The organism is Paenibacillus azoreducens (assembly GCF_021654775.1).
In the GTDB taxonomy this organism is placed as follows: Bacteria; Bacillota; Bacilli; order Paenibacillales; family Paenibacillaceae; genus Paenibacillus_AQ; species Paenibacillus_AQ azoreducens.
The window spans coordinates 4,629,172-4,744,514 of sequence record NZ_AP025343.1; the positions used below are offsets into that span (position 1 = coordinate 4,629,172).

General features: G+C 48.7%; 85 protein-coding genes and 1 pseudogene (2 of these 86 only partly in view). 19 read left to right on the plus strand and 67 right to left on the minus strand.

Annotated elements, in window-relative coordinates:
- The 5 genes from L6442_RS20380 to L6442_RS20400 form a co-directional block, all read right to left on the minus strand.
- Positions 1–302 carry the 5' end (the start) of an ABC transporter permease gene (locus L6442_RS20380; protein ID WP_212981514.1) on the minus strand. It extends 640 nt beyond the left edge of the window, so 302 of the gene's 942 nt are visible here — the first part of the coding sequence; its start codon is at positions 300–302; the stop codon falls past the left edge of the window.
- A gap of 90 nt (positions 303–392) precedes the next feature.
- A complete protein-coding gene (locus tag L6442_RS20385) occupies positions 393–1,994 on the minus strand; it encodes a type 2 periplasmic-binding domain-containing protein (protein ID WP_212981515.1) in 1,602 nt (533 codons plus the stop codon).
- A 32-nt stretch (positions 1,995–2,026) separates the two neighbouring features.
- Positions 2,027–4,474 carry a DUF4855 domain-containing protein gene (locus L6442_RS20390; protein WP_212981516.1) on the minus strand — a complete coding sequence of 816 codons (2,448 nt, stop codon included), beginning with the start codon at positions 4,472–4,474 and terminating at the stop codon, positions 2,027–2,029.
- 552 nt (positions 4,475–5,026) lie between these two features.
- On the minus strand, positions 5,027–6,265 hold the full coding sequence (locus L6442_RS20395; protein ID WP_212981517.1) for an MFS transporter: 1,239 nt from the start codon (positions 6,263–6,265) through the stop codon (positions 5,027–5,029).
- Between the two features lies 1 nt (position 6,266).
- Positions 6,267–7,322 (minus strand): ArsR/SmtB family transcription factor, encoded by a 1,056-nt coding sequence (locus L6442_RS20400; protein WP_212981518.1) that lies wholly within the window; start codon positions 7,320–7,322, stop codon positions 6,267–6,269.
- A gap of 479 nt (positions 7,323–7,801) precedes the next feature.
- On the opposite strand from L6442_RS20400, the gene L6442_RS20405 reads away from it, so the two are divergent.
- Positions 7,802–9,079 (plus strand): IS110 family RNA-guided transposase, encoded by a 1,278-nt coding sequence (locus L6442_RS20405; RefSeq protein WP_237099969.1) that lies wholly within the window; start codon positions 7,802–7,804, stop codon positions 9,077–9,079.
- A 1,038-nt stretch (positions 9,080–10,117) separates the two neighbouring features.
- Here L6442_RS20405 and L6442_RS20410 read toward each other — a convergent pair.
- From L6442_RS20410 to L6442_RS20430, 5 genes are all read right to left on the minus strand, one after another.
- A complete protein-coding gene (locus L6442_RS20410) occupies positions 10,118–13,219 on the minus strand; it encodes a DUF4855 domain-containing protein (RefSeq protein ID WP_212980973.1) in 3,102 nt (1,033 codons plus the stop codon).
- Positions 13,220–13,939: 720 nt separating this feature from the next.
- Positions 13,940–18,445, minus strand: coding sequence for a DUF4855 domain-containing protein (locus tag L6442_RS20415; protein WP_212980972.1), 4,506 nt, complete (start codon positions 18,443–18,445; stop codon positions 13,940–13,942).
- A 390-nt stretch (positions 18,446–18,835) separates the two neighbouring features.
- Complete coding sequence (locus tag L6442_RS20420) at positions 18,836–19,204, minus strand: hypothetical protein (protein WP_237100446.1); 369 nt, start codon at positions 19,202–19,204, stop codon at positions 18,836–18,838.
- Positions 19,173–19,628, minus strand: a complete 456-nt coding sequence (locus tag L6442_RS20425; RefSeq protein ID WP_212980971.1) for a reverse transcriptase domain-containing protein — start codon at positions 19,626–19,628, stop codon at positions 19,173–19,175. The genes L6442_RS20420 and L6442_RS20425 overlap by 32 nt, the downstream gene beginning before the upstream one ends.
- Positions 19,629–20,571: 943 nt before the next feature.
- Positions 20,572–21,786 carry a DNA polymerase IV gene (locus tag L6442_RS20430; protein ID WP_212980970.1) on the minus strand — a complete coding sequence of 405 codons (1,215 nt, stop codon included), beginning with the start codon at positions 21,784–21,786 and terminating at the stop codon, positions 20,572–20,574.
- Positions 21,787–21,946: 160 nt separating this feature from the next.
- On the opposite strand from L6442_RS20430, the gene L6442_RS20435 reads away from it, so the two are divergent.
- A complete protein-coding gene (locus L6442_RS20435) occupies positions 21,947–22,327 on the plus strand; it encodes a helix-turn-helix domain-containing protein (protein WP_212980969.1) in 381 nt (126 codons plus the stop codon).
- 829 nt (positions 22,328–23,156) lie between these two features.
- Here L6442_RS20435 and L6442_RS20440 read toward each other — a convergent pair.
- Positions 23,157–24,761: an S-layer homology domain-containing protein gene (locus L6442_RS20440; RefSeq protein ID WP_237100014.1), complete on the minus strand. Its 1,605-nt coding sequence runs from the start codon at positions 24,759–24,761 to the stop codon at positions 23,157–23,159.
- 319 nt (positions 24,762–25,080) lie between these two features.
- Between L6442_RS20440 and L6442_RS32990 the strand changes: the two genes are divergently transcribed.
- Both L6442_RS32990 and L6442_RS32995 read left to right on the plus strand, forming a co-directional pair.
- Positions 25,081–25,422 (plus strand): GNAT family N-acetyltransferase, encoded by a 342-nt coding sequence (locus L6442_RS32990; RefSeq protein WP_306436709.1) that lies wholly within the window; start codon positions 25,081–25,083, stop codon positions 25,420–25,422.
- A 3-nt stretch (positions 25,423–25,425) separates the two neighbouring features.
- Complete coding sequence (locus L6442_RS32995; protein ID WP_306436708.1) at positions 25,426–25,641, plus strand: GNAT family N-acetyltransferase; 216 nt, start codon at positions 25,426–25,428, stop codon at positions 25,639–25,641.
- 168 nt (positions 25,642–25,809) lie between these two features.
- On the opposite strand, the gene L6442_RS20450 is transcribed toward L6442_RS32995, so the two are convergent.
- From L6442_RS20450 to L6442_RS20470, 5 genes are all read right to left on the minus strand, one after another.
- Positions 25,810–26,370, minus strand: a complete 561-nt coding sequence (locus tag L6442_RS20450; RefSeq protein WP_212980968.1) for a GNAT family N-acetyltransferase — start codon at positions 26,368–26,370, stop codon at positions 25,810–25,812.
- A gap of 67 nt (positions 26,371–26,437) precedes the next feature.
- Entirely contained in the window at positions 26,438–28,144 is a 1,707-nt protein-coding gene (locus L6442_RS20455; RefSeq protein ID WP_212980967.1) for a proline--tRNA ligase, read from the minus strand.
- A 663-nt stretch (positions 28,145–28,807) separates the two neighbouring features.
- Entirely contained in the window at positions 28,808–29,476 is a 669-nt protein-coding gene (locus L6442_RS20460) for a class II aldolase/adducin family protein (RefSeq protein WP_212980966.1), read from the minus strand.
- A 50-nt stretch (positions 29,477–29,526) separates the two neighbouring features.
- A complete protein-coding gene (locus tag L6442_RS20465) occupies positions 29,527–31,032 on the minus strand; it encodes a rhamnulokinase (RefSeq protein WP_237100015.1) in 1,506 nt (501 codons plus the stop codon).
- A gap of 84 nt (positions 31,033–31,116) precedes the next feature.
- Positions 31,117–32,904 carry an L-fucose isomerase gene (locus tag L6442_RS20470; protein WP_212980965.1) on the minus strand — a complete coding sequence of 596 codons (1,788 nt, stop codon included), beginning with the start codon at positions 32,902–32,904 and terminating at the stop codon, positions 31,117–31,119.
- A gap of 327 nt (positions 32,905–33,231) precedes the next feature.
- Between L6442_RS20470 and L6442_RS20475 the strand changes: the two genes are divergently transcribed.
- Both L6442_RS20475 and L6442_RS20480 read left to right on the plus strand, forming a co-directional pair.
- Complete coding sequence (locus L6442_RS20475; protein WP_194233659.1) at positions 33,232–34,242, plus strand: LacI family DNA-binding transcriptional regulator; 1,011 nt, start codon at positions 33,232–33,234, stop codon at positions 34,240–34,242.
- A gap of 41 nt (positions 34,243–34,283) precedes the next feature.
- The gene (locus tag L6442_RS20480; protein WP_194233660.1) at positions 34,284–35,654 is read left to right on the plus strand and encodes a TrkH family potassium uptake protein; all 1,371 of its coding nucleotides are present in this window, start codon (positions 34,284–34,286) and stop codon (positions 35,652–35,654) included.
- A 640-nt stretch (positions 35,655–36,294) separates the two neighbouring features.
- Here the strand turns inward: L6442_RS20480 and L6442_RS20485 are convergent.
- The gene (locus L6442_RS20485; RefSeq protein WP_212980964.1) at positions 36,295–36,972 is read right to left on the minus strand and encodes a response regulator; all 678 of its coding nucleotides are present in this window, start codon (positions 36,970–36,972) and stop codon (positions 36,295–36,297) included.
- Positions 36,969–37,805, minus strand: a complete 837-nt coding sequence (locus L6442_RS20490; protein WP_212980963.1) for a sensor histidine kinase — start codon at positions 37,803–37,805, stop codon at positions 36,969–36,971. The genes L6442_RS20485 and L6442_RS20490 overlap by 4 nt, the downstream gene beginning before the upstream one ends.
- 424 nt (positions 37,806–38,229) lie before the next feature.
- Between L6442_RS20490 and L6442_RS20495 the strand changes: the two genes are divergently transcribed.
- The gene (locus L6442_RS20495) at positions 38,230–38,976 is read left to right on the plus strand and encodes a polysaccharide deacetylase family protein (RefSeq protein WP_212980962.1); all 747 of its coding nucleotides are present in this window, start codon (positions 38,230–38,232) and stop codon (positions 38,974–38,976) included.
- 289 nt (positions 38,977–39,265) lie between these two features.
- Here L6442_RS20495 and L6442_RS20500 read toward each other — a convergent pair whose 3' ends face one another.
- Together L6442_RS20500 and L6442_RS20505 are read right to left on the minus strand one after the other, a co-directional pair.
- Positions 39,266–40,645 carry a DUF4179 domain-containing protein gene (locus L6442_RS20500; RefSeq protein WP_212980961.1) on the minus strand — a complete coding sequence of 460 codons (1,380 nt, stop codon included), beginning with the start codon at positions 40,643–40,645 and terminating at the stop codon, positions 39,266–39,268.
- The gene (locus L6442_RS20505; RefSeq protein ID WP_237100016.1) at positions 40,632–41,180 is read right to left on the minus strand and encodes an RNA polymerase sigma factor; all 549 of its coding nucleotides are present in this window, start codon (positions 41,178–41,180) and stop codon (positions 40,632–40,634) included. The genes L6442_RS20500 and L6442_RS20505 overlap by 14 nt, the downstream gene beginning before the upstream one ends.
- A 202-nt stretch (positions 41,181–41,382) precedes the next feature.
- Between L6442_RS20505 and L6442_RS20510 the strand changes: the two genes are divergently transcribed.
- The 5 genes from L6442_RS20510 to L6442_RS20530 all read left to right on the plus strand — a co-directional run bounded on the left by L6442_RS20510 (position 41,383) and on the right by L6442_RS20530 (position 47,272).
- On the plus strand, positions 41,383–41,910 hold the full coding sequence (locus L6442_RS20510) for a YfiT family bacillithiol transferase (protein ID WP_212980960.1): 528 nt from the start codon (positions 41,383–41,385) through the stop codon (positions 41,908–41,910).
- A gap of 90 nt (positions 41,911–42,000) precedes the next feature.
- A complete protein-coding gene (locus L6442_RS20515; protein WP_212980959.1) occupies positions 42,001–44,145 on the plus strand; it encodes a YhgE/Pip domain-containing protein in 2,145 nt (714 codons plus the stop codon).
- 258 nt (positions 44,146–44,403) lie between these two features.
- Complete coding sequence (locus L6442_RS20520; protein WP_212980958.1) at positions 44,404–45,537, plus strand: DUF418 domain-containing protein; 1,134 nt, start codon at positions 44,404–44,406, stop codon at positions 45,535–45,537.
- Positions 45,538–45,563: 26 nt separating this feature from the next.
- Entirely contained in the window at positions 45,564–46,670 is a 1,107-nt protein-coding gene (locus L6442_RS20525; RefSeq protein WP_212980957.1) for a sensor histidine kinase, read from the plus strand.
- A complete protein-coding gene (locus tag L6442_RS20530; protein WP_194233669.1) occupies positions 46,667–47,272 on the plus strand; it encodes a response regulator transcription factor in 606 nt (201 codons plus the stop codon). Before L6442_RS20525 ends, L6442_RS20530 begins: the two co-directional genes overlap by 4 nt.
- A gap of 411 nt (positions 47,273–47,683) precedes the next feature.
- On the opposite strand, the gene L6442_RS20535 is transcribed toward L6442_RS20530, so the two are convergent.
- Together L6442_RS20535 and L6442_RS20540 are read right to left on the minus strand one after the other, a co-directional pair.
- Positions 47,684–48,202: a PadR family transcriptional regulator gene (locus L6442_RS20535; protein WP_212980956.1), complete on the minus strand. Its 519-nt coding sequence runs from the start codon at positions 48,200–48,202 to the stop codon at positions 47,684–47,686.
- A gap of 273 nt (positions 48,203–48,475) precedes the next feature.
- Complete coding sequence (locus tag L6442_RS20540; RefSeq protein WP_212980955.1) at positions 48,476–49,390, minus strand: LysR family transcriptional regulator; 915 nt, start codon at positions 49,388–49,390, stop codon at positions 48,476–48,478.
- Between the two features lie 145 nt (positions 49,391–49,535).
- Here L6442_RS20540 and L6442_RS20545 point away from each other — a divergent pair, with 145 nt between their 5' ends.
- Positions 49,536–50,204: a DJ-1/PfpI family protein gene (locus tag L6442_RS20545; protein WP_212980954.1), complete on the plus strand. Its 669-nt coding sequence runs from the start codon at positions 49,536–49,538 to the stop codon at positions 50,202–50,204.
- Positions 50,205–50,531: 327 nt separating this feature from the next.
- Here L6442_RS20545 and L6442_RS33170 read toward each other — a convergent pair.
- The 9 genes and pseudogenes from L6442_RS33170 to L6442_RS20590 form a co-directional block, all read right to left on the minus strand.
- Positions 50,532–50,627 (minus strand): annotated as a pseudogene (locus tag L6442_RS33170) (LysE family translocator); the annotation flags it as partial.
- 54 nt (positions 50,628–50,681) lie between these two features.
- Positions 50,682–51,476 carry an ABC transporter ATP-binding protein gene (locus L6442_RS20555; RefSeq protein ID WP_212980953.1) on the minus strand — a complete coding sequence of 265 codons (795 nt, stop codon included), beginning with the start codon at positions 51,474–51,476 and terminating at the stop codon, positions 50,682–50,684.
- Positions 51,476–52,402, minus strand: a complete 927-nt coding sequence (locus L6442_RS20560; protein WP_212980952.1) for an ABC transporter permease — start codon at positions 52,400–52,402, stop codon at positions 51,476–51,478. The genes L6442_RS20555 and L6442_RS20560 overlap by 1 nt, the downstream gene beginning before the upstream one ends.
- 72 nt (positions 52,403–52,474) lie before the next feature.
- The gene (locus L6442_RS20565; RefSeq protein ID WP_212980951.1) at positions 52,475–53,515 is read right to left on the minus strand and encodes an ABC transporter substrate-binding protein; all 1,041 of its coding nucleotides are present in this window, start codon (positions 53,513–53,515) and stop codon (positions 52,475–52,477) included.
- A gap of 229 nt (positions 53,516–53,744) precedes the next feature.
- A complete protein-coding gene (locus tag L6442_RS20570) occupies positions 53,745–54,410 on the minus strand; it encodes an HAD family hydrolase (RefSeq protein WP_212980950.1) in 666 nt (221 codons plus the stop codon).
- 322 nt (positions 54,411–54,732) lie between these two features.
- Positions 54,733–55,665: a 1-phosphofructokinase gene (pfkB, locus tag L6442_RS20575; RefSeq protein WP_212980949.1), complete on the minus strand. Its 933-nt coding sequence runs from the start codon at positions 55,663–55,665 to the stop codon at positions 54,733–54,735.
- Between the two features lie 246 nt (positions 55,666–55,911).
- Complete coding sequence (locus L6442_RS20580; RefSeq protein WP_212980948.1) at positions 55,912–56,496, minus strand: histidine phosphatase family protein; 585 nt, start codon at positions 56,494–56,496, stop codon at positions 55,912–55,914.
- Positions 56,497–56,516: 20 nt separating this feature from the next.
- Positions 56,517–56,939, minus strand: a complete 423-nt coding sequence (gene fosB / locus L6442_RS20585) for a metallothiol transferase FosB (RefSeq protein ID WP_194233680.1) — start codon at positions 56,937–56,939, stop codon at positions 56,517–56,519.
- A gap of 37 nt (positions 56,940–56,976) precedes the next feature.
- Positions 56,977–58,008, minus strand: coding sequence for a LacI family DNA-binding transcriptional regulator (locus L6442_RS20590; protein WP_212980947.1), 1,032 nt, complete (start codon positions 58,006–58,008; stop codon positions 56,977–56,979).
- A gap of 455 nt (positions 58,009–58,463) precedes the next feature.
- Between L6442_RS20590 and L6442_RS20595 the strand changes: the two genes are divergently transcribed.
- Complete coding sequence (locus L6442_RS20595) at positions 58,464–59,513, plus strand: 2,3-butanediol dehydrogenase (RefSeq protein ID WP_212980946.1); 1,050 nt, start codon at positions 58,464–58,466, stop codon at positions 59,511–59,513.
- A gap of 740 nt (positions 59,514–60,253) precedes the next feature.
- Here the strand turns inward: L6442_RS20595 and murI are convergent.
- The 5 genes from murI to L6442_RS20620 all read right to left on the minus strand — a co-directional run bounded on the left by murI (position 60,254) and on the right by L6442_RS20620 (position 70,242).
- Entirely contained in the window at positions 60,254–61,057 is an 804-nt protein-coding gene (gene murI, locus L6442_RS20600) for a glutamate racemase (RefSeq protein WP_212980945.1), read from the minus strand.
- A gap of 133 nt (positions 61,058–61,190) precedes the next feature.
- Positions 61,191–61,700: a GNAT family N-acetyltransferase gene (locus L6442_RS20605; protein WP_212980944.1), complete on the minus strand. Its 510-nt coding sequence runs from the start codon at positions 61,698–61,700 to the stop codon at positions 61,191–61,193.
- 526 nt (positions 61,701–62,226) lie between these two features.
- Entirely contained in the window at positions 62,227–68,433 is a 6,207-nt protein-coding gene (locus tag L6442_RS20610) for an S-layer homology domain-containing protein (RefSeq protein WP_212980943.1), read from the minus strand.
- A gap of 404 nt (positions 68,434–68,837) precedes the next feature.
- Positions 68,838–69,467 carry a pyridoxamine 5'-phosphate oxidase family protein gene (locus tag L6442_RS20615; RefSeq protein WP_212980942.1) on the minus strand — a complete coding sequence of 210 codons (630 nt, stop codon included), beginning with the start codon at positions 69,465–69,467 and terminating at the stop codon, positions 68,838–68,840.
- Between the two features lie 34 nt (positions 69,468–69,501).
- A complete protein-coding gene (locus L6442_RS20620) occupies positions 69,502–70,242 on the minus strand; it encodes a MerR family transcriptional regulator (RefSeq protein WP_212980941.1) in 741 nt (246 codons plus the stop codon).
- 198 nt (positions 70,243–70,440) lie between these two features.
- Here L6442_RS20620 and pepT point away from each other — a divergent pair, with 198 nt between their 5' ends.
- The 3 genes from pepT (at position 70,441) to L6442_RS20635 (ending at position 74,503) form a co-directional block, all read left to right on the plus strand.
- A complete protein-coding gene (gene pepT / locus L6442_RS20625; RefSeq protein WP_212980940.1) occupies positions 70,441–71,676 on the plus strand; it encodes a peptidase T in 1,236 nt (411 codons plus the stop codon).
- Positions 71,673–72,509, plus strand: coding sequence for a class I SAM-dependent methyltransferase (locus L6442_RS20630; RefSeq protein WP_212980939.1), 837 nt, complete (start codon positions 71,673–71,675; stop codon positions 72,507–72,509). Before pepT ends, L6442_RS20630 begins: the two co-directional genes overlap by 4 nt.
- Positions 72,510–73,390: 881 nt before the next feature.
- Complete coding sequence (locus tag L6442_RS20635) at positions 73,391–74,503, plus strand: IS4 family transposase (protein ID WP_237100017.1); 1,113 nt, start codon at positions 73,391–73,393, stop codon at positions 74,501–74,503.
- 432 nt (positions 74,504–74,935) lie between these two features.
- On the opposite strand, the gene L6442_RS32855 is transcribed toward L6442_RS20635, so the two are convergent.
- The 20 genes from L6442_RS32855 to L6442_RS20735 all read right to left on the minus strand — a co-directional run bounded on the left by L6442_RS32855 (position 74,936) and on the right by L6442_RS20735 (position 96,257).
- Entirely contained in the window at positions 74,936–75,061 is a 126-nt protein-coding gene (locus L6442_RS32855) for a hypothetical protein (RefSeq protein WP_272880271.1), read from the minus strand.
- 16 nt (positions 75,062–75,077) lie between these two features.
- Positions 75,078–76,232, minus strand: a complete 1,155-nt coding sequence (locus L6442_RS20640) for a glycerate kinase family protein (protein ID WP_212980839.1) — start codon at positions 76,230–76,232, stop codon at positions 75,078–75,080.
- Between the two features lie 54 nt (positions 76,233–76,286).
- On the minus strand, positions 76,287–76,727 hold the full coding sequence (locus L6442_RS20645; protein WP_212980840.1) for a threonine/serine exporter family protein: 441 nt from the start codon (positions 76,725–76,727) through the stop codon (positions 76,287–76,289).
- Positions 76,728–76,736: 9 nt separating this feature from the next.
- Positions 76,737–77,495: a threonine/serine exporter family protein gene (locus L6442_RS20650; RefSeq protein ID WP_373871854.1), complete on the minus strand. Its 759-nt coding sequence runs from the start codon at positions 77,493–77,495 to the stop codon at positions 76,737–76,739.
- Positions 77,496–77,988: 493 nt separating this feature from the next.
- On the minus strand, positions 77,989–81,183 hold the full coding sequence (locus L6442_RS32860; protein ID WP_244871472.1) for a glycosyl hydrolase family 18 protein: 3,195 nt from the start codon (positions 81,181–81,183) through the stop codon (positions 77,989–77,991).
- 38 nt (positions 81,184–81,221) lie between these two features.
- On the minus strand, positions 81,222–83,387 hold the full coding sequence (locus L6442_RS20665; RefSeq protein WP_237100018.1) for a glycosyl hydrolase family 18 protein: 2,166 nt from the start codon (positions 83,385–83,387) through the stop codon (positions 81,222–81,224).
- Positions 83,388–83,791: 404 nt separating this feature from the next.
- On the minus strand, positions 83,792–84,316 hold the full coding sequence (locus L6442_RS20670; protein WP_212980841.1) for a GNAT family N-acetyltransferase: 525 nt from the start codon (positions 84,314–84,316) through the stop codon (positions 83,792–83,794).
- A 244-nt stretch (positions 84,317–84,560) separates the two neighbouring features.
- Entirely contained in the window at positions 84,561–85,883 is a 1,323-nt protein-coding gene (locus tag L6442_RS20675) for a sensor histidine kinase (RefSeq protein WP_212980842.1), read from the minus strand.
- Complete coding sequence (locus L6442_RS20680) at positions 85,883–86,578, minus strand: response regulator transcription factor (protein WP_212980843.1); 696 nt, start codon at positions 86,576–86,578, stop codon at positions 85,883–85,885. Before L6442_RS20680 ends, L6442_RS20675 begins: the two co-directional genes overlap by 1 nt.
- 101 nt (positions 86,579–86,679) lie before the next feature.
- Positions 86,680–87,123, minus strand: a complete 444-nt coding sequence (locus L6442_RS20685) for a hypothetical protein (protein ID WP_212980844.1) — start codon at positions 87,121–87,123, stop codon at positions 86,680–86,682.
- A gap of 243 nt (positions 87,124–87,366) precedes the next feature.
- Positions 87,367–87,819, minus strand: a complete 453-nt coding sequence (locus tag L6442_RS20690) for a GNAT family N-acetyltransferase (RefSeq protein WP_212980845.1) — start codon at positions 87,817–87,819, stop codon at positions 87,367–87,369.
- Between the two features lie 78 nt (positions 87,820–87,897).
- Positions 87,898–88,389 (minus strand): 8-oxo-dGTP diphosphatase, encoded by a 492-nt coding sequence (locus tag L6442_RS20695; protein WP_212980846.1) that lies wholly within the window; start codon positions 88,387–88,389, stop codon positions 87,898–87,900.
- A 332-nt stretch (positions 88,390–88,721) separates the two neighbouring features.
- Entirely contained in the window at positions 88,722–89,006 is a 285-nt protein-coding gene (locus L6442_RS20700) for a hypothetical protein (RefSeq protein ID WP_212980847.1), read from the minus strand.
- A gap of 188 nt (positions 89,007–89,194) precedes the next feature.
- Positions 89,195–89,752, minus strand: coding sequence for a putative glycolipid-binding domain-containing protein (locus L6442_RS20705; RefSeq protein WP_212980848.1), 558 nt, complete (start codon positions 89,750–89,752; stop codon positions 89,195–89,197).
- A gap of 47 nt (positions 89,753–89,799) precedes the next feature.
- Positions 89,800–90,249: a GNAT family N-acetyltransferase gene (locus L6442_RS20710; RefSeq protein ID WP_306436706.1), complete on the minus strand. Its 450-nt coding sequence runs from the start codon at positions 90,247–90,249 to the stop codon at positions 89,800–89,802.
- A 317-nt stretch (positions 90,250–90,566) separates the two neighbouring features.
- Positions 90,567–91,079 (minus strand): GNAT family N-acetyltransferase, encoded by a 513-nt coding sequence (locus L6442_RS20715; RefSeq protein WP_212980886.1) that lies wholly within the window; start codon positions 91,077–91,079, stop codon positions 90,567–90,569.
- Positions 91,080–91,342: 263 nt separating this feature from the next.
- Entirely contained in the window at positions 91,343–92,200 is an 858-nt protein-coding gene (gene budA / locus L6442_RS20720; RefSeq protein ID WP_194234802.1) for an acetolactate decarboxylase, read from the minus strand.
- Positions 92,201–92,238: 38 nt separating this feature from the next.
- Positions 92,239–94,272 carry a methyl-accepting chemotaxis protein gene (locus L6442_RS20725; protein ID WP_212980850.1) on the minus strand — a complete coding sequence of 678 codons (2,034 nt, stop codon included), beginning with the start codon at positions 94,270–94,272 and terminating at the stop codon, positions 92,239–92,241.
- 711 nt (positions 94,273–94,983) lie between these two features.
- A complete protein-coding gene (locus L6442_RS20730) occupies positions 94,984–95,238 on the minus strand; it encodes a hypothetical protein (protein WP_212980895.1) in 255 nt (84 codons plus the stop codon).
- On the minus strand, positions 95,235–96,257 hold the full coding sequence (locus tag L6442_RS20735) for a TIR domain-containing protein (RefSeq protein WP_212980851.1): 1,023 nt from the start codon (positions 96,255–96,257) through the stop codon (positions 95,235–95,237). Before L6442_RS20735 ends, L6442_RS20730 begins: the two co-directional genes overlap by 4 nt.
- A 439-nt stretch (positions 96,258–96,696) precedes the next feature.
- Between L6442_RS20735 and L6442_RS20740 the strand changes: the two genes are divergently transcribed.
- The gene (locus L6442_RS20740) at positions 96,697–97,986 is read left to right on the plus strand and encodes an MFS transporter (protein ID WP_212980852.1); all 1,290 of its coding nucleotides are present in this window, start codon (positions 96,697–96,699) and stop codon (positions 97,984–97,986) included.
- Between the two features lie 302 nt (positions 97,987–98,288).
- Here the strand turns inward: L6442_RS20740 and L6442_RS20745 are convergent, their stop codons facing one another.
- From L6442_RS20745 to L6442_RS20790, 10 genes are all read right to left on the minus strand, one after another.
- The gene (locus L6442_RS20745; protein WP_212980853.1) at positions 98,289–98,942 is read right to left on the minus strand and encodes an HAD hydrolase-like protein; all 654 of its coding nucleotides are present in this window, start codon (positions 98,940–98,942) and stop codon (positions 98,289–98,291) included.
- A gap of 267 nt (positions 98,943–99,209) precedes the next feature.
- Positions 99,210–100,490 (minus strand): alpha-L-fucosidase, encoded by a 1,281-nt coding sequence (locus L6442_RS20750; RefSeq protein ID WP_212980854.1) that lies wholly within the window; start codon positions 100,488–100,490, stop codon positions 99,210–99,212.
- 25 nt (positions 100,491–100,515) lie between these two features.
- A complete protein-coding gene (locus L6442_RS20755; protein WP_212980855.1) occupies positions 100,516–102,192 on the minus strand; it encodes an ABC transporter substrate-binding protein in 1,677 nt (558 codons plus the stop codon).
- A 50-nt stretch (positions 102,193–102,242) separates the two neighbouring features.
- Positions 102,243–103,124 (minus strand): carbohydrate ABC transporter permease, encoded by an 882-nt coding sequence (locus L6442_RS20760; RefSeq protein ID WP_212980887.1) that lies wholly within the window; start codon positions 103,122–103,124, stop codon positions 102,243–102,245.
- Positions 103,125–103,155: 31 nt separating this feature from the next.
- Entirely contained in the window at positions 103,156–103,971 is an 816-nt protein-coding gene (locus tag L6442_RS20765) for an ABC transporter permease (protein ID WP_373871856.1), read from the minus strand.
- Positions 103,972–104,329: 358 nt separating this feature from the next.
- Positions 104,330–106,651, minus strand: coding sequence for an AraC family transcriptional regulator (locus L6442_RS20770; RefSeq protein WP_237100020.1), 2,322 nt, complete (start codon positions 106,649–106,651; stop codon positions 104,330–104,332).
- A 374-nt stretch (positions 106,652–107,025) separates the two neighbouring features.
- Positions 107,026–107,610, minus strand: a complete 585-nt coding sequence (locus tag L6442_RS20775) for a DUF4269 domain-containing protein (RefSeq protein ID WP_212980856.1) — start codon at positions 107,608–107,610, stop codon at positions 107,026–107,028.
- 134 nt (positions 107,611–107,744) lie between these two features.
- Entirely contained in the window at positions 107,745–108,311 is a 567-nt protein-coding gene (locus L6442_RS20780) for a histidine phosphatase family protein (protein WP_212980890.1), read from the minus strand.
- A 34-nt stretch (positions 108,312–108,345) separates the two neighbouring features.
- The gene (locus L6442_RS20785) at positions 108,346–108,849 is read right to left on the minus strand and encodes a GNAT family N-acetyltransferase (RefSeq protein WP_212980857.1); all 504 of its coding nucleotides are present in this window, start codon (positions 108,847–108,849) and stop codon (positions 108,346–108,348) included.
- Between the two features lie 71 nt (positions 108,850–108,920).
- Positions 108,921–109,379: a RidA family protein gene (locus L6442_RS20790; protein ID WP_212980858.1), complete on the minus strand. Its 459-nt coding sequence runs from the start codon at positions 109,377–109,379 to the stop codon at positions 108,921–108,923.
- Positions 109,380–109,634: 255 nt separating this feature from the next.
- On the opposite strand from L6442_RS20790, the gene L6442_RS20795 reads away from it, so the two are divergent.
- Positions 109,635–111,101 carry an ATP-binding protein gene (locus L6442_RS20795; protein WP_237100022.1) on the plus strand — a complete coding sequence of 489 codons (1,467 nt, stop codon included), beginning with the start codon at positions 109,635–109,637 and terminating at the stop codon, positions 111,099–111,101.
- Between the two features lie 183 nt (positions 111,102–111,284).
- On the opposite strand, the gene L6442_RS20800 is transcribed toward L6442_RS20795, so the two are convergent.
- Positions 111,285–115,343, minus strand: partial view of a glycosyl hydrolase family 8 gene (locus L6442_RS20800; RefSeq protein ID WP_237100023.1) — the 3' portion only. It continues 204 nt past the right edge of the window; only the last 4,059 of its 4,263 coding nucleotides appear in the window; its start codon lies beyond the right edge, outside the window; the stop codon is at positions 111,285–111,287.

Here is a 115,343-nt window from a genome sequence, read left to right on the forward strand (position 1 = left end):
GGGAAATTGAACAAAAGTTTATAGAAACTGATGATCAGCGTATTGCGAAGTGCGCGCGGAAAATCATGTCCGGAAAACAGCACCTTGAAATTTTCGAGTCCGTTCCAAGGACTGCCCAGGATCCCGTCCAGAAATTGATAGTTTTTGAAAGCCAGTACAATGCCGTACATCGGCAAATATTTGAAAATGAGAAAATATAATATGCAGGGCAGCAGCATTAACAGCAAATACCGGTGCCGGTAATAAGACTTCCATTGATTGCGGAACCGTTTGCTTATAGTGACAGAACCCGGTTGTTTCATAACGTCCACCTTTCCATTCATTCATGCACGATGGAGAAAGGCGGTCCTCCTCAAATTGGAGACAACCGCCAATTCCTCATTCGTTTCGGCCTACTTCAAGCTTTCATACCACTGGTTCGCTTCTTCGGTAAGCTTGTCCCCGCCGCTCTGTTTCCAGGCTTCGACGAATGCGTCGAACTGGTCGATCGTCTTCTCGCCGTTGATGATGGCGGCGAAAGTCTCTTTTTGCAGCTGAACCAAACTGTTCATATATTGCCCTTCGGATGGAAGAGCCGTTTTAAGTGCATTCTCATAGCCCGCACCTTCGAATTTGTACAGCTTCGAATTGATTTCCTTCAGCTTCGGATTGGTTACCCGGGCGCGGAATTCCGGCTGGTCGAACGGGGCAAACGTGATGTTGGCGCCGATTTTGGCCTGCATGTCGTTTTTGCCCGCATATTCTTCTTTCCAGACAATCGTGATGCCGTCTTCGGCTTTCTCGGACTGAACCCCCAGTTCGCCGTATTTCATCCGCTGCCATACATCGAAATTGCCGTATACCTCATCCCAGATCTTCATGATCGTATGTTTCAGTTCTGGGTTGTCTGCCGTCTTTTTCCCGAATGCCATATATGTGCTGCCGACATACCCTGGCGTAATGTTGCCGAATTTGCCGTCCGGCCCCACCGGCGGCTTGCCGAAGCCGATCTCGGCTTTCGGGTTTGCTTTTTTCGTCTCCACATAGTTTACGCCGCCGTCGGACTTGATTTCCGGGATTGGCGGAGTCCAGTGATAGTTCATGCCATGATTGGAAACGCCGATCTTGCCATTGACGAAATCATTGGATGTCGCCCAATAACCGCCCGTATTTTCTCCGTTTTCCAGCACCCACTCCGGACTGATGACATCATCTTTTTTCCACTTGGCAAGGCGCTCCAATGCCTGCTTCGTTTCCGGCAAAATACCGCCCCAGACGAGTTTGCCGTCACGTTCGGTCCAAAACTCGGGATATACTCCGTAGGCGCCATAGATGCTTGTCATCGCGGAGCGGGACATGCCGTACGTATCCTTTTTGCCGTTCCCGTCCGGATCGTTGTTGCGGAATTTGTACATCGCTTCTTCAAACTCGTCTAATGTCTCGGGAATTTTGCTAATACCGACCTTATCGAGCCAATCCTTGCGCCATGCCGTGGCCAGGCTGTATTCCCCATCCCCGTTTATGCTTGGAATTCCGATGTATTGGCCATTAAATTTGGCATAATTCCAAATCTTCGGATCGATGGAATCGACGAGCTTTTTATAATTCGGCATATATTGTTCCAGCTCTTCCTGCGTAAAGCCGGTCGTCACGCCGCTCTTGAAGAACTTCTGCAGGTCGGCTCCCGAATACACCGTCATGAAATCCGGTACTTGTCCCCCGGCTAGTTTGGCGCCGAGCAGTTCCTCGCGTTTCGTTACATCCAGGTACCAGATGTTGAATTTGACGTTGAATTTGTCTTCAAGAAATTTCTTGTTCGGTGCATCGTCATCGACCGGGCCATACTGATACGTCAGCCATTCGATGTTAAGCGGTTCCTTGCCGCTCTCTTTCTGGTTCGTCTGCGGTTCAGGGCTTTTGGCCTCCTTCGGTCCGGAGCTCCCGCATGCTGCAAGGCTCAGCGAAAGCGACAAAGTGAAAAGAAGCATCCATTTTTGTTTCCATTTCCGGCGCATTGAATATCCCCCTTAATGATTGATTTCTTTTTCTATTCCTCATCGGCGTTTGATGCCGTGAAGCCCGCTTGTTGTTTGGCTTGTTTAAGCCGCGCTTCCAGCCGCTCCCTCACGGGGCTTTTCGGAAGCTTTTTCAATTGATCCTTAGCCTTTTTCCAGTCTTCTTTTAGATGCGAAATTTCGAAGCGCTTAACTCCCTCTACCCCCAAAACCAACGCATGCTCGGGTGAACCGGGCACGATATCGCTAGCTCCCCAGTTCCGGTAAAGGGTGCCGTCTTTACGCATCATCTCGCCGTCCGGCCGGAGCATGAAGTCCCTTGATGTCGGAGCCGCATGGCCTGCAGCTGTAAAATGGAGCGTCAAAAGCTCCGGAGCGCCTGTCATTGGACTGCGTTTGGCCAGCAAATCGGCTTCCAGCGCATGGGCCGCATCCGTATGAAACCGTATGCTCACCGTCCCGGCACCGTTATCCTGCACTTGAACGTCCATGTACGGCTTCAGGTTGTCAGGCAGCGTATACCGGTCAAACCTGGCTTTTTCCGGCACGTGTGCAATCGAAATTTCCCCATCCGTAAAGCCGTCGGCAAGAGGTACTTTGGCTTTTACCTGCATGTCGGTCGGTTGCGCGACGTTCGTTTCCAGCGTTACGGTAAATCTCGGTTCATACCTATCTTTCGCATATTCATACAAACGGTCGTACACGGAACGGCGGATCGAGGTCATGGCATCCGGAGCCCGGTCATCAAGCGGCGTATAAGCATAAGCCCCTTCGACAATCGGCATCGCCGCCAAGTAGTACGTATTAGGCGCATCGGTCATATAACCTTCGAACACGCCATGGTTTAAATAAGGAGCAAGCGTGCGGTAATCGTCATACTCCACTTCGACGGAAGCCCCTGTCTTGCGGGCCAGCTCCGCCACATTCGGGAAGATCGCCTTTTTGGACACGCCGAAGGCAAACCCCGGCTGAATCGACGCCGCATCAAAACCCAGATCGCGCCACTGGTAAGCGGATCCCGGACCGATATACGGTATCCACGTGAACGTGCGCCCTCTGCCGTGAAGCAGCTTTGCCGTCTCCTGAATAAGTTCAGCCTCGCCCGTCGTTTCACCGATCCGTTCATGATACCAATAGAAGCCGTCCAGCTTCAGATTGGAAAACTCCTTTTCCTGGAAAAGCCGCCCGACTTTATCGATATACCATTTGACGGCGGCTGTTTTGTTGCGGAACGCGAGTTCATTCATCTGCTTGAGGCCTTCATATGACCCGGGGTCGTCCACCTTTCCCGCAAAATCCGCCGCCCGCAGGCTAAACGGTTCGCCGTTTCCGCTTACATCGCCGAAGTCGGAGCTTTCTTCGATTTGCGGAATAGCCACGGTAACGCGTACCGTCTGTTTGGTTTTCAATAATCGGTTGATGCTGCCGGCAGCCTCGTCAATGGCGGACAACTGCGCACCTGGCGCGAATATAAAATCGAGATACGCATTCAAGTCATCCATCGTGACGAATCTCGCATTCCCGCTCGCATCCGAACCGGAAGGAGTCACCATGGAGGTAACAGGCAGGGCAAGCAGATCGGTAAAAAACCAGTCCCGAATGTTGCCGTAAATATCCTTGTAAGCCAGAAAGGCTTCCGCTTTTTCCTTCGTCCAGTCGGTGAAATACTCGCTGCCGGTTTTCATCGGGCCGGAATACCAAAGAAATTGATCCTTGATTCCTGCCGCTTCGGCGCTTCCCGGCATCGGATAGTGACCGGGTTCCCATTCGCTGTCGAATTCGGGAAGCGGAGTCGTTTCTCCGGAAACGCCTGGCTGCCCCCAAACCTCAATTTCATCCATCCACCCGAAAAAGTTGATCGCAAATTCCAGCTTGATGTAACGCGCTTGAATATTGAGGTGCGAACCGTCGGCAAGGCGGTCCAGGACGTAAGTCTTCCGGTGCATATCCGATGCCGTTAACGTGCGGGCAAAATACAGCGGCTCGTCCGGAGCGGCCTTACCCAGATAACGGTAGTCCGTACCGTCCTGCGAAGCATAGAACCGGACGGCGACCGGAGGAGCGATCCCGACATCATTTCGTTGGCCGAATCCGGTTGCGATGCGCTTCACAGTGGACATTTCCTCCAGGTCGACGACAACTTCTCTTTTCAGCTTGCGGTAAAAAACGAACCAGTCTTTCGTGTTCTCCCAGTTGGCAATATCTCCATAACGGCCGTCGGTCAGCTTTCCCGCTTCATCCAAGGAACTTTCCTTTCCGTATTTGCCTATGCCTTGGATCGTATCGAAAATAGCATTCGGCTCGGACACGGTTACCGGTTTGTTTAATGCCAAATTTACGTCTTGGGGTTGTTTCGCAAGGGATGCGGTCTCCTCTGCATTTGCTGCGGACGGGATGAAAAGCTGCAGCATTAAACATGCGATCGTAAGATAAATCCCGGGGAAAACTGCCCATTTTTTCTTTAAACGAATAGCAATCAACTCCTTTTCATCATTTTCCGCATCCTTTAGAAAACGTTTTCAAAAGGCATTCTGACATCCGCTCCCATGATCCCTTAGGTTACTTCTGGTTCATTCATCCCGGAGAGGTGGATAAAAGAATGCAACCAGGCCGAGTTTTCGCCTTTGGAGTATTTATTTATTTGATATCATCGTATCGGGATAAATCCTCCAGTTCAATGAGAAAAATAGGACCATAAATACGCTTACATTCGGGATGCCTGATTTGCAGAGTCTTTCGTTATCACCGCCATTGAAATGAAAAAATCCGTCCCCAAAAGCTTTTGGAGAAACGGATTTTCATCAACTGTATTGTGATATTTTCTCATCCGTAACCGGATAAGATTGCTCCTATGTTTTCTCTTCGTCCATAGATTGCAGCAGATATCCCGATTCATTGCAGTCCGGAGTCAACTTGCTCTTTTCGGACGATCCGCCATCCCCCTAATATCGCAGGTAGGTATAAGGCCAGCGGAAGCGCCCCGAAGGCAAGAACGGGTACAAGCGAATGATAAGGGAGCTTTCCCCTGATATTTACTCTTTTGCCGACACGCTGCCGACTTGCCGCAATGCTGCAGCCCTTCCGAAAATAAAAATTCCCGCTCCCGAAATGGTGCAGATCAGAACTCCAACGGACATAAAAAGCGCAGGCATTCCGAAAGAAGATGCCAAGTACGTTCCGTACATCACACCAACCGGCGTCATCGCTTTTGTTAACAGCGAGCGGACAGATAGAACCTGCCCCAAAACGCTTTCCGGCACAATCCTGTAATACAGCGTACTGCTGTACACATTCCAAAATGGCATTGCAACCCCCGCTGCCGCTTCAATCACCAATGCTGTATGTATGCTCGTGGTCATGCCCAACATGATATAGGTCAGTCCGCCGGCAAAAAGCGCGGCGCTCATGACCGCATACAAATATGTTCCAGGCTCACGCAGCCACCCTGCAATGATACTGCCGCACACATATCCGAACGGAAAAGCCGCTGAAAATAAACCGGATGCGAGCGGACCGCCATGAAGCGTTTCTGTTACGTAGGGGATATACATAGCCTGTGTGGCAAACACGCCAAAACTCGTCACCGCAACAAGGAGCGTAAGCCCGCATAAAATACGATTCGATTGATAGACTTGAATTCCCTGCACGAAGCTGCCTTTCCATGTGCGCACGGTTCCCGCTGATTGGGGCCTTTCGTTTATGAATGAGGCGGGAAACCATACACACCAAAACAAAATCGCCATAACAGGCAATAAAAATTCAGCAGAAAGCATCCCCGTCAGCAAGCCTGCGGTTGGCAGCGCCAGCACTCTAACGAGTTGCACCGAACCAGATAGGACAGCGTTAACACGGACCAGTTTGTCCGATTCGGACAGTTTGGGAATAAGGGCACCTGCAGCCGCATCATAAACATGGAGGGAGCTAACGAATGAGCCAATCCATATAATGTATGCTTCCTTATGCCCCGCGATCCACATCAGCCATACAAATAAAAAGGCCGCTCCCCGAATCGTTTCGGACAACTTCATTACGGTAACCCGCTTCCACCGGTCGATATATGGACCCGCGATCCACTGGACAAGCCATTGGCCGACCAGGCTGAGCAGCCATATTCCACCCATAGCCGCTTTTGAACCGGTCAGCGTATACAACATCCACGATAGAATAAACGTGCCCGATGTTCCCGCAAGGTTCGAACGCATTTGATCGACACACAGCCAGCCCAAGTTTCTATTCCATGATTTGGCCGCTGTAGCCATTTCCCCGGTCATATCAACGGCTCCCGTCACCCAGACCCAGAAAATCGCGCAGTTCTTGATCATGTTGATTCAGGGAGCCCGGATTCCATGAATAGCTTCCGTCCTTTACGCGCACCAATCCCGCTCCTCTAAGAATCGCAAGATGATGATGCACCGTAGTTTTCCCCATATTGAGCAAGTCGGTAAGCTCTTTTAAAGACCGGTCCTGCTCGGAAATCAATTTTAAAGCCCGCAGCCGTTTGTCATCGCCCAAAGCTTTGTATAATTGGACAAGCTGTCCCGGCGGCTCGTAAGGATCGCCATTCGACTGCATGCTCGCGTCGCTGACCGGATAATAAAAAATACGCGTATCATCCATATCAGCCTCAACCGTCCAAGGGCGGTAGATGACATGCGGGATCAGCAGCACTTTGCTTACACTTGATTCCGGTTTATATTCGATGCCTGATGCTCTTAGCACGACTTCTTCGGGTGTGCAGGTGCGCAGCCAATTCCTTTTCATGGACAAATCACGCTCCAGGATCTCTTTTTTCTCCTCCGCATCAACACCGCCAATTTCTTCTTCCCATAGCCGGAGCATATCCGTGAGGTGTCGTTTCAGTTCTTTTGCCCCAATTTCACAGACAGTTCGGATCATTTGCGGGAAGAAAAGATGTTCTTCACAGGCCTGAATCATGCTTTGTGCAGCTTCCAAATCCCCTTGGGCTGCTCGAAGCCGATTGTTCTCTTGGCAATTCCCTAAATACGGGAGGATCAGAAAGTTGAAATCCCTGTCTTCTAAAGCCTGAATAAATGTAAAAAAATCCTCCGCAGTAGCAAAATTTTGCGCATGCAGCAATTGAAGCAGCATTTTCCATGTCTGCTGCCGCTGGCAGAAGTCCAATTCCCGCCGGAGCTCAAGCGAAGTTGATGTCCTTAGATGCTGCCAATAAGATTGCGGCTTGTCCAGGGCGGCATGCAGCTTGGGATAAGTAGCAGCGGCGATCCCCAAAGCACTTTCAAATAATAGCGAATTGTACAGCTCAACCTGATAGGAACTTCTTTTAAATGACGTATCTACAACCTTCATATAACTCATTTCCTCCTGCATCTAAATCTATCTTATTACCGACTTCAGGGATCCAGCTCATCACTCGAATCCCCTAAGATATTCCATCGTCACATGTTTATATTCTAAATTATTATAACATCGCATTCAATATATTTGAAACAAACTACTCAATAAAATTAGAATATTTGATTTCATATTATTAGAATATTTAATTCTGTGTAATTAGATCATTTAATTCGAAATCATTAGTAAATCGAAAATAGACTGCTATTTACTTTTAAAATAATCGGATTTAGCGGATTTCCTTGGGAGTCAGGATGATGTGTCGGAGTGCTAACGAAACTCACAATCGTTATTGCCGCAAAATAAAGCCTCTGATTTTTCTAAACATTCCTGTGTAGGCTAAGAAAATGGTCTTTGAAAAAAAAAAGGAGCGCCTCGTATGATAGGGGTGAGACGGGTCAAATGCCCTAAAAACCTATCAGGAGGCGCCTACTATGAAGTTTACTCGAATTGAAGTTACAAATCAACGGATTGAACGAATTACCACCCAGCACGCTATCGTGGGGATCGACATCGCCAAAGAGAAGCACGTCGCTCAAGTGACCAACTTCCGCGGTATCGTACTCACGCGTCGGCATCTGACCTTTGCAAATACGCTCGAAGGCTTTGAGAGGCTGATGCGCTTTACCCAAGAAGTACAGAAGAAGCAGGGATTGACATCGGTTATCGTCGGCCTCGAGCCGACCGGACACTACTGGTTTAATCTAGCCCATTGGCTGCGGAAACAAGGAATCGAGGTCGTCCTGGTGAACCCAGTCGTGACGCATCGCAACAAGGAGAACCGTGACAATAGCCCGTCCAAAAACGATGCCAAGGATGCCCTAACCATTGCCGATGCGGTCAGCCGCGGCTTCTATACCGAGTTTACCCCGCAAGCAGGCCAATTGGAGCAACTCAAGACGCTGATGAGTGATCGGGAATTCTGGGTGAAATATGCTATCAGTTTGGGTAATCGCATCGTCCGCTGGATCGACATGTACTTTCCGGAGTTCCAGCTTGTTTTTAAAGACTGGAAGGCCGAGCGCTCGTTGGCTTCCCTGCGGGCTTTTCCTTTACCGTGCGAGTTGCAGGACCTGAACGCCGATGAAGTCATCCAGCGCTGGCACGAACAAGGCATGAGACGCCCGGGTGGAGTTACCGGGAAAGCGAAGGCGGTCCAACTCATCCAGGCGGCCAAACGCAGCATTGGCCGTACCGAGGGATTGGAGCAGGCAAGGCGAGATCTGCAGCGCCTGCTGACGGCGTACGACCAGATTACAAGCCACCTGCAAGAGATGAAGGAAGAAGTCGAAGCGCTGCTAGGGAAGATCCCCATGGCCAAACAGTTGCAGAGCATCCCCGGGATGGGCCCGACCACGATCGCAGCCTTGCTGGGATTCGCCGGCGATCTTGGTCACTATGCCCATGGACGGCAGCTCTTGCGCCGCGCCGGGCTCAATCTGGCTGAACGAACCTCCGGCAAGTACAAAGGTCAGATCAAGCTCTCCAAACGCGGAGACAGTGCGCTGCGCAAATATTTCTTTTTGGCTATGCTCACCTTGGTGCGTGAAAACCCGGACTTCAAACGGTGGCATGAACACAACTTGAACAAGGGCATGAAGAAGATGGCTTCGTTATTCAAATTAATCGGCAAGCTGGCCCGGATCGTCATCGGGATGGTCCAGCGTGGAGAAACGTATCGCCCTGAGATCGGTGTGAAGCAGGCCGCCTAACCCCGAGGATTCCTATCGATCCCGTAGCACCTGTCGCCCCGTCGTATTACGAATATTGTCTTATTCGCAGGATCTCTAATATGCACAGAGAACCGAGTGCCAGTTTCGCAAGGGCATAGACCCGTCACCTAAACGCTATCGGTCTCCACGCCTTGGGTAGGTATGACGAAGGAATGGAAGGACAATGATCCGTTGAGACATGGGAGGGTGAACCTCCAAGGGCCAAGTGGAGCGTGCAGTATACCAGCACCCACGAAGTGCGTATAAGCGTAGCTTCTGTTCTTGCACGCCCGTTTGTCGAAAAAAGCGGTGTCTACTTCTTCATTCCGGCTCTCGTTCTGTTTTACAAGGCGAAGGAATTCTGCGAATAAGTGAGTATTCATGAGAAAACACCTTAAATACGAGGGACGAAACTAGGTATCGCTATTTAACAAAATTTTTGGCGTTCATACCCATTTTCACCCCAATAACGATATGGAGTTTCGTTAAAAATAAAATGCTGCCGTTTTTGAGACAATAACGCTTCCCAGTTTCGTTAGACGCTATTGCGGGTGGTATGCTACATTACTGGTGGGCAGTGTGCTACGTAACATTAATGACCGGTATGCTACGTTCATTGGTAGGCGGTTTGCTTCGTTCATTAGCGAGAGGATCCTAAGTTCATTACCAAGTGCGGCCCGAATTTGTGCGATGAGGCTTGAATTTCTGCGATGATGTAGCGTTCAAATTTTAAAAAACGCACTAGGATGATTGAATATAACCTGCTGGATGATTGAATATGACCAGCCGGGTGATTGACAGATCACCGAAGGAAGCTTGAAAACTAACACATGCAAAAAAGGCCTCGTCCGAAAGGACAGGGCCAATAAAAATATATATCATTCCGTGTTTCTTCTCTTAATATGATACAAAAACGCATGTTATTTGCTTCCCCACCGCGTCAGTATGGCTATGGATCGCGTCTATATCCAAAGTCATAATTCATTGAGATCAGCCGAACACCATGAATTATGCGCTTATCACAGGAAAAAACTTCAGTCACTGCGGTTTGTATTCGAATGTAAATTTCACGGGCGCCGACATCCCATCCATTGAGAGATAGGCATCGTTGGTTCCCTTGAGATTACCGGTAAGCTTGATCGTGAATTGGAATCTTCCCGTTTCCGAGCTTATCGTCTGGCCTTCGTACAGGACTTTCCCTTTCGAATTGAGCACTTTCAAATTCACTTTGGACTGGCTTCCATTCATCACCAGACCGTTGATCGTCAATTTCCCCGCATCAGTATCTGCCGCAGCCTGAACACCATCTATCGGAGTTACTATACCGCCTCCCGAAAGGAGATATACGCCAAATTCATAGAAGGAATATCCGTATTCTGTATTTCTCTGAACGCCTTGGAATTTGACGTATCTGGCTTTGACCGGATCAAAATGAACGGTTTCTTTGCCGGAATACGCCGTAATAATTCCGTCATTGTCCTTGATCACACTGGTCCAATTCTGATTGTCATCGGAAACAAGCAGTTTGTAGGTTTTAGCCCGGGCATTCTCCCAGTCGATTCTAACCGTATCGAATTCTTTGGATTCGCCAAGATCGACTTGGAACCAGGTGTCATCAACATAGCCGCTCGACCATCTGGTCGAAGAGAATCCGTCCACAGCATTTTTCGGCGCCAATCTCTCAAGCGAGCCTTCTACGGAAGAAGCAGTTGCCGGTTTATTTTCCGCCAGATTGCCAACGAGGCTATAAATTTCTTCATTCAACGCGGCATACGCCGTATCCGAAATGATATGGTCTGTAGACAATTGATCCAGCTTCACATTGAAGCCTTTTAAGTACTTGTCAAACTGCGCTGCAGCTGTTCCTTCATAACGTTTCATCAGTTCCAGATAATTGTTCAGCGAACGAGGGGCTTCCGCTGTTGTGAACTGATTCTGTTCGGCGAATTTGCTTACGTGAGCTTTCATGGTATCGGCGGTCGCCACCGCTTTGATGATGTAAGTCGTCGTCTTGGATTGGGCTGCGGCCACGGTGATGGCCAGTTGATGTTTACCCGGTTTTCCCGCCAGATCAATCGGAGTTCCCTCGGTGTAAGGATTGCCATCGATCAATACCGTTACCTTTGCCAATCCGCTTCCATCGTCATCTTTGATTTTCCATGTAATTTGAAGGGTTTCCGTATCCGGTATGTCCATATCGCCATTTAACGTTTGTCCGTTGACGAATATGTCCGCCTCCGGAGCCGGGCTATTGTGGGCGACGTACGTTCCGTTCAAATATTGATACAGCCAGTCATACATTAAACGTAAACTTGGATCTTTGCTCACCCCTAAGTTGTAAACGGCATTATTTCCTTGGTAATAAGCTCTAAAGCCATTTTGCATCAAGCCGGTTGTGGCGCCGCTGTTCAAGTAGTCGATAAAACGCTCGCGGAATACATTGTCCGTCAGCATCCGGTCATCAAACTCGACTTCGTTCCCCATCCCATATCGTTTTGCATTATTCGCGGCATCTTCCAGACGGTCAACATCCATGCCACCGAAGAAGTAGTTCGGCTGATAGGCAGCGGCATCCATGCCGACGTCTTTCCACATATACATTTTGTAAGCTAAAGAGTGAGGAATCCAGAATACCTTCAAGTTCATAGCATGCACTTTTTCAGTCACCATTCGTGCATCGTCTGGTCCCGTTTCACCTACATCGATTTGTTCTGGCAGCCAGTACATACCTACAAGTTGAAGATTTGAATAGTTTGCCGCCTGCCATCTTTGCTGAACCTGATCCAGCCACCACTGTACCGCTTTCCCCCTGTTTTCAAGCGCTTTATCTCTGCCGACGACGGATTCGTTAAAATTCAAGGAACCGGTACCGTCAACGTCGCCAAAATCTGTTAAGGATCCCCCCGGATTCGGAATCATTAACACAACCTTTTCTTTATAATCAGGCTGGTTCAGCTTGGTTCCGACTTCCTTGGTAGCCTCATTCAAATTCTGCATATCCCCCGTGGCAGCAAAGGTTTTATCCAAATACCATTTCCAATCTTCCAGGTTCGTTTGCCCAAGGCCGAAATCACGACCGGCAGGCGAAGCAAGCCCGAGATATAAAATGCCGTCAAAAAGCCAATCGGTAGGCTCGCCATCCTTATTAATATAACTAATGTTTGGAATGATCCGTTCCTTACTCCAATCCCCCAAACCATTTGCATACTGTCCGTTATACAACAAATTCAAATTCCGGATACCAGCTGTCGCTTCGCCTGGCTCCAAAAAATGAGGCTGCTCGGTAGGAACGGTTACTGCCCCGTCGGCCTTGCCATCCGTACCCATAATTTCGATTTCATCAATGTATTCCCATAGCTCTTGATGCATCGTAAAGATGACTTTAACGTAACGGGCATAAGCCAGCTTGCCATCCGTTTTCCCGCCATTGATTCCGTCCCGGCTGCCGTCCCATGTAAAGGTCTCCTGTCTAGGCGGCCCTGACCCCCAGAGCAACTGAGTGGCGTTATGGGAAAGCAATCCCCAATTCTCCTTATCATCGGAGACATACATCGATACCTCCAGCGGCACGAGGATCGAGTTTGTAGGATAATCTTGGAAAAAGTGGGCCGTAATCTTGGCGATCGACTTTTCCTCACCCAAATCGAACACGACTTCGCGAGCTTTGCCACGCACATGTCCTACCCATGCCGGATCATTCATATCGAGCGCGCCATATTTTCCATCCGTAAGCTTATAACCGTCGTCCGGATGCGATGCGTCCGGTTGTTCAGACCATTCATAAGGAAGACCTGACGCGAGATTACGGAATTCCGTCTGATCTCCTGCTGCCGATGCGGCCTGCTGATTTGCATCCGGTGTTTGTTTTGCCTGATCCGCTCCCGGCTTCCCTTCATTTTTCGATTGATCCTCTGCCTGTTGTTCTGCTGTCAGTTGTTCTGCTGTCGGCTCTCCGGCATCCGTCGGTTGATCCGGTAAAGCTTGCGGATTTTCCATTTCATTCCCTCCTACCTGGTCCGCATCACCCGTCTGTGTGATGGACACAGCCGAAACAGGCGACTTCGCCTGTACCGCAGAAACCGGAGCCATCAGCAAAACGGCAGCCATCAGGACCGATCCCCATTTTTTATTTGATTTCATCAATTTCAGCTCCTTTTATTCCCGAGTATAGATAAACCAGAAACCTTTAAATTCATTGTCCTGTTCTGGAGAACTTCCGATTTCGATCCCCCTTTCGCCTCATCAAGCATAATCCATTGGGACAGCACTTTCGAAAAAGGCACCCAAAAGCCCGAATGTGAGTGTTGTCAGATGCTGAGTAAAAACATGTTGCGTATCAGCCTTCCCAAAATATGCTCCCGAACAAAAAAAGTTAGCGCTTTCAAAATAGCAGGAATATTTTCCAATTAACCATTCTAAAAAGCGGGTCACCGGCCTATATTTCGGGATACGGCTGAAAATGCTTCCGCACGGATTCATGATAAAAGGAGATTGACGGGAAGGCAAGCAACATAATTTGTGCGCTGTACAATTTTTTTCGTACGAAAAAAAGGCCATATCCGAACTTGACAAGGCCTATGAAAACCCAATATTATTCCAAGTTTATTCACTTAATACAATGTACACCGCATGTTATTTGCATTACCTGCGACATAATTTGTCATGAACTATTTTCGTCCAAGACCGAAATCAACGAAAACAGGTCGACTGCCATCGAATATTGCGCTTGCCCGAGAAATAAATGAGTGATCTCTAAGGCCCGGCTGCTCGAATACGAACAGCCGGGTGTATCTTTTCACCGCTGAGAATACCCGTCAAAAGAAAGCGCCTCCACAGCTTTTTTATCCTGTTGTCTTCCGATTACTTTGATAGGAAATTTAATAACCGGTCCACGAAAACTGCTGTCTCAGCCCGGGTTGCATTACCGAACGGACGAATCATTTTTTCGCTGCCATGAATCAGCCCATGCTCAACCATGCCCGCGATACTGCCTGCGGCGTATGCCGATACTTTGCCGGCATCCTTAAAACCGTTCAACGCTGAGAGAGCGCCTGCAATCTCTTTGGCTTTTGCCGCTTGTAATGCGCGGTCCGCCATGACCATCATGTCCTGTCTTGTAACCTTCGCAGTCGGATCAAAGCGCTTGTCATCAAGTCCAGTGACGATCCCAAGCTTCTTCGCCGTCGTCACGGCTACATAAAAATAATCCTCCGGCTTCACGTCTTCAAAGGCTTCGCTTGCATCGGCCTTCAAATCAAGCGCTCTTACAAGCATGACAATATACTCTGCTCTGCTTACTTGATCGGCCGGACTAAACGTGTCGGCAGTCGTCCCCTTCACGATGCCTGAAGCAGCCAACCGTTCAACAGAAGCTTTGGCCCACGCGTAACCATCAAGATCGATAAATGTCGCTTCCGGCTGTTTGTAGAATATCGCGTAAACCCCCGTATGGTCCGTTTGGAACCGGATGAATTGGCCCGAAGCGGAATAAGCTGCCCCCGTCACGGCTGTGGAAGCATCTTGCTCATTTTCTGCCAACACGCCAATGTTAGCTGCCGCCTCATTGTTTGCCTTTACGTAGGCAATGCTGACGGTTATTGGCGCCTTTTCATTTTTCCAGGCAATGGCCTTTCCGTCCACTAGTACCTCAAGCTTCAGCACCGGTCTGCTGCCTACGATCTCTTGATCCGCTTGACCCAGGGACTTACTGCCAACCTCGCGAATGGCGAATCGCAGCTGCTTGCCAGATTGGGCGGATGCCGCCAGCATTTGTCCGGACAGCATAACGGAAGCTTTTGGCGTGATGAGTTCAACCTGCAAATTTGGATATCCGGACATCAGCGCCGCCGGAAGATCCACGGCATAGTCCGCTGCCCCAGTGTTCTTGACTTCAATAGCGACCTTCACCTTGCCGTCCTGACCAGCCTTCGCTTGAGTCATCGCTTTTTGCATTTCCTGCTCGTTCACAGCGGCTACGGCTGTTTTTCCGTCGGCATCAAGCTTTCCGTTCACAACGGCTTTGACTGAACCATCCCGCTGCGACTGGAACGCATTAGCAACTGGATTCGGCGTGCTACTGCCGCTAGTATTTCCGTTTCCGGTACCATTGCCGCTGCCACCGCCGCTGCCGCCGTTATCTCCACCGTTGTTTCCACCGCTGCCTGGATTCCCGCCGTTATTGCCTCCATCTCCGCCCCCGGGAGTTTTGTATTCAAAAGTAACCTTAACGGGTTCGCTCATGCCATCCAAGGACAACAATGCTTCATAGGTTCCCTCTACGCTGGTAAGCGAGAATGCAAATTGGAAGCTCCCGGCTGCCGTGCCCGTTGTCTGGCCTTCGTATTGAACCTTGCCTTTCGGATCTAGTACTTTCAAATTCACTTGAGCCAGATCGCCATTCATGACGAGACCGTCGATCGTTACTTTTTTCGCCGAAGCATCTACCGCTGCTTTAACTCCATCGATCGGAGCTGCTTCCTGGGCCCCCGAGAGGTTATATACGCCAAATTCGTAGAAGGAATATCCGTAATCCGTATTTCTTTCAATGCCTTGGAATTTGACGTATCTGGCCTTTACCGGTTCGAAATGAACGGTTTCTTTGCCGTCACGGGCCGTAATCATGCCGTCATGGTCCTTGACCGCAGAAGTCCAGTTCTGTTTATCCTCTGAAACAAGGAGCTTGTAGGTTTTGGCGCGGGCATATTCCCAATCGATACGTACCGTGTCGATCTCCTTGGCTTCGCCAAGATCCACCTGGAACCAGCTGTTATCCGCGTAATCGCTCGCCCATCTTGTCGCAGGGAAACCATCCACCGCTTTTCCCGGTTGTAAATTCGGGCTGCCGCCTTCTACCGAAGATGCTTCCGCCTTTTTATTTTGCGCCAGGTTTCCAATAAGGTAGTAAACATCTTCTTTCAGCGAGCTGTACGCTTTCTCCTTCATTACGCCATCTTTCTGCAAAAGATCCAGCTTCGCATTAAACCCCCTCAAATATTTATCTGTCTGGACCGCATCCGTTCCTTCGTAACGTTTCATCATTTCCAGATAATTGTTAAGAGAACGCGGCCCTTCGGCAGTCGTAAACTCTTTTTGCTCCACAAAGCGGTTGACCAATGTCTTCATGCTGTCCGCGTTGGCGGCCGCATCGATGATGTACGATGTTTTTTGCGACTTGCCCGCCGTTACAGTGATCAAGAGTTCATGTTTTCCGGGCTTGCCGGTTAGATCAATGGTTGAACCCGCCGTGTATGGTTTGCCGTCAAACTGAGCTGTAACTTTTGTTAATCCGTCATCGTTTTTCAGTTCCCACGTAAACTGTAGTGGCTGGGTTTCATTTACCACTGCACCGCTTTGAAGCGCCTGCCCATTTATTTGCACGGCTACCTCAGGTGGAGCCTCATTGTTGATTTTGTATTCGCCTTTTACATATTGATACAACCAATCATACAAAACGCGAGTAGAGGGATCTTTGTTGACAGCTGCGTTAAACACGGCATTATTGCCTTGGTAGTAGGCTCTGAAGCCGTTTTGCATCAATCCCGATTCGACGCCGCTGTTCAAATAATCGATATACCGCTCGCGGAATACGCCATCGGTAAGCATCCGGTCATCAAATTCAACTTCATTGGATATGTTGTATTGCTTCGCCAGATTTGCGGCATCCTCCAGATGATCGTAATCCATCGCCTCAAAGAAATAGTTTGGCTGGAAGGCAACGGCATCAAAACCGACATCCTTCCACATAAACACTTTGTATCCCATGAAATGCGGGATCCAGAAGAACTTCAGGTTTTTCGCATGGATTGCATTGCTGGTTTCCTTAAGCAAATTGGGACCCGATTTACTTGTGCTGATCTGTTCATCGAGCCAATAGATGCCGACAAGCTCTAGGTTGGAATAGTCCGCTTCACTCCATCTTTTTTCAACCTCATTAAGCCACCACTGAATCGCCTTGACCCGGTTCGCAAACGCCTTCTCTTCTCCGCCGTCGGCAGCGTTAAAACTTAAATTTTCACCGTCAATGTTACCGAAGTTTCTTATCGATTCTCCGGGATTCGGTACCATCAGCACGACTTTTTCCTTCTGACCCGGCTGGCCCAGCTTTTCGGCTATCTCTTTGGTTGCTTCGTTTAAATGCTGCATGTCTCCATCCGCTTTAAACGTTTTGTCAAGATACCAGTTCCATTCATCCAGGTTCGTTTCCCCTAAGCCATAATCATGGCCTTGAGGAGAGTTCAGCCCCAGATACAAAACGCCGTCAAACAGCCAATCTTTCGGGTTGCCGTCTTTATCGACGTAGCTGATGTTCGGGATGATCCGCTCTTTGCTCCAATCCCCCAAACCATTCGCATATACTCCGTTATACAGCAGTCCGAGATTGCGGATGCCTGCGGTGGCTTCACCCGGCGCCAAAAATTGCGGATGCTCGGCAGGAACCGTTACCGCCCCGTCAGCCTGGCCATCGGTACCCCAAACTTCAATTTCGTCGATGTATGTCCATTGCGTAGGATGCATCGTGAAGGTTACTTTAACATAGCGGGCATACGCCATCTTGGCATCCGAATTCCCGCTTTTGATGCCATCCTTGCTGCCATCCCATTCATAGGTTTCTTGATTGATAGGTTCATCTCCCCACAAAACTTCGGTGGCCTTGTGAGCCAGAAGCCCCCAATTTTGTTTGTCATCGGAGACGTACATCGAAACCGTTAACGGATTCAGGATCGAGTTCGCCGGATAGTCCTTCAGAAAATGGGCTTTTACGCTGGCGATCGACTTTTCTTCACCGAGATCGAATATGACTTCACGCGTTTTTTTATGCAGATGCCCAACCCATGCCGGGTCCGTTATATCCAACCCGCCGTATTTTCCGTCCGTCAGTTTATAACCATCGTCAGGATGGGATGCTTCCGGCCCTTCCGACCATTCATAAGGAAGACCTGCGGCAAGATTGCGAAGTTCCGACTGCTTTTCCGCTGCCGGATCTACCGGTTTTTGGGCTTCCTCTTTCGGATTTCCCGCATCTTTGGCTGGATCTTTCTCACCCGTCCCCGGTTGCTCCGGATCCACTGCCGGATCATCCGTATTTACAGGCGGCTGCTCCGGTTCTGTTCCCGGATTGTTTGAATCCGAACCCGGGTTCCCTGGGGCTCTTCCTGGAGCTCCCGAATCCGAACCCGGCCGCTCTGGGCCTGCCCCCGGATCCCCGGAACCGGTATTCGGCTGCTCCGGAATTCCCCCCTGCACCGTGTCTTCTGCCTGCATGATTCGCACTGCAGAGCCTTGCTCATTCGCTTGCACCGCGGATAGTGGTGTCAGCAGCAGGACTGAGCTTAACAGGATCGATCCCCATTTTTTATGCCAATTCATCAAAGTCAGCTCCCTTTTCTGTTATTCAAGTACACTGCTGGAATCAGTAAAGCAGCCTTTCCTTGCTTAAGGTTGAACCTGCTATCGCCCCCCTTTAAAGAAAGTCATACACCCCATATTCATTTTGAAAGCACTTTCAATAATCTTACTGTATGTACTTTGGAGCTTTCTTCAAAGAGATAATTAATTACATTGCATATACTTTTGTTTACCTGTCCATAGGCAATATGTTCACTTAGTACACAGAATTCCGAATAAAACATAAAAAAAACTTAAGATGCAGTTGCCTTGAGCAGATAAAGTAGGGGAACCACTCTCATGGCTCCCCCCTTATCGAACCGCACGTGCCCTACTAAGGCATACGGCTCACCAACGTGATTCAACTTGAAATCAATATGTCGCTAAACGTTGTGCATATTGTATCTTACGAACGAGTTCAGGGGTATAATACTCTTGTCCTCGTTCCTTTGTTTTCTGCACCTTCCGGGTATGCTTTGTCTTTTGTCTGTTCTTCATGTAGTCGATATAGCTTTCCAATGTATAACCGTACTGTGTGTTGTAATATAGCCAAAACGCCGGAACCAATCCAATTCGGGCAAAGAATTCGTTGTTCCATTTCGTCTTCATAGCCTGTCCTTTTCTTTGGCTTGGATGGTTGTGTATCATGGCGACTCGCAGTCGTTGTCTTACATACCCGTCCATATCAAAGAGCTGGTTTTTGCATGCATTAAAGAAACAACGACTTTCTTTCCTGTCCATATCGCTTGTTTTCCTCTACGGCCTTGTACAGGTTTAGGAAATAGTTTACCTTCCCTCGAATAATCGGATTGACACGTTCAAGCCATGCTTTCTTGTTCAACGTTAGGGTTTTCCGTGTCTTGGCCTTCACTTTCTGCTTGAGGTCTTTCCACGTGGAATCCTTGGGTTTCGCGATGAAATACGGCCTGCCATCCTTCTTCCGCTCCCGCCAGTGTTCAAACGTGAATCCCAGAAAATCGAAGTCATCTTTCTTGAAGTTTACCGTTTTAATATTCTCCATGGCGACTTCCAATCCTAGCTCTGCTAATACTTCTCGGGTGACTTCAGCCGCCTTTTGGATGTCTTCCTCCGTTTTCGCGAATAAGAGAAAATCGTCAGCGTAGCGCACGAAGCGGATACCGTGCTTCTCCAACTTCCAATCCAACTCATTATGCTTTCCTCACACTTTGGCTGTAACACGTTTACAACGGCTTGTTGCACAATCCGGTCTTCAATGTTAGGTATGCCTAGCGGACGCATCTTCCCGTTTTTCTTTGGGATATATTGTCTGCGTACGGGGGATGGTACATAGGCTTTGTCTCGGAGTTTCTGCAAGAGTCCGCTTAGATTTTCATCCAACTTCTTCTCATAGCTCTCCAAGGTTTCGCCGTCGATTCCACCCGCCCCTTTGTTTTCCTTTACCTGTAACCATGCTTCATGAAGTTTTCGTTCAAACAAAATTTGCCCATAAATACTGTGCCACTTTAACTTCAGTTCTTGATTCAAGTCTATCGCCCACCTTTCATCGTGCCCATTCCGTTCGTTCTTACCACAGTAGCGTGACGGTTGTTCGGCACCACATTCAAGTGTTTGTCCACGAGGTCGTTCCCCTTCCGTTCGGCAAACGTTTAGTCATCTGCCTACTTCCGTACTATGAGAACGTCTGAGTTCTCTACCATGATTTCAACTTCGGCGAAGCCTTATATGTAATCATCCTTTTCAGGGAAGTAGAGAACCTCACGGGGTCATCGTATCTTCCTTCTGAACATACCCAGCACCTTCACTTGATAAGCCACCGCCCTCCGTCTGGTTCATTGGACAACGATTTTTTTTCTTTAGGCTTCCCGTTATTACCGCACAGTCGCCGACTTATCCTGCCGCTGCGTGCTTCACGCTTTTCGCATTTGGGTCTGCTCATTCGCCTACGGGTCTCTCGATTTTCCGCATCTCCTTCAGACAACTACCTCGCGATGTTGCCCTAGATTAGGCTTCTCAACTCACACCAGAGTGGTTGAGGAGGGGCTCCGGCAGCATCATGCGGGATGATTCAAACAAACCGTTGCCTTCGAGTTTTTTGGTCATTTGTAATGCCCCCCAATCCTAAGAGCTCACTCTTGAGCCTGACCGGCATCATCAAGTGAAGATGCTCGGAGTATGACTGTTTCTCCGAATCTACGCTTAAGGCTATCCGTTGCCCTTTCCAGATCTCGTTTCCGCTCACGGTTACCAAATAGGGTCAGTTGGACCAATGAGTCCTGGCTAAGGTCTGATAAGGATATTCCAATTTTTCGGACGGGCAGGCCGTTCCAGTGGCAGCTGAACAGCTCGGAAGCAGCGTTGAATATTTCGTCGGTTATGTTGGTAGGGTCAGCGATCTTCATTTGTCTTGAAAAACCAGTGGGATGGTCAAAATCAGCACCCTGGCAACCAACACTGACAACGGACCCCATAAGCCCCTTTTCACGGCAACGCCGTCCGACCAGCTCACAGAGTTCCAATAAGACTATCCTGATTTCTTCCCAGCTCGTATAATCGCGCGGGAGCGTCATTTGATGACCCACTCCCTTCTGCGGCTGCAGCTGACTACGAGGAGTAACTGGTGAGGAATCAATTCCATTAGCAATTCTCCACAGCACTTCGCCATTTACACCCCAACGCTTGGTTAGCCTTGGCAGTGGTGTTTGCGCCAGGTCCCCGATCGTATGGATGCCCATTTTGTAGAAGTGACGTGTCATACGCGAGCCAACCATAAACATCTCGTTGACAGGTTTAGGCCATAGGGTTTCCGACAGCCTCTCACGATCCAATGTAAAGATGCCGCCCGGGATTTTTTTAGCAAAGATATCGCAAGCGATCTTGCTGAGAACCTTGCAATCACTTAAACCCACTCTCACATAAATGCCTGTCTCATGCTGTACCTGTTGCTGGATTTTATGTGCTATTTCATCAGGACTGCCGAACAATTGGAGACTACCTGTGACATCCAAATGCTGCTCATCAATACTGTATGGCTCTACAAGATCCGTAAATGATTGATAAATTTCCGTGATATGCAAAGATACACGGATATATTCCGACATCCTCGGAGGCATTACAACCAAATGCGGGCACTTCTGCAGCGCGTCTCCGAGTCGTTCAGCCGTCGTTACACCGTATTTTTTGGCGAGTGGACAGGCAGCCAGAATAATTCCCGATCTGCGAGCTGGATCACCTGACACAACTAAAGGTTTGTCCTTGTATTCGGGGTGGGCAGCCTTCTGAACACTGGCATAGAAGGATTGGCAGTCAGCCAACATGATGACACGTTTTTTGGACTTGACCATAGGATTCGCTCCTTATTCTTCGATTCAAACAAGAACGTTTTGTTTGTATCATATGCGAACGTACGTTCTTTTATCAATGTAAATTTAACCCTGCTGTGTCCAAAACTTACCGCCTGATCATCAGCCATCCCAACGCTATAATTACATAAGAGGTGGTTTAATGTTTATTTACCCGATGTTACTTGCCATGGTCTCCTCGCCCTTTTCGGGTTCAGACATTATTTTTGAACCTAAGGGTCGATGGGCATCGTCTTATATATTCTCAGGAATCCGGGATGATCCATACATTGGTAGCATTGAGCGGGGGAAGCAAAACATAACTGTCCAGATGCTTTTAAAGATTGCTGATGCTCTTCATGTAGATGTAAGTGAATTATTTGGGCATGAGAGATCATTGACATTTAAAAGTAAAAGGCTTTATGAGATCATTGACGTTTTAAGCGATAAAAATGACAATGAGATGGATAGCGTTTTGATTATTTTGCAGCATGTTTTTAAGATAGGTAACATGTCAATGAAGAGTATGGATGATAAAGAATAATTTAAACGAATAATTGGATTTTATATAATTAAATACAGCTTGCTAATTGAACCGTCCAAATGGGCGGTTTTTCTTTTGTTCTGCAGAAACTGACTTTTAGTTAAAATGCTACGTAATATTTCTCCTTCTCCTCAAAAAAAAATATAAAAAAAGCAAAAAAATCTTTTTTTGGTGTAACTTTCCTTATTTTCTTTTGTCTTTATATATGAAACGAGTTTCATTGGGAAAAGAAAGGAGGCACAAAGCACATCGTTTTCATTTCAATAAAATGGGAGTGGGATGCTGAAATGAAAAGAACAATAAAATTTAAAAAGGAGATGTGTTGAGTTGTTCTACACAAATTACAACAAAAAGAGTTACCAAATGTGGGAATTGATAAACGGACTAGACTATAATTTAGGTACTGAATATTTGCATAAAGCAGTTGGACTGTATTTTGAACAGATAAAACGATAATAAATGAAGAGAACCATTATTAGTATCGCATTGTTGTATTGCGGGACTATTGTATGTTTGACTATATTAGGGTATGGATTTAAATACTCCCAAGACTTAACAGGATATCGCGTGTCTTATGGAAAATTATGGACATTTATTAGTGATAATTATTTACTAATTCCGTTCATTTTTTCATTGATAGTTTCGTTGGTTGCAATTGTTTTGATGTTAATAGAGTATTTTTGTAAACAAAAATAATTTTATATTCCTTCCTCGTGAAGAAGCAAGAAAGAGCATCTTACGACTGCCCGTCACACAGCAAAAACCCCGTCCACAAAGACGGGGTTTAATTATTTGTTAGATGCATCATCAGATTGTGAGTTCGAATATTTCAATAGGATGCGTAACGTATGGCGTTACTCAAACTTATCCAGATGTCGGGGGTTTCCGCACCGATAAACCAATAGGCAAAACCTGCAACGCCGCGTTCTGCCGCCATCATCGTTTTCAATCCCAGTGAACGCCCGTCTTCCACCCAAATCCGGTGCTGGCTTCCTTGCCGGTTATAGCTGACGACATATTGCCCAAGACCGGAGTCCCATGAACGGTTATAGGGAACGGAGCGGATGCGCTGGCCCTGCTGGATCAAAGTCAGATCTTCGGACACCGCGCCCCCTGTTTGCAGCGTCCAATCCCTTGTATAAAAGGGAAGCGCCAGGATTGTTTTCGAAGCCGGAACGACAGACTGCAGACGTTTGAGCGCCGATTCAACCCAAGGAAACGAGGAAACCGAACCCGCGACGGGATCGCCGTCCCAATGCTCGTCATAACCCATGAGGATTACATAATCCGTATAATGTCCCAACGCGGCATAATCGAAAGCTTCCGTCCAGTCTGTTCCCAGGTCCGGAGAGACATCAATAGACAAAACCGCCCCTATTGCGTGCAAGCTTGTACTGAGTTCGGAAACAAAAGCGGTGAGATAAGGTCCATCTTCCGGACTTACGTTCTCAAAATCCACATTGATCCCGGACAATCCATATGTTTTGGTATACCCTGTAAGCTTCTGAATGACGGTTTGCCGCTTTGTTTTATCCGACAAAATTTGATGCGTTAAAGCCGCATCCGAATGATTGCCAAGGAGCGCCCATATCTCCTTGCCATTTTGCTTCGCCCAGGAGGAAAGGCTGGGATCCGCATAATTCGAGAGAGGCACCTGCCCGTTTTCGAGGAAAAACCAGCGGGGAACCATAGTGTTTACATGGCTGGCTTTAATCTTCTCCTTAAACTGGGAGAGCGTTAATTCGTTCTGCCATCCGATCTGAATGCCATAATCCGGTAAGCGATGGATAGCTGCGGACCAGGTCTTGTTTTGTAGCACCCGATCGAGCACCGCCGCCGTTTCCTCACGGGTCATCGGATCTAGAGGCCGGAATTTGCCGTCCGCCCCGTCCATAAGGCCTAATGCCCGGGCTTTTTTAATATAAGGTGCCGCCCAAGAAGCAATTTTGTCCCCATCTATGTATGGTAATTTGCCTCCTGTGCCGCTGCCTGGATCAACCTTCAATGCCCGCACGATAAGAACGGCAGCTTCCTGTCTCGTAATCTGGGCTGAAGGCATAAACTGCGTTTTGCTTTTTCCTTCAACGATTCCAAGCTGAACCGCCGCCTCGATCCATCCGTAATACCAGCTTTTCGCAGATACGTCGCCAAAAGACGCCATATCAGCGTTCACTGGTGACAATTTGAGCAGCCGATCCGTCATAGCCGCGAATTCAGCACGGGTCACGTTTTTTTTCGGCTCGAATCTGCGGGGACCCGTCCCGTCCACCACGCCTTCCTTAACCAATTCCACAATTTCTTTTTTGGCAAAGCTGCCAGCGATGTCGTCAAATGGTAAACCAGTGGATTGAACTGCTTGAACGACGCTGCCACAGGCTCCAAACAGGAGTGCGGATGCCGTCCATGCGGCTGCAAATCTACGATACTTCTTCAAAGGAATGCCTCACTTTTTAATAGAATCGGAATATCAAAACTCGATCGTTTCTCTTCTTCTATCCTATCAAAAAGAGCGGGTGAGGTAGATGTCCAAATCATGGTAAAGTAGGAATGGACGACTATATCATAAGAAAAACGTCTTTCGACGTACTTTCACAGAAGACAGACCGCATTTAGTGGTAGTTTTTCTTGCGATATAAGGATGCGAGATCCTCGAAGTTTATACTTTCTTATATCTTCAAAAATTTGAACTTTACTTGGTAGGAGCTTTATAATCTTATTCCGGCATATTTTAATAGATTCGGAGGGAAATGGGAATGATTAGGTCAAAAGACGGAAGGATTTTCTTGCAGCTGTTGCAGGTGGAGCATGCCCGGGAACTTCTTGATCTCAGACTGCGCAACCATCACTATTTACAGCCGTTTGAACCGATCCGCGACGCTTCCTTTTTTACGGTAGAGGGTCAAGAGGCGGACATTCAGTCTGGAATTGGCGATAAAGACCGGATTTCATCCCAGCTATTCGGTATTTTTATTGAAGAAACGAATGAACTTGCCGGCAGGATTGCGCTCACGGGTATCGCACGCGGCCCCTTCCAAAATGCCAATCTCGGTTATTTTATAGGCCGGGAGCATCAAGGAAAAGGTTATACGACTTAGGCCGTGCGGCTGTGCATCCGATATGCTTTTGAGGATCTTGGCCTTCACAGGGTTCAGGCAGGCGTGATGCCGCGAAATACACCTTCGCTGCGCGTGCTTGAAAAAGCGGGATTCCGGCTCGAGGGACTCGCCCAAAAATATTTATGTATTCATGGAGTCTGGGAGGATCATAAGTTATTTGCGATAACGCGGGAGGACTTTGAAGCTCAAAAGAAATGAAGTTTTTTGTAGCGTTTCCGAATGAGCATCCAGATGACCGTGTGGCCTGCATGAAACCTTTGGAGACATCTGAGCGCCAAAAGAATTGGGCTCCGGCGCCTAAAAATCAGAGGTTGATAAAAGCCGAAAACCCGGTTCGACCGAACCGGGTTTTCTTTCGCTTTGCGTTTATACAGGCTTTACCATGTGATAATATACATGATTGTTAATCATGATCTCTTTGTCCACTTCGTAACCGAGATGAAGATATAATGAGTAAGCTCTTTGGTTATCGGTGACTACAGCCATGGCAATTTTCTTATAACCGCGTTCCTTGGCTCTTTCTTCGGCCGCCTGGATCAACTTGGTGCCGATCCCTTGACCGCCGAATTTCGGAGAGACGGATAATGTATCGATATAATACTCGTCTTCATCCGCTTCTTTATCCAATGTGAGCTCCGGATCGTTTTTCATTGCGCGCAGTCGCTCCAAAATCGGCCGATCCAATTCAGCCGCTTCATTTCCGCCGTAAACAACGATAACTCCTGCGACCTCGCCGTCCACTTCCTTGACTAACGCCTGTTGATGGGAAAGACGGCCTTTCTCTGCGGCAAAATACTGCTCCAGTATCCGAACCGCATCCTGCTCGCTTTCTTCCCCCGTCAGCTGATGGGCAACATCATGCAAAGCGTCATAAAGAAGTCTGGCTGCTTGTATTGCGTCCCCAGGTACTGCTGCACGAATTGTCATGTTGTTATTTCCTCCACTATTTCTGATCATCAATGTACTTTCTATTATAGTATAGTCCACCTGCCAATTATGGACAAATCTTGGCAATTCGGTTAAATGCCTCTTCAATGCCGATCAACTCTTTTTCGCCCGATCCCAATCGGTCCAGCCACTCCACTTGACGATCCGAAGCTGCTTTGCCGACGATAACCCGAAACGGCGCCCCGATCAGATCGGCATCCTTAAATTTAACGCCAGGCCGTTCATCCCGGTCATCCAGCAGGACGTCGATGCCAGCATTCCGAAGCTTCCGGTAAAGTTCCCCTGCCAACTGATTCTGCTGCTCATCAGCCGCAGACACGGGGATGATGTGAACCTGATACGGCGATATGTTGAGCGGCCAAATGATGCCGGTTTCGCTAAGGCTCTGCTCCGCCACTGCGGACATCAACCGCGAGACACCGATGCCGTAGCAGCCCATGATGATCGGTTCTTCTTTGCCGTCGGCATTGGTGAATACTGCGCCAAGCGGCTTGCTGTATTTGGTTCCAAGCTTGAAAACATGCCCGATTTCGATGCCACGGTTAAACGCCAGCTCGCTGCCGCAGTGGATGCAGCAATCCCCCGCCTCGGCATTCCGGAAGTCTCCGATTTGCACTGGATTGAAGTCCCTTCCCGCCGCAACATGACGAACATGATAATCCTTCCGGTTTGCGCCGGCAATCCCGCCTCTTACGGCCGCTGCTTCCCTGTCCAGGTAAACGGGAATGTCCAATCCTGCCGGTCCGGCAAAACCATGCGGCGCTCCGCTTAACCGCTCCACCGCTTCCAAATCAGCCAATTCCAACTTTGCCGCACTCAGCGCATTTTTCAGCTTGAATTCATTCACTTCATGATCGCCGCGTACGACAACCGCAATCGGGTAATTATCGGCGATATAGATCATTGTTTTCAGGAGAACCCGAGGGGCCTCTCCCAAAAATGCGCTGACTTCCTCTATCGTTTTGGCATCCGGCGTATGGACCGCTTCCATCAATGGAATGTCTTCATTCGCATGAGGCGCTTCTTCCGGCTGCTGAAAAATCGCTTTCTCCAAATTAGCCGCATAATGACATGTTGGACAAGTGACAATCGTATCCTCTCCGATATCCGCCAAGGCCATAAATTCCAGCGTTTCGCCTTCACCGCCGATGGAACCTGCCTCGGCTTCCACCGCCCGGAACCGAAGGCCGCACCGCTCAAAAATCCGGTTATAAGCAGTGACCATTGATTGATACGTTTTGTCGAGCCCCTCCCAATCCACGTCAAAGGAATAAGCATCCTTCATCAGGAATTCCCGCCCTCTGAGAAGACCAAACCGCGGACGACGCTCATCACGAAATTTGGTCTGGATCTGATAGAGCCGTAGCGGCAGTTTTCGATACGAATCCACCTCAGCCGCCACAAGCGTTGCAATGACCTCCTCATGCGTCGGACCAAGCACAAAGCCGCGGTGATGACGATCCTCAAGCCTGATCAGCTCCGGACCGTATTCGTTGTATCGGCCGGACTGCTCCCACAGCTCGGCAGGCTGCATGGCAGGCATCAGCAATTCGTTGAAGCCTGCCGCATCCATTTCTTGACGGATCACCTGCTCCAGTTTGCGAAGGACGCGGTAACCGAGCGGCAGAAAGCTGTAAATCCCCGCGGCCAACTGCCGGATATAACCTCCCCTGAGCAGCAGCTTATGGCTAAGCGCCTCGGCTTCCGATGGAGCCTCGCGCAGCGTTGGGAGCAGTATTTCTGTTTGTTTCATCCTCATTCATCTCCTTAGTTCCTATCTTCATTCAACTGAAGCGTTTTGAAAAAACGCACATCGGAAGCAAATACTCTGGTGCTGAAAACCGACCTTTTTGAACTCGCACTTTTAGTGAATACAAAATAACCCCGCAAAGTGGAGCCTATGCTTCGATGCTTATTCCAAATACCTTACGGGGCCCCTATAAACTACAAAAAAAACACATCCATCCCGGTATAGGGACGAATGTGTTCGTGGTACCACCCTGTATTTAACGGTCCGGCTGACTTTTGGCGTGTCAAAACAGACCATCCTCATGGTTCACATAACGGGCCCTTGCCCGGCCGGAATTTTCAATCCTCGCAGATAGTTCCGACAGCTCGCAAGATGGGTGGGTTCATGCCGCATGCGAAACCTTTCAGCCTTGGGTTTCTTCTCTGGCGCAGGACGGACTGTAATGAACCATTGGTCTTGGTCACGGCTTTTCATCATTTGACAGCAAACCATACGGTTTGTTTTTCCATACATTACAGGATAGAGAAGAATGATGTCAAGTATCCGAAACGGATTTTTGCTTTTATGCGAATTAACCGCTGCGGTTTCGGGTCGTTCTTCCGATCGCTGTTGTCCCCTCCGCTACCTTCGCCTGTTTCATGTGCAAATTTGATAGATAGTCAGCTCTTATTGCAGCTTCTGAAGCAGCTGCACGCGGTACGCTTCGCTTTCCAGCGACTGAATTTCCTTGTACTCGGCATCCGTCAGCGCTTTTGGCGTGCCAACCGCCTTGGCTGCGAGATAGATTTTGGCGCTTTCCTCGACTACCTCGGTCCGGTAATAGGCTTCGCGCAGGTTTTTACCTGTCGTAACGAGCCCGTGGTTTTCCAGCAAGATGGAATTAAATTGTCCTACCTTGGCCGCAACCGCATCAGCAAGCAGATCCGTCGTCGGCAGCACATACGGCACAAAGCCCACGTCTCCTACAAGCGCGGCCTGGTCCGGGAACAGCATCGGCAGCTCCTGGGCAACAAGCGTCAGCGCGATGCAGTATGCGGGATGCGTGTGTACGATCGCCTCTATAGCCGGATTTTCGCGGTATGCGTATAGATGCATCAATACCTCGGATGAAGGCCGGACCTCCGTATCGAGTATTTTGCCCGAACCGATCTCAACGCGAATCCACTCATGCGGTTCAATATCCTCAAGAGCAAAACCGCTTGGCGACAGCAGCATCAAATCGCCGGCTTTCGCGCTGATATTGCCCCCGGGACCAACGACAAGTCCTTTGGCGACGATTTTGCGGGCATACAGCGTCAGTTCTTCCCTTATTTTTTGTTCCAGTGATCGAGTCATCTCTCCATTCACTCTCCTATCCTTTGTTTAATCGGACCATTCAAGCCGCATCAGTTGCCTTTTGCTTGCTGAACGGCCCGAAGCTGATCATATCTCCGGTAACGTTCTTCCCACTCTTCCGCATCTTCGGGAACGTAGATTTCGGGAGGGTAAGACTGCCGGACCACCTCGCGGATATCCGCCAAATGTTTGACTTCGCCATGCGCCTTCGCCTGCATCATCAGATTTCCGATCGAGGTTGCTTCGACCGGGCCTGCGATGACGGATCTTCCCGTGACATTTGCGGTCAACTGGCAGAGCAGCCGGTTTTGAATGCCTCCGCCGACCATATGAATCTGTTCGATGTCTTCTCCGGTCAATGCTTCGATTTCATCCAAGGTCTGTCTATATTTAAAAGCAAGGCTCTCCAAAATGCACCGGATGATTTCCGGGCGGGACTGCGGAACGGCCTGACCGCTTGCACGGCAGTATTCCTGGATCCGCTGCGGCATGTTCCCCGGGGGTAAAAATACTGCGTCACCCGCATCGATATAACTGGAGCTGTGCGGCGCAAGCCGGGCCATTTCCGTTAATTCCGCGTAATCGAAAGCGGCTCCCTCCATCGCCCAGAAACGCCGGCATTCCTGAAGCAGCCATAGTCCCATAATATTTTTAAGCAAACGGATTCTCCCATCGGCACCGCCTTCATTGCTGAAGAGCAGCCGCCGGCTTTGCTCCGTCAAAACAGGGGCGTCCAGTTCAATCCCCATCAATGACCATGTTCCGCTGCTGATAAATGCATATCGAGCATCACCATCGGTCGGAATGGAAGCGACGGCAGCCGCGGTGTCATGACCGGCAGCGGCAATCACCGGCATAGCCCCGATCGCCAGCTCTGCGCGGATATCCGGCCGAATCTCTCCAAGCTTCGTTCCCGGCATAACGACCGGATTAAGAAGCGTCGACGGGAGCGCAAGAGCATCCAGAATCGGGGTGCTCCAGTTCCGGTGGGCCGCATCGATCATGCCGCTTGTACTGGCGATGGTGTATTCGCTCGCCATCACGCCGGACAGATAGTAATGGAATAGATCCGGCATAAACAGCATTCGCCAATCATCCGCGTTCTGCTCGTAACGAAGCTGCACTTCTGAGAACAGCTGGTAAACGGTGTTGATGCTCGACGATTGGATTCCTGTCCGCGCGTAAAGATCCGCTTCGCGTATCAGCCGCAGAGCTTCCTTCATGGCCGGTTCGCTCCGCAAATCCCGATAGTGATGCGGATTGCCGATCAGACGGCCTTGCGGATCCACCAGCCCATAATCCACTCCCCAGGTATCCACGGCGATCGAGGCGGGGGTAGCGCCAAGCTGATGTCTGGCCTTCGTAATCCCCCGCTTCAGCTCATGAAACAATCTCAAGAAATCCCAGTGCAGCCTATCCCCAAGCTGTACGGGTTCATTCTCAAAACGGTGAACCTCCTGAATGGAGAGCCGCCTCCCGTCAAAAGCCCCGGTTACCGCCCTTCCGCTGCTGGCTCCGAAGTCGACCGCCATCATATGCAATGATTGTGTGCTCACTCCATCACCTCATCATCCTCATTTAAAAAACCCGCCAAATCCGTTTTCCAATGGAATGGCGGGCATTGGCCGTTTCTAGCGGAATTACTTGTATAGCGGCCCAAAATTTTGGCATGCCCGGTAATCCGCGCCCTCAGGATCATTTGTGCCAAACATGCCCCATGCTCGCGGACGGAAAATTTGATCCGCATTGACGTTATGCATGCTGACAGGAATCCGGAGAATAGACGCCAATGTGATCAAATCTGCGCCGATATGCCCGTAACAGATGGCACCATGATTTGCGCCCCAGTTATCCATCACGGAATATACATCCTTGAATGCTCCTTCTCCGGTCAGGTTTGGCGCGAACCAGGTCGTAGGCCATGTAGGATCGGTACGTTGATCCAGCTTGTCATGCACTTCCTCCGGCAAATCCACGGTGTAACCTTCGGCGATTTGCAGAACCGGCCCAAGCCCTTTCACCAGATTAAGGCGAGACATCGTAACAGGCATGCCGCCGCGGGTCAGGAAGTCGGAGGAGAAGCCGCCGCCGCGGAAATATTCCACTGCCGCCGGACGCCAGGAGGTTGCTTTCAGGCAGTTGTTTTTGTCTTCCTCGGTAATTTCCCAGAACGGTTTTAAGACTGGCTCTCCGTCTCTCATCTGTTCACCGGTGCCGTCAAGCGCCGCAGGACCGGAGTTGATAAGATGCAGCAGCCCGTTTTGCGCAATCCCTGTCAGTTCATGCCCCGTCACCCGTTTCACGGCATCCGGACTCCAATATGTACGGACATCGGCAAAAATTTGAGCCGTATGGGTAAGCAGATTACCGAACAGCATCGATACGCCATTCAGGCTGTCATTTTCCGTTGCCACCAGATAAGGGGCGCGGATGCCGTTCCAATCGAAAGAAGAGTTCAGGATCGCTTCATGGAAGTCGCCATTCGGGAAATGATCCGTCCATTGGCGTTGTCCCTGGAAGCCTGAAACGATCGCATGATGTCCCATCGCTTCTTCCGCAAAGCCAAGTTCCGCAAGCCGCGGGTTACCTACCATCAGATCGCGGACGATTTGCGTCATTTTAACGACCATTTCCCAGTCCTTGTCTTTTTTCTCGCGCGAGGTTTGAATATGTGCCGGGTTGTTGTCCGGTCCTTCCTTGCAGTTTTCCTTCACCCAGGCCAAAGCCAGCTTATATTCTTCCGGATCATAAATTTCCTCTTCCACCCGCCGGGTAATTTCCGACATATCCACATATTCATTGCGCATGCCCAAATATTCCTGGAAGAAATCCGGATCGATCATCGAACCTGCAATTCCCATCGATACCGAACCGATCGCAAGATACGATTTGCCTTTCATGAGCGCTGCCGCCATGCCTGCTCTGGCAAAACGGAGCAATTTCTCCTGCACATCTTCTGGAATGGATGGATCATTCAAATCCTGCACGTCTCTGCCATAGATTCCGAATGCCGGCAGCCCCTTCTGCGCATGGGCGGACAAGACGGCGGCCAAATATACCGCCCCCGGTCTTTCCGTACCGTTGAAGCCCCATATCGCTTTCGGTACCGCAGGGTCCATATCCATCGTTTCCGTCCCATAACACCAGCAAGGCGTCACCGTAATCGATACCCCTACCCCTGCTTTTGCGAATTTATCCGCACAGGCAGCAGCCTCGGCAACACCGCCGATGCAGGTATCCGCAATAACGCATTCCACTGGCGAGCCGTCCGGATAGCGAAGATTTTCGCTTAATAAAGAAGACACGGCCTTAGCCAGATTCATCGTCATATCTTCAAGAGATTCGCGAACGCCTTTTCTTCTTCCGTCAATAGTAGGTCGTATACCGATTTTGGGAAAATCCTGTTTCCATCTTGCATCTTTGGTCATCGTTTCTTCCTCCTCATGAAAAAATAAAAATGTTAAACATGGCTTTTACAACATAGGGTTACCGATAACCCTAATACAAAAAAATAAACAGCTATTCCGCTTTACATGAACAATATGACCAACAAAATAAATTCCATAAGACACGTATAAAACGAAAGCTGCATAGTATTGTTATTTTCATTTTGCAAAACCTTTGTACAAATAAGGTTATCGATAACTCTAAAATATCAATGAAAGCGGTTGCTGTCAATCCGTTTTTTTTCGTGATGAGGATTTCGCCAAAATCCTGTAGAATGGGTAACAGTACATACAAGAAGGGGCTTACGTATGGTAACGATATACGATATTGCACAAAAGGCCAACGTCTCCGCCATGACGGTTTCGAAGGTCATCAACAATACGGGACGAATCAGCGAACAGACGCGCAAACGCGTCAAAAAAGTCATGGAGGATCTGAACTATATCCCGAACTCCAATGCGCGCAGCCTGGTGCTGCAGCAAACGCAGATTCTGTCTCTGCTGATCACGGATATCACAAATCCGTTCTATACCAGCCTTGCCCGCGGTGCGGAAGACAGCGCCAAAAAGCTGGGCTACCGGCTTCTGTTCGGCAACAGCGATGAAGATTACATCAAGGAGCAGGATTATGTGGACATGATTCTATCGACCCGCGTGGACGGCGTATTGTTTGCTCCGGCGGGAGACGGCTCGCTGAAAAATCTCGAGAAGCTGCGCGCACATAACATCCCTTTTGTTATTTTGGACAGAGCCGTGCCTGGCATTGAATCCGATATTGTTTCAGGAGACAGCCGTCAGGGAGCCCGCAATCTCGTCGATTATTTGGTAAGTCTCGGCCATCGCCGCATTGCGCTGGTCAACGGCTCGCTGGATGTGTCCACCGCCCGCTTGCGTTATGAGGGTTACGCCGAAGCGCTTCAGCTTCAAGGCATCGCACTGGATGAAGATCTGGTTATTCATAAAAGCTACCGCGAATATAAAGATGAGGATCAGCTCGCCCGGTTATTGGACCTTCCGGCTCCGCCGACCGCTATTTTTGCGGCGAACAACTTTTTGGCTGTGGGAGTCATCGGTGCACTGCGAAAACGGGGAATTCGCGTTCCGGAGGATATGTCGGTCGTGTGCTTTGATGATCTTGACTTGTCGTCGGCGCTCGATCCTTTTCTGACGGTTGCAGCCCAGCCATCATACCAGTTTGGGGCCATGGGAATTCAGCTGCTGGTTGAGCGCATTCAGGGCAGCGCCGTCCCCGAAGCCAGAAAAGTAGTTTTGCCCTCGGAGCTTATCATCCGTTCATCAGCCAAGACAATCGGCGAATAATTGGGTACAATAGGAAGACTGCAGTGTAAAGAAGGTGACAAATGATTATCTTAAAATCCAAAAAAATATCTAAAAATCTGTTAACTCCGGCCAAAACGCTGGTGATCGGTTTCCTGTTCATGATTACGCTGGGAACGATTCTGCTGTCTTTGCCTATTGCATCTGCCAACGGGGTACGGATTCCGTTTCTGAATGCCTTATTTTCGGCCACTTCCGCCACTTGCGTAACCGGACTGGCTGTTATTGATACCGGAACCCAATTTTCCTTGTTTGGCCAAATCGTCATGATTGTCCTGGTTCAGGTCGGAGGCATCGGCTTTATGACCATGGCTACCATCATCGCGCTGGCGCTGAACAAGCGAATATCCTTGCGTGAACGCTTAATCCTGCAGGAAGCCCTCAATCATGGCACAATTAACGGTGTGGTACGCCTCGTGAAAAAGGTCATTCTGTATTCCCTGCTGGTGGAATTGGCGGGTGCGCTGCTGCTGGGGCTTCATTTTTTCTTTATGCAGAATCTATCGCTGGGACGAGCATTATACTTTGGCATTTTTCACAGCATTTCTCTGTTCAACAATGCCGGTTTCGATCTGATGGGAACCGTAAACGGCCCCTTTAGCGGCCTGGCTCCTTTCGTTGCCGATCCATTTATCAACATGATCACGATGGTGCTTGTATTCCTCGGCGGAGTCGGTTTTATCGTGCTGTCGGATCTCATCGAATTTCCGAACACGCGTAAAATTTCACTGCACAGCAAGGTGGTTCTGACTGCGACTACGATTCTGATCGTCGTAGGCACCGTGGCTATTTTCGCCATGGAATTCAACAATCCGTATACACTAAAACCACTGCATGCAGGCGGCAAATTTCTCGCCTCCATGTTTCAATCCGTAACAACCCGCTCCGGCGGCGTCTCGACGCTTGATATCGGAGCATTTCATGAATCGACGCAGTTTTTGCTCATCTTATTGATGTTTACCGGGGCGGCTCCAGGATCAACTGGCGGCGGCATAAAAATTACGACATTTGTCCTTCTGCTCGGTGCCGTGCATGCCATGATCCGAGGACGGAATGATGTGATCTTGTTCCGGAAAAGAATCGCGAAGGACGTCGTGTATAAAGCAATCACGCTGACATTATTGTCCATATTGCTTGTCATCGTGTTCTCCATGCTTTTATCCATTACGGAGCACCAGGATTTCTTAACCATATTGTTTGAGTCCACCTCGGCTTTTGGAACGACCGGGCTGTCAATGGGATTGACGTCTCAACTCACGCCGCTTGGCAAGGTATGGATCATATGCTTGATGTTCTTTGGCCGGATTGGCCCGTTAACCTTGATTTATGCCTTGACCCGGCTGCGGAAAAATGAACCTTTCAATTATCCGGAAGGCCGAATTATTATCGGTTAGTGCTCTAACTATTATTCGAAAAACTGCAGCATAAATCTCGATAGAGAAACCTCATCTACTAAAAAGCCCGCCTCACCGCTGACGGAAGGACGGGCTTTTTGAAATTTTTATTATAAATGGTAACCTTAAACCGACAAACGGTCGTGCTGAATTATAAATGGTAACATTAAACGAACAAGCGGTCCGTGCTGAAACTGGCATCCAATATACGCATGGCATCTTCATTGGTCTTCCTCTGATGCCACTCCTGATGAGAAAAGGCCAGTTTATGTAGGAAGTTGCAATAGTGCATCTTTTTGCTTGATTTTAGATTACTTCATCGAAATAAATGCAAAAATACATCTTTTCCCTACATTTCCTTCTACAAATGAATATTCTCCATCAAAAGCCTGCACTTTTGCAGGTTTTTGGCTTCAGTAAATGATTTTCACCCATAAAAACTGCACTTTCGCATCTTTTTCCTTCTCAGACTGAAACGGCTGCCATATTTCTCATTCTTAGAATAAAACCGGCTGCCTGTAATCCAATTTTAGCGGTTTCCGGTTCTATCTACTCCATTTCACAGATCTTCAGCCAGGAGCAGGAAAAGCATCAAAAAATGCGATATACGAACATCTGCATCTTCATCTGCCCCTGCATCTCATTCCTTCCAGAGCTTGGTGAATAATCCCGGTTTCCGGCCTACTAGCCCTTTTTCCAATGCGTACCGCGTCAATTGCACCCGGTTTTCCAAATGAAGTTTTTGCAGTATGTTTTTCAGGTGATTTTTCACTGTTTGATCCGATATATGCAGTTGCGCCGCGATTTCTTTGTTCGTTAGTCCGGAGGCGACCCAGTTCAGGATTTCACGCTCCCTATTGGTTAGCGTTTCATGATGTTCGGGACTTTTCATTGTCAGCGGAAATTCGCGCAGAATTTGCGTAGCCAGCTCGCGGCTCAGCGGGGCTTCGTCACTCATGATGGCCTGCAAGTATTCAATCCAGGTGGACGGGGATAGATTTTTCAATAAATAACCCTGCGCTCCCTGCTTCAACGCTTCAAACAGATGTGAGGCATCGTCCGATACGGTTATGATCACGATTTTGACATATGGGAACTGAAGCTTGATTTGCCTGGTTGCCTCCAGACCGCCGATCCCCTGCATCTGAATATCCATCAAAATAAGATCAGGCATCAGCCTTTCCGTCATCGCAATCGCCTCTTCGCCGCTTGTAGCCAGTCCGACGACCTCAAACGAATGATCCGCAGATAAAATATCAACCACCGCTTCGCGTGCATGGGCGGAATCATCCGCGATCAGTACCCGAAATATGCTCATGTTAACACCTTCCCTTTCCGGATTTCTACTCTGCTCCCCTTCGGCAAAGAGATAAACTCCATCTGCCACTTCAGTTCCATTGCCCGTTCCTTCATGATCCGCAGCCCATACCTGTCTTTCATTTGAAAAGGGTCCTGTTTAGCCCCTCTTCCGTTATCGTCAATGCGCACAATCCATGAATGCTCATCCCCACTGCCTGTTACGACAACCAGGTCGGCGTGAGCATGTTTTTGAGTATTTAGCAGCGCTTCGCGGATGCATGCCAGCAGTTCCACCTTTTCCTTGGCGGTGAAGGATGAATCCGGAATGCTCCAATGAATGGCCGGACAGATAAAAGCCTCCTGTGCCGCATGTTCGATTCGCGATCGCATGGAATCCTCATATTCCCTCTCATCTGTTTGAGTCGGGAAGCGCAGGTTGGCGATGGCTTGTCTCACATAACGGTTAACCTCATGCACAAGTTTCCGCATCTCTTCGAAATCGGAGCGTTCTTGGGATTCTTTCTGCCGTAGCTCCGCACGGTCCATTTTCACTGACAAAAGAAAAAGCGACTGCGCTATCCCGTCGTGTAACTCCCTTGCAAGCAAATCTCTGGCTGCTAATGCCGCATTTTCCGCCCTTTCTTTATTCAGCTCCTCCTGCACCTGCTCTAACCGCATAAATAACTGGTTGAGCAGCGTCATGCTGATCAAAAATACGAACACAGGGGTGAGAAAATTTCCCGCTTCCATCGATAAATAAGGCATCAACAGCGTATGGCGCACATATTCCCACAGCCCTACCGTTAAGGTCGGGACAATCAAGATCATCCATTTAATTTGCTTATAAGACATAGCGCCCTCCCCAAAATGGCTTTAATTCCAACATTGTAGCATGAAGCGAAGCGGAAAATAACCCCACAAAGGGTATCGGAAAGAAGTAAGGGCGACTCTCAAAGAGGGGCGCTTTTGCGGAGCAAAAGTACTGAGTGACGTGTGGCCTTCGAAGCTTATTCCGATTACTTTGCGGGGACCCCAATAAATAACCCCACAAAGTGACGTGTGGTCTTCGAAGCTTACTCCGATTACTTTGCGGGGACCCCAATAAATAACCCCAAATTATGCTTTGGTTCTGTAAAGTATTTAAACTTGCTGATATTAAAAAAAATGCCGCCGCTTCCCCGCAATGTATGTTTAGGCATCCGCTGTCGCATACTACCAACGGACTTTACGGACGGGCCTATATATGGAATTTCACACTGAAGGAGGGGTCGAAGCCATGCTTGTATATTTTCGCCGCACGCTGTTGATCGCATGCGCCGCCATTTTAGCCATGGAGGTCCTCTCCCCTGCTGCCGCTGCCGCCCCTTCGGGCAATCGAGGCCGGGAATATTATGAACAGCGCGGAGACGTCATTTGGGAAGTCCCCAATAAAGAAAAAGTGATAGCACTCACCTTTGATGACGGTCCCGATCCGGAAGAAACGACGCATATTTTGGATCTTCTCAAGCAATATGATGCCAAAGCAACTTTTTTTGTCGTTGGCAAACAAGTCGAGAAACATCCTGAGGTCGCGCGTAGAGAGGTGGCCGAAGGCCACGAGCTTGGCAATCATACCTATGACCATGCCTATTTCAACCGCGGCAGTTCCGCGGAAACGATCGCCAACCAGCTCAGACGAACGCAGGAGGCTATTTTCAAAGCCACGGGAAAAAGATCCTATCTGTTCCGCCCCCCGGGTGGTTTCTACAGCGACCGCATGATTGAAACGTCCAAAAAAGAAGGATATTTGGTTGTGATGTGGTCCTGGCATCAGGACACACGGGATTGGAACCGTCCCGGAGTAGGCAAAATCGTAAAGAAAGTGCTTGGCAATGCGCGCAACGGCGATATCGTGCTGATGCATGATCATGTCGAAGGAAAATCGCAAACCATCGATGCACTGAAGAAAATACTGCCGGAGCTGAAAAAGAGAGGATTCCGCTTCGTCACCGTTTCCGAGCTTACGCGGTACAATATCCCTTGAGCGGTAAAAGGCACCCGCAAAGTCAGGAAACCAGCCGAGCTGGTTCCGACTGCAAACGGATGGCAGACAGACGGCAGACATTTTCTGAAATATCGATATCCTGCTGGTACACTCATTCGCTTAGCTCTATCGGCCCCTTGTGGGGCCGTTTTTATTGATCAGGCAAAAGCAAGCAAACAAAATACGCAGAAAACTTCTGAGTCTGCAAGCCCCCGCTACCATACCCTTGATTGCACTGCGTTTTCCAGCCATCTAATAGGATCAATCCGCCGTCTTCCGGGTTCCAGTTTCAGGGTTTCGACCAGTCCAGCGGTATTTTGACCCATACCGGCGGTTCCGGTTTATAACCAGGCTCATATTCATTAATAAAAACCTTGGCTTTCAAGGAAGATCTTATGTCCAATTTAGGGTATTTCATTTTAAACGCAAACCGATCTTTGGCAATTCGGACAGGTTCGCTTATGTTGACATGCTCTTTTGAATCCATCAGCACAATCATCGGGTACTGATTCTCCGCATCGCTCGCTTCATAATATAACATCGTACCGTCTTCGCTATACTCCACCTTCGTAATTAAAACGGTTCCTCCATGCGCTCCTTTTAGGATAATCGGGAATTTGTTCGTCAAAGCAGCTGTTTCTTCATGTTGTACCAAATGATTCATCCTCATTTTTTTATTGACGGCAATTTCGATATATTCGGGGTAAGGGTTAATTGAAGAAGGAGGGGCAAAGTTATTGATATATTTTCCGTTGCCTGCCAACCCACCGTTGCTATAAAATAATGTTTGCAAATTATCTCTTATATTAAAAGAAAGGTCGCTTCCTTCTTTTTTATCCTCAGAACGAATAACAATCTGTGTCGTTACCGGCGTCATGGTGATGCGCTCCACCGTTCTTTTCTTGCCATCCATCTCAAATACCTTGTTCGGAAAAAAGGTTTTGGTGTGGGGATCCGTTTTGGAAACGGATAAAGGTATCGTAACCGACCAATCCCCCTTCACTTGTCCGATCTGGGAGATGTTCATTTGAAGCTGATATCCGTCCAGATACTGATAGGCATCAATGAGCGTACTGCCGATAAAAGAATGATCATTCAGAATCGTAAACTTATGTGTGCTCATCATATCCGGTTCGGCTCCGATAATAGCAAGATTGTAGTAGACGCTCGCATCTTTTTCATTGATTTTTTCTTTGGCATTCAAATACTCCACATCATAGTTCAGCACAATTTGAATTCCGTCATAAAAAATCTCGTCCACTGTAAAACGAATATTTTGATCCGTCACGGACCGGTTGAGCTTGACCCCCAGATCCTGCTTTTCAATTTGCGAGAGACCATAATGCTCTTTAAATTCGCCGTCTTTCAGAAGCATTTTCATAAAAGGAAACTTGGCTAACGCGGCACGGACTTCAGGCGAAGTATAAAAAGCCGTACCTGCCACAATTATTGCCATGACAAGCCCGCAAGCAGCTATGCCCCATCGTTTTTTGCGCTTGGAACGTACTCCGTTTTGCATGAGAAACTGATGATGCTTGCCCCACACAGCTTGAAACGTGGTATGAGGAACCAAGTTGCCCAACCGATCCGGCATTTCCTGCGTTTTGCTCCGCAGCAAAGCATCCTGCTGCCTCAAGTTTTCATCTCCATAGATCCTATCTCGGTTCATTGCATTTCCTCCTTACAGGAAATCCCATTGCCGTTGTTACACCACTTTGCCGCAGCTGCTTTAATGCTTCATGCAGCCTCGATTTGCATGTTCCCTCACGGATGCGCAGCACGGAAGCCACTTCCGGTAAAGTCAATCCGGCATAATAATGCAAAATGATGACTTCCCTTCTTTTGGGAGTAAGCGCATGGACTGCTTCCCATAATTCCCGTTCTCCTTCGTTTCTCACGATACCATCCTCAAGCGTATTCCCATCATGCCGTTCCGGTAATGTATCCTGAAACAAAAGCCATTTTTGTTTGCGCATCGTGCTTTTCACTAAATTAACTGTAATCCGATACAACCACGGTCTTAATGGCCTTGACGGATCATATGTATGATATTTCTGGAATACCCGCAAAAACGTCTCCTGCATGATGTCGTCCGCAATCGCTGGAGAACGGGTCAGCATCAGGGCAATTCCGTAAACATAAGGCGAATGGGCTTCATACAAAACCCGCGCCTCCTCTTCGGATAACATGTGATTGTCCACCACTGGAACTTCCTCCTTACCTGGTTACTCTCTATATACGCTTTGAATCGCATAACCGTTTGGTTCGTAATCCGAAAAAAAGTCTGTAAAATTTAAGCTATCTTATGGTAAAGTTGTGAAAAATATCGTTTTGCTCGAGATTCAACATATAGTTATAACAAGCTAAAGTTGAATCTTAAAACGCTAGCGGGGGAGGAATATGCTAATGAGTTCAGATTTACGTTATCCAATCGGGGAATTTTCACCGTCTCAAGCCATCAGTCCGGCAGAACGCAGCTATTGGATTGACCAGCTTCGCGCTTTACCTGGGCAAGTAAGGGATGCCGTCAGCGGACTATCGGAGGAACAGCTTGATACCCCTTACCGGCCCGACGGCTGGACGGTGCGCCAAGTGATACATCATCTTGCCGACAGCCATATGAACGCGCTGCTTCGAGTCAAGCTGGCGCTGACTGAGGATGAACCCGTCATCAAACCCTATGAAGAAACATTATGGGCTGAACTGCCTGATTCCGTGAATCCCGCTCCAGAGGTATCCCTTAAGATGCTGGACGGTATTCATGCACGTATGGCACTCCTTTTCAAATCTTTAAAAGAAGATGACTGGCACCGCTCCTATGTACATCCCGTCAACGGAAAAACCCGGCTCGACCGCCATCTTGGCCTTTACGCCTGGCACGGCCGCCATCATCTGGCCCATATTACTTCTTTGGTCCGCCGGATGGATTGGTAGGCAGTTTCGAATCCGTGCGCGAGCGGTTAACATGCGGCAACCAAGGAAATACTAACAAAAAATCGTAGACAGGCGAGGTTATGCAGCTTCATGAAAAATATTGCACTCATTTACGGCAGAGATATCCGAAATATCGTTACCAACTGGGCGGCGCTGGTGATCATTCTGGGGCTTATCGCGCTGCCTTCTTTATATGCTTGGTTCAACATCAAAGCCTCGTGGGATCCTTACGGCAACACCGGGGGCATAGCCATTGCCGTTGCCAACAATGACAAAGGCACGACGATTCGCGGCAATCCCATCAATTTGGGAAATGAAGTCATCAATTCCCTGAAGGAAAATCACAAACTCGGCTGGCGGTTCGTCAGCGAGGAAGATGCGGTAAGAGGCGTCAAACACGGGAATTATTATGCCAGCATCGTCATTCCCGATAACTTCTCGGCAACAATCGCGACCGTGCTCACCAATAATCCTACCAAAGCCGAAATATTATATTACGTAAATGAAAAGATCAACGCCATTTCACCCAAGATCGCTTCTTCGGGCGCAAGCGGTATCATTCATGAAGTCAGCAAAAACTTTATCGAAACGGCCAATGGCACCATTTTCAAAATATTTAATGCGCTTGGCATTGAACTGCAGGAGCAGCTGCCGACCATCGAAAAAGTGCGTTCCCTCGTGTTTAGATTGGAAAAAAGCTTCCCTGAGATCAATCACATTGTCAACGTCGCCGCGAATGACATACATAAAACGGATCAGCTTGTGAGCAAAGCGCAAACCGATCTTCCATTGGTGACCCAAATCGCGGAAAACGGACGGCAATTGGCGAGCGGCTTGGACAGCTTTTTGGCGCAGTCCTCCGATGTGGCCAAAAACATCGCCCCAAACGTAAAGCAGGACCTTCTCCTGCTTCAGCAAACCGCGATTTCGGCGCAGCAGCTTACTTCGGTGCTGAAAGACGCAAACGTGGATCCGGCAGTCGTAACCGATACGCTGGATCGGGTATCATCCGGAATTGATCTCGGGCTTAAAGTTCAATCCCAGCTTGTCAACTGGTTTGACCAATTAAACAAGGTGACAGGCAACCGCATCGGTTTTGTCAGTTCAAAGCTGCGGCAGGTTCAGGATAAAATGCAGCAGCAAAAAGGGCTTGTCAGTGGCATCAGCACCGCCATCAAAAACGGCGAGAAACCCGCTTCGGATTTGGTCGACCGCCTGAATCAGGTTTCCGGAGACATCTCGCGAATCCTCGGCGACATTATCGGCCGATACGACAGTGAAATTGAACCCGCGATCTTAAGCGGTCTGAACAAAGCTCGGCAAACGGCGGCCAAAACGAAAACTGTCTTAAACGATGCGCTGAAAAGCGTGCCGGACGTGAAAAAGATTTTAAGCGACGCATCAAAAGGGCTGACGCTCGGCAGCGAAGGGATTCGTGAGATCCAGAAGGATCTCCCGGTCGTTGAAGCCAAAATATCCGAGCTCGCCCAAAAAATGCGGCAGTTCGAATCCGAAGGCAGCCTGCAGGAATTGGTTAACCTTCTCAAAAACAATTTCCAACTGAAAAGCCAATTTTTTGGCGAACCTGTCGTTCTGAAAGAAAATCAGCTGTATCCTATTCCGAATTACGGCTCTGCCATGTCGCCTTTCTTCTCTACGCTGGCGTTATGGGTCGGGGCTACCCTGCTTGTATCCCTCGTGACGACGGAAGTCCACGGCGATCAATCGTACAGAAGCTACGAGGTTTATTTCGGCAGATTTCTAACCTTCCTGACGATTGCCCTGCTTCAGTCGATTCTCGTCACATCAGGAGACATATTCTTGCTCGGTGCTTATGTCGTCGATAAACCTTGGTTTATCATCTTTGGAATGATCAACAGCGTGGTATTCATCCTCATCGTTTATACGTTGGTCTCGGTATTCGGCAATGTCGGCAAAGCGCTGGCGGTTGTGCTGCTCGTGCTTCAGCTCGCCGGTTCCGGCGGAACCTTTCCGATCCAGACCACGCCGGCCTTCTTCCGGGCAATCCATCCGTTCCTCCCGTTTACGTATGGCATCAGCATGATGCGCGAATCGGTCGGGGGCATTCTCTGGGATATTGTGCGGAGTGATCTTTTGACGATGTGCATCTTCGTCGCCATCACGCTGGTCGTTGGTCTTGCCTTAAAGGGCATCATCAATCAACTAGCTGCTGGTCTTGTGAAGAAAGCCAAGGAGAGCAAATTGATTCATTAAAGCGAGGGCCGCATTCGGCTGTAATTTTTCTTGCGATTTCAGAATAAACTCCGCTTAAAACTTAAATAATCAAGGGACTTCACTCCGTTTGGGCCAAACCAAAAACCAATGATGGAGGAAGTCCCTTTTGTATTCCACAAGAAAACACGCAGAGATGACACCTGTCATAAAAATCTCATTACAGGTGTGAATGTTCCGTCACTCTTTTCACAACTACAATAAAACCACGTTAATAAATGTGAGAAGAGGGGGAGCAATGTGGAGCAACACAAAGGGAGAATTCGTCTGCTTGATATTCTGCGAGGGTTCGCCATTCTGGGAACTCTAGGAACAAACATCTGGATATTCGCGCAATTGGGGGACTTATCTTATATTTTGACGTCTAGTTATACCGGCTGGTGGGAGCTCGATGATTTGATCAGAATGATCGTGTTATTCCTCGTGAACGGGAAGATGCTTGGCTTGTTGACGATTATGTTTGGGGTAGGACTGGAATTAAAGTACCAGCAATCGATGCGCACAGGAAAAACTTGGCCAGGAGCCTATATGTGGGTCCTCATCATCCTGTTTATGGAAGGCCTGCTTCATTTCACTCTGGTCATGGAGTATGACATATTAATGAGCTACGGAATCACTGGCATGATTGCAGCCTTCATCGTTCGGGGCGGTGACCGCCTCATATCGGTTGCGATGAAAGTAATTGGCAGCTTCCATGTTGTCATTATCTTGGCGATCCTGCTTCTTGCTTTAATGGGTAGCAATATGTCGCTGGGCAGCTTCGATCAGGTAGTTGCTCTCTATCAAGACGGTTCTTGGCTGCAGCAGGTCCAATATCGGCTGGCTCATTTCCTGCAGCTTCGCGCAGAGTCCATTTTCGTTATTCCCATGAATGTCTTTTTATTTTTGCTTGGCGTTCGTCTCATGCGGTCAGGGGTTTTTGCGCAAGATGAAAACGGCGAAAGGCAGCGTAAAAAGCTCTTGAAATTGGGACTCTTTATCGGACTGCCGCTGAACCTGTTGATTTTTATCCCCGGAGGCGCCTTCGATCTGCCTGCACGCTATTTATTTGCCCCATTTCTTTCACTTGGGTATATAGCGCTCATTGGAAAAATGATACAATATACGAAGTGGAACTGGTTGTGGCGCTTGCTTGAATCTGCCGGGAAAATGTCATTAAGCTGTTATGTCATGCAAAATATTATAGGTTCCGTTCTTTTTTATGGCTGGGGTTTTGCTTTAGGCGGAAAGCTGAATTCCCTGGGAATTATAGCGGTCTGGATCGGCATTTCCCTATTCCAGCTATGGTTTGCCTCAACATGGCTTCGCCTCTTTAAGCTGGGGCCAATGGAAGCTGCACGCAAACGAGCATTAGGAATCATCGAATCCAGATAACCCGATAACCGAACTGGAGGTCATTCATGATATTCAAGATTTACCCAAAAGATCTGATCAAAAATTATTTGCTCTTAGATGTGATCGCGATCGTAAATTTAATTTACAACGTTCTCAGCTCCAGTTCGAAGCTGGGTCTTTTGGGTAGCCTCCTTCTTCTGCTTATATTTCTTGCTTGCTTTTGTATAGGATTGCGGTACCGCAATGGGTATCTTCTAGCGGCCGTTCTAGCCGGTCTTGCCACACTTGCTGTAATCAGTAGTTTTATAAATCCGAAACTCTTAATCTACGGTTTTATATTTGCGGACCAGATCGGAAGGTCTCATTCCAAGCGGCATATTGGTATTGCGATTGCAGCCATTGCCATCATGTTTATCCTTGTGTATTGGGGAAGGATGGACGATTTCCTCTTCCTTCCTGTCATGATAGTTCAAATGCTGTTCCCGATCTGTATTTATATTATGGAAAAATCCAAGCGCCTGCAGAGCAAGTTGGATGCGGCCAACCAACAGCTTGAAAAGTACATTCAACAGGAGGAAAGGCAGCGGATTGCGAGAGATCTTCATGATACGCTGGGGCAAACCCTCATGATGATTAAACTGAAAAGCGAGCTGGCCTCGAAGTGGGTTGATAGGAACCCATTGCAGGCCAAAGAAGAACTGAAGGATATACTGTACACCTCAAGAGTCGCCTTGAAGCAGGTGAGAGAATTGGTTTCCGATATGAAGTTCATCTCTCTGGAGCATGAAATCGAGCATACCCGCAAGCTGCTGCAGACGGCAGGGATTGAACTGGAAATCGTGAAAGATGGAATGCCTCCCCTGTTAGCAAGCGTAGAGGAAACGATGATGGCGCTCGCTGTTCGGGAAGCGACGACCAATATTGTGAAACACAGTCAAGCAAAGCATTGTACAATCAGGCTGGAAACGTTGGACAATCTGTACTGTGTATCGATAACGGATGACGGAGTTGGTCTGTTGCAGGCAGCAGCCGGAAATGGATTTCAGTCAATGAAGGAGCGGATGCAAGCTCTTCATGGAACCTTCACGGTGGACAGCTCACCGGACGGGGGAACAGTTGTTTCTATGCAGCTGCCGCTTCGTCAGCACGGAAAGGAGAGACTTGCCACATGATTCGAGTTGTCATTGCCGAAGATCAGCAGATGCTGCGCGGCGCTTTCGCCTCATTGTTAAAATTTGAACCCGATATTGAAGTGCTGGCTGAAGTGCCGGACGGTATACAAGCCTGGGAAGCGATTCAACGGCATCAGCCAGATGTCTGTGTGCTGGACATTGAAATACCCTTCATCAACGGCCTTGAGTTGGCTGAACAAATCAGAAATGCCGGCTTGCCCTGCAAAATCATGATCGTCACTACGTTTGCCCGCCCCGGCTATTTACAAAAAGCGACTGAAGCTCAAGTAAATGGCTACTTGTTAAAAGATGAACCGATTGAATATCTGATTGAGTCGATCCGTCGGGTCATGGCAGGGGAACGGGTGATCAGCACCGATTTGGCGGCAGCGCTCTTAATGAAAGAAGTTAATCCGTTAAGCGAAAGGGAAGCGGAGATGCTGCGCCTCACCAAAACAGGTATGACGACAAGTGATATCAGCAAGGCCCTCTTCTTGACGAAGGGCACCGTGCGGAACTATTTGTCCTCGGCGATTCAGAAGCTGGAAGCCGACTCGAGGCAGCAGGCCGTGAATATTGCCGATGAAAAAGGATGGCTGTAAAATTGTACGCGGCAAGGGACTGCTTATTGTTGAATGATTATTAACCGGTACACGACGCCCGGGAGAAATCGTCAGCGCTTTTAGATATCGCGGAATTACATATTTTGAATCACGATTATGGGCAAGCGTTGGAAACCGCACAAGCATGGGAACGGCTTCTCTCCCGATTCGATAGTTGGCAGTATACCGGATTAGGCCGCTCCATGACTGAAACCTGGTTTGATCTTTGTCTTGGCTTTTATAAAGAAAAAGATAGGAGACGCATGACCTTTGAAGCTTATTCCGATTACTTTGCGGGGACCCCGTTAATACTTTCTGATAGAAAAGGGTTGCCTCCTTCGTCATTTCAGCATGACGATCCGAGACAACCCCTTTTGTCTTTCTGTATGGTTAGAAGTATTATTCAGATGGCTACATCCATCGATCAAGCTCCCGGATCGTTTCCAGCAGAAATTTTTTGTTGCATTCAAGCAAAGCAAGCCGGTGCCGGAAAGCAAGGTTGACCCCTATGCCCTCTTCATGTGTGGGGATCGAGGAACAAATCTCAATAAACTGCTCCACCTTACGGAGCTTGATTTCCAGCAGTTCCCTGGCATCTTTCCGCTCGAGATGGTCGATAAACATCAGCCCGATATCTCCTGCCGGCGTAACGTTTTCAGCATGAGCCAACGAAGAACGAAGCAATTCGTAAAAAAGCTTCTCCCCTTTGCCCGTGATCGAATAAATCTGTCTCGGCGGACGGTTGCCTTCCTGCTCGACCGTTACATTCACGCAGCCCTGTTTGTCCAGCCGTTTCAGAATGGAATAGGCCGTCGCCTTTTTCATATCGGACACCTGTCCCAAATTCCGCTCGATAAAATCATTAATTTGATAACCATGCTGGCTTTGGGTCATGAGCAGGCCCAAAACAAGCAGTTCGCGTTCATCCATATCAAAGACTCCTTCGGTGCTATTGCTATTACTAGTATAGTCATCCTTGACTAGAAGGTCAAAAATTATTTCCTTGCCTTCACAGATGAACTGGAGAATCAATATCCACGGGCTAATCATTTTTTGCGCGCGGCAATGATAAACCGATCGCAGCTCGTATCCCAAAACCCTTGTTGTTCCAAAATTCGATGCAGCTCGCGCAGCTGGTTCTCATACTTAGACACCGAAAAATCCGGAATTTGCCACGGTATGACGCTCAGGTAATAAGTAACCTCATATCATTAACGATTCATCATTGGATAGTGGCGATCGCTTGACCAACTCCGATTGAAATAATCTTGCCGGATAACTTAATTCCCTGTTTTTATGAACGATCAATCCATGCATAGAATAGTTTGCTGAACTTATGGGAAGCACTTTGAGCTGGCCATCTTCGAGTTCTTTCTGCACCGCGATTTCCGGAACCAATGCAAACCCATTTCCGCATTTGACGGATTGCTTAATCATCTCCAGGCTCGGGAGTTCAATTGCTTCCTTGACGTCGATTCCTGCTTCCTGCAGCGCCATGCCGGCCTGTGTATGGTATAAGCAATCGGTTCCGAAGCTGATCATGACTTCTTGGTTTAATCGCTCAAGTCCCTCTCGCCCAACTTCCAGCGCCAAAGCACCCGATGCGACAAAAATCAATTTTTCTTCAACCAAAGGATAAAACAGGATGTCATTTCGCTGCGGGTCGCGCGGCACGATGCCAAAATCAATCGCGTGGTTCAGCACTTGATCCAGAATATCTTGATGGAACCCGGATTCAATCCGAAACTTCACTTTCGGGAATTCCCTCATGAAAGGCTGCATAAACGAAGAGAACCTCGTCAGAAAAAAGGATTCCTGCATTCGAAGATAAACCGTGCCTTGGGCTTGCTCGATCTCATTCATAGCTTCTTCGATCGAAGTCCCCAAGTGGATAAATTGATAAGCATATTTCATGAGTTTTTCACCCGCTGCCGTTGGTTTGACCCCACGGGACAATCGATGGAACAATTTCTGCCCGCAAGCTTGCTCCAAAAGCTGAATATGTGTTGTCACGGTGGATTGAACATATCCCAGTTTATCCGCTGCACGGCTAAAACTTTGTTCCTCCATCACGACTATAAAAGTTTTAAAGAATCTTCCTTCAAGCAATTCAATCACATTGAACCCCTCCTGATATCGAAAAACTAAATACATTATATCGATTACTATCATGACTACGATACCTGATTCCATGATATCATGAATCACGTAAGAAAATGAAAAATATATTTTAAAATTCGATGGGAAAGCGAGAGGAGTAATTATGAGTAAAAAACAAGGTTTTAGACTCGGAGTTTATGTTTTCAAAGATGCTGAAGTTGTTGATTATGCGGCACCTTACGGCGTATTTTCTGTTGCAAGGAGGCTTGACCCCGAACTTGATGTTTTTCTTGTTGCGGATTCTTTAAGACCCGTCCAGACACAAGCCGGTCTCACTGTACATCCCAACTACAGTTTCAATGAAATGCCTGACATGGATGCGTTTCTGATTCCGGGAGGTTTCGGAACAAGACAGGAAACTTACAATAAACGGCTGCATCAATACATTAAATCACTTCCCGAAACAACGCTGCTGACCAGCGTTTGCACTGGTTCCTGGATCTACGGGAACATGGGACTGCTGGACGGTCTTCCCGCAACAAGCCGGAAAGAACCGGATCGGCTGGAAGCATCGGAAATGGGCAAAGTGCCGATCGATCGCCTTGCCGAGATTGCACCGGCTTGTACAATCAGCAGAGCGCGGATCGTCGATACCGGCAGAATCATTACCGGAGCCGGCATCGCATCCGGCATGGAGATGGGCTTCCATTTGCTGAGACGAGCCGGATACGAAGAAGACTTCATTCTGGAAGTGGCCAGAGTGATGGAGTATTCCGAAGCGTACAACGTCTACAAAAATGATATTGAATATTTCAATCATGCGAGTAGATAAAGAAAAAGCCGTCCGGCATTCCGGACGGCTTTCCTGCTGTAATCTCTTCAAAGTCCCCAGCGTTACCGCTTGCTCTCCAAATCGCGATTCTATTCGTGCCATTGTCACTTGGTCTCTTTTGATCATCAAACTCTAATTCTTGAAAACCATCTGAATTGTTTTCGTCATTTGTTTCCGCTAAAGGCAATATTCAATCCTATAATCCCTAGCAATACGCCTTGAATATAGTTTAGCTTTTTAGAGATAAACGGACTTTTCAACAAAAGATTCCGCACTTTCTCCGAAAAAAAGCTGATTCCCACAAAAATGACGATGGCCTGAAGGATAAATGCTTTGTGCAAGCACAAACAAATTGTCCGGGCCGGGAATCAATGTAAGAAGTACGGCTACCCCGAGAAAAGACAATACGGTTGCGATGTCCATGAATATCATCTCCTAACATTTATTGCATACTTTTTGCGGCATTTCTACTGCGTATTACCCTAACACGACCCGGTCATCGGAAAGCTTATGGCCGCTGATTTGCTCAAACTCTGCGAGCAGTTCCTCAACCGTCAGGTTCTTCTTTCGCTTTTCATCAAGATCGAGAATAATCCGGCCTTTGTCCATCATGATTAAGCGATTGCCGAGGCGGATCGCCTGCTCCATATTGTGCGTAACCATGAGGGTTGTCAGCTTCATTTCTCTCACGATGCCGTCCGTGAGCCTGGTGATGAGCTCGGCTCTCGCCGGGTCCAAAGCGGCGGTATGCTCATCAAGCAGCAAAATTTCCGGCTCGGTGAAAGTAGCCATGAGCAGGCTCAGCGCCTGCCGTTCGCCGCCAGAAAGCATGCCTACCTTGGCACGGAGCCTGCTTTCAAGTCCGATGCCCAAACGCCGCAGCTGCTCGCGAAACATCGCGCGTCTTTTGGTGTTGATACCGATGCTTAAGCCGCGCCGTTTTCCTCTCGCATAGGCCATGGCGAGGTTTTCTTCGATGGTCATATGCGGGGCCGTTCCGGCCATCGGATCTTGGAAAACCCGCCCAATCCAGCGGCTTCTCCGGAATTCAGGAAGCTGGCTGACCGCTTTGCCGTCGATCCTAACATCTCCCGCATCCGGCTTCATAACGCCCGAAATAATATTCATAAGCGTTGATTTGCCTGCGCCGTTACTGCCGATAACAGTCACAAAATCGCCTGGATTAAGGCGCAGTCGGATATCATTCAGAGCAATTTTTTCGTCCGGCGTACCGGGGTTAAACAGCTTGGATACATGGAATATTTCCAACATTACAGATCACCTCCAAGGGTCCGGCTGTTCGAAACGTCCCGCAACCCGGATAATTCGGCCGTCCGTTTCTGCGCCTGTTTCTTCTGCTTGATTGCCCGGCTTGCGGTCGGGAAAATCAACGCTGCGATAACGATGACCGCCGTAATGATTTTCAGGTCGGAAGTATCAAGCCACTCCACACGCAGCGCAAGCGCGACGACGATCCGGTAAACGATTGAACCAAGCACAACGGCGATCGTGGCGTGAATGACGTTTCTGGCCCCGAAAATCGCCTCGCCGATTATGACTGACGCTAGCCCGATGACGATCATCCCGATTCCCATCGATATATCGGCGAAACCGGAATGCTGGGCGATAAGAGCGCCGGATAATGCCACAACGCCGTTGGACAGACTGACGCCGATGATTTTGGTCGTATCCGTATTGGCGCCGAAACTCCGGATCATCCGGTCGTTATCGCCTGTGGCGCGCAGCGCCAGCCCGAGATCCGTGTGCAGGAACCAATTCATGAGGAGCAAAATGACAATCGAAAGAATCGGAAGGAAAATCCAAGGATTTATGGAGGTGAAAACGGTATCCACGCCAAGCATTCCGATATTGGGTTTCCCGCTCATAATTCGCATATTGATCGAATACAGGGCAATCATCATCAAAATACCGGACAAGAGACCGTTGATTTTGCCTTTTGTGTGCAGGAGTCCCGTGCAAATCCCCGCCGCAAGCCCTCCCAAAAACGCAACGAAGCTTGCCAGCCAAGGATTCGCTCCATGAGAAATCATGACGGCAGCAATGGCTCCGCCTGTCGTAAAGCTGCCGTCAACGGTCAAATCCGGGAAATCAAGAATCCGGAAAGTTATATAAACGCCAAGTGCCATCAGCGCGTACAGAAGACCAAGTTCAACCGCACCCAAGATTGAATTCAACATAAAACTACCTCCCTATGACATAAAAGGAGTGGACGAAGGATTTCGCCACTCCCCTGCAACCGTTTCCCAATGCTATTGAATGATATTTTGCTCTTTATCCTGAACCTCGTTTTTCATCTCATCCGTGACCTTAATGCCTTGAGCCTCAGCGGCCTTCAGATTCAAGATTAAATCGAGTTTCTCCTGCATCGTCACTTTCATGTCGCCGGGATTTTTACCGTTTTTCAAAATATCCACAGCCATTTGTCCCACCTGGTAGCCATGGTCGAAATATTTGAAACCGACGGTGGCAAATGCGCCCTTCTCAACCGTATCGCGGTCGCTCGAGAAAAACGGGATATGATTTTTATTCGCTACCTGGATAATCGTGTCCACGCCGCTTACCACCATGTTATCCAGCGTAATGAAAATAGCGTCGGCGCGCCCTACCAGGGATTCTGCCGCCTGCTTTACTTCGGAGGTGTTGGTGACGGCTGCCTTAACCAGTTTGATGTTATGCTTGCTGAGAGCCTCCTCGGCATTTTTAGCCATCACCACCGCATTCGGTTCTCCTTCATTAATGACAATACCGACATTTTTGACATTCGGGAAATTTTTGGCGATGAAATCCATCAGTTTTTGCACGGCCGCCGGATTGGTATCGGAAACCCCGGACACGTTGCCTCCCGGTTTATCCAGGTTGGACACCACCTTGGCATCAAGCGGATCCGTTACGGCTGCAAACAGCACCGGCTTATCCTTTACTTGCTGAACGATCGCTTGAGCCGACGGCGTGGCGATGGCCAGTACCAAATCATTCTTGTCCGCGGCAATCGTCTGCGCGATCGACAAATTATTGGTAGGATCTCCTTGCGCATTTTTGTAATCAACCTTCAAATTATCCCCCTCGGAAATCCCCGCATCTTTCAGTGCCGCCAGAAATCCTTCCCGCGTCGCATCTAGCGAAGGATGTTCCACGATTTGGGAAATAGCGATTTTATAAGTCTTCTTGTCTGTCTGGTTTCCCGCTCCTTGCGACTCCTCCGACTTCTTGCCGTCCGGATTGCCGCAGCCCGCCAGCGCCGTTACGAGGAGCGCTGACATTACAACCGCTAACCATTTTTTCATGAACATCAAAGCCCCCTCCATTATTTTCCTCTACATTGCTTTTACGTTCGAAAGCGCTAAAGTCTTAGATTAAAAAAAAGAAGCGCCCCTTTCAAACGCGGACCCTAAATCCGATCCTGCCGATTGATTATTCATTATCATAAATGGGCACTCCCGTATCCGTCAATCCGTTTATTGTAAAATGTTGAATCTTAATATTTGGAATAATCCACCGATTGCTCAAATATTACAAAATTCACTTCTGCCTCTCCAAACGCGCAATGAGGTCCTGCAAGGGCATGCTATCCATTCCGGAAATTTTCAGGTCATAATCCTCAAAAGAAAATGTGCGCGTCATCTCGTTTGGCACGATCACCGTATGGAGTCCAGCTTTTTGGGCTGCAATAAAGCCGTTCAGGGAATCCTCGAAGGAGATGGCTTCATCCGGCTGCACCTCCAGCCGCTGCAAGGAGAGTTGGTATAACTCGGGATCCGGTTTCACCTTCTGAACCAGGTCGGCCGTATTGATGGAATCAAAATAGCCATGCAGATCAAACTTCGTCAAATACGGTTCGATCCAATTGAAATAAGAGCTGGAAGCAAGCCCCACCTTCAGCCCAAGCTCGCCCGCTTCCCGCAAATAATCCACTACGCCTGGCCTCGGTTGAATATGCCGCAGCAATTCGCGGTACTCCACATCAACCTGCTTGCGGATCACTTCGGAATCAACTTTGTGCTCCAGCATCTCGGCCAAATGAGTGTAGGGGTTAAACGCATCAAAAGAAGTCCCCACGCACTTGGCATATGTTTCAAGCGGAAGCTCCCTGCCGTATTCGCCGTACACCTTGCAAAAGGCGTGATATGCCGGGGTTTCCGTATCCACGATCAAACCGTCGAAATCAAAAATTACTGCCTTGATCAATTTGCTCACCTTTTCATTGTCGTAATTAAAGCCTAAAGGAACAGTTCTCCGTCCGGGGCGGATTCCCTTTTTTAAATTGTCCAGCCAACCCAAAACACCCCTGCAAAGAGTATCGGAAAGAAGTAAGGGCGCTTCTCAAAAAGGGGCCCTTTTGCGGAGCAAAAGTACGGAGTGGAGCCTATGCTTCGATGCTTATTCCAAATACTTTGCGGGGACCCCGAAAGTAAACAAGGCCGAACGCGCTTCGGCGTCCGGCCCAAAACATGAAATGCAGGGCGTTTTTAATAAAGTCTCGTAAGACATAAAATGCTGCGGACCATGTTTACAGACGCGTAATTTGAACCTGCTGCCGCAACCGATCCACAACTTCCGGATCAATCATTCCCGCTTGATCCGTCATCGCATTGGAGGTTCCCGCCGCAGAAGCCAAGGCAAGCCCATCCTCGAAGGATGAACCTCTTGCCAGGGATACGGCCATCCCGGCGACAAAGGAATCTCCGCAGCCTACCGTGTTTACCACATCCACTTTTGGCGTTTTAACCCGGTAACAACCTGTCTTGGCCGCAATCATGGAGCCTGCCCCTCCCAAAGAAACGCTGATCCGGTCCATATCGTATTTTTGAAGCAGTGTTTCCACAGCCTGCCGGAGTGCCTCTTCATCGGCCACCTCGATGCCAAGCAGCGCCGCAACTTCATCCTCGTTCGGTTTGATCATATCCGGCTTGGCTTCGAGCCCGAAACGCAGCGCGTCGCCGCTGGCATCCAGAATGACATAAGCTCCCGCTTCCTTGGCAATCGCAACCAGCCCAACATAATAATCCTTCGGAACGCCGGCAGGCAAGCTGCCGCTGAAACAGACGATTCTAGAGCGGGAAGCAAGGTCGCGAATCTTTGTTTCCATCGCCTTTTGCGCCCCTTCGTCAACGCTTGGTCCCTGCTCAAGCAGCTCGGTGGAAGTTCCCTTTGCCTCGTCCAGAATATTCAGGCAAAGCCGCGATTCCCCTGCAACGGACACAAAATCATGAGCAATCCCGATCTGGTCGAGCAGCTGCTTGATGATCTCTCCGTTCATCCCGCCAACGAAACCGGTGGCCGTCACAGGCTCGCCAAGCTGCGCAGCCACCTTGGCCACATTGATGCCTTTGCCGCCCGGCGCGGCGTTAAAGCGCTGGACCCGGGACATCTTGCCCAGCGGAAACGCTGGAAGGTAATATGTTTTATCGATGGCTGCATTCAGTGTTACAGTCGTAATCATATGTTTTTCCGTCATCCAATCCTTAGCTTGTCATGTGAGCGTCAAAGCTGCTTGACGGACGCGGGGAAGGCCCTGATTCTATCCATGCTCACAACCGCTATGTAATCTCGATGTTCCCCGGGTAATCCGTGTCCTAAACCTGATGTTGGGTGTCCTCGGACAAACGGACACATCGGCAATATCCCAAAGTATACCTGCAGTTTTGAAATTGTACAATGATTCCAAGTCCCCTGCCCGGGAGAAATGTTATAAATTTATGGCATCCAGATGGCGGCGGCAGTTAAACAAATCGCACACCCATTCTTCATCCCGCTTGCGGATCAGCGTTACCGATGTATTATGCAAATGCTCGCGCTCCCCTCTGTCCGGAACAAGCGCCGAGAGCATCGCCGTAATTAAAGCGCCGTGGCTAACGATCAGAATCCGCTGTCCCGGATGGCGAAGACAAATTTCCTTAACGATTTCGGTTCCGCGCCGCACCATCGATTCATCGGATTCGAGGCCCAGGTCAAGCGTTCTCCATTCTTCGCCCCACATCCGGATTCTGTCTTCTTCCGTTGTCCCTTCCATCCGGCCAAAGCCCATTTCTCTCAGCCGTTCATCCGCATATAGCGGGACGTCCAGCGCCTTGGCAATGATTTCCGCCGTCTCACGGGCCCGGGACAAATCGCTTGTGTATACGACATCCCAGCTCTCGTTTTTAAACCGTTCCGCGAGCGCGCGCGCCTGAGCCCGCCCGGTAAGATTCAGCGGGATATCGGTTTGTCCCTGCGTCCTTCTCACCGCATTCCAGTCGGTATTTCCATGCCTTACCCAACCAATCGTCGTCATGCGTTTTCCCCCTGCCTGTGTCAGTCGGCAAAAAAAGTCATATGCCCTTTTTCTTCCCTGTAATAATCCAGCCGATCCGCAAGCGTACCGGTATGCAACTCGAATCGGTGGCCGTCCGGATCCAGAAAATAAATCGAGCGCTTATCCCTTTCATCACGCTCGCGCCCCGGCAGGATTCGTACGCCCAGCTCCCGAAGACGCAGATGCCACAGATCAAATTCCTCGTCGGCAACCGTAAATGCGACATGGGTATAAGTCTGCGGCACGGATTCACGTTCAACGTCCTCTTCGTTTAATGCAATCCACAGCCCGTCCAGATCGAAGTATGCCAGCTTCCTTCCTTTCACGAGCAGCTTGGCGCCGAACACTTTTTCGTAAAAAGATACCGAAGTTTCCAAATCCGAAACGGAGAAACAAAAATGATTGATCCCCTGTAATTTCATCCTGCCGCTCCTTTCAAGCGAGACGATCCGGCAAACTTCATTCCAAGTAAACCGTGCTGCGTTTCATGGTGACGCTGGATTCCCGGACAATCAATCTGGGTTCAAACTGAACCCGTTCGTATACGCCCTGCACGTTTTCGCGAATCCGCTTCAGCAGCAGTTCCGTAGCCAATCGGGATACTTCAACCCCCATAATGGATACCGAGCTGACCTGCGGCGATGTAATCGTCGTCCAAATATTGTTGTCGATGCCGACGACGGCCACATCCTCCGGAACGCGCACCCCAAGCTCCTTGAAGCGGTTGATTAGACCTATCGCCACCATATCGTTACCGGCATATACGGCATCCGGCATGTTTTTCAGGCTTTTAAAATAATCCGCAGCTTTCGCTCCCGTGTTCAAGGAAAAATCCTCGCCAAAATACACAAGCGATACATCCACATGGCTGAGAGAATTTTCGTAGGCGTTATACCGTTCTTCGATGATGTCTCTCGGCGCTCCGGCATAAGCGATCCGCGTGCGGCCAATGCCGATGAGATGCTCCATCGCAAGACGGCCCTCCGGTTGAGACAAGCATACCACGTCCGCCTTAATGTTTTCCGTAAGCTTCTTGCCGTAATTGATCACGGAAATGGGCAGCGGAGATTTATTGACCAATTCCACAAACGATTTCGGGTACGCCAGCGGCAATATGATGAGTCCATCGACATGCAGCTTTTTTACATCCCGAATGGTCTCCAGTTCAATACTCCCGATTCCCGAAGTATTAATATTAACGACACGATATCCGTGCTGCTTGGCAGCCTGCTCTACCGACCACGCAATTTCGGGCATGAAGGCATTGCGGATATCCGGAACGGCAAGCGCAATTTGGTTCGTGTTCCGAATTTTCAGGCTTTGCGCCGCGATGCTCGGAATAAAACCAAGCTCATCGATCGCCCGCAGCACTTTAGCTTTCGTTTTTTCGCTGATGCCGCCGGAATTGTTGATGGCTCTGGACACTGTCGCAATCCCGACACCCGCTTTTTTCGCCACATCCTCGATGGTTACTTTTGTGTTGTCTGTCAAGCCATCCCAATCCTTTCAATCAATTCATTTTTCAGAGTGTTTTCGGAACCGTTTCCCGATTATACAATCATTCCGATAAGATCATACTTATATTATACCATTAAAGGCTTTTTCGATAAATCATATAGAGGATCTTGACAGAAACATCACTTTTTATAATTAGTCTCTAAAGTTTGAAAGCGATGCCAATTGATGGTGCCGCTTTGCTCTCGACAAAAAAAATTTTTATTACCATTTAATCCCCAACTAAAAATGCGCTAGCCCGCACCAATTCTACAAGTGCAAAAAAGCACAAATTATATATAAATTCTGCAATATAAAAATCTCCTCATTTTAAATTTGACAATGTTATATGGTTATGACATATTAGTTTCCGGAAACGTTTCCGAAATGAGCGAAAAAGAGCTCATCCAAAACATATTAAGCATTTATCATATAAATTGGAGATGACTTAAATGAAAGCATTAAGATGGCATGGACAAAAAGATCTGCGTCTGGACGACATTCAAGAACCTGCTGCAACAAAGGGCAAGGTGAAAATCAAAGTGGAATGGTGCGGCATTTGCGGCAGCGACCTGCACGAATATGTTGCCGGACCTATCTTCATCCCTCAAGCAGAAGCTCATCCGCTGACAGGCGAAAAAGCTCCGATTGTCATGGGTCATGAATTTTCCGGACAAGTCGTGGAAATCGGCGAAGGCGTGACTAAAGTTGCCGTTGGCGACCGCGTAGTTGTTGAACCTATCTATGCTTGCGGAAAATGTGAAGCTTGTAAACAAGGCAAATATAACTTGTGCAATAAAATGGGATTCCTCGGTCTTGCCGGCGGTGGCGGCGGATTCTCCGGTTATGTGGCTGCCGATGAAGTTATGGTTCACAAAATTCCTGAATCCGTATCCTTCGAACAAGGCGCGCTTGTTGAACCGTCCGCTGTTGCCCTGCACGCTGTACGCCAAAGCAAACTGAAAGTCGGCGATAAAGCAGCCGTATTCGGCACAGGCCCAATCGGTCTTCTGGTCATCGAGGCGCTGAAAGCATCCGGCGCATCTGAAATCTATGCCGTTGAGCTGTCTCCGGAACGCAAGCAAAAAGCAGCTGAACTCGGCGCCATCGTTATTGATCCGAAAGAATACGACGCAGTACAAGAAATCCATAAACGCACCAATGGCGGCGTGGATGTTGCTTATGAAGTTACCGGCGTACCTCCGGTTCTGACACAAGCGCTCGAATCCACTCGCATGGGCGGAGAATTGATGATTGTCAGCATCTTCGAAAAAGAAGCTCCAATCCATCCAAACAGAGTCGTGTTAATGGAACGCAGCATCAACGGCATTATCGGTTACCGCGATGTATTCCCGGCTGTAATCAGCCTGATGGAGCAGGGTTACTTCCCTGCTGAAAAACTCGTAACCAAACGCATTGCACTGAATGATGTTCTATCCGAAGGTTTCGAAACGCTGTTGAAAGAGAAAAGCCAAGTTAAAATTCTCGTTAAACCTGAGTAATCCATTTGCCATTTTATTGATCTATCCAGATTCATCCCGCTATACTCCCCCTCAACGTGGACCTATGCTTCGATGCTTATTCCGAATTCTTTGCTTTGGGGGACGCCAAATAACTTTTAAATTCTAATCTTAATTTTCAATTGTTATGCTCCCCTTACGGTAGACAGGTGAAATAAATAAACCTGCTGCTGTAAGGGGATCTTTTTCATGTTTAATAAAAAATATAGTGCGTTAGAAAAACGTCTATCGACGTACTCTCATAGAAGACAGACCGCGTTTAGCAGTAATTTTTCTTGCGATTTAAGGATGCGAGATCTCCGAAGTTTATACTTTCTTATATCTTCAGTAAATCTCGCTATTCTCGAGTGTTGAAGCCGAAGTGCAATTGTTGCGATTTTGAGATTGTTGGGATTGTTGCGATTGTGCATCCTTTTCAAGCGTTTTGTGGTTGGGAGGCAGAATTGTTGCGATTGTGCATCCTTTTCCCGCGTTTTGTGATGTGGGAGGCAGAATTGTTGCAAAAGTGCATCCTTTTGACCAAGAATGACCTAATTGCGCTCAGAAAAAGAAAAAAGCCTGCATTTTCGCAAGCTTTTTAACAAAACAAGCCGTTGCGTCGTAAATAGATGCACTTTTGCATCAATTTCGATACTTGTCGGGGTGCAGCTCACCTTTTGGGCCGCCCTCTGTTTTTGGTACACCCTCTGTTTTTGGGCCGCACTCTGTTTTTGCTCTGCTATTTATCTGTTCACTTTTTCGCCTTCAAGTACGGTTTCTCGCTTGTGATATAAATCGAACGCATCACGCATCTTCTGCAGGTAGGAAGGTTCCCCGCTTGAACAAGCAAAGCGGATATTCCCTCCGTCTCTTCCTTCTCGAAGCCCTCTTTCCGCAAGGACCTGACGAAGCCTGCGGATGGTGCCACGGCTGCCGTCGATAATGTTGATATGTTTAGGCAGAACCTGGCTTAGCAGAGACCTGTAAAACGGAAAATGGGTACATCCCAAAACCAGCGTTCCATAATCATTCAAATTGTAGCCGGCAAATTTCTCGTTAAAATACGGCAGCAGCACTTCAGGATCAAATTGCATGGACTCGCAATATGTCACCAGCTCTGGCAGCGGAAGCGAATCCACGATGCTGTGGTCATCCACGCGCGAAACAAGCTGGGTGTATTTGGACTGATGCAGCGTTAGCGGCGTTGCCGCCACCAGCACCCTTTTGCCGGTATCACGGTTCATTTCGACGGCCGGCTTGACCGCAGGCTCCATCCCGATAATCGGAAAGCCGTATTCCTGGCGCAGCTCTGCCGCTGCCGCGCTGGTTGCGGTATTGCACGCAATTACAAATGCCTTGATGTCTTCCCGCAAAATTTGATTCAGCGACTCACGCACAAAGCCCTGCACCTGCTGCTTGGTTTTTGTACCATAGGGTACATGAAGGGTATCGGAAAAAAATAAAAAGTCCTCTCCAGGCAGCTGCTTTACGGCTTCAGAAAGTACGGTCAATCCGCCCAACCCTGAATCAAAAAGCGCAATTCGCATGTTGTTCACCTGATTTTTCTATAGATTCATTGCTTTCTTTCCTCTATATGATGAAAACCAAATTTTTGCCAAATGTCAAGGCAATGAATAGTGGTAAAATCATACATCTCACTCGAATCGCTTGAAACTCCCCTCACGGGGTATTGGGAGCGAGCTGCGCATTATCGTTTACCATGCAAATGAACTCCGTTTCCACGCCGTTTACCAGCGAAATAAATGAGCAGATTGACCGGAAGCCTATTTTTTCATACACGCGGATGGCCCGCCCATTAAATGCAGCTACGACAAGCCGCATCCCCCTTCCGGGAAAAACGGTTTGCACATACCCCATGCCTTCCTCCACAAAACGGACTCCATGTCCCTGACCAGTAAGCTTGGGTTTCATTCCCAGTCCAAAATCGATCAAAGTGTTGTCATCATAAATTCCGGCCTCATAACCGCCGGGGACCCGCGCCGAGATGCCGGTACAATAAAATCCGATCAAACGCCCTTCGTCGTCTCTGGCGGAAACATAGTCGCCATTCAGCAATTCGGCGATATCTTCTTCGCTTCCATCCATGCTGTATAAGTCATACGGTTCCGGATACTGCCAGCCAGCAATCAATGACGCGTCTTCAACATTCATTTTTCTAATCCGATCCATTTCTTTGCACATCCTATTCCTCGTATGTTATGGGTTGATTTGCTTTATCCATATCTATGCCTTGTATGTCATGATGCGCAGATTTTCGAGCCGGCTTCAACCGCATTTATGCTTCGTTTTTTCTCCGAATGCTTTGCCGCTGCAGTCACTTTCATTTATCCTATGCCGGAAAAGGCCGGCGTTCCCTCCGCCAGTTCCCGAAATTTATGATTTATGCTGATGACGGTTTCGAATATGAGTTGATTCGGATCATCCCCGACGGCGCGCAACCTATCCAAAGATAGTATAACATGATCACAGCTGCAGAATATGCCAACACCAGCCTATAAACCGAGATGTTTACAAGAACCTATGCAAAAAGGAGCCAACCCAAAAGTCCATGGACTCCGGGAGGCTCCTTTTAAAGATCTAGAATTTATAATCGTATTCTGTAATCGCAAGAAAAGCATCCACCAAACGCGGTCTGTCTTCTTTGAAAGTACATCGATAGACGTTTTTCCTATCAGGATTTTGCAAAATCCCCCGATTAAAAATGAGATATTAATCCATACGCCATTTTGGCGATTTCCGCGCGTGTGACTTTGCCCTGCGGATCAAAACGGAGATTGTCTTTTCCGGTCATCAGCCCTAGCGCATTTACGCGGCTTACAGCTTCCTTGGCCCAAGAGGACACCTGCTTCATATCCGCAAAATTTGCATTCGCAGCCCCGCTGCGTTCTTTCACTTTCAAGTAATCGCCGGCCTTCGCAAGGACGACCGCCGCTTCTTCGCGGCTGATCGGGTCCTTAGGACGGAATTTGCCATCACTGCCCTGAATGATGCCGAGCTTCGACGCCTGCGCAACCGCAGCGGAATAATAAGCGCCTGCCGGCACATCCGCAAATTGCCGGTTAGAATCGGCAGACAGATCCACGCCGGCCGCACGCATGACAAGGGTGATAAAATCCGCCCGGGTCACTTGCTGGTTAGGCAGGTAATGCTCTTCGTCCATGCCCTGAATCAGATGTTTCGACGCAAGCTTCGTTATATATTCCTCAGCCCAGATTCCTTGCACATCCTTAAATTGTTTACGGTACTCAAGCACGGCGTAAGAGCCTGGCTGTCCAGCCGCAAACGTTACCGTATTGTCGCCGAAGCTTCCTCCAATATATACTTGCTGTCGGCCCAGCAGGTACACACCTGCATATTCTTTTTGAAGCTGCTTTTGCTGGTCTGGATTCAGAACTCTTTCTACCGTTACCGGCGCGCCGAAGGACGTGACTTCGGTTTCGGTTTTGCCTTTGACCTTGGCCATACGCAGCGTATAGACGAGTCCGGCATGCGAATACTCTTTTGAGTTTCCGATGCTGCCGGCAAGCAGCTGTCTGATGCCGTCATTCATCGTTGTATCGATCCGCAGCAGCAGCATATCCGAATCGATCAGATACTCCGGCAGGGACGCCGCAGGCAGCGCAAGCGTTAGGCCAGGTGCGGAAATGACCATCGAGAGGTTGCTGTCTTTCGCTTTTTTCACCGACGCTGCAGGGAGATATAAAGCAAAACCGCCGGATTGCTCATCTTTCCCGTTTAGCTCCACGGTCACTTTGCCATTGCCGGTACTTGCAATCACCTTGTCCAATACGTCGGCGTCCGCATGGTAAGCACCGTCTGTACCCGGTTTTACAACCAATCGCCCATTTCCGGCATCAGGAATCGGCTTTGTGGTACCTGGATTTGTTCCCGGATTCGTTGCCGGAGTTCCGCCGCCACCAATCCCGCCGCTACCATTTCCGCTTGATCCTCCGGAGTTGCCGTTATTACCTGAATTTCCGGAATTGCCTCCACCTTCAGGCGGACGCACTTCACCGGTTTCACGGCCCGTATAAAATCCCCACACGTCGGATAACATGCTGCCGCTATTTCCATCTTCAGCCTTGACGTACCATTGATTATAGCTGTCAGGAGCGAGCCCCTTCCATTCGGCAGAAGTTTCCGTACCGCTTTTCACGTTGGACCGGGTACCAATGACCTGATCCGTATATACTTTGACTCCGATATAGTCTGTGGCCACCCGTTTGGTCGCCCCCGCAAGTCCGAGATCGAGACTGAATTCGTCTTTGTCTTTGTATGTTTCCGGATCGTAATAGTTGTAATCATTCAAATAAGGCGAGTACGTCTTGATGTGAAGCTTGTTGTTTTTCATGTCAAACTGCATGAGACGGATATATCCAAGACCGCCTTCGGGCGCTCCTTGATAATCAGCCAGCATTTGATATACATTTCGGTCGGGAATGCCGTCGCCGTTGTCGTCCAATCGATCCACTTTCAGTTGTGCATCATGATAATGGCCTGACAAAGCAGCAATGACGTTTTTATTCGGCTTGACCACTTTTTCAAAGATTTGATCGGCAATCGGTGCCCGGTTGTTCGATACAAGCATATATTCATGCAAACAAAGAATGGCTTTCCGTTCAGGGTATTTGGAGACGATCTCGTTCATCCAGTCGATCTCCTTGTCGCCGAGTCCCCAACCCATATACACAATCACAAAATCGTTGCCGTTGGAGGATACCAGATCGTAATGCCCGCGGTTGTTATCGTATGATCCGCCGTATACCTGGTTATTTTTGAAACGATCCTCGCCGAAATATTCCTTGAACTTCGTATAATCATTATTTTGGTGATCGACATCATGGTTCCCTGCCAGTACGCCATACGGAATATTGGCATTTTCGAGAACCTTCATGTCCTTGTCGGCTTCGATCCATTCATATTCCTGATAGGATTTATCAACAACGTCACCCGTATGGATCACGTATTTGATGTTCATCTTCTCTTTTTGCTCCACGATCCAATTTACGATTTTCTGATAGATTTGCGGATAGCTTTGAGAATAGTACTGGGTATCAGACATCCACACAAAAGAGAAGTCATACGGATCCTCAGATTCGGGCGTCGGCTTGCTGCCGCTGTTAGTCAGCTGATTCGCGATTTCGTCTTGAACCATCACGTCGATGGTCTGGCCGTTTGCATAATCCCCGGCTTGGACGACGGCATTCAGTTCAAAGTCTTCAGAACCTGCAATGACATGATCCAGCTGTGTCCACTTCTGATTGGCCGGGCTCCATGCGTATAAGCTGACTTTACGGCCCGCAAGCGATTTACCCTTCCAATTGATTTCAACACGGTCCGTGCTTTTCACGGAAGGGTCGAGTTTCACTTCAAAACGCTGGTAAGGAAATTGATCCACAGAATCGTTAACGAGATAATTTCCGTCTACAGCGCTAATTTTTTTGTAATCCTCCGGACTCAGAGCTTTCTCTCCCGCAGGTACGCGTTCTTTCGGAGGTTCGGTCACGGATGTATTCGTATATCCCGTAAATCCTTCCGTACGGCTGCCATCATACTTATAACCTTTGTAGAAGGTAACCTTCATCGGATCATCATTCGGATCTTGAACCTTAACCGTCAGGTTCGCATTTGTACCGACATTGGTTTGCCCCTGCTTCGGTCCGACCAGCTGCGGCGGAAGCGGGTTCTCATCCGGAATTTTGAAATTGACTGTTCTTTCGGAAATGTTTCCAACCTTGTCCGATGCCTGAATGTACAGCTTATGGGTTCCGCCTTTCATTCGGCCGGATGAGGTTTTAAACGGCAGCTCAACAGGTTTGTCGTCCAACTTCGCCGTAACTTTATCAACGCCGGATTCGTCTTCTATTTTTGCATCGATGACGAACTCGCCGCGATATCCTTTCCCTTCCTCTACGGATGGTTTGATCACCGGCGCGGTGTTGTCGACAACGACACGGGAAGTAATTATCTGCTTTCCTTCAGAGACGGTTATCTCATGCGGGCCATCTTTCACTTGCGTCGTATCCCAGGAATAGGTTCTGGCCTTTAAATGCTCCGGTCCCAAATTGAAATGAAAATCAATCCATTCCCTTTTGCCTGGTGAATCGCCGATCTTGATTTGCTGTTCTTTGACGGCATAATTCGGATCCCAAATTTCGGTGCCGTCGGCAAGCAGCAATCTTACGTTTTTAACCTCGAAATCATCTTTGTTTTCTTCCGGACGTTTGTCAAATGGCGATGTTTTCGAGCCTGCGCGAATGTAAATCACATTATCGCCTGCGTTAAACCGCTCCGCGCTGATCGGGAAAGATAATGTCGTATACGTCGAAATCGGATCCATAAAGGTATGCAAAATCGTCTTTTCCTCCAGCTCCGGAGGTCCCATCGTCACTGCATTTTTAAAATAATAGTCAACGTTTACCGCATCAAAAACAAAATAAGCATCATGTTCAAGACCGGCACCTGTGCTGCTATCAGGCAGGTTATTTCCGTCAATACTCAAATTCACGCCTGTACCTGCTGTTTCTGAAGTACCTTTAATGGTATGAGTCCCTTTAAGAATGTCGTTGTCCTTCACATTGAGACGGAGCGGAGCATCGCTCATGCCCCCGGTAATTGCCACTTTTGCCGTATTGGATTTCGTCTCGTTGATTCCGTCGGAAACCACAAAATAGTATTCGATGTATTTCCGCCCGATCAAATCGGCTGAGGTAAGTTTGTAATGATACATCATATCGTTATAATCTTCTGTCAGACGGTGACCGGTAAACTCAGGCTGTTTGTCCGAGCGGACGTACACCTCAACGGAAGTGACCTCATGATCGTCTTTCGCATCCGCTTTGATCTCCAGTCCTTTGGACTGATCCATCTCCGTAACGTCTGTTACATCCTTCACGGTAGGCGGTACGGTGTCGGCTGCGATATGTACCGGCTCCGCCGGAACCTGTGCGGGAGCAACGGTTCCCGGGGTCGGACCGGCGCTTCCCGAACCGGCCTTGATCATGACCGTGCTGCCGTTTACCGGATAGCTGTAGACAATTGCTTTGTCTTCCTTCGTTTCATCGCTTTTTGTTCCGCCCTCGTACATCTGGTCCGCATTGTAATAAGCTGCGGAAATCTCTTTGCCCGTATTGGTCTTAATGACTACAGCCCGTCTGCCGGAGTTGGACATGCCGTCGCTTTGGATCGTTTGCAGGGTTTTCTCCGGGATCAGATCGGTTTTGTAAAAGCTGTTGAAATCATTTGTCGTATATGAAGTATTGGCGCTGTTCTTAATCCAAAAGACAACGGATTGCTGCGAAGGAATGGTAAAATCCTTATTGGCGGAAGCCCATTCCACATCGTCTTCAGGGCCGCTGTCCGGATAACGGTAGTAGATTTTATAATTTTTGAATGAGATCGGTTGATCGGAATTGTTGTACACCTCGATATATTCAAAAGCATCCGTCGATGTTCCCGGAACGTTCGTCGTATTGGGAACCAATTCGGTGACAAGCAGCACGGGTGCTTTGGAAGGGTCAAATGACGGCATGTTAACTTGCGTTGTATATGGCTTGTCCAACTGCCCGGCTTGAATTCGGTATTGCAGCGTCGGCTCGGCAAGGGCTGCTGCAGGAATCTTCGCCGTGTAGTCTCCCGTATTTCCGGAGTCCGTCATCGAAACGACCGTGTACCTGGATTGCGACGGAGTTTTATAAAGCAGCCTGACGGGTGCTTTGGAACCGTCGGAATTCGTGCCCGGATTGACGATATGGGCATTCACATCATAATCTTTGACATCGATGCTCGCGGCCGGAGTGTGGTTGATTTCAGTTTGCTTGCCTTCTTCCACGACTGCCGGCACAACTTGATCGGGATCAATGGTTCCCGGCGTTGCCGCCAATTGGCCGGAGGAATCCATGACGAGCATCGCATTGCCGCCTGCGGCCGGATGCTTAAAAAAGATGCCTTGATTCGGTTTGACATGCTGCGGTTCATAAGCAGCCGATATAACGGTCTCACCGTTTTTTGTTTTGATCGCAAGCGTTCTGGGGCTGCCGTTCGCCATACCCTGACCGCCTGCGATGCGGAAGAGATTTACGCCTTCAACCAGGTTGGTCCGGAAATTTTGGTTAAACCGCTCCGTTGTCTCCTGGTTATTGCTTCCGTTCATGATCCAGAATACAACCGGCTGCCGGGCAGGAATAATGATATCCGCCCCCGCTTCAGGCGCCCATGTGTCTTTGTTATTGTAAAAGAAAACATAATCCTTAAAGTTGATGTCTTGATCGGAGTTATTGTACACCTCAACAAATTCGTAAGCGTCCGTATTTGTTCCCGGCAAATTATCCGTATCCGGCACCATTTCGGTAATGAGCAGCGCCGGAACCGGGGATTGGGCTGCCGCTGTATGAGGTATGGACGCTTCCGCTTGGATTAGGACCGAATAGGAAGCAGACTGAACGATATTGGCTTCCGCATCCATGATTTCGATCATGTAGTTAAGTTCATGTCCACTTAACATCTCGCCCGGGATATCTCCCGTATATGTATCTGGCTGTTGTCCTTCCGGATGGAGCATGACCGGGGCATATTCTTTCCCGTCCACCGAAAACCGGATTTGTCCGGTCACAGGTTGTCCGCCGCCGTATACGCTTGCGGTAACCGTGTAATTCTTCTGAGCCGGAATCGATGCGGCCGGCGTATGCTGCAACCGAACGCTGCTTGGCTCCTGAACTTGATCCTGAACTTGATCCTGAACTTGATCCTGAACCTCCGTTCCGTTCCCGAGCGGCGCATTCACCAATATTTGCGGTTCCGTATCGGCTGAAGCAATGAGCGCTGTGGGGCTCCCTGCCATCAGTATCATGCCGCTCAGCATGATGATCGACACCTTCCGTTTGATTCCTTTACTCCTGTTCAAAGCGGCCTACATCTCCTTTACGTTTCACATGGTCATCACAACATTTCCATTGTATAAAGGATGTATTTGCCGGATATTAATGCAAAGTAAAGAGATGGTTAATCGCGTTAATTATGTAAAATGCCCTGTACAGCTTATGACTGCTGTATAAATCGCAAAATAACCCCACAAAGAGTATCGGAAAGAAGTCAGACGCCTGAAGGGCGCTTTTGCAAAGCAAAAGTACTGAGAGTATCGGGAAGAAGTAAGGGCGCCCTCGAAGAGGGGCGCTTTTGCGGAGCAAAAATACGGAGTGACGTGTAGCCTTTGAAGCTTATTCCGATTACTTTGCGGGGACCCCAAAAAAACTAACAAAAAAAGACGATTACCATACCAGGTAACCGTCCGATTTCTTTTTCATTTTATCAATAAAGCCGTTTTTCATAACTTTCGTTAAGCGCCGCCCGTACCTCCCGTGAGGATAAACGCAGCTTACCCGCGTGTTCCGCCAGAATCACAGCGGGATCAGGAAGCTCTTCCTTATCCGGCCACGATTCCGGTCTCCATGTCCCGGATCTTTTGAAAGCCTTGGCGCAATGGATAAAACATTCCTCCACTTCGACCCCGATGCCGGCGGCAGGCACCTTGCCCTGGGCGGACATTCGCTCCATCAGTTCACGGTCGCGAATGACATATCCCTTGCCATTGACGCGCAGCGTTTCTTCCAAACCCGGAATGACAAAAATCAAGCCGATATGCGGGTTCGCGAGCAAATTCCGGAGCGAATCATAACGGCGGTTGCCTGGACGTTCAGGAATCACGAGGGTGTGATCGTCTACGATGTATACAAAACCCGCAGCATCGCCGCGTGGAGAACAGTCGCAGCTTCCGTTCTCGCCGCTTGTTGCAATAAAAACCAGCGGCGACAATGAAATAAAATGCCTGCAATGATGATCCAGCTTGCCGATCACTTTATGGTTCACCAAATCTCCCGGTTTGCCGGCAAGCTGCTCCAATTCCTCTTCAGTTTGTATAACATCCTGAAATTTCCTCATAAGGGAATCACCTCCAACCCCTCGATTATAAACGTCAGGATTGTCGACTGTCCACATATTCAGTCATAGCGTCACGCATAAACACGGCGAGGCCTGCGCCAAACCGGTCGATGTTCCGTGTAAAACGTTCATCCTCGACGTACATCTGCCCGAGCCCTTTAAATGCCTCAAGCGAATAGCTCCCGAGCCGGTTCAGCAGCTGGTACCATTCGCCGACGGCTAACTGCGCTTCCTCCGTGGACGGCGATCCATGCCGGAGATCCGCAAGTTTCCGGTAGATGGCATTCATCTCTCTCTCCAGATCCCCTTGCTCCCGTTTGGACAGCTTATTCAATTTTTCATTGGATTCGGCAACCGCCTTGTCTCCCCAGCGCTCCCTTGCTTCCTGCTCGTAGGGGTTGCTGCCAAAATCAAACCCTGCAAATTTATCCTGGTTCGTCATGCTGATTTCTCCTTTCTCATGCTTCATCGTTTGCTCCAAGGTTTCGATCATCCGCTCCAGCCGGGCGCGTTTGTCCAGCAGAAGTTTATGGTGCAGTTCCATCGCTTCCAGCCGGTTAAAATCGGGACGATTGATAATTTCCCTAATTTGCTTAAGGGGGAATCCCAGTTCCCGAAAAAACAAAATTTGCTGCAGCAGCGCAATATCTTCATCGGAATATACCCGGTAGCCGGCCTCCGTCGTTCGGCTTGGATGCAACAGACCGATTTCATCATAATGATGAAGCGTCCGCACGCTGATCCCCGATAGTTCGGCGACTTCCTTAACCATCATGGATGTCTCCTCCTTTCAACTTCAACTATAGAGTATAACGTTACGTGAGTGTCAACAAGAAAGTCCTGATTATACCATTCCCATCCCGTTCCACTGTGATTTTATTTTCACTCCGTGATATCATAGGAAACAGATGAAGTAAACTTCGGGGATCCGATACATCCTTACATACACAATCCAAAAGGGAGCTGAGCAAATATGAAACAGGAAATCATGGAGCGCTTCATTTCCTATGCAAAAATCGAAACGCAATCGAATGAGGACAGCCCCACTTGTCCTTCTACCCCGGGTCAGCTGAATCTTGCCCGCAAGTTGGTTGAGGAACTGAAAGACGTCGGTCTGCAGGAAGTCACGATGGATGAAAACGGTTATGTGATGGCTACCCTGCCCTCCAATTCGGATCATGACGTGCCGACGATCGGATTCCTGGCCCATCTGGATACCGCTACGGATTTCACCGGAGCTGGCGTTAATCCGCAAATCGTGGAAAATTACGACGGCGGCGATATTGTCCTGAACTCGCAATTAAAAATCGTGCTGTCTCCAAAGCAATTTCCCGAGTTATCCGGATATAAAGGCCATACCCTGATTACGACGGACGGAACCACATTGCTGGGAGCCGACGACAAAGCCGGCATCGCCGAAATCATGACCGCCATGGCATATCTGATCGCACACCCGGAAATCAAACATGGAAAAATAAGAGTGGCGTTTACTCCAGACGAAGAAATCGGCAGAGGTCCGGAGAAATTCGACGTCAAAGCATTTAACTCCGACTTTGCGTATACGATGGACGGCGGCCCGCTCGGCGAGCTGGAATACGAAAGCTTCAACGCGGCCAAAGCCAGCATTACGGTTCACGGCACCAACGTACATCCCGGCACGGCCAAAAATAAAATGGTCAACTCCATTAAAATCGCCATGGAACTGAACGGCATGCTTCCAGCTGAACAGGCTCCCGAACATACGGAAGGTTATGAAGGCTTCTACCATCTGCTTAGCCAAAACGGCGACACCGAGCGTACGAAAATGGAATATATCATCCGTGATTTTGACAAAACGGAATTCGCAAACAAAAAAGAAAACATGAAACGGATCGTGAAGGAGCTACAAGCCAAATACGGCGAAGAACGAATCGTATTGGAAATGCGTGACCAGTATTATAATATGAAGGAAAAAATCGAACCCGTAAAAGAAATCGTGGATGTCGCGTACGCTGCCATGGAAAGTCTGGGCATCAAGCCAATCGTGAAACCGATCCGCGGCGGCACGGACGGCTCACAGCTGTCTTACATGGGCCTGCCGACGCCGAATATTTTTACCGGCGGTGAAAACTACCATGGCAAATTTGAATACGTTTCGGTGGACAATATGCTAAAGGCGGTTCAAGTGATTGTCGAAATCGTTCAACGTTTCGAGCGGCGCAGCGCATGAGTTATATACCTGAAGGCAATCGCCAGAGCAATGTCGATCGTTTCTCAGGTTTCGAAGATACCTATGACCGGCATCGTCCCGGCGCTCCGAATGAGGTGATCCGTATCCTGAACGGCTATCTCGGTTATAAACCCGCCCTGGTATTGGATATCGGCTGCGGCACCGGTCTATCCACATTCATCTGGAATAAACATGCCGGGCAAGTCATCGGCATCGAACCCAATGACGACATGAGAAGCAAAGCCGAGAGCAAGCTGTATTCACTCATGAATGAGCAGCGGGATGTGAAAATTCGCTTTATGAGCGGTTATTCTAATCGGCTTGAATTTCCGGATGAATCCGCAGATTTGATCACCTGCTCTCAGTCCTTTCATTGGATGGAACCTGTCAGCACACTCGCTGAAGCGTCAAGAGTTTTGAAGCCGGGAGGCGTTTTTGCCGCATACGACTGCGATTGGCCGCCAACCGCTTCATGGCAAGCTGAACAGGCGTACGTGGAGCTTCTCGATCATGCCGACGAACTGCTTTCCGCGAAGCAAAATAAGCAGGATCAGGCCCTCAAACATGATAAAGAAAAGCATCTGGCCAACATTCGCAGCAGCGGCGCTTTCCGGTACGCGCGGGAAATCGTATTTCATAACCGCGAGCTTTGCGACAGTGAGCGTTATATCGGCCTGGCGCTTAGCCAGGGAGGAATCCAGACGGTGATGAAGCTTGGTTTTTCCGAGCTGGACGAAGAAATTGAACGCTTCAAAGCCCTGGTTGCAGAGCATTTTCAAGACCGGACGCTCGAAGTGCTGTTCAGCTATCGGATGAGAATCGGCGTGAAATAAGCAGAAAAAAGCGGAAGCAAGATGATTGATCTTGCTCCGCTTTTTTGATTTTGGCCCTGGATCGGGTCCGCAATTGATCGGTAAAGGAGATCTTTCTTTCCTTTCCATGTCCATTATGTTAAAAAGTTGATCCGCACTTCCGAATGCGTTTAGCAAAGTAGCTTTCAATAGAAATTTGAAGAACGGTCATGGTATATCTATATTTCGCGGAGTCGTTCCAGATCATATAATTTTGGGGTATTATTAAATTCTCTTTTAAAAGGGACGTAGGTTATTTCATATGTAATTTGAAGAATGCCTGCAAATCTGCATCCTTTTCTAACACTCTCGCCACTTTTAAAGAAGGAACCTGAAAATACATCTCTTTCAGATTTTTTTATTAGGGAATGAGGAAGTTACTGCAAATGTAATCCATTTCATAATGCCAACCGCTGGTAGATCGAATATACTAGGTTCAAGCATTCGTTATACATCCATTTATGAAACTGATTGGATATAGATCGATAAGTATTAAATGATTCGATATTCAGGTTCAAATACTCGATATCAATTATGAAATGGATTCAGGGCGCAAGCTTTTTCAGACAGTTGATCATGTGATCAGAAAAATGTTGCGAAAGTGCATCCTTTTCAGGTATTTTATAGCGTGAAATGCAAAATTGTTGCGAAAGTACATCCATTTGATCATGAATCGTCTGTTTAAGCCTAAAAGCTGGGGAAAAGATGCACTTTTGCAAGCTTTCTAGCCATCATTGCCTGGAACGTTAAAATAGATGCACTTTTGTACGCCTGTTGATTATCAAAAAAATGGTAGAAAAAGACCGCTCATTTCTGTAAAGTGTTTGTACCCCTACAAACCCTACGGAAGGTGAGACGGTCTCATGAACCATCGTACAATGTTAGTCCCTATTCTTCAATCCCTTATTCCTAACGAGGAGCTTCAACCTTTGTTACAGCAAGCCAATTATGTTGATACAGCAAGGAAATTTACAGTTTACGAGCTCTTTATCTTTCTTGCTGAAGCGGCGCTTGGGCAGTGGGATGGCTATCGAGACGGAGAAAAGCGAATGGTCGCCTGTGGATTGCGTCCGGCGGATCACTCCACGATCTCCAAAAAAGCGAAAGAAGTTCCGTTCAGCGTCTTTAAGCAACTGCTTCATCTACTGATTCGCAAATGCAATCGCTCCACGCGCAGGCGTCTTCGGCTTCCAAAAGAGCCGCTGGCGGTGGATTCCACGACCATTTCTGCCGGTCACAATCGGCTGCCTTGGGCTCCATCGGTAAAAGGAGAGAAGAGTGGCATTAAGCTGCACGTGTCTTTGTTGACTGAGACCGGCGAACTCCATCGTGTTACGGAATCGACGGGAAAACAGCACGATTCGACCCTGTGCAGCGCGGTAACGGACTCCAATTTCATTCTGGTTGCGGATCGTGCATATGGAAAGCATAAACAGTTTGATGCGTACATGGAGCAGGAGCAACGGCAGTATTTTGTCATCCGGTTGAGAAACAATACGGTACTGCATGAGCCGGTTTATCGTGAACGAAAACGCCCTTACGAACATACGATTGAGCAAGATTTGACCTGTCAGCTCGGAACAAAAGCGTCTTTGACCCGATATCGATTTCGGGTCGTAAAGCTAAAGGATCCCCAAGGCAACCCGGTTGTCCTGGCGACCAACTTACACCGTCCCTCGGCGGAGAAAATAGCAGAAGTCTACCGACAACGCTGGCAAATCGAGGTGTTTTTTCGATGGATTAAACAGCATCTGAATGTGCCCAAACTTTTTGGGAAGACACCAAATGCCGTTTACGGACAATTATACACCGCATTAATCGTGTACGTGCTGCTTCAGTACGTGTATGAGCAGGGAAATAGCCAGGTTCACCCAAGTGCACGATTATCTTTTGCAGAGTTCGATCGACTGATCAGCTTAGCGGCCTTGCCTCCCGAATGGGTGGTTTATTTGGCTCACCATTTAGCATTGCCATAACCCAGATGCTGGTAAATCAACAGGCGTGCACTTTTGCAACTTTTCAGGTGAAACAGTCTGTCATTTTTGTATGTAGGATTTTGCTAAAACCAAAAAGTATTCAAGAATCCATATCATTAATGCCGCTGTTCAAATACCCGTAATATTATTTATTATGAAAATTGATTCAATGTGCTACCTTTCCGAGGGGAATCTACTCATTTGGTTAAAACGGCCGGAAAAGCCTGCACATTTCAGGCTGTCGAGACCCCCCTGTTTTTACAGGCGGGTTAAAATTCCTCTTCGGTCTATAAAGCAGGGTTCTCAGAGCGTTTTAAATCGATTTTTGTTTTAAAGGATGTGCTTCCCAGGTTCATTTTCATTTAGGCGATCCGACCAATTGACAGCACTATCCTTTGTCAGAACCTTCTCACGGCAACTTCATTTCAGCAGCTACCTTCCTCTTTTGCGGTTTTCTTTTTTACAGCCCCATTCTTTTTTCAGTTCCATTTTTTCAGTTCCTTTTTTTTCAGTTCCTTCTTTTTCAGTTCCTTTTATTTCGAGTTTCCTCTTTTTCATGTCATTAATAAACCTGTTAATTTTCTCTTTTCCGGGTCATCAATAATCGCATCACGTTTTCAGCAGCACGTTCCATATTTACCTCTCCCTGCTGCAATGCGGTCTCCAAGGTACATGCTCCTGGCATAATGCCGAAAACCGCGTCGATCCCCTGGCCATACAGCTCGCTGATGCCTTCACCGAGATGGCCGGCAAAGGCGATAACCGGCTTGGCGTGTTTTTGCGCCACCTGGGCTACGCCGAAAGGCGTTTTGCCAAACTTCGTCTGAACATCGATGCTGCCTTCCCCTGTCCAGACCATGTCCGCCTGCCTGATTTTTGCTTCCAACCCTGTATATTCAATGACAAGCTCGACGCCCTTTTTCAGAACCCCATTTAAAAATACCATCAATCCCGCACCCAAACCGCCAGCCGCTCCCGCTCCGGGGACATCCGCAATGGTTTTGCCCATCTGCGACTGAATCACATCGGCATAATGCCGTAAACCGGCATCCAGCATGGCCGCCATCCCCGGCGTGGCGCCTTTTTGCGGTCCAAACACATAAGAAGCGCCTGCGGGTCCGCATAATGGATTGGTTACGTCGCATGCTACTTCAATTTTGACCTTACCCATTCTCGGATCCATATCGCTAAGGTCAATGCGGGCTAACTTGCGGAGCTCCGCACCGCCCGGTCCAAGCTCACAGCCCTTGTCGTCAAGCAGCCTGCCGCCCAAAGCTTGCAGCATCCCTGCACCGCCGTCATTGGTTGCACTGCCCCCAATCCCGATCAGTATCCTGTCGATGTCATGATCAAGCACGGCCCGGAGCAACTGCCCCGTTCCAAAAGTGGTGGTTAGCAGCGGATTCCTCGCTTCCTTCGGGATCAACCCGATGCCGCTTGCGCTGGCCATTTCCAGTACGGCCGTCTTCCCGTCACCCATGATGCCGTATGAAGCCTCCACCTCGCTGCCAAGCGGTCCTTTCACCTTAAGCATGTGAACGGTTCCGCCCGTCGCATCCACCAAAGACTGCATCGTGCCTTCGCCCCCGTCAGCCATTGGCACTTCGATGCAGCGCGCTATCGGATTGGCCTTATGAATGCCTCTGGCCATGGCTGCGCAGACCTGTTTAGCGGTCATGCTTTCCTTAAACGAATCTGGAGCAAGCAGGATCGTCATTTCTTTTTCCATAGAGCCCCCTCCATTCCGGCCGCTTCTTTCTGAAAGTGGTTATACCAAAATGATTTACGATGCTTTGGAAATCATGATTTTGCGGATGATCTGGTTCGTCACTTCTGACAGCAGCAGCCCAAGCGCGATCGCACCCGACATCATAAACGCTGCCGCCCCCGATTGTACGGCCTGGTCGTATTGATTCTCCACCGCGTTTCGCATCGCATCGTAGGCAAGTCCCCCGGGTACAAGTGGAATAATACCTGAAACGCTGAATACGATGATAGGTTTACGGTATTTTTTTGCAAAAATCGAGCTGATCAAGGTCACGCAATAAGCGGCGACCACGGTTGCTGCCACGCGCAGAACTCCGATGTCCTGTAGCCAGATGTAAAGCATCCAGCCCACCATACCGGCAAAGCCACATTGGATGAGCGATTGCTTCGGAGCGTTAAATATCATGCCAAAAGCGGCAGAAGCAATGAAGCTGGTTAGGATTTGTTCGATGTACATTAGCTCCTCCTATTGAATAGACAGCATAAACGCGATACCCGCGCCGATCGCAAAAGATGTTATAAAAGCTTCGGCTCCCTTGGACAATCCGGAGACCAAATGCCCCGCCATCAAGTCCCGGATCGCATTCGTAATCAAAAGCCCGGGCACGAGCGGCATGACGGAACTGATAATGATGATGTCTCGCGCTTGACCGAATCCGTATTTGACGAAAAGCACCGCACACAAACCGATCATCAAAGCGCCGGAAAACTCGGCAAAAAACTTCACCGGAACCAGCCGGTGCAGCAGCACCGAGCAGTAATAACCGATGCCGCCGGCCAGCATAGCCGGTACAAAATCCAGCCAAGTGCCGCGAAACATGATCAGAAAACAGCCGCTGGCCACAGCGGCCATCAGAACGTTGAGCCATAACGGATAAATGGCCTGGGTTCGCTCAATCTCCTTGAGCTCCCGGTAGGCCTCTGCAATAGATAACTCCCCCCTGCTGATCTGGCGCGAAAGGGTGTTCACCCGGTCGATTTTATATAGATTGGTGGTCCGCTCCGTGATTCGGCTGAGCCGGGTCATCGGCTGCGGATCTTCCAACGAAAAAATAATTCCTGTCGGTGTCATATAGCTATGAGTATGGTCGATGCCGTAGGATGACGCAATCCGCATCATCGTATCTTCGACCCGATACGTTTCCGCCCCGCTTTGCAGCATGATCTGCCCTGCCAGCAAGCAGACTTTCATGATTTCCCGTTCCTTCTGCAATGAGTCTTCCAAGGCCTGCTCCTTTCGCCTGTTCCCGCTATTGATGTCAAATTAATATACAGTATAATGCCTTTTCCAAATAAAAGCATTGGATTTTAAGGCTCAAAACTGAAATTAGTTTTTGACATTTATGCACGTTGACCGCTACGGCTCCGGATCGTTCTTCCGATCGCTGTTGTCTCCAAATTTCTATGATTATATTTTCCACAGTCGTATAAATTCGGAGACAGCCTATGCTTCCGATGATAGCTTTCCTATGGAAAGCTTTTAGGCGAACGCTTCCGCTGCTTCAGATCGATTCCGTCCCCTCCGCTACTTCGCCTATTGTCAAGAACTAATTATGGATGTTAAGCCGATTTAAACGTCTTTAACCGATAAATTATGTACTGTTAATAGGCGAATGAAACCGGCCCGCCGAAGGGCAGTTCTGAAGCGGGCCGGCTGTTCATTTCTTGCTTTTGTTCAAGCGTCCGAAACGGTCAAGCTTATGCCCACATGCTCATGGTTAGGATTGCAAACTCCATAACGCCGGCACATTTGCTGGCTCCCAGCCCGGCAACGAGGTATGCGGCTGCAGACATTTATACACCTTTCCGTTATAAGTCACCGCATCATCTTTAACATACGCCTTTCCGGCCACCCAAGCGGCGGGAGCCGGCACATCGGAATCCGTGGTGACCGTAAGCGCGTTGCTGGCGGCGGAAACATTCCCGGCGGCGTCTTTGGCCTTAACAGTGAAGGTATAAGCTGTATTCGGCGTCAAACCGTTAATGACGGCTGTAACCGTTGTTCCATCCACCGATGCAGCCAGCGCAGAACCTTGATACACCTCATAACCGGTCACTCCTACGTTGTCTGTCGAAGCTGTCCAGGTCAGCGTGACGCTGGTCGCCGTCTTGGACGAAACGGCGAGATTGGCCGGAGCGGAAGGCGGCGTTGTATCCTCCGAAGGAGCATCCGTGGTTACGGTAACCGTGCTGCTCGGATCAGAGAGATTTCCGGCGGCATCCTTGGCTTTAACGGTGAATGAATACGTTGTATTCGGAGAGAGTCCGGTAATGACGGCTGTCAGCGTAGAACCATTCACGGAAGCGGCGAGCGTGTTCCCTTGGTATACATCATAACCTGTCACTCCAACGTTATCCGTCGATGCCGTCCAGGTCAATGTCACGGATGTGGATGTTTTGGCCGCGGCCTTCACATTGCCTGGAGCGGTTGGCGGCGTTGTATCGGCGTTTTCAAGCGTTACCGTGACCGCATTGCTTGCGGCTGATACATTCCCCGCCGCATCCTTGGCTTTGACTGTAAACGAATAGGCGGTTGCCGGAGTCAATCCCGTCACCGTGTATGTTGTGGACGTGGAGCTTCCTACAAGCGTGTTTCCTTGGTAAACGTCATATCCGGTTACTCCAATGTTATCTGTGGAGGCCGTCCAGGTTAATGTAACTGAATTGGCTGTTTGAGCGGAGACTGCAAGATTGGTTGGGGCCGTCGGAGGCTGTGTATCCTGCGGAGGTGCGGATTGCAGCTGCCACAAAGTCGGAGCGGAAGGCGGTTCCCAACCGACGATCGAGGTATGCGCATACGTGCATTTGTACAAATTGCCGTTATAGGTCACATAGGCACCTACTGCATATGCGGTATTGGCCTGCCAAGCCGGGAAGCTAGGATCTGTCGGCGTTGTTACGCTGATGGCATTGCTTGCCGCAGACATGTTTCCGGAGAGATCCTTCGCTTTGACATAGAAGCTGTAAGTTGTACCCGCTGTCAGCCCCGACAATGTTTCCTTCAGGTTAGGCGTCGATTTCACAAGCGTGCCATTCTGGTAAATATCGTAGCCTGCAATATCATCATTGTCTGTTGAAGCGTCCCATTTCAGCGTAACGCTTGTTTTCGTCTTGGCAATCGCAACGAGGTTGGCTGGAGCAGTCGGCGGCTGATTATCAATGACAGGCGGGGCGGTCGTAATCGTTAATGGAGCGCTTGGGGGAGAGGTATTGCCTGCGGCATCCCTTGCCTTAACCGTAAAGGTGTAGGTGGTGCTTCCGGTAAGTCCTTTGATCAAAGCCGTCGTCGTTGCGCCATCGACTGTTTGCACCAGTGTCTGGCCTTGATAAATGTCATAATACATCACGCCCACATTATCTGTGGAAGCCGTCCAGCCGAGCGTAACTTTCTTGTCGCCGACGGCTGATGCCGCCAAATTCGTAGGGGCTGTAGGCGGGATGTTGTCTACCGGAGGCGTCCCCGTCGTCAGATCGTTATACACCTTATCGAGCAGTTTCGGGCCGGTACAGCTGAACTTCGGACTGGTCCGGCAGTCGGAGCTGAATTCCCAGAACATCGCTCCACCCAAATACTTGTTTTTGATATAGTCGGTTTTGTACCCAATCGATTCCGTATCATCGTACGAAATGAAGATTTTCGTATTCGGATTGTAAAGATACGGCACTTTGGCGGTATTGTTCCAGTAACGGGTGTATCCGTTTTTGTTTACATAGTTAGCGGCGATATCCCCATAATCAAATACGCCGGTATTGCCCGAATTGGAATCGTCCCAAGTGCCGACCGGGGACCATTTGTAAACAGAGCCGGGATCAGCTGTACAAGTCTGGAACTGGCCGTCGTTATTCGGTCCGGGAGGGCAGTTTTTCCAGCTGCGGCCCATGAATTCAAGGCCAAGAACGAGTTTGTTCATTGGGACTCCGGCTTTCTGATAAGCCTGGATCGCTCCGTCCACAAAGAAGTTGTTAGCGATGTACGGGTCTTTGGGGTCTCCGTAAAGCCCGGTATTGTGGCTTGTGGTCGCTTCAAATGAACCGCCGTGGAAATCATAGGTCATAATGTTGATCCAATCGACGATCTGCGCGATTTTTGCCAGTTCCGTGTTGTTCACGAAGGTTTGGCTCGCGCCCGAAGCGATGGTCAGGATATAATGCTTGCCGTCTTCGGCGCCTGCAGCATCCAGCTGGCTGCGGACTTCCTGCAGAAGCAGCGTGTAATTTTGTTTGTCTTCCGGACGATGGCTATTCCCCGGAATCGCCTCGACATTCGGATACTCCCAGTCCAGATCCACGCCGTCAAATCCATACGCCCGCAGCGCATCGACTGCGGATTTGGCGAAGGTTTTACGCGTGGTGTCCGATGCCGCCGTATCCGAAAACCGGTTGGACCACGTCCAGCCGCCAACGGACAGGATGGTTTTGAGCTGCGGATGGGCCGCCTTCAAGCTGCGCAAAGCGCCGAAGTTTCCGCATGCCGCATCGGCCCAACAGCCTGTCGTCGGCCCGCCTGGAGTCGGCCGAAGCGCATCCGCATCGGGATCGCCGAGCACAATGCTGCCGTTCGGAACATTGCCCTGCTGCAGCGGAATCCCGGATGTGGTGCAAGGCCAGGTTTGCTTATTGGGATTGTCCGGGGCCGTCGAAGGATTCCCATGTTTACCGTCCCAGCAAATATCCGCAAAAGCATAATTAATATGCGTTACTTTGGATACATCGATATTGGAAACGTTATAATTTCTGCCGTAGATTCCCCATGAAGGAAAATAACCAACCAGTTTATACCCGCTGTCCGCCGCGGCTTTTGCTTCGTTCCCGGCGCTTGCGGCATTTGCCGCCCCCTGGAAAAAAGGAACAAGCGCAATCAGCAGGCTCAGCATGACAAGCCATACCCCATAAAAACCTTTTTTCATGTACATGGCGACGCCTCTCTTTCAAACATCAGTTTGGTTTAGCATTATTTCTTCGCCCATAAAGCAGGCACGTTCGGCGGTTCCCAGCCAGGAAGCGAGGTATGGGGCTGCCGGCATTTATAAATAACTCCGCCGTAGTTCACCTCAACACCGGCGGCATAGGTCGTATTCGGTGCCCAAGCCGGAGCAGTCACAGGGCCGGAAGCATCGGTAGTCGCCTGCACCTCGTTGCTTGCAGGAGAAATATTCCCGGCCGCATCCCTGGCTTTTACCGAGAACGTATACGCCGTTTGGGGCGTCAGTCCGCTAACCGTAAAGCTCGTCGAAGTTGCGGGCACGGTCCCCGCAAGCTCATTCCCCTTGAAAATGTCGTAGCCGATGACGGCCACATTATCCGTGGATGGACTCCACTGTAGAGACACGGTCGTATCCGTATGAGCGGTTACCGAAAGATTGCTTGGTGCGGTCGGCGGCTCGGTATCCGTTCCCTGAGGGAGCGTGGATACGGTAAGCGGGACGCTGGCATCTGAAATGTTACCCGCGGCATCCACTGCTCGCACGGTAAACGTATAAGTTGTCTGCGGCGTAAGACCCGTAACGGTGTAGCTGGTTCCTGTAACGCGGGTCAGCAGAGTTTGGCCTTGATAGATGTCATAACCGATAACGCCGACATTGTCTTGCGAAGCATCCCAATTCAATGTGATCGTCGTAGCCGTTTGCAAAGGCGAATTCAAATGGGTTGGAGTTGTTGGTGCGGTTGTATCAGGCAGTGTAGGACCCGCATGCAGATCCGAGGCGAGTTGTTGAAGAAGTTTCGTGCCTGTGCAGGTATATTTGGGGCTTGTCCGGCAATCCTCGCTCAAATCCCAAATCATGGCGCCCCCGAGAGAGCGGTTCTTGATAAAGGAAGCTTTGGCGGTAATCGATTGCGGATCTTCGTAGCTGATAAAAATCTTGGAGGAAGGGTTGTATAGGTATGGCACTTGACTGGTCTGGCTCCAGTAGCGGGTAAAACCGTTTTTGTTCACGTAACCTGCCGCCAGGTCGCCGTAATCGAACATTCCCGTCGGCCCGGATTCATAGTTGTCCCAGGTTCCGTTTGGGATATAGTTGCCGTTAAAGTCTGGCGTGCAGGTCTGGTAAAGTCCATCCCCATTGGGTCCGGGCGCACAATTTTTCCAGCCCCGTCCATAAAACGGAACGCCCATGACGATTTTGGAAGCCGGTACTCCGGCATTCATGTATGCGGTAATGGCAGAATCGGCACTGAATTTATTGATAGTATCCGGATCATTAGGGTCGGAATATAGGCTGGCGTTATGATTCGTGGTTTGTTCCCAGTCCCCGTGAAAATCATAGGTCATGATATTAATCCAATCGAGGATCCCGGCGATCGTGCCAAGTTCGGTTGTTAATGCGTAAGACGAATTGGCCCGTCCGGCAATCGTCAGCAAATAGGTGCGTCCATCTTGCGCTCCTGCGGCGCTAAGTTTATCACGCGTTTCCTGCAGCAGCAGCGTAAAGTTATGCTTATCCTCCGGACGTTGGCTGTTGCCGGGCAGCCCGCCGCCTACCGGATACTCCCAGTCAATATCGATTCCGTCAAAACCGTAGGTGCGGATCACATTCACTGCGGAATTGGCAAAATTGGTCCGGGCAGCAGGATCGGCCGCCACATCGGAGAAATGATTGGACCATGTCCATCCGCCGACGGACAATAACGTCTTCAGATTCGGGTTGGACTGCTTCAGCATCTTGAGCTTGTAGAAGTTGCCGCATTTCCCTTTTTCGCAATCCTCCCATTCAAGCGGAACGCCGTCATTATTGTTTACGTCCGCCCATGGATCGCCAAGCACAATCGCGCCGTTCGGAACATTCCCCGTCTGGGTCGGCACGCCGGCATCCTTGCAGTTCCATGTTGCTTTGTTCGGATTGCCGGGATCATTGGACGGATTGCCGTGTTTACCGTTCCAGCACAAATCCGCAAAAGCGTAATTCAGATGAGTAAGCTTCGATGCATCAATATGTTCCACCTGAAAGTTGGGATCATAAATCCCCCAATTCGTGAAGTAGCCGACAACCTTGTAAGCCGGACTTGCGGGATCTGCTTGTCCAATTCCCGCTCCGCCAGGACCCCAACCTGTCATCAATAACAGCAGGCCAAGCAAAGCGGCAAACATTCCCTTTCCCCATGGCTTTGCGTCTCCCATGTCTCATCCTTCTTTCGGTTCAATTTCCGGTTCCTTGCGCCAACCCGGGATTTGAACGCATGGCCGGAGCTTGTCATCGCCCGAAGCCGAAACCAAACTCTTTCACCTCCTTTCCAGGATGAGATGGTATTGATTGGTCTATTATTTTCTTGATCGCGCATCATATCGTCTGATCAAGGACAGCCGCTATGCTGCCCGTCAGCCTGTAACCAAGTTATTTACTTTGTCCCTTATTCTAATCCCATTTTTTATCCACTTCAAGCCTTTATTTGGTATTTATATGTAAAAATTTTAAGATAACCGTTTGGAATACCGCCTTCATATTTCTGCGCATCTCCCAGCTGCTTTGTTGAGGCGTCGCATGAAAGTGTTCCGCCACAGGGTCCACTTCTTAGTGTTTCTGTTTAAGACAACTCGTCCAGGTTCCTCCATTCCAGGCACAGATCCTTCACATGCTCGCCGCCGATTTCCAATAAATCCCGCGTCAGAAACCGTCCGCCCATTTTCTGATAAAATTGTAACGCCGGATTGTCTTCAAGTACCCAGACCAGCATGGAGCGATATCCCTGTTTCCCGAAATAACCGATCATCCGGTTCATCAGCTCTCGCCCGTACCCTTTGCCCTGGGCTTCTTTCAGCAAATACAGCGAATACACCTCGGCTTCAATATCAAAACCTTTCTCGCGGCTTGCCCCTCCATTAATGAAACCTGCAATTTCGCCGGATGGATTCTCCAGCACAAAGGTCATCGACTTATTGGATGGGTCCAGCACTCTCGTCCATAATTCAATCCGTGATTCCAGCTTCATGTTGTCGAGATAGGTATCGGGTACGATCCCGCGGTACGTCGTCAGCCAGCTGTTCAGATGGACTTGCGCCAAGCCGTGAATATCCTTGGTTTCAGCTTCCCTGATCGTCCATTTGCTCATCTAATTCATCTCCTTGTCCACAAATCATTTCCCCAAAACTGATTATGTTAGACTATAAATTCTGCCAATAGGGAAATCAAGGAAAACTTGATGTTCTTAAGTTAAAACAAAAACAGCCCCCGGCTTGCCGGAAGGCTATTGCAAAACACTGGACGCAGCTCCCAACATGTGGCGAGGCATTGCATGAGCGTGGTCACCATATGCGTTAACGGCATATCTTTCTTGAGTTTGACTTGCGCCTCTTTTAAGCATGATGACCACCTTGCCCGTACTCAAAGCAAAATCTCGCCCCGCCCAAAGGCGATTCCGTGCAGGAAATCCCTGCGCCAAGCCGGTCCGCAATTTGCTTGCAAATCGCCAGGCCAATGCCGGTGATGCCGGACTGGCCCGTATAATATCGGTCGAAAACGGAGTCCCGTTCCTGAACAGGTACGCCGGGCCCATCATCATCTACGCAGATACGAAAGCCACCCGGTATTTCTTCCAAACTCAGTTTAATTTCATGCGAGGCATAACGCACGGCATTTTGCATGAAATTCATGGCGACCTGAAAAATTTGCTCGGCAGGTATAGCCATTTCCAGCGAAGCCGCATTCAGGGCGCTCTGAATATTCCGGTCTGCGGCCGCCGGGGCAATCAGTTGATGCACATGCTCCATCATATCCTGCAGATCAACCTCTGTCAGCTTCCATTCCTCCTGCAGAGTTTCCATCCGCGTCAACTGCAGCAGCCGATCCACCATCTGGATCAAACGCTGCGACTCTGCGGTCACCACATGCAGACCATGCTCCACAGTCACGACCTGGTCTTTCACGGCAGAGGCATACCCCTGAATCGACATCAGCGGAGTCCGCAGCTCATGGGATACATTTTGCAAAAATTCGATTTGCTGCTGATGCTGCTTCTGAATCCGTTCGGACATGCTGGAAAAAGTATTGATCAACTGCCCGATTTCCGAGGTATCTCCCTGCGGAATCCCCGGGAATCGGTGTTTCGGATTGAATTTGCTGACCGCCTCCTTCAGCTGCTGCAACGGGCGGGTGGTTTTCCAAACGAACCATAAGCCTACCACGAAAATGACGGCAAAGCTGATGACGATGGACAATAGCGAAACGCGCAGCACGCGGCCGGATATCTGCTTCAGTATATCCATAGGCGTGTACACGATAATACGCAATCCTTTGTTCAGCCGCTGGTGCGTGTACATCATTTTTTGACCGTCTAGCGTAAAAAAATGATCCTTTGGGCTCATGGAGACGTGAATTTTGCCGCCAACCATATCATCTTCTCCGGCGGCTACAATCTTATCCGAAGCATCCACCACAAAAAAATCCGCATAAAACATCCGGTCTCGGAACCGCAGCTCCAGATCCTCCGTACTCAAATCTTCCAAATCTCCGCCTTCGATTATATCGATCGCTTTCGTCATTTGCAGCCGCAGCTGGTTTCGTGCCTGGTCCATCAGCATTTCGTCAATCAGGTGGTTGAAGAGGAAAACCGTCGTCAGCACCGAAAAGATCATGACAATAATCAATGAGGTAAAAATCCGGCCCCGGATGGTACGCATCAGCCTTTCACCGTCGCTTTGTAGCCGAAGCCCCACAAGGTTTCGATCGCTAAGGCCGCACCGGCATCGCCCAGCTTTTTGCGGAGCCTTTTGACCAGATCGTCAACCACCCGCAACTCGCCCATAAAGTCATATTTCCATACCTGTTGGATGAGCTGCTCCCGGCTAAAGGGCCGCTCCAAATGTTTGGCAAGAAACACAAGCAGCTCGTATTCGCGGGAAGTAAAGGATATCTCCTGATCATCAATCTCCACCAACCGGAATTCCTCGTTCAAGGTCAGGTTGCCGACACGAATTCCCTTCCCGGTTTCCTGCTCTTCATTCGGCCGATAGGTTTGCACGAGTCTCAGCATGCCTTTGACCCGGCCAATCAGCTCGCGCGGATGGAACGGCTTGCGCAAGAAATCATTGCACCCGAGCTCAAGCCCGATAATCCGGTCCATCTCCTCGCCGCGGGCCGAAACCATAATGATGGGCATTTCCGTAAAAGTGCGGATCGATGTCAGCAGCGCCAGCCCGTTGACGCCCGGCATCATAATATCCAGTATTAAACAATCCGGTTTGTCCGTATGCACCCTCTCCACCAAATCGCTGCCGTCGGAAAAAGCCGTTACTGTAAATCCGTCTTTCCGCAAATATTCGGTAATCAATTGCAATATGTTGGAATCGTCATCGACGACAAAAATATGGGCCATTTCCATCACTCCCGCCCGGTTTTTTTATTTATTTTACTCCTCCCGAAGAAAAAAGACGAGAAGACCTGTTGTCTCCCCGTCTTTCCCGGATTTTTCGCCGCTTATTTATTCTTTTTCACTACAGGTTTTTGAACGGATTTTTTCACTGCGGTTTTATGTGTTTTTACATGTTTTGCTTTCACATGATGTTTTTTGGCAATATGTTTGTGATGTTTGTGGTGTTTGGCTTTAACCGCCTTTTTCGCTGCCTTTACGTGTTTTGCCGGTTTCACCGTTTTAGCCGCTTTTTTGGATTTTACGGATTTGCTTGTTGCGGAAGCTTTTTTGGCTTTAGGCGCTGTTTTGACTGCAGATGTTTTAACGCCTTTCTTCTCGGCTTTTGCCGTTGTTTTTGCTGGCGCTTTTGCCGTTGTTTTTGGTTCGGATTTTGCAGGAGTCACAGCTGTTTTAGTAGTCGATTTCGCTGGAACGGTTGCTTTAACCTCAGGTGCTTTGGTTGCTTTTGTTTCGGCTTTCGCGGGCGCGGCTTTTTGCTCAACCTTCAAAGGCGCTTTCGTACCGGAAGCAGCGGGCTTAGCGGCATCCGCAAATGCAGCGGTACCTGCGCCAGCAAGCAAAAGGGCGGATGTGATACCGGAAATCATCAATTTTTTAGTCCATGTGTTTTTCATCTTGCAAAACTCCTCTCGATTGGGTATGTATATATACTACAAACCAATCATGTGAGAGAAATCGTAAAGTCGTGTGAAAAGTATATGAAAACAACTACAAATTTGTCATGATTATTTTCATTCTGCAACGATCAAATCGAGCACCGTTTCTCCTCCGATCACTTCGCCTGTTTCCGCAAATCCAAAACTTTTGTACAGCCGGTTCGCGGCCGTATTGTCGGGCACATGGGATATCCGGATTTTCGTGCAGTCTGTTTGGTTTTTCTGATGCTGAAGCACAGCCGCAAGACCCGCTTTGCCGTAGCCTTTTCCTTGATAACGCTCATCAATCATGAATCTGCATATCCAAAAATATCCGTCCTCCGGATACGGCTCCACGTCAAACAAAGCAAAACCTACCATGATGTCGTCCGCATAAATGCCAAAGGGTCTCGATGTCGGTTCTTTTTTCGCTTTTTCAAGCGAGTTGGCATTCGCGGCCACAAAACGCTGCTGGTCTTCCCTTGGTTTGAGCTGCAGGCATTCGTCCGTATTTTCAGCTGTAATCAATTTTAAAACGGTATTTGCCATAAAAAGACCCCTTTTCCTCTATCGATGGATAAGTCAATCGGCCCGAAGCATCATCATGATCGTTATTCTTAAGGGCGGTTAGAGCTTTTTCACGCTTTCTTTGAATGTGACCTGGCTGTCCATGTCGTAAACTTCATAAATTTCGAACGTCCCCTCGTCAAAAAACAGCGGAAAACGGCGTTTGAACCAATCCTGCATCGGAAGCGAGGTCGCCTCCTTGATCGGAACCCACAGCAATTCGCCTTCCGGCGGGTTTGCGAGCAGTTCCCCTTCGAATGACGTCGCCAAATAATTGAAGACCATATATCTGAAATTCCGCGACGGATCGACAAATTCATCCAGACCTTTGTAGATGAGATCCTTGACAATGAGCCCGGTTTCCTCCCGCACCTCCCGAATCGCGCCTTCCGTCAAACTTTCCGGAAAATCCACTTTGCCGCCGGGCCCGATATAGCCGGGAAACCCGCGTTTGCTGGGCCGGTTCACGAGCAGTACCTTATCTCCGTCCTGAACAAGGCACATCGTATATAAAGCAACCTCTACAGCCGGTGCCGATGTTGTTTGCGTCATCCTTTTCCCCTCCGCTTCTGCGATACCGTCGTAACGCTCGAACATTTCTCATTCCTATATCGAGGATTACGATACTGTCATTCTAGCATATTATTTCAAAAGCCGGTCATAGATCGATATGAATCGTCAAGGGGTTAAGAAGTCTCTCATCTGTGAGTGCATTGTGCTTATGACAAAATAACCCCACAAAGTGACGTGTAGCCTTTGAAGCTTATTCCGATTACTTTGCGGGGACTCCGGAAGTTTATACTTTCTGATATCTCAAAAAAAAACGGACAGGATTCGAAAACGAATCCCATCCGCTGATGTTGCGCGTTTATCCGAAATTTGCTTTAGAAATCGGATGTTGCCACTTGGATCGTTCCGAATACTGCACCCGGGCCGGATAACAAAGCGGCAACCAATAAGAGATTCACAGACAGCGTAAGACTGTTTAAGGCAGGAATCTCATACGTGATGACCGGAGCGTCTACGCGGGTTATAACCAGACTTACCGGATTGGCGGAATTGTTCTGAACAGTAACGGCTGCGTTGATTCCGCCTGCCAGATTTTCATAGTAGGATTTGCCGACATTCGGTGTCAGATTGAAAAACTGCTGAGGTAATAATATCGCCATTCCGATCACCTCCTTCCTCTTGAAGATACTGTATTCTATGATGAAATCTATGAAATGAACCGTTGATTGCCATAGATTAAACATACAATTTTTAAGAGAGTACTAGAGTTGGTGAAGCGTTGATTTAAGCATGAAAAAACCGCTCCCTCAGTTAGGAAACGGTTCTATCATTATATTTAAAGCCGCATTCAGTGCCCGGAATTGATGACTTCGGCCCACTCGCCTTCATAATCCCGGATGATTCCTTCGGCATCGGTGCGGAGCCGCGCCTTATATCCGCTGAGCGACCGGTATTCGTATTCGAACTCTCCCATCCGGGTGTATATCTGCTGAAGCGGCAGCACGTCGAATTCCGGAAAACGGACCCAAGCCGCCGTCATCTGCTGCGATTCCCCGATGTTCAACCGCAGTCTGCGGATAGGAAGCAGATTGGTGGAAGGCGTTGCCCCGATATCGATATCTACCAGTCCGTCCAGCTCGGGAAGGTGAATACCGTCCCGCAGCCAACGGTGATTTGCATCTTTTTGCAGCCGCATCGTTTGTACCTTGTTTTGCTGTATGTATTGAATGATTACTTGCTCGGTATTCCCGTCTTGATTGCATACCACGCGATAATCCACAAAAGACGCTTCCTCCGGCAAGGAACGTATCACTTTGCCATGGATTTCCGTCCGCTCCCCCAATATGTGGGTGCAGTATTCCATCCCGGTATCATCCAGCCGCTTCCAAATTACGGTTTGTTCCATCTTCTCTCTCCTCTAGTGTCAAAATCCTGTTCTGAATGCGAATACTGTTATAGACTCAGAAAATAATGCAAAAACTCCGTATCCTTTTTATAACCCAATCGTTCATACAGCCGCTGGGCGTTTGCGTTATCCGAGGCGGTAGACAGCTCGAGGCCTTTGGCCTGAATGGCGGAAGCATACTTTCGTGCCGCATCAAGCAATTGCTGCGCCGCTCCTTGCTTGCGGGACTCCGGCAATACAAACAAATCATTCAAGATCAGCAGCCGCTGCATCGATACCGACGAAAAGGACGGGTAGAGCTGCGTAAACCCAACCGCCCGGTTCGCCTCCTGGTCCCTTGCCGCAAAAATAACCGATTCCCTATGGGCAAGCCGTTCGAACAAAAAGTTTTTGGCTCCCTCGAGATCCGATGCCTGTTCATAAAAAATCCGATATTCATTAAACAAAACGGACAGTTCTTCCAAATCATTGACGGTAGCTTGATATATAGTGATCATGGGCATCATCCTTTATGAGTGTTTGTAAAAATAGTTACATTGTCACCGAGCCTTGCGGAGCAGCCGCTTCCGCCTTTGCCGCAGGGATTTCGTATTTGACCTCCGAATAATTATGTACCAACAGTGCTTCTTTTAACGTGAGCCCCGTTTTTTGTCCACGACCCGCCGCCAGATTTCATTTTCCCTGAAATTCTTGCCGTCCTTGGCATGAAACCGGTGATTTCTCTCTTCAATATGGTAAGCATAAGGCCACTCCTCACCGCAGTGAAGAGTTCCTTTGAGATGATTTTCCGTTAACCATATGTTGAATTGAATAGTTAATTCAATTCCTTGAAATAAAATACGGTGGCATCCAGCTGTCCATCGGCGGAGCGGGCATAATGCGGTATTCTGCCTGCTTCAACATAACCCATGGATTGGTACAGCACATTCGAAGGATCTCCGGCCCTTGTGTCCAGAACCAGCAGCGTCCTGTTCTCATTGCGGGCCTTTTCTTCTGCCGTTTGCATCAGCAACCGAGCTATCCCGCATCTGCGGGCTGCCGGGGATACCATTAATTTCGCAATCTCGGCGCGGTGGGAGCCATTCGTTTTCAGCACCAAATGAAGCTGCACCGTCCCGGCGACCTTCTCTCCCGATTCCGCAACCCACAGCTGAACGCCTGGCGCCACCACCTGCTCCCAATACTCTTCCGCCTCCCGCATCGTCAGCGGCGGTAAAAATCCTATCGACGCCCCAGCTTCAACCACTTCGATCAGTAAGTTTGACAGCTGATGCAGCAGCTCTGCATCGAAGGACTCTATTTTCCGGATTCTAATTTCTTGGTTCATCATACGTCCCCCTTCTTCTGTTCATTCATCATATGTGACGCAGCCCGAGAGTGAATTGTTTCTTTGGTTGAGGGCTTTTTTGCACCTGAACTTACTATCTCTGAAAAAAGGAATCATGTCCATAATTGCGTGTAAATTCCCTAGCCAATCATACAAAAGAGAACATGCGCCCGGGCAGGCGCATGTTTGTCAGTAAATCTTCATTTTTGTTTGAATTCTGAAGATGACTTCAAAAGTCGAAATTGGATTGTTGATCTAATAGATTATTGTTGATCCGTTTCTACTTTATGCACGTCTTCCGGATCGACCGTAGTCAAATCCGCATCGTGAAACTCTTTTGTTTGTGGAAGCTTAACTTCCAGATTACCGATTTCGTCAATCTGAACCGTGGCGGCATCGAACGAAATGTTCAACACATGGCCGCCCTTTTTCTTGTCATCACTGATGACATGATAATGAAAGCCGGGAACGTTCAAAGTTGCAGCGTAGTTTGGCGTATAAAAGCCAATCAAAGTGCCGGTAACATTTTCGGTTTCGAAAATAGACTGATCTTTCAGAACTTCTGGCAATGTTGGATATGGCTTCACTTGTTTCTCTTCAGAACGAGTTTTAAGCGTTTTAAACGTTCCATGGATCTTGAAGGCGTAAAAGTCGTTTTTGTTGGTGATCAGCGATGTAAGCTGTTTATTAAGTTCGGTCATATCCTTCACTGGTTGAATTTTCGCTGTTTTCGTCACTTTAAAATGGGTAGTCACCGCAAAAGGAGTTTTGGCATCTTTTCCTACCTCAACCATTTTACCGTCGTATGTATAACGATAGAATTTTCCGTCAAGCTGAGTCAATTCGCCATCTACCCCGTTGAACGTCCCTAGGCCGGTATCGCCGTGTTTGTTCAATTCGCCTAGAGTCATCTCGCCATCGAACTGCCCCTTCATAAGGGCATTAATAGTGGAATACTGGAAGAGGGTATTCTTGTTTTCTTGTACCTTATTAGCAGTTGTCGTTACAGGCGCTTGTGCAGGTTGCTTGTTGTTTTTGGCTGGTTCAGCAGATGCACTCAAAGCAGAAAGGGACAACGCTGCAACCAAAGTAGTAGTAAGCAAGATTTGTTTCTTTTTCATTTTGTATAACCTCCAGATGGAATTTTATATAATAAGGATTACTCCTCACTATCAAGTTTAAATTGCTTAATGTTCGAACGGAGAGCATTTGCAGTTTGTGAAACTGACGAAACAGTTGCCACTAGCTTGGACAAAGAATCTTTCTGATTGTCTGTAGCCTTCATCATAGAATTAGCTTCGTCAGCCGAGACTTCTGAATTACTTGAGAGATTTTCTACAGTCGCACTAATCTCTTCGGAACTAGCAGCTAACTCTTCAGAAACACTGCTTAACTGTTGAATCTCATCATTAAGCTTAGACATATCCCCCATGATGCCAGAGAACAATTGTTGAACATCATTGATAAGCGCAACGCCGCTATCCACTTCAATTTGAACCTTGGATACAGATCGGGATGATGTTTCAACGTCATTAGTAATATTTGAAAGAACAAGGACAATTTCCTTAGCAGCTTCTTGTGTCTGCTCAGACAACTTCTTGACCTCTTGGGCAACCACAGCGAATCCCCTACCATGTTCACCTGCACGAGCAGCTTCAATATTTGCGTTTAAAGATAGCAAGGTTGTCTGATTTGAAATTTCTGATATCGATGAAACAAGCTCATTAATACTTGCTGTGCGATCGACAAGGTTTACAATGACTTTTGTCAGATTGCCCAGGGAATCCGAAATACCTCCCATTTGATGAACCGTTTGAGAAACAGTCGCTTTACCGGATTCTGCCTTTCTATACGTAACATCCGAAATATCGCCAATCTCAGTTGCGCTTGTTGCTACGGCTTGAATACCAATTGCGCTCTCTTGCAAAGCATGAGATACTTCAGCAGCGCTGTCTCTCTGAGTTTTAGAGGATTGCGCAACTTGTTGGCTAGACTCGGCTATCAATCTGGAAGAGTCTTCGACCACATCCGTTGCATTTTCCAAAACGCCAGTTACATCATTCAGACTGCCAACGCTAGTAGAGATTTCGTCAACCAATGTACGTAGACGGGTGAGCAATACATTGTAGGCTTCCGATATCTCTCCCACTTCGTCCTTCGATTTAACTTCCACAGGCGAAACGGTGAGGTCTCCGGACGCCAGGCCTCCTAGTTTCGAAGTGATTTTCTGCAGCGGAGCGGCAACGCTAATTTGCATACGCAAAGATATAAACAAAGCAAGAATGATAGAAATAAGAATCATCGCTAAGGTGATGAACACTGTGTTGCGGACCAGGTCCGACAGTTCCGTATCATACAATACCCCGACTACTTTCCAGCCTGTTAATGCGTTTGTTTCAAAATATAGCGTTGCATCCTTGCCATCAACCTGTGTACTGATTTTGCCGGACTTTTCTTCGTACAGCCGTTTATAGTTTTCACCTGTTAACTCTTCTCCCGCTTTAATACTGGGATGAGTCAAAATTTTGTTATGATCATCTAAGATGTATGTATAACCGTTTTTTCCTATATTCATTTCATTTGCCACACTAGTTAAATACTTGGTAAGCGATAGATTAACGCACATCACCGCTTTGCCATCATCTGTTGTTTTAGAAACCGAAACAACGACATTTTGGGAAGCCAGGGAAACGTATGGTGCAGATAAAACTACCTTCCCTTTATTAGCCATTGCTTTCGTGTACCATTCACGTTTTCGACCATCGTATTCCTTGGAAAGTTTGCTTTGCGGTTCCATAACGAACTGGCCATCGGCAGTTTCCAGGCCAATGACTTCCGTATCATCCGTATGTACAGACTTAAACTGCTTGAATAATGCTTGAATTTCTGGTTTTGACGAAATATACATCTCATTGTTAAAGACCAAGTCTTGGTACATGTCAGGGCGGATCGATCGGGTCAGAATATCCGTATCTCGCATAATAGGTTGTACTACACGATCAACAAGGAAATTTAAATTATCAACCTGGATCTTTGCCGACTCATTCAACTGCGATGATAACGAACTTCTCGAAGATGTATACGATAGCCCGCCTATCAATAAACTCGGCAATAATACCATCAACATAAAGGAAAAAAACAATTTTCTGCCAATGCCACGTTTAAGGATGTTGAATCTAAAATTCTTAAACATAAAATTAACCCCCAGCTTAAATTAGTCACATATCATTACAACGGAATACCTTGTATAAATTTCTTATCGGTACCAATCTTCCACATCTTTAGCTTTCGCCCCCATAAAATCCTTTCAGTTGCTTATTTTAATGTCAAATTCGTGATCGAAGGTTCTTGTTTGTTAAGATAGAAAGGACTATAGAACTACATTAAAACGATAAAAAAACGTCTATCTACGTACTCTCTAAGAAGACAGACCGCGTTTAGGGGATGTTTTTCTTGCGATATCAGGATGTACTTTCCGGAGGTTTATACTTTCTTGACATCTAAAAAAACCTAGAAGGATAACATACCTTCTAGGCTAAGTAATCTATTCTGATAGTCAACATGGAGGCTAATCTAAATCTTCAAACCAACAAGCAATAAATTTAATTCTAGGCCGCAACAATAATGCTGAATATTGTGGTCGCCCGTTTACCGTTCCTGCTAAAACTTGCAAGGAAATCGGCGCACTCAACCAATGGGAACGCAAAAAAGCCGATTCTCCTGCACTCAAAGCTTATGCGCGAGAATACAAAAGACGCTTTGTCTGGATTCGATATGGGAGGACAACGGAGGAGGCTGTTCCCTATAATAATTAATTTTGAAGTTCTTTCTGGATGGAGCAGTCCGAAGCAAAAAGAGCCCCCATTATTATGGGGGCCTCCATGTATATTTTATGCATTCAAATTTAAACGAAGGATGGCTTTCTCAAATCAACGTCTCCGGTAAGAACTTTTACATATTCTTTGTCTCCACCTTCAACCGAAGGACCAACGTAGACGACGCCGACTCCACCATTCTTAGTTGTAACAAGTACTTGCGGTGCTCTCCGACCAACGCGAACCTCGCCCTTGGTTTCGATGAGAATTGATTGAGATAGCTGCTTTGAGACTTTAGAGCCTGGAGCGGCTCCTTGCCGACGGTTACGTTTGTCGCGCTTCATACAGAATCCCCTCCAACTAGAAGATTGATTGTTCGCAAGAGCTCATTGTTATTCGTGATGATAGCACCCAACTGGTCATCATCCAAAGTGCGCCTGCCTGAAAAATGAATGGAGAGAACATGCTCACTACCTAAAGGATAGCATAAGATGTATACCTGTTCAACTTCAAGACGATTAAAGAAAGACCACTTCGAATGCAGATATGCATCTAGAACGTATATCGGTTGATGGCCAGACTCCATTCGTGCTTGATTTTCGCTAAAAGCGAAGAAGCGTCCTCTTCCGACGTTTCCACCTACTTGTCCAATTCCGTCACTTCCTTGTATTTTCCAGAGTGCTGCGCCCGTAACGATAAATTCTGTTGGAGGAATAATGGATGTTCGGATTGCCTCACTCAAAGAATTGTAACGCTCTTTTTCATCGGTTACTGGAACATTCTTGTTGTATGCCCAAAAGAAATGCAATATCCGTCGTTTGCGTTCGATTTCAGTTTCCATTTTCATCATCTCATTGAGTGGGTCTGGATAATTACCTTCAACCTGAATTACCTTCTTAATGAAGTGGCAAGCCACGGAAACGGCTGCCTCATAGTTTTCATCAGTACGTGTCTCATATTGAAGCAGCGTCAAACCATGGAGATCAGTTAGAATGTGAAAATCACTTACCTTCTCTTCCTTTATGAGATCATCTCGCCCTTTTACTTCTTGAGGGACGATGGCAAAGACACGTTGACGCCGCAGCCTCCCCCAAAATAGCCCCATTTCAAACAGAGTATTATCTCGAGTTATGAAAACGTACTTACCTCGATGCAGGGCGACGTCATCCGGAGCAAAGACGAATACCCCAAAATCATTCTCATCTAACTGCTTTTCTAGGGACTCCATTGTATAATCATTGCCTTCAAATACACCAGCGTACCATGGGGTCACCTGGGCAAAATAGCTGATTTGTGAATGAATCGCATTTGCATAATCCATTGCTTCTCGTGAAGATCCAATAAATACATTGGGCTTGGTCACATTTACAACTCCCTGAAAGCACGATTAATGTTCCCCTAATTATACCACAATTCCAAATTTAGGAACTCGAATTATATCGATTCGGTCGTTAAAGTTTACTGGGACAAGATAACTTGAGAGTAGCTAAACTGCCGTTAGCTTAATGAAAAAATGATAGTCAATATTCTATTTTCTCAATCTACATTCATTTTCTGAGGTAGTGATAAAGGGATCAGGCTTCTATTTAAGTGCAAGGAATCAAACTTCCCAACATGTTTGTTTGATTCCTTTCTATCTACAAAGTTTTCTACTCTCCTTACTTGTTCTCTTCAGCGCTAGCAGAAAGAGTCCCTTCTGTCCTCTTCCCGTAAAACATATTCCATGATTTGCTTCCCTCTGGAAGATTCCCTTGTTACAATGACTTTAGACAAACTATGACGATAACGGGGGATCAGACAAAATGCATGTACTGCATGCAGCAGCAGCAGGATGGAGACAACTTGGCCGTAATATCCGGCTTTTTTTTCTGGCTAATGTGCTTTACCAAATTGGAACAGGCATGTTTTCGGTGCTCTACAACTTATACATACAAGCCCTGGGCTACCAGGATACGATGAACGGCACAATCGTCAGCGTGCAGTCGTTGGCGACGGCGCTGGTGTTCATACCGATCGGACTTATAGCTGACCGCGTCAGCCATAAGCTGCTGCTTTCGCTGGGCGCGATGCTTACGGGGCTCAGCTTTATGGGCAGAGCCTTTGCCGGCGATGAATCCGGGCTGGTGCTGCTTGCGGTGGCCGCCGGTTTATTCGCTGCGTTCTTTCAGGTTATCGCCGTACCCTTTCTCGCGGAAAATACATCCAAGGCGCAGCGGCTCAAGATATTTAGCTATCACTTCTCTTTGGTACTCGCGGCGCAGGTGCTGGGCAGCAGCGGCGGCGGTTTGCTTGCCGACTTGCTGCAGCAAACTGGCATGAGCAAAATACATAGCCTGCAAACTGCGCTTTTTGTTGGGGGCGCTTCAAGTTTGCTCGCCTTTATCCCCCTTCTGTTCGTGACCAAAACGGTGAGGAAGAAAGAGCAGACCGAAGCCGCGATTCCCAAGGAATCCGCAGAACAACCCGTCAAAATTCCCGTCCAAGCCAAAGAAGACTGGAAAGCGATTCTCAAATTTACGCTTGCCCAGTTGATCGTTGGGACAGGATCCGGCCTCGTCGTGCCTTACCTTAACCTGTATTTCACCAACCGTTTCGCCGTTTCCTTGACGGCCGTAGGCATTCTGATATCTTTGGGGCAAGTGATGACCATCGTATCGATGCTGATCGGCCCGACGCTGGCGCGCCGGGTTGGACCCGTGAAAGCGGTCGTTCTTTTTCAAATGATGTCGCTTCCGTTTCTGCTGCTGACGGGTTTCACGAATCTATTCGTGGTCGCTTCGATTACGTTTCTGTTCCGGCAAGCGCTGATGAATGCCGCCAACCCGATCCAGTCCTCCATCATGGTAGACCGGGTGTCCGACGCGCGCAGGGGAATTGCCAATTCGATGACGCAAACCGCATTTATGCTGGGATGGGCGACGATGGGGCCGGTGCAATCTTTTCTGCTGACCACTTACGGAACCTACTGGGGGTACGCCATTACGTTCAGCATGACCGGCGTGCTGTATATCAGTGCCTCGGCGATCTATTATTTCATGTTCAAAGAAAGCAAAACCGCAGCCCAAAAGGCCGCGGTTTCAGTCCAGCAATAGATTTTTAATGTTCCGAAGTTTCAAACGTAATGTTCATCCCTGTCGCATAATCCAGTCCCGAATCGACTCGAAGCAGTTCTGAGAACAATCGCACCGTCTCGTATTGCAGTGGAGCTTCGGCTGCTATCAGTTCCCAGCTCATTAACAGGCGTATAATTCATCCCGGTTGTCATCAGGCGGATGGCCGATGCCATCTGCCTTGAGCTACGCAAACAGCATCTCTCGCCTAAATTTGTGACGGGATCCAGGCGGACAGGTTCTTCCATGTCCCAATTGGCATCAGCCATCCCGCCAGTCCCCCTCTATTTATCATTTTCAAAAAAGTCCTGCAGCTCTTGCAGCGTTTTCAGATAATGGGTCGGCCGGATCGCCGTCAGCTCTTCCTCGCTTCCATAACCATATCCGACGGCAATGGAAGCCATCCCATTGTTATGCGCCCCGATGATATCATGCTTGCGGTCGCCAATCATGATAGCCCGATCCTTGTTTACGTCCATCTTTTCAATAACGGCGGCAATGATCTCCGATTTATCGGATAAGGTTCCGTCCAGATTGCTTCCGCACACATAGACAAAAAAGGAGCCGATACCAAAATGCCTCAGCACTTCATTCGCGAACACTGCCGGTTTGGAAGTAGCCACGATCAGCTTGCGGCCCTGCTCTGTCAAATTTCCCAGCAAATCCTTGATCCCGTCATAAAGCTCGTTTTCATAGATTCCTTTATCCTTGAAATATTCCCGGTATTTCTCAACGGCCGACACTGAATCCAGCTCTGAAAAAGCGTGAATTTCCCGGAAAGACTGAGCGAGCGGCGGACCGATATACGGGATCAGCGTATCGGGATCGTCTACCTGAATCCCCCATTTGGATAACGCATATTGAACGGCTTTGGTGATACCCACTTTGGGATCGGTTAACGTGCCGTCGAGGTCAAATAATACGGTTTCATATTTCACTTACGATCACATCCTTATTATGTATAATGTCCAGGCCTGTTCGTTACCTCCTGGATTCTAAGCTTCTATACTATATAACAAACTTGATCGAAAAAGGGGCAATTTTCATTTTTATTCCCAAACATCATACGAATGGCATGCGGTTTAGCTAAGACATCCGCTTCGAGCCGATAGATTTTCCAAATTTGAAATGAAACTGAAATCACTCTCTAGACTAAGAAAAAGCGGTTTTCAAGACCCGCCTTGAAAACCGCTTCCTCCTCTATCTTATTCTTCTACAAGCTCCAGCTCAATGACCGTGTCCAGCTCGTCAGGCAAATCTCCGCCATCGATATGGATGAAGGCTCCGCTATCCGTGTCCGAATATTGATCCGCCATCCACGGCGTCTGCACATGCAGCTCGCTGCCGTCCGCAAGCAGGCGGGCTTTTTTGATTTTGCCTTTCAAGCCCTGGAAGTAGATCGGGCCAATCCCCCGGTCGAAGACATGGGCATACAGCTTGTTGCCGCGCTGGGTATAACGCCCCCACTCCGGTTTGGGCAGATCCGCGATGCCGCAGCCATAAATGCTGTCGCCATTGCGGTGCAGCCATTTGCCGACCGCCGCCAAAATGTCAAGCGACTCTTCCGGAATTTCGCCTTTGGCATCCGGACCGACATTCAGAAGCAGGTTGCCGTTTTTGCTGACGCATTCCACAAGCGCACGAATGACCTGCCGCGGCGATTTGTAGTTGCGGTCGGTGGAGTGATATCCCCAATGGTCGTTCAGCGTGATGCACGCTTCCCAAGGAACCGGCTCGCCTACCGAATTCACGATGCCTTGCGGAGGGATGATCTGCTCCGGCGAGAAGAAATCCCCCGCGTACACTTCAGGCTCCTCCGCCATAATGTTGCCGCCGAGACGGTTGTCGATAACGATATCCGGCTGCAGGGAACGAATCATCTGGATCAGCTCGGTAGCGCGCCATTTTTCCCCTGTCATGTCATCATAGGAAAAATCGAACCACATAATATCGATTTTGCCGTAATTGGTCAGCAGTTCCCTAACCTGGCCATGCATATAGTCAAGATAGCGGTCAAAGTCGATCGGTTTATCCTTAAAAGCCTCATTGTCGCGCATCGGATGCTGGCGGTCGCCATATGCCGGATAATCGTCATGATACCAGTCGATCAAGGAATAATAGAAGCCGACCTTAAGCCCTTCCGCGCGAAAAGCATCCACGTATTCCTGTATAAGATCGCGCCCTGCCGGCGTATTGGTCGCTTTGTAATCCGTCAGCTGGCTGTCGAACAGGCAAAAGCCGTCGTGATGTTTAGTTGTCAGTACCGCATATCGCTGTCCGGCTGCTTTTGCAGCTTTGGCCCAGCTCCGCGGATCATACAAAACCGGATTAAATTCTTCAAAATAGGTTTGGTATTGTTCATTGGTGATCCGCTCCTGGCTTCGCACCCATTCCCCTCTGGCAGGGATGGCATACAGCCCCCAGTGGATAAACAGACCGAAGCGGTCGTCCATCAGCGGCAGCGTTCTTGCAAAACGCGGGTTCATGTGGGTCATACCTCCATTTGCTGGTTTATTTTTTGTTTTTCTCATCATAAGCCGTCTGGTAAATCTCGAGGTAACGATTCAGATTCATCGCATCCAGCTGGCTGACGTAGCTGTCCCAATCCGAATCCAGGCTGGCGTCACCGATAACGAAACGGGCAATCATCTCATCCACGTAGTCGTTGACCGTCTTCGCCAGATCGGCGGCTTCGGATGCCTGTTCATTGGTCAGGAACAGCGGCGGCACCGTGCTCACATCCTTCGGTTGATACGGCTCATACTTATTCTTCGTCTCATTGTATAGAATTACCTCTAAATCGTCGTCACCTTTTGCAACGGCGGACAAACGGAACTCGTTGGAGCGCAGCGCCGGCCCGGTTTGTGCCCAGTTCACGTTTTGCACCGTGCCGAAGGATTTCAGCTCGGACCACACGGCCGGCTTGCCGTTGATGCCGATTTCCCCTTCCTTGGCGTCGCGCCATTCCTGATCCGGACGGCCGTACACGCTGCGAAGCGTCATTTCTTTTTCATATAATCCGTCTGCCCAACGCAGCGCCAACTCCGGATTTTTTGCTTTTTTGGTGATGATGAATGCGCCCGGAGTCAAGGCTGTCGTATCCACGGCAGCATATTGCACGCCTCCCGGTCCTTTTAACGGAGGTACCGCCTTGTATTCCTTCCAGCGGCCGCTTTCGCCCAGAAGTTGGGTAAACACGCCTTGATGACCGCCCGTGGAAGCCCCCAAAATAACGGTCCCCGGGTTCTCGCCCTGCTGGATCAGCTGATTATCATCCTGGGTAAAGGACTCCGGAGCCATCAGCCCTTCCTTGTACAACTTGTTCAGATAACGCAGTCCTTCGCGCCACTCCGGCTTATTAAAGGCCACGTCAAGCTTGCCGTCCTTAATGTACATATGCTTGCTGCTCGAGCCGTAAACCGGGTTATAAATGAACGAGTTCATCAGGAACGCGTCGATGGAAGAGCGCCATGACTTTTGGGAAATGGACAGCGGGACTTCGTCTTTTTTCCCGTTGCCGTTTGGATCTTTTTCCTTAAAAGCTTTCAGAACATTGTACAAATCATCTGTCGTTTTCGGCATTTCGAGGCCCAGCTTTTTCAGCCACGGCTCGTAAATCCACATTTTCTGGCTCATGGAGCAGTGATAGCAGTCGTTGACCTCAGGCAGCGCATAAATGTTGCCGTCGATCGCGGTGATGGTATCTTTAATGTCAGGATTGTCCTCAAACATCTTTTTCGTTTGCGTGCCCTGCTTCTCGATCAAATCATTCAGCGGCAAAAAAGCGCCTTGCGAGCCGTATATCATTTGCTGGGTAGGAGACACGTTCAAGCCCATGATCACATCCGGGTAATCCTCGCTGGCCAGCACCAGATTCAGCTTTTCCTGCATGCTTTGCTCCGGAACCACCTCCCATTCGATATGGACATTCGTTTTTTCCTCATACCATTTGGTAAATTCATTCGTTTCGAAATTTTCGACGAGCGGGTTGCCGCGCACCATGATTTTAAGCGTCGTTTTTTCCTTGACCAGCGGGTACGTTCCCGGCGGCGTCAATTCGACGGTCCCGGCAGCGGGCTCTTTGTTATCTTTCGTATCCGCGCTTCCTTCTTTCGCGCCGCCGCAGCCGGCCAGCAGCATGCTGACGGCTATGATCAGGCCGGCCAATTTTTTAGCTTTTTTGTACATAACGCCCCTCCATGATTTTCAAAATGGTTATATATCCCCGTACTTATATGTCAGCCTTTTAACGATCCGATCATAACGCCTTTCACAAAGAATTTCTGAACAAACGGGTACACCACGAGCAGCGGAACCGAAGTTACGACAATAAGCGAATATTTGAGCAGCTCCCGCAGTCCCTGGCGTGCGGCCGCGGTTTTGGCGTCCCCAAGCATGTCGATATTGATCTCGTTCTGGACCAGAATATCCCGAAGAATCAATTGCAGCGGATACAATTCCGCCCGTTTCAGAAAAATCATCGCGTTAAAATATTGGTTCCAGTGCCCCACCGCATAAAACAAGGCGATCACCGCCAGAATCGGCCCGGACAACGGCAGTACGATCCGAAGCAGAAAACGAAAATCCGTGCAGCCGTCCAGCTGGGATGCTTCCAGCAGCTCGCCCGGAATCGTCGTTTGAAAATAGGTCCGCATGATGATGACATTCCATACCGATAAAGCCGCAGGAATCAGCATCGACCAGACCGTATCGATCATGCCCAGATTTTTGACCAGCAAGTAGGTCGGAATAAGCCCCCCGTTAAACATCATGGTAAACACGAACAGGAGCATGAATATATTTCGTCCGCGAAAATCCTTTCTGGACAGCGGGTATGCGGCCAGAACCGTAAACAGCAGGTTGATGCCCGTTCCCGCCAGCGTATAAAAGAGCGTATTCATGAAGCCGCGCACAACCATCCCGTTCTTGAAAACGGCGCGGTATCCGTCCAACGTCGGCTCAACAGGCCACAACCATACCCTCCCTGACAGAACGGCACTGCTCGAACTGAATGAAGCGCTTACAACATACACTAGAGGATACAACACGATAATCATGATCAGAGTCAGCACCGTATAATTCGCGATCGTAAACAGACGGTCAGAGCCGGCTTCTTTCATTTTCGTTTTGTGCAAGGTTTCCGCCGCCTTTCTACCATAAGCTTTCCTGCTTCAATTGTTTGGCCACCTGGTTCACGATGATAAGCAAAATAAAACCGATTACCGCTTTGAACAAGCCGATCGCCGTTGCATAAGAGAAATTCATGGCCTGCGACACAAGCCCTACTTTATAAACATAAGTATCAATGACTTCCGAAGCGCGCAAATTCAGAGAGTTCTGCATCAATAAAATCTTTTCGAACCCTGTTTCCAACATCTGCCCGGTATTTAAAATCAGCAAAATCACCGCTATCGGCAGAATGCCGGGAAGGTCGATATGCCGCATCCGCTGCATTTTCGTTGCCCCGTCCATGACCGCCGCCTCGTGCAGGGCCGGATCAATGCCGGAAAGCGCCGCCAAATAAATGATGCAGGCAAAACCCGTATTCTGCCACACATGCGACCATACATAAATCGATTTGAACCAGGATGCCTGCGCCATAAAATGGTAAGGTCCAAGCCCAAACCATCCGAGCATCGTGTTGATCAGCCCCGTCCGCGGGTCAAGAAATTGCAGCAGCAGGCCTACGAGCACAACCAATGAGATAAAATACGGCGCATAAGTAATCATCTGAACGGTGTTCTTGAAGCGTTTGTTTTTTACATAATTGAGACCAAGCGCGAGCAGAATCGGAAACGGAAAACTCGCCAGCAGCGCATAAAAGCTGATCACAAGCGTGTTTTGCAGAAGTCTCCAAAATTCATGCGAATGAAAAAAACGTTCAAACTGCGCAAATCCAACCCACGGGCTGCCTCCGATGCCTTTGGTCACGTTAAATTCTTTAAACGCAATCTGTGCGCCGTACATCGGAACGTATTTAAATATAATGATGTAAAGCAGCGGCAAAGCAAACAACGCGTATAACTGCCATTTGCGTCCGATGTCCTTCAAAAGATTCAGCCCCGTCACCCCCCTGTGATCATTGTTTGATTCCGGCCGGTGACTGAAGTATAGACGAAAGCGCTTTAATCAGTAAATCCGCATGTTTTGGCAGTTATGCCGCGTTTTAGATTAGGCGTTATTCCGTTTTTAACGCATTATTCTTTTCTTTAGATATCAGTCTATATTTACGCTTTAAAAACGTCATGCTTTCATTAGACCCGCTTCCTCTAAATGTGGCCTAAGTTCTTTCGAGAATGCATCGCTTGCTCATATTTCACGACCTTCAGGCCTCGCGGGCCTGCATCTCCTTCCGGAATTCGGTCGCGCTGATGCCGTTCGCGCGCTTAAACGCTCTGCTGAACGTGTTCAGCGACAGATAACCTGTCCGGGCGGCGATTTCACTGACAGGCATTCCGCTGCATACCAGCAGCCGTTTCGCCTCCTCCATGCGGACATTCTCCAAATAATCGGAAAAGTTCATGCCTGTCTGTTCCTTGAAGAAATACGACACATACGCTTCGGAATTGCCCGCTTCCCGTGCCAAAACCGCAAGGCTCAAATCCGAGTCCTGGTAATGACGGTCAATATATGCAATCAGCTTGCCTGCCAAAGAATCATTATGGCTGCGTTTACGGTCCTCGTGTTTCTGGCAGAGCTGCAGTAAAGCTTGAAACAGCATGGATACAGCTTCGGTAGGCGCCAGCGCCGGATCGGATACCTTGAGCACCACTTCCACTTCTTCGGTCAACGGATCTTCTCCGGAGCCGGAAGGTTCGCAGCATTTCAGCAGCGTACCGCACAGCTCTTGGGCAAGCAATTTGCAGGCAAAATCCGGCACCTGCCGGCCATCTCCATTATTCTCCTTGATTTGCCCAATCAGACGCGCCGTTTCCGGTTTGTTGCCCGATCGTACAAGCTGGATCAGCCGCTGCTCCACATCCGATGGATAGAAGTAAGCGGGAACCGGCACTTCGGCGGCATCGTAAAATAAAATCGGCTCTTGCTCGTTCCATGATGCATGGAGCAAAAGAAACTCCGCTTCACCGTACGAACGGTATACTTCCGTCAGGCTCGTTTGACTGGTCCCAACGGCGAGCAGAAGCCCGGCATGGCTCGCTTGGTTTAAACTTCCGTACAAATGATGCAAAAGCTGCTTCACCTTTTCCATAAAAGATGCCGGACTCGCCGCTTCTCCATGCAGTATCAGGGACAGCTTGTTTTCCCCCAAATCATGCATCTGCGCAGACACCGATTCTGCGGGCCCGATGGCAGCGATCACATCACGAATATGCAATTTGACAATATCCAGCTCCATCAGCATTTCTTCGTTGTATGGCGCATGGTAGCCCCGCAATCGAATAACAGCGGCTGCCAGAATATTTCCCGGGAGCTCGACACGGGCATGATCCATGGCCGCTTCCACTTCCCCTACGGACGCGAATCCACCCTGCAGCAGCCGTTCGAAAAAAACATTCCGCAGCAAAGGCACCTGCGCTTCCAACCGGCTGCTCAGCGCGTCATGTCTTGCTACCAGATCGGATACCGAGCTGCGGATATCATCCATCAGGTTGCCCAGCGGCCGCTTTTCTTTCCCGCCGGCATTCCGCGGAAGCAGCTGCAGCATTTTAAATACCGGCCGGCTGCTTCGGTAAGCCAAAAATGCGGCTGCCAAAAGGCCTGCAGCCAAAGCCAACATAAATACGGTTAATGTCAGCTCTTTGATATAATGCACCTTTTCCAAAACAACCACTTCCGGCTGTGCCGACACATAAGTCCAGCCGTTATATCCTGACGTGGTTTTCGTGACCAGCATACTCTTCCCATTCCACCGGATTTGCGAAAAACCCGCCTTTATAGGAAGCGCTTTCAAATTAGCGGACTGCGAATCCATCCCTACATGACTGATCAGATTTCCGTTCTGGTCGGCCACATAAGCAAACCCTCCCCGCTCCAAATCGATATGCCGGAGCATCTCTTGAATCTGCTGATTGTTGATCAATACGGTAATGACTCCGCCGCTGTCTTTTGCGCCGAAGGACTGCATATAGCTGACCACCGAATATGACTTTCCTTCGTATACTACCGGCATTCCCGGCTTATAGGTCTTGTAATAATACGCATTAAACAGTTGGCCGTACCATTCATCATAAGACAGATCCTCGTAACGAAGCTGCAGGCCGTAAAACTGTTTGGCGTCGTATACCTTGCGTGGGGAAATAAACATACCGCTGTTTTTGTACGCGATAAAATAATCCACGATAAAATGGTTCGACATCCGGTAATCAAACAAGCTTTTCTCCAGATCCCACAGCCGGAACGGATTCGTGCTTTCGAATGGGGCTTTGACGAACTGAAAAGATTGCACTTTGGACTCGCTGGCCATTTGCTCGGCAATCGTCTCTACCTCGGCAAAACGCCCGTCCAGCGCTTCACGGATTTGGCCAAGCGCCTCCATGTTGCTTTTCATCGTTTCGCTTTCCACCAGCGCCGACGTTTTATGATACGCAAACCATCCGACAAGCAAGGACCCGAGCAAAATAAGCGCATAAGGCATAAAAAAACGTAAAATCAATGCGGCACGTTCACCGGAAGTTTTCCTCAACATCAATCCACCCTTTGCAGTTGTTTGAAAGATTAATCTACTCCTAAAGAAGACAGACCGCTTTTAGCAGTAGTTTTTCTTGCGATATCAGGATGCGAATCCCCCTAAGTCTATACTTTCTTATATCTTAGCAAAAATGATAGCTTCTCGTCTTTACTTTCTCCAGCATCATTCGCATAACAAAATAACCCCACAAAGAGTATCGGAAAGAAGTAAGGGCGCCTCTCAAAGAGGGCCGCTTTTGCGGATTCAAAAGTACGGAGTGAAGCCTATGCTTCGATGCTTATTCCAAATATTTTGCGGGGACCCCAACTTATATATTCTATAATGCAAAAAAAGAAGCCTGTCGCGAGTCGCAAGCTTCCGCGCAGCTTCTTTTATGATCTTCCGGGCCAGTTTTGGTCCAGGAACGGGTGTAATTTTTCATCATTCCAATCATACATCTCCAGCAGCGTCTGGTACGGGTCGCCCTCCAAGCGAAGAATGCGGGCAAAAGCGGGTTCCGTCTTGAAGCCGTCCTTTTTCAAGGCTCTGACCCTCTCGCGGAAACCCGGACCGAGATACTCAAGCACACGATGTTCGATCACCATATGTTTAAAAGCATTTTGCTCCGTCACGGGCCGGTTCTGCGCGAAAATTTCAAGCGGCCACGAGCGGGATGCGAAATTACATACCATCACGATGCCGTCTGCGGTTTCGCTTCGGGTCATCCGGTATCCTTGCATCGACCCATATTCCGCATTCAGGATTTGCGCCAAAACTTCCGGTTCCCGCATCTCGCAGATGATATCCAAATCACTGCCTTCGATATCGATGTTAATGGGGATCGTCCCGGCAAGAACAGGACTGAATGCCGCCAGCTTCCCAAAAATGCCCAAGTCGGTCAGTATCTCATATGCTTCCTTTTGCTTTGCATTGCCTGTTTTCAAATAGGATAGATCCATAAATACATGACTGCTCATGGTGCTGATAACAATCCTTCCTTTCGCGAATCGAATAATGCCGCCGGTTGCTCGAAGTCATACCATGTAGATATTGATTCTTCCGTTTGACGGATTTGACTTGATTCAATGCGTTTGAACGTTCCCGCTCAGGATTATCCTGCTTCTTTAACCGTCCAACACCTCGTCACTTCCGTCAAATTCCCGTCTTCAAACACCAGTTTGTATACATCGGGCATCATTGTCGATCGCCAGAACTCATAATCATATTTCGGGTCAAAATAGTTCATGATCAGCGTCATGATATCCCCATGCGTGCCGATGGCGATTCTTTTGCCAAGATCTCTTTCCAGCAGCCCCAGGATCGCTTCCACTCCCCTGCGCTGGGCTTCGAAACTCGATTCCCCGCCTGGCAGGGCAAAGTTAAAATCATCATAAAGCTGCCGTTTACAATTAAAAAATTGCCCCTCAGGCATCTGAAATCCATCGCCCGCAAGCGTTCTTTCTCTTAAATCCCAGATGATACTGATATCTTTCTCGGCTTCGCGGGCGGTCGGCTCTATCGTTTGGACGGCTCTTCGATAGGGACTCGAATAAAAGAATTCAATCGCTTCGTTCCGCAATATTCGGCTGACCTGTAGCGCATCCTCTTTTCCTTGCTCCGATAATTCTCTTGTCATTTCTGCGCCCTGTATGTACCGCGATTCCGCGTGTCTGACCATATAAAACACCGTTTGGATCTCCCTCGCCCCCGGTCTATTCAGGCTGGCCACCAGTTTCAAAACATTGAATCGGCCCGTCCCAGCCCTTTTCGCTTATTTCCTCGAATTTCCCGTTCGTGTAATGTCCGATAACTTTACGCCAAAACTTCTGCGCAGGAATATTGCTCTCTACTTCGGCAACCTTCCATCTTCCGGGCAAACGGTCAAACAACCCAATTGCCGCCTGCTGTCCCGCACCGGAACGGCGGTATTTTCTCAAAATAAAAAACTCGGCCATTTCATACAGAGGAAGAAGGTTTTTCGTCTTCGCTTCCAGCTCCCGGACCAAAGCAAAACCCGCCAGTTTGCCATCAACACGGAAAAGGAACGGGTGCCTTCCTTCCTCCGTCCAATAATGATCCAGATACATATATTCATACAGTCCGTTTTCGTTCAGGTCATCCTCCGGATCAAACTCGCTAAAATCGTATTTGTACAGCTCAAGCAAATTCCGCAACGTGGATTTATCGGCATATGCCGCTTCATGTATGGTAATCACTTGTGCAACCTTCTTTCCATTGTCAAAAATAATGTTTTATTGTTTATGCCGGACCAGCGGCAACATCCCGATTATACCTCAACTTCAAAGATCGAATCGATGATGATCGGCAGATTATCCCTTACGGACACAGCTCCAAACACGGAACGGGCATGTTTGCCCCGCTCGCCGAACACGTCCAGCATCAGGTCCGAGCAGCCGTTCAGCACCTTGTGATGTTCCTCATAAAAAGGCTCCGCATTCACAAATCCCTGTATCTTCACTACCCGCTTCACTTTGTCCAACGTTCCAAGCTCCGATTGCAGTACAGCCAAAATCTCCAACCCTGTACTCCTGGCAAACTGATAGCCTTCTTCCGTGGAAAAATCGCTCCCAAGCTTCCCGCTCGGATGTCCTGCCGGACCTTTGCCCGAAACAAACATAAGTCCGTTCACAATCACCGCATTGACATATTTGGCTGCAGGCTCGCCAGCCTGCGGAAGAACGATTCCAAGCGCTTTCAGCCGCACTTCCATGCTTTCAAAAGACATAAGCGTCACACCCCTCGCTTCATTAGGCATAAAATCAAACAAGCTTAACCAGGCAAAACCCTCACACGATGTCTCTATTATTCGATCTCATTCCAAAAAAATCCTCTAGTGGAAATGGGGAAACTCCATCAACAATCTTCTTCTTCCAATTGGAAACGCTAAAAAACTTGAAATCTTCCATTGAAGAGCGTTCCCAATCATGCTTATAATATGGTTAAATCCTACAAATATTTGGTAAAGGGGAGGAGATTTTCGGTGCTACGAGATCATGTCCGAAGCAGTGATCCCGCCTTCCAGCATGCCGTGCATGGAATGGCTGTCATCTCGCTCGATGGGACCTTTTTGAAGATAAATACCGCCTTACATGATCTATTGGGATATCCGCAGCACGAATTCATTTCCGCCGCTTCCCCGGATCTTGACCATGCATATCGCGAAATGCTCTCCGATATTCAAACCTATGGCGAATCACTTCAGTCGCAGCATTTAACGAACGGAAAATTCGAAAGACAAATCGGACTTGTTTCCGGCCGGAAATTGCAGGTTATCATCCATTTGGCCATTATTCCCAATGAGGATCATGATCCTGATCATTATTTGGTTCAGTTTGAGGATCGAACCCGATTAGCCGAGCTGGAAACGAAAATGAATGCTACGGAAACGATGCTGCTAGATATACAAACTTCATACTGGCAAATGTTGGAGAAAATGCCCCTTGCGGTGTTAATCACCAAAAAGGGAGTCGTGCAGTATGTCAATCCCGCGGCCCTTCGTTTGATCCATGCCAAGGACCAAAGCGAAGTATATGGCCTCGTAACCGATACGATCGTGGATGCTTCTTTTCATTACACGCTCACGAATCGGAGGAGAGTTTATGCTACCGATCAGTCGCTGGATGCCGTGAGCTACCTCATTAATTGTTTGGATGGACAGCAAAAATTTGTGGAAGGATTCACTCTCGTTATAACTTATGAGGGCGAACCGGCAGCCGTCGGGGTCTTTAAGGATATTACGGATCAAAGGCAAAAAGAAGAACATATGATGCAGTCCGAAAAATTGACCATGGCCGGACAACTGGCAGCGGGGATCGCCCATGAAATCAGGAACCCTCTCACTTCGATCAACGGGTTTATGAAGCTGATGCGATCTTCTAACCGTAACACCGACTACTATTATGATATCATTGAGTCCGAACTGAAACGGATTGAACTGATCGTGAATGAACTGCTTGTCTTATCCAAACCCCAGGCCAAACATGTCAGCAAACCCGTGAATGTTCTGCCGATTTTGGATCAGGTCATCACTTTAATGAAAGTGCAGTCGGCTTTAAAGGATATCGAGATCGTATTCGATACCGACGACACTTCCCTCTGGATCATCGGTGAAATTAACCAACTGAAGCAGGTATTTATCAATTTGCTCAAAAACGGCATGGATGCCATGGAGGCAGGCGGAACCATAACCGTTACCACCTATTCCAACGAACAAGAGGTACTGATCAGTGTACGGGATGAGGGGAGCGGCATGACTGCCGAACAGGTTCAACGGTTGGGGCAGCCGTTTTATACGACGAAGGAAACGGGAACAGGCCTTGGCTTTATGATCACGCAAAACATTATACATAATCATAGAGGTTCGATTCAGATCGAAAGCACCCCCAATCAAGGGACCATCTTTACGGTAAAGCTACCGAAAATAAAAAAACCTGAGGATATCGAATAGAGATGCAGCATCCAATTCATACATAAGAACAGATTTTTCGATGCCGATTTTAAACGAATTCTCAGATGACTGTCTCTATTTTTCACATAATTTCACATAATTTCATACAATCTCATACAATCTCATACAATCTCATACAATCCAAAACAGAAAGCCCTGAATTCATCAGGGCTTTCATTCATTTTATTGGTTTACCGTATGATTCACGTCCCCCAGAGTCGGCGACCACCAATTTCCGGACACCACGATCATGCTCAACAGCCGGAGGGAATTGCCAAAGTATACGTCTTTTTCAGTGGAGACCGCCGCATTATAATCCCATAAACGATTCAGCCAGCTTTGATTGGAAGCATCAAGCATGGCGGCAACCATCATAGGCGCGCTAAACGACAGATCCGGGTAGTTCTCAAGCGCTGCGGAGCCGTCCAGCTTATAACCTGCGGAAATTCGGGACGGGTCATCTTGGGTTGTCTTGCGAATCCAGCCCGTTAATGTATTCAACTGCTCTTTTGCCCGCCCGTCTCCGGTGATCAACGCATCCGTACCGATCCGCCATGGAATGCGGGATGAATTGTAGCTATAGTCCCCATCCGTTTTTCCTTCGAGAAAATCAGGATCGGCCGGAGCATAGCTTCCGCCCTTCTTCACTACAAAATCAGGGAGGAGCCCCGCCTTCGGACTGAATTTAGTAAATATCTCACGGCTTATAGCATAGGTTTTGTCAACGACAAGACCCCAATTGCGGTCGCCGGATACTTTTCCGAAATCCTTTAAATGCTGTAGCATAAAATCGGAAGGACGGGTCGCGCTGCCGTATTTGGCATCATTGTCTTCCGCCCAGTCCGCCAACTTTAATGTCCATTCGGTATGATTCACGTCATTTTTCATGATGGCCTGAATGACTTTTTTGGCTTCAGCCAAATAATTGATGCTGCCGTCGCTGCCCCATTGGCTATCCGCCAGCAGCAAAGCATAAGCGATATCCATATCGCCGTCAGTAGCGGAGTCTACACCGTCCACATCCACAATCGCCTTGCCGGTATCTCCTTGCTTCCATGCCATTAGATCCGGATTGACGCTGCTCGGATGCGCCCTGAAATAACGGTAAAGTCCGTCAAAATACATTTTGGCTTGCGGATCATGCCCTGCCATGAGAGCGGTCACCAGCATCCCGTAGCCATGCGCTTCGGAAACTGTAATGGCGTCATAATCCACGTTAAGAGTATCGTCATGTTCTTTTTCAAACCAGTCGCCATCCGCATACCACACATAATATTGAGCCGGTTCCTCCGGTTTCAAATACGGATTCGCCTTCAAATATTTATGGGTCCACTCATCGTACAGCCGGGCAACCGTAGCATCGATTTGCGCCTGGCTTTGATGATTCGGTTTGATCGAGCCGACCGCATACGCCGTATGCTGCGGGAACGGCTTGGAAGCTCCCTTGACGCCGCTTATCCACGATTTTGTTTTCAGCGTGATCCTATTTGAGGCAAGCGACTCCGCCCCGTTTTTGCCAAAAGCTTTCACCGTATATCGGTATTCCGTTTGCGGCTGCAGCCCGGCATCTTCAAAGGAAGTGGTTGCTGCCGTTCCCACTAAAACGTCGTTCCGGTAAATATGGTATCCTGCGGGAGCTGGTCCGCTCGATTCAAGCCATGACAAGCCAACCTTGAACGGAGTCAACTCTTTTCCTTCCAGTGCGGACGGTGCTGTTGGCGGTTCATTTGCGGAAGCGGACTTCAGCGTTGAGACTTCTACCTTCTCGGAATTATTTCTTGTGCCTACCGAACGAATCACCAGATGGTATTGAACCGCCGGATCCAGGTTCTCGATCGTCAAGCTGTATTCATCCTTATTCGGCTGGACAGGCACATATTTGCTCCAATATTTGCTGATTTTATCGTTCTTCTCATAAATACGGAAACCTCGAACCGGCTCTGTACCCGTTGAAGGGACCTTCCACGTCAGAACCGCCTTGCCGTCTTTCATTTCGACCCGGGCTTCCTTGACCGGCTCCGGCTTAACGTCCGTGCGCTTAATGCCATAATGGTCATAGACGCCAAGCCCGTCTTTACTGTACCCCGGCTTGCCTTCATCTTCAACCGCCGCCGTCATGGCATCAAATTTCAAAACCTGATCCGAGACGGAAACGTCGGTAAACATTTTTTTCTCGGGCTGCTCATCTATCGCTGCAAAATAGTCGTCATACGGGATCGGTTTGCCGTTAGCCCCGATGACCTCTTCCGGCTCGCCGTCCGCGCCGAGTTTATACTGGTTGTTTTTATAATAGAATTTGTTGCCAAGCGCATTGGACATGAGGTAGATCGTCCCTTTCGGATTCACGACATTCCCCTCCGCATCCTTCTGCAGTCCTTTCGGGTCTATTACTTTGTCCCCGTACATCTGGAAGGATCTCATATACATATGATCATGCGCTTCAAACACCATATCGATGCCAAGCTCGTCAAATACCGGAATCAAATTCTGCTTGTAGAAATCTACGCGTCCTTCTTCCCATTGGGCGGAATTATCGCCTGCGGCATAAGGAGACTTATGGAATGTGACGAACTTCCATTTGGCATCGCTTTTGGCTACCGTATTGCGCATCCAATCCACCTGATCCCAGAATTGCTCACGTTTGTCGTCTTCCCAGTCGACCGTGCCGTCGGCCTTCAGCTTGCCGTCAAATTCAGAGTTGAAGATCATATATAAGGCATCACCATATTCAAAGGAATATACAGACCCGTCATGGGTAGTTTTCACAACGTTGCGCGGCAGATTGAAATGGTTATAGAAGTTATTGTTAGGCGTCGTTTCATCCCCATCCCAGTCTTGCACTTCATGACCGCCTAGCACAGGTACAAAAGGTACTTTCAGCAGCTCATCCTGAGCGACGCCCAGCAGCCACTGCCACTGCTCTTCCAGATCGCCGTTGTCCACCAGGTCCCCCGCATTGATAAGGAATTTCGGATTTCCGATGCGGTTGATCGCTTTGCGGAATGTATCGGCCCAAGGCTCAAATTCGGCTTTGACGGAAGCTTGGGAGTCCGATCCTACAATAAAGTGAAACGGTTCGGGCTTAGCTGTATCTGTTGTGAAAGAACCAACTGTACTCCATTCCTTTTCGCTGCCCACGCGGAATTTGTATGCGGTTCCCGGCTTCAGGTCATTTGCAGTAACCTTGTGGGTGTAAAATTCGGTTTTGCTGCCCGATTCTCTATCCGCTTTGGTCACAAATGTGGATATTTCTTCAGCGGCACCGGAGTATTCTTTGGCTGCGGCAGCCGGGAACTCCTTCCCTTCCATGCGTGAGGCTTCAATCAGCTGCAGCTTCGTATCTGTCATGACATCCGTATACCAGGCAAACGAAAGGCTGGTCTTCGGATCCCCGTTGAATGTCATGTTGATCAGCTTCGGCATCGTCGGCGAATCCTGTACGGTAAAATCCCAGGCTACATTACGGGCAAGCGGAATTCCATCTTCGCCTTTTAGAGCCTTTTGATCGATCGCCACTTTGTATTTCGTGCTATAGGCAAACGGATCATGCCGAATAAGCAGCGTATTCCCAGCGGCAATTTCCCACTTGAGCCCGGATGCAGGCTGTCCCTTTTCATCCTTGACGGAAATGGCCTCTGCGTCGGCAACGCTAATCTTTTTGCTGAATTGTATCTTCAACGGCTCTTTGGCAGGGACTTTCACGGCTTGTTCCGCAGGCGATTTCGTCAAATCGATCGTTGGCGTCACAGGCTGCTTTCCTTGGATGGGTTCGCCCGTCACCTGTATATTACGGATTCGGCTGGAGCCGCCCCCACCGATGCCATCCGGGTTCTCATCCGCATTTGTCGCCTTGTTGGCGTTTACCAGCCACCGGATGTACAGGATTCCCTGATCATCATCGGCTTGCGGAAGTGATAGACCTGCAAGCTTGCAGGACTGCTGCGGACAATCATAGCTGGAGACGGTATTCATCTTCACGATCCCGTTTGGCACATCCGTCCATTTCGACAGGTCCGTACTTGTCTGTACTTTGAATTCATTCGGACCGGAACCGGATGAGCTCTGCTCGGACGAAAGCTTGATATGGCTGTAGCCTGCCGTGGACACAGTAGCCAGCCAATATTTTGCTCCTTCCTCCGGATTCCAGCCTTGATAGCTGATCTGATGCTCGTCTTCGTCGTAATTCTCGAAAGTGCCCCCTACGTTTTGCAAAAAGGAAGAAACCTGATATTGTCCCCCGGT

Excerpts from the sequence above, each read along its gene's own strand:
- L6442_RS32855 (WP_272880271.1), bottom strand. The coding sequence starts at position 75,061 with ATGAAAAAGAGGAAACTCGAAATAAAAGGAACTGAAAAAGAAGGAACT.
- L6442_RS20495 (WP_212980962.1), top strand. The coding sequence starts at position 38,230 with ATGCTTGTATATTTTCGCCGCACGCTGTTGATCGCATGCGCCGCCATT.
- L6442_RS20500 (WP_212980961.1), bottom strand. The coding sequence starts at position 40,645 with ATGAACCGAGATAGGATCTATGGAGATGAAAACTTGAGGCAGCAGGAT.
- L6442_RS20420 (WP_237100446.1), bottom strand. The coding sequence starts at position 19,204 with ATGGACAGGAAAGAAAGTCGTTGTTTCTTTAATGCATGCAAAAACCAG.
- L6442_RS20485 (WP_212980964.1), bottom strand. The coding sequence starts at position 36,972 with ATGAGCATATTTCGGGTACTGATCGCGGATGATTCCGCCCATGCACGC.
- L6442_RS20460 (WP_212980966.1), bottom strand. The coding sequence starts at position 29,476 with ATGACTCGATCACTGGAACAAAAAATAAGGGAAGAACTGACGCTGTAT.
- L6442_RS20640 (WP_212980839.1), bottom strand. The coding sequence starts at position 76,232 with ATGGAAAAAGAAATGACGATCCTGCTTGCTCCAGATTCGTTTAAGGAA.
- L6442_RS20560 (WP_212980952.1), bottom strand. The coding sequence starts at position 52,402 with ATGTTGAATTCAATCTTGGGTGCGGTTGAACTTGGTCTTCTGTACGCG.
- L6442_RS20535 (WP_212980956.1), bottom strand. The coding sequence starts at position 48,202 with ATGGATGAACGCGAACTGCTTGTTTTGGGCCTGCTCATGACCCAAAGC.
- L6442_RS20765 (WP_373871856.1), bottom strand. The coding sequence starts at position 103,971 with ATGTACGGCGCACAGATTGCGTTTAAAGAATTTAACGTGACCAAAGGC.
- L6442_RS20790 (WP_212980858.1), bottom strand. The coding sequence starts at position 109,379 with ATGTCTTTTGAAAGCATGGAAGTGCGGCTGAAAGCGCTTGGAATCGTT.
- L6442_RS20510 (WP_212980960.1), top strand. The coding sequence starts at position 41,383 with ATGAGTTCAGATTTACGTTATCCAATCGGGGAATTTTCACCGTCTCAA.
- L6442_RS20670 (WP_212980841.1), bottom strand. The coding sequence starts at position 84,316 with ATGAGCAAATGGACGATCAGGGAAGCTGAAACCAAGGATATTCACGGC.
- L6442_RS20470 (WP_212980965.1), bottom strand. The coding sequence starts at position 32,904 with ATGACCAAAGATGCAAGATGGAAACAGGATTTTCCCAAAATCGGTATA.
- L6442_RS32860 (WP_244871472.1), bottom strand. The coding sequence starts at position 81,183 with ATGTACATGAAAAAAGGTTTTTATGGGGTATGGCTTGTCATGCTGAGC.
- L6442_RS20430 (WP_212980970.1), bottom strand. The coding sequence starts at position 21,786 with ATGGTCAAGTCCAAAAAACGTGTCATCATGTTGGCTGACTGCCAATCC.
- L6442_RS20775 (WP_212980856.1), bottom strand. The coding sequence starts at position 107,610 with ATGAGCAGTCATGTATTTATGGATCTATCCTATTTGAAAACAGGCAAT.
- L6442_RS20405 (WP_237099969.1), top strand. The coding sequence starts at position 7,802 with ATGAAGTTTACTCGAATTGAAGTTACAAATCAACGGATTGAACGAATT.
- budA (WP_194234802.1), bottom strand. The coding sequence starts at position 92,200 with ATGAAAAAGAAACAAATCTTGCTTACTACTACTTTGGTTGCAGCGTTG.
- L6442_RS20385 (WP_212981515.1), bottom strand. The coding sequence starts at position 1,994 with ATGCGCCGGAAATGGAAACAAAAATGGATGCTTCTTTTCACTTTGTCG.
- L6442_RS20690 (WP_212980845.1), bottom strand. The coding sequence starts at position 87,819 with ATGGCAAATACCGTTTTAAAATTGATTACAGCTGAAAATACGGACGAA.
- L6442_RS20780 (WP_212980890.1), bottom strand. The coding sequence starts at position 108,311 with ATGGTCAGACACGCGGAATCGCGGTACATACAGGGCGCAGAAATGACA.
- L6442_RS20530 (WP_194233669.1), top strand. The coding sequence starts at position 46,667 with ATGATTCGAGTTGTCATTGCCGAAGATCAGCAGATGCTGCGCGGCGCT.
- L6442_RS20635 (WP_237100017.1), top strand. The coding sequence starts at position 73,391 with ATGAACCATCGTACAATGTTAGTCCCTATTCTTCAATCCCTTATTCCT.
- L6442_RS20615 (WP_212980942.1), bottom strand. The coding sequence starts at position 69,467 with ATGAGGAAATTTCAGGATGTTATACAAACTGAAGAGGAATTGGAGCAG.
- L6442_RS32990 (WP_306436709.1), top strand. The coding sequence starts at position 25,081 with ATGATTAGGTCAAAAGACGGAAGGATTTTCTTGCAGCTGTTGCAGGTG.
- L6442_RS20755 (WP_212980855.1), bottom strand. The coding sequence starts at position 102,192 with ATGTACAAAAAAGCTAAAAAATTGGCCGGCCTGATCATAGCCGTCAGC.
- L6442_RS20725 (WP_212980850.1), bottom strand. The coding sequence starts at position 94,272 with ATGTTTAAGAATTTTAGATTCAACATCCTTAAACGTGGCATTGGCAGA.
- L6442_RS20435 (WP_212980969.1), top strand. The coding sequence starts at position 21,947 with ATGTTTATTTACCCGATGTTACTTGCCATGGTCTCCTCGCCCTTTTCG.
- L6442_RS20710 (WP_306436706.1), bottom strand. The coding sequence starts at position 90,249 with ATGATCACTATATATCAAGCTACCGTCAATGATTTGGAAGAACTGTCC.
- L6442_RS20475 (WP_194233659.1), top strand. The coding sequence starts at position 33,232 with ATGGTAACGATATACGATATTGCACAAAAGGCCAACGTCTCCGCCATG.
- L6442_RS20400 (WP_212981518.1), bottom strand. The coding sequence starts at position 7,322 with ATGAAGGTTGTAGATACGTCATTTAAAAGAAGTTCCTATCAGGTTGAG.
- fosB (WP_194233680.1), bottom strand. The coding sequence starts at position 56,939 with ATGAAATTACAGGGGATCAATCATTTTTGTTTCTCCGTTTCGGATTTG.
- L6442_RS20395 (WP_212981517.1), bottom strand. The coding sequence starts at position 6,265 with ATGACCGGGGAAATGGCTACAGCGGCCAAATCATGGAATAGAAACTTG.
- L6442_RS20695 (WP_212980846.1), bottom strand. The coding sequence starts at position 88,389 with ATGACGCAAACAACATCGGCACCGGCTGTAGAGGTTGCTTTATATACG.
- L6442_RS20450 (WP_212980968.1), bottom strand. The coding sequence starts at position 26,370 with ATGACAATTCGTGCAGCAGTACCTGGGGACGCAATACAAGCAGCCAGA.
- L6442_RS20740 (WP_212980852.1), top strand. The coding sequence starts at position 96,697 with ATGCATGTACTGCATGCAGCAGCAGCAGGATGGAGACAACTTGGCCGT.
- L6442_RS20415 (WP_212980972.1), bottom strand. The coding sequence starts at position 18,445 with ATGAATTGGCATAAAAAATGGGGATCGATCCTGTTAAGCTCAGTCCTG.
- murI (WP_212980945.1), bottom strand. The coding sequence starts at position 61,057 with ATGCGAATTGCGCTTTTTGATTCAGGGTTGGGCGGATTGACCGTACTT.
- L6442_RS20705 (WP_212980848.1), bottom strand. The coding sequence starts at position 89,752 with ATGGAACAAACCGTAATTTGGAAGCGGCTGGATGATACCGGGATGGAA.
- L6442_RS20595 (WP_212980946.1), top strand. The coding sequence starts at position 58,464 with ATGAAAGCATTAAGATGGCATGGACAAAAAGATCTGCGTCTGGACGAC.
- L6442_RS20605 (WP_212980944.1), bottom strand. The coding sequence starts at position 61,700 with ATGGATCGGATTAGAAAAATGAATGTTGAAGACGCGTCATTGATTGCT.
- L6442_RS20455 (WP_212980967.1), bottom strand. The coding sequence starts at position 28,144 with ATGAAACAAACAGAAATACTGCTCCCAACGCTGCGCGAGGCTCCATCG.
- L6442_RS20480 (WP_194233660.1), top strand. The coding sequence starts at position 34,284 with ATGATTATCTTAAAATCCAAAAAAATATCTAAAAATCTGTTAACTCCG.
- L6442_RS20760 (WP_212980887.1), bottom strand. The coding sequence starts at position 103,124 with ATGAAAGAAGCCGGCTCTGACCGTCTGTTTACGATCGCGAATTATACG.
- L6442_RS20555 (WP_212980953.1), bottom strand. The coding sequence starts at position 51,476 with ATGTTGGAAATATTCCATGTATCCAAGCTGTTTAACCCCGGTACGCCG.
- L6442_RS20515 (WP_212980959.1), top strand. The coding sequence starts at position 42,001 with ATGAAAAATATTGCACTCATTTACGGCAGAGATATCCGAAATATCGTT.
- L6442_RS20665 (WP_237100018.1), bottom strand. The coding sequence starts at position 83,387 with ATGGGAGACGCAAAGCCATGGGGAAAGGGAATGTTTGCCGCTTTGCTT.
- L6442_RS20675 (WP_212980842.1), bottom strand. The coding sequence starts at position 85,883 with ATGCGTACCATCCGGGGCCGGATTTTTACCTCATTGATTATTGTCATG.
- L6442_RS20565 (WP_212980951.1), bottom strand. The coding sequence starts at position 53,515 with ATGTTCATGAAAAAATGGTTAGCGGTTGTAATGTCAGCGCTCCTCGTA.
- L6442_RS20525 (WP_212980957.1), top strand. The coding sequence starts at position 45,564 with ATGATATTCAAGATTTACCCAAAAGATCTGATCAAAAATTATTTGCTC.
- L6442_RS20680 (WP_212980843.1), bottom strand. The coding sequence starts at position 86,578 with ATGGCCCATATTTTTGTCGTCGATGACGATTCCAACATATTGCAATTG.
- L6442_RS20750 (WP_212980854.1), bottom strand. The coding sequence starts at position 100,490 with ATGAACCCGCGTTTTGCAAGAACGCTGCCGCTGATGGACGACCGCTTC.
- pfkB (WP_212980949.1), bottom strand. The coding sequence starts at position 55,665 with ATGATTACGACTGTAACACTGAATGCAGCCATCGATAAAACATATTAC.
- L6442_RS20410 (WP_212980973.1), bottom strand. The coding sequence starts at position 13,219 with ATGAAATCAAATAAAAAATGGGGATCGGTCCTGATGGCTGCCGTTTTG.
- L6442_RS20700 (WP_212980847.1), bottom strand. The coding sequence starts at position 89,006 with ATGGCGATATTATTACCTCAGCAGTTTTTCAATCTGACACCGAATGTC.
- L6442_RS20715 (WP_212980886.1), bottom strand. The coding sequence starts at position 91,079 with ATGAACCAAGAAATTAGAATCCGGAAAATAGAGTCCTTCGATGCAGAG.
- L6442_RS20545 (WP_212980954.1), top strand. The coding sequence starts at position 49,536 with ATGAGTAAAAAACAAGGTTTTAGACTCGGAGTTTATGTTTTCAAAGAT.
- L6442_RS20490 (WP_212980963.1), bottom strand. The coding sequence starts at position 37,805 with ATGTCTTATAAGCAAATTAAATGGATGATCTTGATTGTCCCGACCTTA.
- pepT (WP_212980940.1), top strand. The coding sequence starts at position 70,441 with ATGAAACAGGAAATCATGGAGCGCTTCATTTCCTATGCAAAAATCGAA.
- L6442_RS20770 (WP_237100020.1), bottom strand. The coding sequence starts at position 106,651 with ATGTTGAGGAAAACTTCCGGTGAACGTGCCGCATTGATTTTACGTTTT.
- L6442_RS20620 (WP_212980941.1), bottom strand. The coding sequence starts at position 70,242 with ATGATGGTTAAGGAAGTCGCCGAACTATCGGGGATCAGCGTGCGGACG.
- L6442_RS20645 (WP_212980840.1), bottom strand. The coding sequence starts at position 76,727 with ATGTACATCGAACAAATCCTAACCAGCTTCATTGCTTCTGCCGCTTTT.
- L6442_RS20580 (WP_212980948.1), bottom strand. The coding sequence starts at position 56,496 with ATGACGACGATTGGTTGGGTAAGGCATGGAAATACCGACTGGAATGCG.
- L6442_RS20630 (WP_212980939.1), top strand. The coding sequence starts at position 71,673 with ATGAGTTATATACCTGAAGGCAATCGCCAGAGCAATGTCGATCGTTTC.
- L6442_RS20730 (WP_212980895.1), bottom strand. The coding sequence starts at position 95,238 with ATGAAGCGCGACAAACGTAACCGTCGGCAAGGAGCCGCTCCAGGCTCT.